The following is a 115343-nucleotide window of genomic DNA, read 5'->3' as shown; positions in this document are numbered from 1 at the left end:
CCCTGTACGACCATTTCACCTAAGCCGTATGAACTGGTAATGAATACCACGTCTTCAAAGCCCGACTCAGTGTCGATAGTGAACATAACGCCCGACGAAGAAATATCACTTCGTACCATGCGTTGAATACCCGCAGACAATGCTACGCCTTTATGGTCATAGCCTTGGTGTACACGATAAGAAATAGCACGGTCGTTAAATAGCGAGGCGAATACGTGTTTGATGGCAACTAATACAGACTCGTAACCTTTCACGTTTAGGAAAGTTTCTTGCTGACCGGCAAACGAAGCATCTGGCATGTCTTCTGCGGTAGCTGATGAACGAACCGCAAATGATGCTTCATCACCTGCATCACCCTGCAATTTCACAAACGCTTCTTTAATTGCTTCTTCTAGTTCAGGTTGAAACGGCGTGTCGATGATCCATTGACGAATATCTTTGCCCGCTTCGTTAAGCGCACTAATATCTTCAACATCAAGTGTATCTAGTACGTTATGAATTTTTGCTTCTAGGCCACTTTGTTCTAGAAATTCATTAAAAGCCTCTGCAGTTGTGGCGAAACCTCCCGGTACTTGTACACCGGCGTTAGCTAGGTTAGAAATCATCTCGCCTAAAGATGCATTTTTGCCGCCAACGCGACCTACATCATGCATGCCCAGTTCTTGATACCAAAGTACGAATTCTTTCACTGCCGAAGCCTCCAGCTTATTTTTGAGTAGGGTATAAGCAATGGCGGGCCACATGCCCAACATTGGTAAAATACGTGTCGACTGCGTATATCCAAACGCGCTTAATGCTTATTAATATTAACGAGTACCAAGTAAAGCAGGCTTGCGTTACATCAAGTCATCATTAATAACCATATAGCTTTTCGACGAAATCATCTTAGAATGGGGGAAATCGGAAAGTAAACTCTTTATTACTTTTGTAATAAAATTACGACAATGTTAAGGATTTGTTGTGCGCACAGCTTTTTATATTTCAGATGGTACCGCCATTACCGCAGAGGTGTTTGGCCACGCCCTGCTGTCTTTGTTCCCTGTTGAATTCAATCACAATACCATTCCTTTTGTTGAAACTGAGGAAGAAGCCAATAAGGTTTTAGATAAAATATCTGAAAGTTTTCAAGACACAGGAGAAAGGCCGCTCGTTTTTTATACAATTGTGAATGTAGATGTTCGCAAGATAATTTCAAAATCGGTCGGTATTAACTACAATTTCCTCGATCAATTCGTCGCTCCTCTTGAAAAAGTGCTTGGCGTGCCCTCAAAACCAGAAAAACATCGTACTCACAGCATTCATGAAACCACGTACGATATTCGTATTGAAGCGGTTAACTATGCCTTAGCCAACGATGACGGTTCTAACCTGAAAGATTACGACGAGGCCGACATTATTTTGGTGGGCGTATCGCGCTCGGGTAAAACCCCCACCAGCTTATACTTAGCCCTTCAGTTTGGTATTAAAGCGGCAAACTACCCGTTTACCGAGGATGACATGGGCGACATGCTTAAATTGCCCACGGCCCTTCGCCGTTACAAAGACAAACTTTTTGGCTTAACGATTCAGCCAGAACGACTACATCAAATCCGTTCTGAACGAAAAGCGAATAGCCGCTACGCGTCGTTACAACAGTGCAGAATGGAATTACGAGAAGTAGAGAACTTGTATCGAAAGGAAAAAATTCCGTTTTTAAATAGCACCAAATATTCCATTGAAGAGATCTCTGCGAAAATCTTAGCTGAGACAGGGTTAAAACGTAGAAAGTATTAAGGTAGAAAGCACTAAGCTAGCACCTTACTTCACTTCACTACCCAGCTTATTGATGCCAGCCTGCTATGAGGCTGGCCCAGTAACTGGGTAAATGCTGGCTGAATAAAACAACGCTATGCGTTGGCGGGCAGTTTTTCCAGCTTTGTTATTTGTGATTCATTCATTATAAATGCTTCGAGGCCAACAAGCCCTGCAATGGTTTGGGCAGAAGTTTTCGCGCTTTTGCCGTAATAACGGCTTCATTCTTTTGCCATTGCACACCAAGGTAAATGACGAACAGCCCCAATAACGACAACACAATAGGAAACAGCCAGCTCTCTTTGAATACGTTGAAGGCTAAGTAGCCGACATACCCAGAGCAACCTAAAGCGCCAAACACCACAAATACACGGCGCACTATCAGCACACCAATAAATATCATTATTAAATTAATGAGAAAGTAGAAAAACTTGTCGAGTTCATTGTCAGAACTCTGCAGAGACAGACCGCCCCAAAAGGATATAACGCCAAAAAGGTAAATCCAAAAGGAATAATCCGCTTTATTGGTAGCGCGAATATCTACCCAGAATGCCAGCCCTACCATCAATAGCCCAGTGTACATGGACACTAGTTTTCTTAGCTCCCAACTATAGTCACCACCAGACAACATAACCGAGACATCCATGGTTAAATACCAAAGCGTAACGGCAACTGGCATAACTAAAAATGGATATTTATATTTCCAAGCCATCACTACGCCCATCGCTAATGTACCAAGCTCCATATACAGCCAATGCCATTCTATGTACCTATAGTACTCCTGATAGGTGCTATCATCGGGCCACACTCCTAAAGCTTTTTGTAATCCGTAAATGGCCAAAGGCGTTAGGGCAACCACAAAGGCTGCGCACAAACCTGCTGGTATGAATAACGCTTTAGCCCCAAAAGCGTGGGTTAACTTAAGACCAATAGCGGCATACAGCAGGCAGATAAAAACGAGACCAATACCACCAAATGACTCCCAACCTAAGTTCATAAACAGTGACATTGCACCAATGGCAATTAACCCACCTAGGTAATACAACACGTGGGTGAAATCGAACTTCGCCGTGGTATTAGTTTGCTGGTTTAAAAACGCAATCAATTGTTCAGACTGCTCAGATGAAAGAATATTGGCGCTTACTGCGTCTTTAAGGTTTTGCTTGGTGACGTTCAATCTGCACTCCTTGGCATCGATTTACCGCACCGTCATTTTTCTAAATAACACAACGCCTAGTAAAATTAAGCAATAAAAGTTTAGTGAGCCACCGCTGTAGCCTTCTCTGTGTTCAACATTTGCAATTTTTTCTTCTTTTACTCTGGTTTTAAATCGCGCCAGTTCGGCATCTAGGTTGGTAGACATATCATCAACCGCAATACCAAAACCTTCTAATGATTTTTCGGCCAGCGTATCGTCAATACCTACCGCGGTGGTGCGTTTCTCAAGTTTGCTTACACCGGGGGCTCTAAAAAGCATCTTTTTACTTTTGATATCGAATACAGCTGTATCAACAAAGGTCTGTACCGTATTTTCGTTACCAGGAATTACGTACATACCTACAATGGTCCAATACAGTAATGCCGCGTTATTTTCGAGTGACTGAGTTACTTGGTCGTAAGACACTAACGCCATTACATCAACGTCATATAAACGCCCTACTTGTTCCAACGTAGCAAACCCTTCTCCACCGCTTAAATACTCACTAGGAATAATTTCAATGCGATCGATATATTCGTATTGAAGAAAAGACTGCTTCACGTTTTCAAGAAGCTCCACTTGGTCTTTCCCATGTAGTCCATCTCGTTGCCAATTACTTGAAGGGACAAATGCAAGCCCAACCTTTACCGGTAATTGTAAGGTGGGAATTTCAGGTTGGTGCTTAACACGGCTTTCTTCATCAGGGTAAAGAAAATCCATCAAACTACTAGATTGAGCTTGTTTACCTGTATTGTTACTTACTATTGCACTGCATGCGGTAAGTAACATTGCCCCAAACATGGCTCCTAACATTGTTATTAATATTTTTGTTTTCATTTTCATCGACAACCCTTTATGCACTACTCAAACCACGTTATAAGCTAATCGCTGCCTATCGTGTACTTCATCAACATTCGTGCTTCAAATTACCCAGTATCTCAAACAAATACAATACGGGCGCGAACTCACCTAATGTAGTTGTAATCTCAGTTGTAGGTATAAATGTATGTGATACCCCAACCTTACACATCAACGTTATATTTAAAATCTGACGCCTCATCACCCGTTATGCCACGAAAACCCCATTGGTACTTTTCTTGTTCTTTAATGGTTATTTCAATATCGATAGGGTTAATACCTAAAGCAAATTCCATTTCTTTGAAAAGCGCTTTAATCAGTGCTTTTTGGGTTTCAGGTTTGCGACCCTTCATCATGTTAATTTCGATAACGGTATAGCAATCTGTTCTACCGCCAGGGTAGAAAAAGTCTTCTTTGGCTAGGGGGATAAAACGGTGGGCCCGTTTGTCCTCTGGCATGCCCAAAACAGATTGCATACAACGGTGGATTGCATCTGATAACGGCCTTTTTATTGGGTTTAAGTGCTTATCAATCCCATAAATAACTATCACAACTATATCCTTTATAAATTCTTTTCTAGAAAGAAAAAAATGCTAAAGATTCTTCTCCTGAATCTGGTTGAGTAAGTTTGCATGGCGTGTTTTATAAGCGCCGTTTTCTACATTTTCAACCACACTTTTCTGTATAGCGAGCGCTCTCATGTCTAGCGCTTGTTGTAAATCACCACTCGCTTCAAACCCATCCGCCAAGCTGTCGTAGGCATCAGCTTTGTAGGGGTAACTGTCGACATTACTTTGAAATATTGCGATAGCTGTTGAATAGTCTTTTTCAGATAATGCTTTGTATCCCACACTGTTAATGGCGCGATAGCTGGGCTTAATGTCAGCCCCATACATTTCAGACTGTAATTTATAAAACTGCTTTATGGCAGGTATCCCGCCGCTTAAGACTTCACTTGATGGTTGCAACGATTTGTACAGATTCTGATAAGCCAACGAATGCCCAGCAAGCGCGGTGGTATTGTGACCTTCTGTGGTATCTAAATCTGTATTGTAACTAAACCCTTTTCGTTTATGCGTGTTTAGCAATTCTTTGTAGCGCTGGTAAGACGTTAGCATGTGTCCGCCTTCGCTGCCCATATTGATATATAAGTAGTTGTTCAGTTTTGAAATATCTGAAAAGAAGGCTTCGGCGTCGTCAAAGATAACCTGTTCTTGCCACCATAAACTTGGGCTGAAGGCAAAGTGAGCTTGGAATAAATGGGGTCTAGACTGCAAGGCATACACCGACAATAACCCACCTAAAGAATGCCCTGAAATTATTTTGAAGTTGTTGGCGCGATATTTTTCATTGATGTAGGGCACAAGCTCTTTCTCAATAAAATCAAGGAAGTTATCGGCTCCCCCTGATTTTCCCCACTCGTTGTAGTTCTCATCATATGTCGGAGTGAAGTCTCTTGAGCGATGGGTATTCGCAATAGCGACAACAATCATTTCTTGCGCCATATTAGATTGGGTAAGCAAATCTAGGGTGCCTACCGCATGACCAAAATTTCTCTGACCATCAAGTAAAAAGAGCACTGGATAATGTAACTGCGCGTTTGATAGATGATAGGTATTAGGCAGGTGAATGAACAATTCACGTTCTTCATCGAGTATTTCAGAATGAATACTTAAGTGCGTAGCTTCTCCCCGCACTTTTGAATACGAGTAAGAAGGAACCAAAATAAGTAAAAAGGCAGCTATCGTAATGGCATGTTTTAACACCGTATAATCCTTTATTTTTTAGTCCATGATTTACTTTTAATCTTACCCGTTCAATGCCAACAAGAAAAGAACGTATAATTAAGCAAAAATACCATTCATTAAGTGCTTACCTTGTTCGCTAAAAAGCCAAATAAACGCCGTTAAATTTACGGCCACTGTAGCCCAATAGGTTCGCTTAAATGAAACTTTCGCCGACTTATGCCTTAACTTTCTTTGCGCATAATAAGCGCCAGGCCAGCCTCCTAGCAGACTCAAAACGTGAAGGCGAATTTCTGGTATACGCCATTTACCTTTGCGTGCAGCCGATTTATCAAAAGCGTACATAGCAAAAGTAGTAACGCTGGTAGCGAAATAAAGGTATGCCACCTCTATTGGCAACAAATCCAGAAGCGTTACTGCTATTAACGTGGTACAGAATGTAAGCGTAATAAATACGCCGAATTTGCTTACAGCCATCTGCGAACCGTTTTCATATATTCGGTATAGCTGGCACCGAACTTATCGGTTAGAAATGTCTCTTCAGGTATTATCTGGTACTTATTCATGTACCATACAAATAGCGCAATGAAGAGAGTATTAAGCGGGTTGAATGTGTAAAGCCCAATGCCAACCAAACACAGAAGCATACCTACATACATAGGGTTTCTGCTGTACTGATATACACCTGAAGTCACCAAACTAACAACACGTTCAGTTTTAATAGGATGTACCGAGGTTTTATGTTTTTTGAAAGACGCGACGCCCAGTAAAGCGAATCCTACTCCCAGCAATACACATAGGGTTAGCGATTGTATCTTGAAGGGGTGATAAACACTCAAGAAACCTGCAAGCTTGTTTGTCACCCACATTAAAATTACCGCTATTAAAAAGACAACAACTGGCGGGATTTTTTGCTCAAGCTTCATTGCACACATCCAATAATTAACGCAGAGGGTTTTGTTATTGCGCTATGGTTTAACAAAGCTCACAGGCTCTACGCCTTTGTTTACAGGTTGAATAACTACCGTACCTGCTAACTTATCGTGCCAACCTTGTTTTTTAGCATCCCACGCAATCCATATAAAACCTAAACACAAGGGTAATAGCGAAATGTAATACCCTACATAACGAATAATAGACTGTTGTATTGAGGGTGCTTGGCCTGTTTTAGCATCCACTACTTTTAACTTTAATACCATTTTTCCTGGTGTGGCAGACTTATAAATCCAAAATAATATTGTTGCTACTAACGGAAAAATATAACTGATAATAAAGTCGAGGGCACCCATATCGAAAGCACCTGCGGCCAAGTAATCTCTACCGTACACAACATGTAACAATGGTAAGGTAATTGCCATAATAAGCACTGAGTCAATTAATGAGGCGCCCAATCGACTCCAAAATCCCACGTATTCATATTTAGCAACAGTGTCTGTATCAGCAGTGCTTTGCATTTATTTCTCCATTAAAATGACTCAGCGGTACTTAGATATAGTATTGGATCTAAATAATGCGCTTTCTTGCTCCCTTGGGTCGACTCGTCGGCAAGCCAAAAATGGGGAAACAGCGCAACAATGCTGTAGTGAAGATGGGGCGCTTTTCCTTGAGCATTGCCTGTTGAACCTACTGTACCAATTTTTGAACCACTAAAAAGCAGCGAAATGCCATCAACATCTATTGAATCAAGATGCGCATAGTAATGCAGCCGCCACTTAGGCCCTAAGGCAAGTACTATATTGCCGCCTTTAGGCTTTTGACCTTGATAGAGGATAAGTTGATGAGTGGTTGCCAGCACCGAGGTGCCTTTCTGAGCAAAGATGTCGATACCTTTATGGACCCCCGAACTGCCCCAGGGTTCATACCAAAAGGTGTCTTTGTTCCAATCAGCAGAACTGGCGTTGTCTACAGGAATAATTCGCGGCTCTGGTATAACAAAGCCAAGTAGTATCACTACGCATAGCCCCAACAAAATCCATCTCATCATAAAGCCTTATGAACCCAGTAGTTATAGAATGTTGTGACGCGTTGAGGCTATATTCGAAGTTTCATTTATTCATAGTCACACACTTGTCACTATTAACAATTAAAAAACGGCAAGTTAGTTTTTACCGCAGCACTTCTTAAATTTAACTTCACTACCGCAGTGACAAGGATCGTTACGGCCAATCTTTGGTGCTGAACGAGTAATAGGGCTTTTTGGCGGGCAACAGCTTGTGTTAGTACAACCCGTGCTAGATTCTTCAGAGGTACTAGCACCATGCTTATTTGTATTGTCAGTCATCACTACTCTAATTTTTAATATTGGAAAACACAGATTTTATCAAACTTGCGAAAAATATTCATGCAGACATAAACCAGTACAGCCCTGAAATGCTCGACCCACTTTTGTCATTAAAGATCGTTACTCACTGCTGTGTATGAGAATACTAGCTTGCAGTTAATATGCTTTAGCATCTTGTTGACCGAAGTAGGAACATCAACGATGTTGGTGTCTTTACTGCTAAGCACCGATAAAAAAATATCGCAGTTGGAAAGTGCTATTTGTTGGCGTTCGAAGAAAATCATCAATGGGTCAAAGATATCCTCGGTAAGTGGAATTGTTCCCACATAACAATTTTTGTCCTCAACATAACGAGCAGATGAATTCGCCACTTCTCGTTCTAACGTGTGAGCTTGCAATTTGTTGAGCGATAGAAACCTAAAGCTAACCTCTACATTCATTTAAATTCCTGAAATTACCGTTGGCTTATAACACGTAGTCAACTGACAGCGGCGTTTGGCCTACTAAGGTGGAAAAACAAAGGTTACCTTCTGCCCTCTTAAATTAAAACAAAATTTCACACAGTAAATACGGCTTATCAGTCACTGTCTAGCATTAGTTGTAGCAGGCTAAGCCTTTACACTCCCTAAATGGAAACATCGCTTTTTGTTGCAAATTTGTTTTACAAAGCGTGCTAGTCACTCCAAAATATAAACCTAATACGTGTACTTCCCAATACATAAAAACAACAACGACAAGAGCAAACTTATGTTTTCTACCAAACGCACCATTGTCGCAGCATTCGTTAGCATTACGCTAATAGGCTGCGGTGAAGCTACCACTAAAACTGAAACGATGCCTGCGGCACCTACTGCTAAAGAAGCGCAAGAATTCCTTATCAATGCGCAAAACGATATTAGTAAAATGCAAGTGCCAGCCGCTCATGCCGAGTGGAGTTATGCTACTAACATCAATTTTGATACCGCCGCAGTAAGTGCCTATTTCAATGAAGTACTGTCCACCAAAGTCGCGGTGTTAGCCAAAGAAGCGGCTAAATTTAACGATGTTGAAGTTGATGAAGATACCCGTCGTCAACTTAACCTGCTTAAAAACGGGCTGACCATGCCACCTCCGTCAGATCCGGCTAAAGCAGAAAAACTTGCTAAAATTGGCTCTGAGCTAAGTGCAATGTATGGTTCCGGCCAGTACTGCATGGAAGATGGCACCTGTAAAAGCCTGGTAGAGATGAGCAGTGAAATGGCGACTATTCGCGATGCCGACACCTTACTAGAGTACTGGAAAGGCTGGCGAGAAGTGTCTGTGCCTATGAAGCCGCTGTATGAACAACAGGTAAATTTGGCTAACGAAGGCGCTGCTGAATTAGGCTTTCAAAATGTGAGCGAACTATGGCGCGGTAAATACGATATGCCAGCCGACGACTTCCCGAAAGAACTTGATAGGTTATGGGGACAAGTTGCGCCTTTCTACGAATCGCTACACTGCCACGTTCGTGCTAAGTTAGGTGAGCATTATGGTGAAGAATTGGTTCCTCAAGACCAACCAATTCCAGCGCACTTGTTAGGCAATATGTGGGCGCAAACCTGGGGCAATGTTTACGATATCGTGAAGCCTGAACAAGAAATGTCAGTACCCGATGTTACTTCATCGCTCATGGCTCAAGGCTATGATGAAATAAAAATGGTGAAACAGGCTGAATCTTTCTTTTCTTCATTGGGCTTTGCGCCGCTGCCTGATACGTTTTGGGAACGTTCTATGTTCCAAAAACCTGAAGGCCGAGATGCGCAGTGTCACGCTTCAGCATGGGACTTAGACGACAAAGACGATTTACGTATAAAGATGTGTATTCAAAAAACGGGAGAAGAGTTTAACGTTATTCACCATGAACTGGGTCACAACTATTACCAACGTGCTTATAAAGACCAGCCTTTACTGTATCGCGGTTCAGCTAACGATGGCTTCCATGAAGCGATTGGCGACACCATTGCTCTTTCTATCACCCCTAAGTACCTTAAAGAAATTGGTTTGATTGACGAAATTCCAGATGCATCTAACGACATAGGCATGCTGATGCAGGTGGCGCTAGATAAAATTGCTTTCATTCCGTTTGGTTTAATGGTCGATCAATGGCGCTGGAAAGTGATGGCAGGTGAAGTATCACCTGACCAATACAATACACTTTGGTGGGAATTAAGAGAAAAATACCAAGGCGTAAAAGCACCGGTAGACAGACCTGCTGATGCATTCGACCCAGGCGCTAAATATCATGTTCCGGCTAACGTGCCCTACACTCGCTATTTCTTAGCGCATATTTTGCAATTCCAGTTCCATAAAGCCTTGTGTGACATTGCAGGTGACGAAGGCCCACTTAATCGCTGCTCTATTTATAACAGTGAAGAAGCAGGTACCGCGCTAAACGCCATGCTTGAAATGGGCGTAAGTGAACCTTGGCAAAATGCGTTAGAAACCCTTACTGGCTCACCTGAAATGGATGCAAGTACCATTGCTGACTACTTTGCACCGTTAAAAACGTGGTTAGATGAGCAAAATGCGACGCGTCAGTGTGGATGGTAATTTTTAAGCCAACTAAATGATTTAATAGTAGAACCTCGTTAATCGGGGTTCTTTTTTATCTGCATTAATCGTTGGCGCCAACAAAATTAATACTTATGTCCCATTTTTACTAGGCTAACCCTAGTATATCGTAGCGCTTGATCCCAATTCCCGAGCGTATTTATGTTTTCTGTAGTGGTAAGATTTCTGGTTACCGCCACTATACTATTACCTATTGTTTTTTCTTTAGCGGCCACATCTCGTGCTGCTGACTTCCCCCTGCCTGTATTTAAAAGTTTTTCTATCGAAGAAGGCTTATCACAGGTATCGGTTTTAGACATTGCAGAAGATAAAAACGGTTATATTTGGCTGGCAACGCAAGCGGGGATCGACCGGTTTGATGGAAACGAATTTAAGCACTTCGGTAAGTGGCAAGAGGTAGAGTCTGATGGGCTCTACACAGTAACGACTTTTCAAATTGAGTCTTCACTAGACAAAGAGTACTTATGGATTGGCACCATTGCTGGGGTTAGTAGATTTCATATCGAAACGGCAACCTTTGAACACTTTCCCATTTCTGTTTCTAGTCATATAAAAGCAGGCTTAATCAAACGCATAAAAATTGATAAGAGTGGTAACGTTTGGGTGATCAGTGGTCGCGCGCTTTATCGCTTTTCAACGCTACTGAACAAATTGGTTCAAGTTGCTGTTTTAGATAACGTGACCAGTACACTCACCGACATTGTTATTGATGGAAATAGTCACGTTTGGCTTAGCTCAACCTCGGGGTTATACAAGCTTAATTCCGCTTTCAATACCTTAGAGCTTCAGCAACTGGCGGGTACAAACTTAACCTTGATGGCACTAGCTGCTGACGAAAGTTTGTGGATTGGCACTGGCTCTGATGGCCTGTGCCGTTACCCCTTGTTTGCTAGCAACGATTTTTCCGTGTCCACTTGTTTTGATGAAAGTAACGGCCTTTCATCTAATGATGTGTTAAGCGTGTTGTTTCAGCGCAACGACAATATTTGGATTGCCACCAGCGGCGGAGTAAACATTATTCGTGCTAAGGAAGCATCAGAGATTGTGTCGTTATCAGTTGCTCAATCGAAACTCGCAAATAATTACATTACATCACTGTATCAAACAGAAGCTGGCGCCATTGTGGCGGGGTCGCGTGATAATGGGTTTTCTATTCACAACCCTGTACTGTCCAACTTTTCAACCAGCGCTGTTATTGGTAACAATATCTCTGGTATTGCTACCCATTCCGATAACGCCTTATGGCTTGCTACAGAACAGAACCTTTGGCATTACAATTATCAGTCTGGCAAGGTTAGCGGCCCCTATACCTCGATGATTGAGTCTGAAGGTAAGTTATCTTCAAACAAGCTTTTAACGGTACATTACGATAAGCAGTCAGACTCAGTTTGGCTATCTACTCGCGCGGGGCTAGCCAAATTAAATACTGCCAGTGAACAACTCGATTTGGTGGCATTGAAGGGCAAGGCTGGTTATACCCTCAACGTGGATGCCGATGGTGATGTTTGGTACGGCGGCTACAGCGATGGTGTTTTTGTGTATCGCCCTTCCGAAAACCGAGTTATTCGCCAATGGCCAATCTCACTTACCACTCGTATTGTGTTTGAAGATAACGAGAGTGCATGGCTGGCCAGCATATCGGGCCTGTATTTTGCCAACAAATTTACGGGTGAAATACGCAATGTAGGTGAAAATAACGCTAATTTCCCTAAAGACGCAGTAGTAACTTGGGTTTCTCGGTCTATACGTGGCGGCTATTGGATTGGCACCCAGGCAAACGGTATCTATTTTATGGCGGTTGAGGATAACGAGATTTTCTCCGTGTCATTTACCCAGATAGAAGCAGACAGTTACTTAAGTAACATCTCGATTGGCGCTATCATTGAAGATCAAGAAAACGAGCTATGGATCTCCACAACGGTAGGCATCGCTCATATCGATTCTACCCTGTCATCCGTTTCATATTTTGGAGCACAAAATGGTGTTAGTGAAGCGGGCTACTACATAGGCGCCGCCGTGAAAGCCGCTGGCGACACTATATTTATGGGTAGCCCACAGGGTCTCACTCGCTTCAAGCCCACTGATATTAAACAACAACCTTGGTCGCCTAAAGTTAATATATCGCATATTGAAATTATTAATGAGCACAGCAGTGGGTCAGAAAACCTCTATCCGAATACCAATATTGAAGAATTGGTACTTAGTTCAAACAATGTTTCTTTTTCTGTAGAATTTGCGGCGCTCGATTTTACCCGTGCTAACGAAGTAAGTTATGCCTACTTATTATCTGGGTTTGATAATAAGTGGCGCTTTACGGATCATCGCCGCCGCGCGGTTACCTATACCAATTTAGCCCCTGGGAATTACACACTCACTATTCGAGCGATGAACAAAGAAAAAGTGTGGACTCCAAATGAAGCTACGCTCCAAATCAGTATTGTTCCCCCATGGTGGGATAAACCTGTATGGCGAAGTGCCATTTTTGTATCCGCTTTTCTGCTATTAACGCTACTTGTGTGGTGGCGTATTCAAACCCTTAAAAACCGTTCGGTTGCGCTAGCAAAAATGGTGGAAGAAAAAACTAAAGATCTTGAAGACGTGGTAGAAAAACTAACGCAGTTATCAAGTCAAGACTCGTTAACCGGTTTGAAAAATAGGCGCTATTTTACCAGCCGAGCTCACGAGGCTTGGGACAGTTACGAGCGTTACGCACAAGCCTTTTCATTACTTATTGTTGATATTGATTGGTTTAAACGAATTAACGACACTTACGGTCATCATGTTGGCGATCTTATATTAGTTAAAATATCTGAGCTGCTACGTACGAACTTGAGAAATTCTGACGTTATTTGTCGTTGGGGTGGCGAAGAGTTTCTGATCCTACTGCCCGAGCTTAACGTGCATGAATGCTATTGGGTAGGTGAAAAATTGAGAAAAGCTGTTGAGAAAACGTCATTTCACTGCGAAGGCCATGATGTACATGTAACTATTACCGCAGGAATTGCAGATATTCGTGAAAGCGATAGCGTAGAGCAATGCATACACGCTGCTGATAAAAAACTTTACAAAGGTAAAGCTGAGGGGCGTAACGCTGTTGTAAAATAGCGTGATATTAATTTACTGGTTTAGCCCCTATTTTCACTCGTTTTGTTAACCACTTCGCTGCCTAGATCTTCAATTTACGCCCTTACGCTGACCAGCGCAGCATGATGAAACTCATCGTACAGTGTGATCGAAATTCCCTCCCACGCTTATGAATAACCATATTCAATCATGGAGGTAACATTTATGGCTAAGGTTCTTGTCATTGGCGCATCAGGCCAAATTGGTAAACAGGCTACTGGAAAATTACTCGAAGCAGGTCACCACGTGGTGGCTCCTGTTCGAAGCCCTGAAAAGCTAGACGACTTTGAAAACGACAACCTAGTAGTGAAAGAGCAAGATCTTGAGAAAGACTTCTCTGAGCATTTCGAAGGTGCAGATTGCGTTGTATTCGTTGCGGGCAGCGGCGGTAATTCGGGCGACGATAAAACGCTTCTTATCGACCTATGGGCTGCGCGAAACGCGGCAAACTATGCCAAGGCAGCTAACACCCCTAAATTTGTGATGGTAAGTTCAATAGGTGCTGGCGATCCAGACGCAGTAAGCTCTAGCATTAAGCCTTATTTAGTTGCTAAGCACATGGCTGACGAGCATTTAATGAATAGCGGCGTGCCTTATATTATTTTACGTCCAGGCACATTGTTAAACGAGCCTGGTACGCATTTGGTGTCTACTGATATGCCAGACAACCAAGACGATGCTGTTATTCCTAGAGAAGATGTGGCTACGGCTATTGTGGAGGCAGTTAATCGCAGCGACACAAGTAATGTGACGACTTATCTATTTAAAGGCGACACGCCAATCTCGAAAATCTTCGAGTAAGTAAATATAAGTAAGCTACCATTAGCTAACTTAAAATTAAAAACGCCAGCAATTTTGCTGGCGTTTTTTTATTATTTTGATTTAATTCTGTTTGTTCAATGTGCTGCTTAAGCTCAATACGTAGCTAAGCTCAGTGCGCTGCACTAGCATTCAATGTACTGCGTTAGGGAACAATTGACTGGCTAATCCAGTTACCCATTTCGTCACGACGATGTAACTCGCGATACTGAGGATTGCCACGCAAATTCAAATAGTCCACATTGAAAATATCTAACAAAATTACGCAAAAATGTTCAGGGGCCACAGAATAGTCGCCTGCAATCTGAAGCGGTAAACCATTGTTTCGTGGTGTGCCTGGCTCGCCCCATAGAAACTGCTTCTTACCCGCATCAGACAATTTTGCCCAATGCGCCTCTACTAGCGCCCTATCTTCGTTTTCGGTCACAATAGTCGCATTTACACTGAATCGATACTGCTCACGAGTTTTCGAAAAATACCAACAGCCTTGCGCTTTCGCTTGCTGCGACAATTGGTTGTATTTTTCGGTACGGGTATCAGAAATAACAATTAATTTGTTGTCGTCACTTAAGCCTCGGTACACCACGGTTCTGCAGTATGGCACACCGTCTTTGTCTGCGGTTGCCAACTGAAAATAACGGCTCTCAGGCATGCTTCTGCTAGCGTGTAAGCTTTTTGTTAACCCTGTACGCCACTGCGGCATTTTTAAACTCTCCGGTCGCTTAAGCGGCTTTACGTTGGGCAAGTGAAAACAAAGTGTAGAAATTTTCAGTGGTAATACGTGCTAATTCTTTCACCGATATACCTTTTAATTCGGCAATAAATTCGGCGACTTCTACCACATAGCCAGGCTGATTTTGTTTACCTCTGTGAGGGACTGGGGCTAGCCAAGGCGAATCGGTTTCAATGAGTAGGCGCTCGAGGGGAACCGCTTTTACAACATCTTGTAATTCACTGGCAGATTTAAACGTGACGATGCCAGAAATAGAGATGTAGAAATCCATTTCAATTGCGGCCTGCGCCATTTCAAGGGATTCGGTAAAGCAATGCAGCACGCCTTTTGTATGGCTAGCTTTATGCTCGCGCAGCAAATTAATGGTGTCGTCGCGGGCATCACGAGTGTGAATGATAAGCGGCTTTTTCGTTTCGTTAGCGACTTTAATATGATCAACAAACGACGTTAGCTGAACCTCTTTGCTTTCAGGGCTATAAAAATAGTCTAAGCCTGTTTCACCAATCGCTACTACCGCATCGTCTTGCGCTTTTTCAAGTAACTCATGGTAAGTACATGCATCTTCTTGGTGAAGAGGGTGTACGCCACAAGAGACAGAGACATCAGCAAAGTCTTTTACCGTTTCTAACATGCTGTCGTAATCGGTCACCGATACGCACACACATAAAAAGTGCTCTACACCGCGAGTGCGCGCAAAGTTAAGAGTTTCTGCCAATTCTTCTGGCGATTGCTTTAATCTGTCTAAATGACAATGTGAATCTACGAACAAAATATACCTATCTTTTTTACGGCTAACCCACTAACAACGTGGCCTAGCGCTGAAATTGTTTTAGAATACTGACCAACACCATGGATTTATTCACCCCTGGGTGCTGTAAGGTTTTAACTGCCTCTACGCAAGCCCTATAACGCGCGTAATCTTGCGCTTGTTGGCGTTCTACATACGCTTTATGGGCCATATGTTGGCACCACGTTGCTACCTGAACAGCATCACTTTGCCATTTATTAGCAAGAGCTAAAAGCTGCTGACTTCCTGAACTAGCAAGTAATGCGCCCATACCGTCAGTGAAAGTACGATAATTAAAATCGCTTTCGCTATTAAGTGCAGCTTCTAAACGAAGTGGCGCGTAACCATAGGCTTCTAATAACGCTTCACTGGCATCTTGTACGCCTTGTTGCTGTAAATAGGCCAAACTACTTTGCACGTCAGGCAAACCCAGCGAATGTTTTTCACATCGGCTCAAAATGGTAGGCATTATTCTGTTAAGACTGTCAGTGATTAGCAGCAGGTATGTATTATTGGTGGGCTCTTCTAAAGTTTTCAAGAGTGCATTAGCCGCGGCCTCTGTCATGCTATCGGCCACAGGGATCACCAGCACCTTGTTGCCCCCCATTTGCGCCGTACCACTTAACTTGGCAATACCTTCTCGAATTTTATCCACGCCCAACTGCTTTTCGCTTTCTAGTACGTAAAAATCGGGGTGATTACCAGCAAGGCGCAAATGACAGCTTTGGCATGCATTACATGCACCTTGCGGGGTTGGTTGTTTACACAAGAGGGTATCCGACAGCCCTGCCACCAGCTTCGCTTTACCAATACCTTTAGCGCCAATGAATAACAGCGCATGATGCAGCTTGTTATTAAAATAGCGTACAAGCAATTCGTTATAGGTATCAGTGAACCAAGGTAGCATTTGCCCAGATTGCATTAAGAAAGATACTCCTGCACGGCTGTAATCACGTCTTCATGCACATCTTCCATAGCTTGCATGGCATTAATCACTACAATACTGTCATCTTGTGCTGCGAGGCTTAAGTACCGTTCACGGGTACGCTCAAAAAAAGCCAAGCCTGCTTGTTCAATACGATCAAGCTCTCCCCTGCCCCTAGCGCGTTCTAAGCCGATGGCTGGTTCAACGTCTAGGTACAAGGTTAAATTAGGTTTAAAACCGTTGAGCGCTATCTTGCTAATGGCACTCATGGTATCAGCACTCACGCCACGACCACCGCCTTGATAGGCTTGTGAAGATAAATCATGCCGGTCACCGACGACCCACTGCCCTGCATTTAACGCAGGAAGTATACGATTAGTTAATAGCTGTACCCGCGCCGCATACATCAACAATAATTCTGTTTCTTCGGCTACGGTTTCGTCCCAATCGTGTTTAACGCACTCGCGAATAGCCTCAGCCATAGGCGTACCGCCTGGCTCGCGTGTTTGCTCAACCGCAATACCTGCATCTTGCAATTGCTTTACTATAAGCCCAATCACTGAACTTTTTCCGGCCCCTTCAAGGCCCTCTACTACAATAAACTTTCCGTTCATAATTATTCGTTGTTGGACTTTTTATTTTCGGTTTAACTGATATTTTCGCACAGCCGCATTATGGGCTGCCAGCGAAGATGAAAATTCGTGGCTACCATCACCTCTAGCAACAAAATACAAAGCATCGGTTTCCATCGGGTTTAATGCGGCCCAAATGGCTTCTTTACCGGCCATCGCGATAGGCGTGGGCGGCAAACCTTTAATAGTATACGTGTTGTAAGGTGTGGGCGTACGAAGATGCTTACGGGTAATATTACCATCATACGTATCACCAATGCCGTAAATTACGGTGGGATCCGTTTGTAAACGCATATTCTTACGTAGCCGGTTCACAAAGACCCCCGCAATTTTAGCTCGCTCTTCGCTCACCGCGGTTTCTTTTTCAATAATACTTGCCAATATTAGGGCGTCGTACGGTGAGTTCAATGGCAAATCTGCTTGCCGTTGCTGCCATTGGGTTTCAACATAATCTAACATAGCCTTATGGGCACGTTTTAAAATGCTACTGGCCGCAGTATTAGCGGTAAAAAAATACGTGTCGGCTAAAAATAAACCTTCAGCGCTGCTAGCGTCATTCAGCCATGATATTGGGGCTGCTTTATTCTCGCTTGTCGTACTTGTGGTTTTAATCGTCTCGTCAACCTGAGCTAGCGATACATCATTAATAAGCTCAGTTTGCGCGTTTAGGGTAACCAACCACTCTTTTAGTGTAAGCCCTTCTACCAAACTCACCGCAAAATAATGCTCTTCGCCACGACTTAATGTGGCAAACACTTCGCGCAATGATTGTCCTGGTGTTAAACGGTATGTACCCGATTTCACATGGGTATTGGCAGCAAAGAATTTAAGCCAAAGCTTGGTGGCTAATTCAGGGCTATCGATTAAATCACGCGCCCGAAGCTCCCTTACCACTTTATATCCGCTACTGCCCTTTTCTACCGTATAAAGCTGGGGTTGAGAAATCGACAAGGGCGATGAAGCTTGCCCATTTACATATAAAACGCCAAAGGTAATTGCACCCAATACAAGCGCCAGCATTATCCCAATGCTAATAACTATTCGCATGATCTTCCTGAATTTTATCTAATACTAACCTAGCTAGGATCTTTGCCCCTTCATGAGCCGCATTAAATACTAACTCATCGCCAGTTTTTCCTTCGTTTAGCACAACGTTATTAACGGGCATTACGCCCATTAAGGCATTGGTGATCACTAGTGCCTTGGCATTAGCTACATCAGCCAGTGTGTACTCGCCTTCATTAACGACTAAAGCGTTGCTACTTATGTCGCTGTCTTTTGACGAGCTTGGCTTTAACACACTTAATAAACACTGGCGCACAACACCATTTACACCGCAATTATTTACCTTAGGCGTGTGCCATCCGCTGTCAGTTTGAAAAAATACGTTTCCAGCACTGGCCTCAATAAGGCGCCCTTGCGTGTCGAACACTAAGGCATCATCGGCATTGGCCGCAATTACTTCACGCTTAACCAATACCTGCTCTAACCGGTTCATATGCTTAATGCCGCCTAAAAGTGGTTGGATAGCGAGTGGTGTTTTCGCGCATATTACCGATAACCCGGTTGTTTGCAATTCAGCATAATGCGTAGGGTAAGTATGACTAGAAAATCGAACGATGGCAGGCGCTTGGGCATCTCGTGCGTAACCTCGACCGCCCTCTCCTGAAGATACATGGATCTTCATTACCTTTTTAATGCTGGGATGTTCAAGTGATGCAGTAAGTGTATTGATATACTCATCAATAGCCTGTTTTAGTGCAGTCATGTCGAGGGAAATGGCCAATGCTTTGGCATCATGATTGAGCCTAGCAAGATGAAAAGACAGTAGCTCTGCTTTTCCATGACTAACGCACATGGTAGTAAAAACGCCATCAGCATAGTTCAGTGCCCTGTCGTTTAAGGCAATTGCATCGGAGGATGAAGGGGTTGACGATGTGGTGTCGGTGTTTGCGACTATTTTCACAACTAGCTCTAATAATTAACGTCTGCCGTGCAGTATACCAAGTTGTTGTGCGCAAACAAGAAAGGCAGCTTGCGCTGCCTTTAATCAATAACTAAGGGTGTCCAAACGATTGCTTGGGCTTAAATTCGTTTGAAAATAAGCGAACCGTTAGTACCACCAAAGCCAAATGAATTACACAGCGCATAGTCTGAAGTAAACATTTTTGCTTTATTTGCCACGAAGTCTAAATCGCATCCTTCGCTTGGCTCATCCAAATTAATGGTTGGCGGTGCCATTTTGTCACGTAGTGCCAATATGGTGAAAATAGCTTCTACAGAGCCTGCTGCACCAAGTAAATGACCTGTCATCGACTTAGTAGAGCTTACAAGCATGTTGTGCGCATGTTCGTTGAACACGCGTTTAACCGCTGCCACTTCTGCAATATCACCCGCTGGCGTTGATGTCCCGTGAGCGTTAACGTAACCAATTTCACTGCTTTCAATTTTTGCATCGCGAATAGCGTTACTCATTGAAGCCGCCGCACCTTCACCGTCAGCAGGTGGTGATGTCATATGATAAGCATCGCCACTCATACCAAAACCAACAAGTTCAGCGTAAATGGTTGCACCACGAGCCTTTGCCGCTTCGTATTCTTCTAGCATCACTACACCAGCGCCTTCGCCCATGACGAAACCGTCACGATCTTTATCCCAAGGGCGACTAGCGCCTTGAGGATCGTCGTTTCGTGCAGACAATGCACGTGCCGCAGAAAAACCAGCAATACCTAATGGCGTGATAGACGCTTCAGAACCGCCTGCTAGCATGGCATCTGCATCGTCATACGCGATAGTACGCGCAGCAATACCAATGTTATGCACACCAGTGGTACACGCCGTCACTACGTTTAGATTCGGCCCTTTAAGCCCTTCCATGATAGACAAAAAGCCAGAAATCATGTTGGTGATAGTGGAAGGCACAAAAAATGGAGAAACGCGCTTAGGACCGCTATTCATTAATTTGGTGTGGTTTTGTTCAATTTGCTCTAGCCCACCGATGCCTGAACCAATAGCCACACCTACTCGGTGTGCATTTTCTTCAGTTATCGTTAAGCCCGAATCAGCCATGGCCTGTTTACCCGCTGCAATACCCAGCTGAATAAACCTGTCCATTTTCTTCGTTTCTTTTTTTTCTATATATTCCTGCGGGTCGAAGTTATCAACTTGACCTGCGAAACGGGTGGAATAGTCACTGCAATCAAAATGGGTGATTTCACCAATACCGCTTTCGCCTGCTAACAGACGACGCCAAGTCTCATCTACAGAAAGACCCAAAGGTGAAAGCATGCCAAGACCAGTAACCACTACGCGACGTTTTGTCACAAAAAGCCCTCGCATTGGAACCAATAAGGTGGGAATACAAAAACGGCTCTAAAGAGAGCCGTTTTTTAATTTACTATAACGAAGACTTAAGCGTCTTTGTTAGCATTGATGTAATCAATCGCTGACTGAACAGTAGTAATTTTTTCTGCTTCTTCGTCAGGAATTTCAGTATCAAATTCTTCTTCTAACGCCATTACTAGCTCAACAGTGTCAAGTGAGTCTGCGCCCAAATCATCAACGAATGAAGCTTCAGCTTTTACTTCTTCTTCTTTTACGCCAAGTTGTTCAATGATAATTTTCTTAACGCGTTCTTCAATGTTACTCATAATTCTAGGTTTCCCTTAAACGTCACTAGATAGTCAAAGTGCCGCTAGTTTATTTTGCAAGGTACAAGCTTGCAAGCACCAGTTTAAACAATTTTTCTGGTCAAACCAGCGACATCCCAAATTCTTAATGTTCTATTTTTACATCCAAGTTCGGGGAAAATCCACCCCAAACACAGTTAAATTCACAATTTTCGTGAATTTAACCCATATACATACCACCGTTTACATGGATAGTTTCGCCTGTAATATAGGCTGCACCGCTGCTCACTAAAAAGGCAACAGTGGCTGCTATTTCATCAGGTTCACCTAAACGGTTAGCAGGAATATCTTTAAAAATTGCGCTTTTTTGATCGTCCGTCAATGATTTTGTCATGTCAGTATCGATAAAACCAGGCGCAACAACGTTAATAGTTATACCACGAGAAGCCACTTCACGTGCCATAGATTTCGAAAAACCAATAACACCTGCTTTCGCTGCTGCGTAGTTTGCTTGCCCAGCATTACCCGAACTACCTACCACAGAACCGATATTTACGATACGGCCAAAGCGTTTCTTCATCATACCGCGAAGTACCGCTTTTGATAGCGTAAAAATGGCTGTAAGGTTGGTATTAATGATGTCTTGCCATTCGTCATCTTTCATACGCATTAACAAGTTATCACGGGTAATACCTGCATTATTAACCAAAATATCAATGCCACCGAAAGTGTCATTAATTTCCTTGATTATAGCATCTATACTGTCTTTATCGGTAACATTTAGTGCAATACCTTTGCCACCAAACTCAGATAAATATTCAGTAATTGCACTTGCACCACTGTCGCTTGTAGCAGTACCCACAACCGTAGCACCTTGCGCTGCAAGCTGACTAGCAATGGCTTTACCAATGCCTCGGCTTGCGCCTGTTACCAGTGCTACTTTGCCTTCTAACTGACTCATAGCGTTTCCTTATTGTTTTAATGCTTCCACACTTTCTGGGGTGTTTACAGCAATGGATTCTAAACTTTTATTAATGCGTTTATTTAATCCTGTAAGTACCTTACCTGGGCCTACTTCAATGATGCGTTCAACACCTGCGGCAGCCAAGTACTCAACGGTACGCGTCCACTGCACGGGGCAATATAATTGGCGTACCAACGCACTTTTTATTGATGCACCGTCAGTTTCAATGGTCACATCAACATTATTAATGATATTAATTGCAGGGGTATGAACGTTTAATGTCGCCAGCGCGTCTTCTAATTTGTCAGCAGCAGGGCGCATAAGTTCGCAATGCGAAGGCACACTTACCGCTAGTGGAAGCGCTCGCTTAGCACCCGCTTCTTTACATGCAGCAGCAGCTTGCTCAGCGGCCACTTTTTCACCCGCAATAACCACTTGGCCTGGCGAGTTAAAATTAACCGGAGACACTACATCACCTGTGGCAATAGCCGTTTGGTGGCACACATTAGCAATGGTGTTGTCATCTAGACCAATAATGGCATACATAGCACCGGCACCCGCTGGCACCGCCTCTTGCATATATTGTCCACGAGCTTCAACCAGCTTTATCGCATCGGCGAATGACATGGCACCGCCACACACTAACGCAGAATACTCACCTAAACTGTGACCCGCTAAGTAACTCACTTCAATGCCTTGAGCTTCTAGTACGCGCCAAGTGGCAACACTGGCTGCAAGCAAAGCGGGCTGAGTGATATGGGTTTCGTTCAATTTCCCATCGGCGTCGTTTTGTACCAGATCCCAAAGATCGTAACCTAATACGTCTGAAGCTTCTTTGAAGGTATCTACAACCGAAGGATGGCTGTCGGCCAACTCTTTAAGCATGCCCACAGATTGTGAGCCCTGCCCTGGAAAGACGCAGGCTGTTTTTGTCATTGTTGTTCCTTATTATTTTTTGTATACAACGAATTTTTGAATACAACGAATTCAATAAGACTAATAGAAGAAACTAGTATCGTACCAGCGCAGATGCCCACGCAAAACCGCCGCCGAATGCTTCTAGTAATAAATGTTGCCCACGCTGAATGCGACCATCGCGAATAGCGGTGTCTAGTGCTGTGGGTACTGTGGCAGCCGAAGTATTACCGTATTTCTCTAACGTCACTACCACTTGTTCTAACGACATATCTAGTTTTTTTGCTGTCGCTTTAATAATTCTGAAATTCGCTTGATGAGGCACTAGCCAATCCAGATCAGATTTTTGCATATTGTTTGCCGCAAGGGTTTGCTCAACCACTTCAGACAATTTGTTCACGGCAACTTTGAAAACTTCGTTTCCGCGCATCACGCCCCAGTTTTCGTGAACCGATGCTTCATCGCCACGGGTTGGGTTACCAACGTAAAGTAAATCGCCGTAAGAACCATCAGCGTTGATGTGAGTTGATAAAATACCCGGCTCATCGCTGGCTTCTATAATAGTGGCACCGGCAGCATCGCCAAATAAAATGACCATAGTGCGGTCTTCAGGCGCTATCAGGCGACTAAGACAATCTGTACCAATAACTAAGATACGCTTAGCCATGCCAGATTTGATGTATTGGTCGGCCACACTTAATGCATAGCAATAACCTGCACAAGCAGCTGCCACATCAAATGCAGGAATACCGTTAATACCTAAAATGCGCTGAATTTCACAGGCAGTGCTAGGAAGTGCATAGCGTCCGCTAGTAGTAGCACACACTATCATGTCAATTGATTGAGGGTCGATGCCTGCCATCTCTATGGCTTTTTTACTTGCCTCTGCACCCATGGTCGCAGCGGTTTCTTCAGCACCTATAATTCGGCGTTCTTTAATACCGGTTCTATCAGTGATCCATTCATCACTGGTATCAACCATAACTTCCAAATCGGCATTGGTTCGTATATCACTAGGGTAATAACTTCCGGTACCGATAAATCGAGAATATTTGCTCAAAGCTGCTCCAATAAAACCGTTTCTATCTTCGTTTTTATCTTGTCTGGAACTCGCATCTTTGCTTCTTTCATTGCTTGCACAATGGCGTAATAAAAGGCGTCTTTAGATGCATTTCCATGACTCTTGATAACAATGCCGCGCAATCCTATCAGACTCGCACCATTATACTGGTCGGGGTTCACGCTGTTATAGATAGATTTGAGCAATGGAAAAGCAATTTTGGCCATTAGCCGCGTATAAAAGTTCTTTTGAGACTGGCGCTTCACTTCGTTGATAACCAACTTGGCCAGTCCTTCACTAGATTTAAGCGCAACATTGCCGGTAAAACCGTCAGTAACCACCACATCGGCTTTATCGGTAAAGATGTCATCACCTTCTACATAGCCAATATAATTAATACCTGGTGCATCTTTAAATAATTGATCGGCTAACTTTACGTACGCATTTCCTTTTATATCTTCTTCGCCCACGTTTAGTAACGCAACACGAGGAGAAGGAATACCTGCTGCTTCTTGCGCTAACACCGACCCCATCACACCATATTGGAATAGAATTTCAGGCGTGCAATTTACATTCGCGCCTAAATCGAGCAAGAAAACATTGTGATGACTCGCGGTGGGCATCATGCTGATAAGCGCTGGCCTATCAATACCCGATAAGGTTTTTAATAGATAAAACGATAAGGTTAATAGCGCACCGGTATTACCTGCACTAACGCACGCATCGGCTTCATTGCTTTGAACGTATTCAATAACACGGCGCATCGAAGAGCGTTTTTTATTACGTAACGCGGAGGTAGGCGCCTCACCCATTTCAACCACTTGGTCGCAATGAGATACAGTTACCCGACTTCGTTGAGAAGCGGTGAGATTTTGAATTGCTGGGGATATAACGGCTTGGTCGCCGCATAGCAAAAAATGAACGTCAGAATGAAGTTCAATGGCTTTTACAGCCGCAGAGAGGATAACAGGGGGACCATGATCGCCCCCCATGATATCTAACGCGATGGTTAGCTTAGACAAGATGTAGACGCCGTATTACGCGCCGACTACTTTATTGCCTTTATAGTAACCGTCAGCTGTCACGTGGTGACGACGGTGTGTTTCACCCGACGTTGGGTCGACAGACAAAGTCGACGCAGTCAATGCATCGTGTGAACGACGCATACCACGCTTAGAGCGCGTTTTACGATTTTTTTGTACAGCCATAACTTACTCCTGGTCTCGCTTAAGTTCTTTCAAAACCGCGAAAGGGTTTTCTCGCTCTTGTTCCGGTTCAATCTTTCCAAATGACATATCATCTTTTTTCACTGAGCACTCCTCCTCTGCATGAAGGGGTACGATGGGCAAAGATAAAAGTAACTCGTCTTCAAATATCTGAAGCAGATTAACTTCTCCGTGGTCGTTGACCTCTACCGGTTCGTAAGCTTCGGGTATTGGATCTTCTTCATTTCGTTCTTCTCCCTGCACTGGAGTAAAACAAAAATCCACATCAAGTGTGGTATCAAATTCACCATTACACCGCTGGCAGAGAAGTGTTACCTGAGTGCCTAAATGACCGTGAAATACAGTAAGACCCTGCTCGTCTTTTTTGAACTGCACATCGACGTCCACATATTCACTACATCGGACAACAGCCCCACTTAATCGTTCCATATCTTCAGACACAAGAACACCCCGATAATCGGAACGTTTCATAGCGCTGCTGGTCGGTTCGACCGTATGAGGGAGTTTCACTTTCTGCATAGGGCGCGCATTCTATAGATTCCATATCCCACTGTCAAAGATTTAATGGGCATTTTTGTATAATAATTTAGCGATTTTGTACTTCTTTTCATAAACAGAATTTTAAGGGAATAACCCCAAATAACAAGTAAAAAGAACATGATGTGTCTAAAACATGGGGTGGTTGGTAAAATAGCGTATTGTTGAAAATACCCAAGTTGGCAAACGGGATTACGCTCCTTTATTAAAACACGCTATATTTAGGGTAAGTTGTGATTACTCTTTAGAGGATACGCAACGCGTAATTCGGTTAATTAACACTTAATGTAAGATTGAGGTTTTGTAGTATGACCACACTCGTTCTAGCTTCATCATCGAAGTACCGCCAGCAATTATTGTCGAATATTGGTATTCAAGTTGAAATAAGCAAACCAGATATAGATGAGACTCCCCTGCCCAATGAAACACCCCTTGCGTTGTGTAAACGTTTAGCGTTCGAAAAAGCAAAAAAAATTGCTCAACAACAGCCAGGGAGAATTGTCATTGGAAGTGATCAAGTTGCTTCTGTAGAAGGTCCAGACGGCAAGATTATATTTGGCAAACCCGGCACAGTTGAAAATGCTGTAGCGCAATTAAAAATGTGCCAGGGAAAATCGGTGTATTTCTACACTGCGATAAGTTTGTGTAAAGCTGAAGACGACGATGACCTACCCGATATTCTTACTAGTAATTTAGACACCATTACCCGAGCCGAAGAAACCTGTGTGTATTTTCGTAGCCATAAAGAAGCGCAGCTACGTGCTTATGTTGAAGCCGAAATGCCACTTGATTGCGCGGGGAGTTTCAAATGTGAAGGAATGGGGGCCTTATTGTTCGAACGCATTACCAGCCGCGACCCTAATACTTTAATAGGGCTTCCCGTGATGCTGCTGCATAATATGTTAGACAAACATTTTGATATCGATTTGCTAGACCTAGCGACTGCCAAGGCCTAGCTGTTGAAGATTTGCTTTGCTATTGAACGCCAAACTAGCGAAGCAAAAATTGCTGAAGTTCACCAATGGAGTGCACAATGGTTTCGGGCGCCAATGCTTCAAGGTGTACTTGTGCGTGCACTCCGTAAGAAACCCCTATTCTGCGCATACCAATAGACTTCGCCATTTGCATATCGTAGGTGGTGTCGCCAATCATAACCGCATCGTGAGCACTGATTTTTAGCTCGTCTAAAATTTGCAGTAGCATGTCAGGTGACGGTTTCGACTGCGCATCGTCAGCACATCGTGATGCACTGAAAAAGTGGCCAGTCTCGGTTTGCAACCATGCTCTATCAAGACCTCTACGCGCTTTCCCTGTTGCTACAGCAAGGGTGGCACCCTCTGCTTTTAGTGCTAACAACAATTCTTGCACATCATTAAATAACGGGCACGGCGTAGCATCATGGCTTACGAAGGCTTCTTTATAAGCCAGCACTAAACGCTCAGCTAGGGCGTCATCATCAATGCCAAATAACTGCTTAATAGCAGGTTTTAAGCTAATACCAATAATGTGACTCACCGCATCAGCACTAGGAACAGGCATTTCACAGAGTTTTGCTGCTATCTGCATACAGTTGATAATTTTATCGGCAGAATCCATTAAGGTGCCGTCCCAATCAAAAATAACCAACTTATAGCGCATAGTTACCGCGTTCCTTCTGTATAAGAGAATTAATATAAATAAATAGAACTTAATTAATAAGTAAATTTACCGAATACCTTAAAGCGTTATGACAACGCTTTTAAGGTATTGGTTAATGTGGCATCTAACGGAGCGGTAAATTTAACTCGTTCTTCTGTGCCAGGGTGAATTAGCGAAATGCTATGTGCGTGCAAAAATAAGCGGTTTAACCCTTTTTGACGCATAGACTCATCAAAATCGCCATCACCGTATTTAGGGTCGCAAGCAATAGGATGCTCGGCGTGTAAACAGTGAACTCGGATTTGGTGAGTTCTACCTGTAATAGGTGAAGCTTCTACCAAAGTGGCAGTGTCGAATTTTTGCAATATGCGGTAACGGGTTTCGGATGGCTTGCCATCTTCACTCACACTCACCATGCGTTCACCAGACTGCAACACATTTTTTCGAAGTGGCGCTTTTACTTTAAAACGGTTTTCAGGCCACTGCCCTGCCACTAAGGCTTGGTAGCGCTTATCCATTTTACCGGTACGCAACTGCTCATGCATATGACGAAGCGCCGAACGTTTCTTAGCAATAAGAATGCAGCCAGAGGTGTCTCTGTCTAAACGGTGAACCAATTCCATAAAATTGGCATCGGGGCGCAGTGCGCGTAAACCTTCAATAAGACCAAAGCTCAAACCACTGCCACCATGAACAGCAATGCCTGAAGGTTTATTGATCACAATAATGCGCTCGTCTTCAAATAATATTTGCGATTCTAGCGCTGCAATTTTATCAAGTTTTGGCGATGGCCCAGGCGTTCCTTCTGATACACGAACAGGCGGAATACGCACTACATCATCGGCAACGAGTTTATATTCGGGTTTTACTCTACCCTTATTTACGCGCACTTCACCTTTACGCAAAATGCGATAAATCATACTTTTGGGCACGCCTTTTAATTGGGTGCGCAAAAAATTGTCTACACGTTGCCCTGCTAAATCGGGTTCAACGGTAACGAAACGGACTGATTGTTGGGTTTGTTCTTTCATAGACTCCATTATAACGCAATGCAAAAGCAGACCGATACAGAAACTTTAATGTGCCTTAAAAATAAAACCCTTTGGCTACTTTTGATACTAAACGAGCATTTAGCACAGAAAAACCGCATTATCTGGGCTTATTTACCCCTCACACCTTGCTTAAATTGAACCTTTGATGCCATAATAAAAACTGTATTTTACGCGGCCAAATCATGCCGGTGAAACACAACATTTAACATAGTGAGCATTTAGAGCTGGTTAATTCGTTACCCGCTTATTTCGCCACTTTTGTTATCCATAAGAACAGTGTCACGTTCCAATTGCATTATTCAATGAACACGCAATTTTATATCTGGAACGAGAATTATAGAGGCAACGACTACACTGCCGTTAGATAATTCAGATGCTGTTTGCGAACATAAAATAAGTTCGCCGTTTAGCTAACAGAATTGAATTGACAAACAAGCGCCAGCCTAAGAGCGGTGTTTGTTAAAAAGATAGATAGAGATAAGGGTATGTCGCTCCCGACATCCTTAAGAACAATATAAAACGCGGAACGAGTAACGAAAAACGTTACATGCCACGTAAGTTCAAGGATAATGCGGCGTTACAACAAGGTCCCCGTCCAATCGTGAGATTGCGCGGTGAGGGTTTGTACATGTCACTTTAATTTTGTATCTGGACGGCTGTATTAAAAACAGAGTTAGATACAATGAAAAGAATGTTAATTAATGCAACTCAATTAGAAGAGTTGCGTGTTGCCCTTGTTGATGGGCAGCGGTTATACGATTTGGACATCGAAAGTCCTGGGCACGAACAGAAAAAAGCAAACATTTACAAAGGTAAAATAACCCGCGTTGAGCCAAGCCTCGAAGCGGCATTCGTAGACTACGGCGCAGATCGCCACGGTTTCCTACCTCTTAAAGAAATCGCTCGCACCTACTTCCCTAAAGGCTACCGTTTCGAAGGCCGCCCAAACATCAAAGATGTTATTAAGGAAGGCCAAGAAGTTATCATTCAGATTGATAAAGAAGAACGTGGTCAAAAAGGCGCAGCGCTTACTACTTTCTTATCACTGGCAGGTAGCTACTTAGTATTAATGCCAAATAACCCTCGTGCCGGCGGCATTTCTCGTCGTATCGAAGGTGATGAGCGTACAGAACTTAAAGAATCTTTGAACAAACTAGACCTGCCTGATGGCATGGGTTTAATTGTTCGTACCGCTGGCGTAGGGAAATCTTACGAAGAGTTAGAGTGGGACTTAAAAGTACTACTTACCCACTGGGAAGCAATTTCTAAAGTGGCTGAAGAGCGCGAAGCGCCCTTCTTAATTCACCAAGAAAGTAACGTAATTGTACGTGCAATTCGTGACTATCTACGTCGCGATATTGGCGAAATCTTAATTGATAAAACCAGTATTTACGAACAAGCATTGCAGCACATCCAACTTGTGCGCCCTGACTTTGCCAACCGCGTTAAGCTTTATCGTGGCGAAGTACCTTTGTTCAGTCATTATCAAATTGAAAGCCAAATTGAGTCGGCCTTCCAACGTGAAGTTCGCTTACCTTCTGGTGGTTCAATTGTTATCGACCCTACTGAAGCGCTTACCTCTATTGATATCAACTCTGCCCGCGCAACCAAAGGCGGTGATATTGAAGAAACAGCACTAAATACGAACCTTGAAGCAGCTGACGAAATTGCTCGTCAACTTCGTTTACGCGACTTAGGTGGCTTGGTTGTTATCGACTTTATCGATATGACTCCAGTACGTCACCAACGTGAAGTTGAAAACCGCATGAAAGACGCGGTTCGCAGCGATCGTGCTCGCGTTCAGCTAGGCCGTATTTCTCGCTTTGGCTTGCTTGAAATGTCACGTCAGCGTTTACGCCCATCATTGGGTGATTCAGCGCACCATGTGTGCCCTCGCTGTTCAGGTCACGGCACCATTCGTGGTACCGAGTCATTAGCACTGTCTATCTTGCGTATTCTTGAAGAAGAAAGCATTAAAGAAAACACAGGCCAAATTGAAGCTCAGCTTCCTGTATCAGTAGCCACCTATTTGCTTAACGAAAAGCGTAAAGCGATTCAAAGCCTAGAAAAGCGTCATGGCGTTAACTTATTGCTTATCCCTAACGCCAACCTTGAAACACCTCACTACCAAGTAACTCGCCGCCGTCCAGATGATATTCTAGATGATGCAAGCTACGAAGTAGAGTTGATGCCAACGGTTGAAACGGAAACTGAAACCACAACTTCAGCGCCGGTTAAACGTGAAGAGCCAGCATTAAAAGGGCTTGTTGCGCCTACCGCTGCGCCAGTGGTTGCACCTAAAGCAGAAGCGCCTGAAGCTAAAGCTGAAAGCTCACCCTCACTCTTTGCCCGTATTGGTAAATGGTTAGGTGATGTACTTGGCGGTGAAGACGAAAAAGCGAAAGCAGAAGCTGAAGCGAAAGAAAAAGAAAAGCAGAAGCAATCTGAAGGTCGCAACAACCGTGGCGGCAATCAGTCTCGCAACCGCAATGGCGATGATCGTCGTCGCAAACCAAGAAAAAATACTCGTCGTAACCAGCCTCAAAACAAAGATGGCGAACAAGAACAGCGTACGCCGCGTTCTGAGCAAGACGACAAGCCACGCGCGAGTAACAACAAAGGTCGTAAGCCTCGTAAACCTCGTGACGAGACTCAGAAGCCTAAGCAAGAACAAGGCAGAACTAACGCCCAAGACGAAGCGCCTAAGACACAAGATAACAAGTCTCAAGATGCTAAGCCTCAGGAAGCACAGAAGAAACAAGAAGTGGCTGAGCGCCGCAAACGCAGAGATACTCGTCGCAGCGTACGTGTGAAAAAAGATGACAATACACAGTCAAATGAAGCACCGGCTAGCAAACCAGTTAAATCTCTTGCCGTTGATAAGCCTAAACCTGCTAAAGCAGCGCCTGCTGAAACTGAAGAAGTTAATACTGCGCCAGTTCAATCAACTGATGCACCAGCAGCTTCTGAAACAGCAGCGCCAGTAGCGCAAGCCTCTCAACCAACTGATGTTAAGTCGACCACTGAACAAGATACTCAATCTTCTTCAGAGCAAGCGAACAACGACACTGATGAAAATGGTCAAAAACGCGAAAGCCGTGGCCGTTCACGTCGCTCTCCTCGTCATGTTCGTGCTGCTGGTCAGCGCCGCAAGAAGGAAGCGCAGCAGTCTAATGATGACAACAGCGCCCCGGTAGGTGAACAGTCAACTGCAAACGTTGACACTACGCCATTACAAGAAGCGCCTGCTGCCAACGTGAGTGAATCAGCACCTCGTGCAGAAGATACACAAGCGGCTATGCCAGGTAAACTTGAAGCAGATACTGCGCACACTCAAAACGAGAATGCCCAGCCAACTACTGTTGATACCGCTGCCGAAAACGCTGAAGTGCCTTCTGTTGCTAAAACAGAAGACACTCAAGCCACTAAGCCTGGTGTATTAGCCCCATCGGAAGAGAAGGCTGCGCCTGCTACAACAGAAACTGCAACAGCTAAGCCAGAAGCGCCAGCAGCTGAGCCAGCACCTGAAGTCGTTCAAGACGAAATGCAGTTCGAGCTAGCTTCGCCAAAAAGTGAAGCGGATGCACCTAAGCCAGCTAAAGCTGAAGTTACTCCTGCTCCTGCCGCCGAAGCTGCACCTAAACAGGTTGAAATAAACCTAGGTGAAGACTCTGCTAAAGCAGTAAGTGAAACGGCGGCTAAACCTGCGCCGAAAGCCAAGCCTAAGAAGGCGAAAGCTGCGGTAACTAAGCCTATTACTACAGGTGCGCCTGCTAGCAGCCGTGGCCGCATTAATGCATCTGCGCCAATGGCAGCACCTGCATCGGTTGATGACACTTTCAATGACGTAGCGCTTACCGCTAAGTCTGATGATAGCCGCCCAGCCATTGTAGTATCGGGTAGAAGCGCAGCTATTGCGAAAGCAAGTGCCGCTGCATCAGCGCCAACAACACTGCCAACCAGTGTTGATGAAAACGCCTAAGCGTGACTAGCAGCCCTAGTTGCTGATAACGATAGTCACTGGTGGCTATCGCCATGACTAGGAACTAAGGTTGCTAATAAACGATAAAAAGCCGCTTAATTGCGGCTTTTTTATTGGTTAATTATATTGTTGTACTGTGGGAGTAAGGCAATGGATAAAGTTAAACCCAGCTTGATTGATTGGCTAGCAAGAACAACCAATAAAGAAGTACGCTCCCCAACGCTTATTCAGTCACTCTGGAGTGGTTATGGCGCATGCTTTCGTGCCACCTTGTTTGATGACACTGAAAACGCCTTAACCCCTGTGGTGGCGAAATGCGTTCAACCTTCCTTAGAAATCAGCCACCCTAAAGGATGGCAAAGCAATACCAGTCATCTTAGAAAATGCCGTTCATTTGAGGTAGAGCACTACTTTTACACCTACTTGCAATCTAGCACTAAAACTGACTGCCTAACCCCTGCTTGCCTAGCAGCAGCGAGCGGTGAAAACAATAGCAGTGCACATATCTTAGTGATGGACGATTTAGATCACGCGGGATACACCCAACGTGCAACCTCGCTAAGTGTAAAACAAGCGCAGACGGTATTGCGTTGGCTGGCAGCATTTCATGCCCGCTTTATGGGCATTGTTGATTCCAATGTTTGGCCAGAAGGCACTTATTGGCATTTGAGTACGAGGCAAGATGAATGGCAAGCTATGGAAGATGGCCCTTTAAAAAAGGAAGCCGGCAGATTATCGACCCAGCTTTCATCGGCACGGTTTCAAACCTTATTGCACGGTGATGCCAAGGTTGCGAACTTTTGCTTTACCCCTGACTTTAGCCAATGCGGTGGCGTGGATTTTCAATACACGGGGTTAGGAGTGGGAATGAAAGACGTGGCTTATTTTATTGGCAGCGCATTAAGTGAAAGCGATCAACGAACCCATACCACTAGCAGCTTAGATTATTATTTCGATTGCCTTCGTAGCCAGCTAATAGGCACCCAGTACGAATCTCAATATCTTGAAATAGAACAGGAATGGCGAGCGCTATACCCCACTGCTTGTGCTGATTTCAATCGATTTTTAGCGGGTTGGAGCCCAGACCACTGGAAGATAAACGGTGAATTGACGAGGCAAACCGATATCGCCTTGGCAACATTAAATTAGTGTTTTTTCCAAGGCAACCAGGGTAAAGACAGCCTCAGGCTTTCAAGTACATCAGCCTCCTTCGGCTGCTGATAGCCGTAAACCCGAATACCAAAAATAGCCATCATGACTGATGTGGCATACACCTCACTCAGCGCTTCACCATATTCGCTAGCAATCGCTAGTTTGTATTGGGCTTTAGTACGGCTTAAGTAGCTAACAGCGAGCTCTGCCAGTTTAGGTTCGGTACTGGTAAGTTCCAATTGGGTTTTAATAATAAAGCAGCTTGCATATTCTTTTTGGGTATAGTCTTTCTGCCCTCTTGCGGCCACCATGTCGTTCAGCAGCATAATAATGCCCTCGCCAACTCCATGCGCCATTGCTCGTTTCATTTTGTCAGCACTACGTTGTGCGTAACGGTCTAGGCTTGCAATAAACAACTGCTCTTTGTTACCAAAGCTATTATATAAACTACCAGGCTTTAATCCTGTGGTGCAGGTGACGTCTTGCATAGACGTGCCATGGTAGCCTTGTTGCCAAAACAGCATAATGGTTTTATCCAATATGCTGTCTTTATCGAATTGTGCTTTAGCCATCACGAGAGCCTTTCTTTCGTTTATTCTCTACTTATCTGTTTACATCATAGCAATTTTGAACAAACACTCAAAAAGTTATTGAACCCCATTGCAAAGTCCTTTATCGTTTTGAGCAATCATTCAAAATGTAAGCGTCTATTTTTAAGTCTCTATTTTTAGATCACTCGTAAAACCCACGCTTATTAGTCATTCGCTTACTTAGCTTACTCATCAAAGAGGCCCCCTTATGAAACGATTTATTACTGCGGCACTACTCATATTGCCGTTATTTTCAAGCTATGCTCAACAGCCTACTGACACCACAATGGAAAAGGCTAAGCCTGTACCTCCTAAAGTTATATTCTTCGATGTGAATGAAACCCTGCTCGACCTTACTGCTATGCGCAGCTCCGTAGGCGAAGCGCTAGGAGGCCGCAATGAGTTACTACCTTTGTGGTTTTCAACTATGCTTCATCACTCACTAGTAGACTCTACCACCCAGCGTTTTCACACTTTCGGTGAAATTGGTGTGGCGTCGTTATTGATGGTGGCTGAAATAGAAGGTATTCCGCTTACCCAAGAACAAGCGAAAACCGCTATTGTTACCCCACTTCGTAGCTTACCGCCTCATGCAGATGTACGTAGTGGCTTACAAGCGTTGAAAGATAAAGGTTATACACTGGTAAGCTTGACCAACTCTTCTAACCAAGGTGTGTATACCCAATTCAAAAATGCTGACTTGCTTGAATTTTTTGAACATCGCTTAAGTGTTGAAGATATCAATCTATACAAACCTGATCTTCGCACATATGCATGGGCTGCTGAAAAAATGGGAGTTAAACCTGAAGATGCCATGTTGGTTGCAGCACACGGTTGGGATATCGCTGGCGCTAAACAAGCCGGTTGGCAAGCTGCCTTTATTGCACGCCCAGGAAAGGTATTGTATCCATTGGCGATTGCGCCAGATTACAACGTGAATGATTTAAACGAATTGGTTGAAATGCTTCCCAACCAATAACGGTTACCGCTATTTTAAAGGGCTGGTATTAACCAGCCCTTATTCCTTCAGCAGTACGTGGATCAAGCTCTTGAATCAAGCTACTGCTTTACGCTTCATATCTACGTGGGGTATATCATCTTCTAAATACATTTGAGAGGTTTGCACAAAACCAAATTTACGATAAAAGGCTAACAAGTATTCTTGTGCACCAATTTCAATATCTTCTTTCGGCCACAAGTTTTCACACTGCTTGATAGCCTCAGCTAACAAATTTTTCCCTGCACCATTGCCTCTGAAATCTGCATGGGTAGCCACTCTGCCAATACTGACGCCAGGATAGCTCACACCCGCAGGTATCAAACGGGCATAAGCGACTAACATGTCGCCGTTAAAGCCTAATAAATGTCGCGTATCGCTATGCCTGTCTTTTTCATCAAGTTCAGGGTATGGGCATGTTTGCTCTACCACAAACACATCTACTCGAAGTTTCATAAGCTCGAATAACTGATGGGTATTGAGCTGGCTAAATGTTAATACTTTCCAAGAAATCATAAGGCTGGTTATTTACTCTTTATTAATGGGGCTAGTTTTATCAAACCTGCATAAAGATAGCATTAAAAAATGGACGGATAAATCAATGAACCAAATGGGATTTGTACCGTCATAACCATTATCTATAAGCCATGAGAATGGCACTTCTCTTCGCAAAGGTAATTTATGTTTAGTAGCAAACTCGGGTCCTTCGCTTTAGTGGTAACTGCATCCCCGTTATTATTCGCCTGCACATCGCAAGACTTATATGAGGCCACTCAAGAGAACCGTCTTCAAGAATGCCGTAAACTCTATGGCGCACAACGAGAAGAGTGCGAAGCTCAATATCAAAAGAGCTATGACACCTACGAGCGAGAGAGAAACGAGGTCATTAATGAAGGCAAGTAACAAAAGGGGATCACAAAAAGAAATAACGTGAAATTACGAATTCAAGTACACGTCTTTTGCTAAGGCATTTTTGACATACTCTACGAATTTTTTCACTTTTTCTAGGTTATGACGGCCTTCAAGACTGACCACCTGGATTGGTAACTTAGCGTCATTAAACTCATCTAACACACTGACTAATTCGCCCTTCTTTATCGCATCTGCAACCTGATACGACATAAGGCGAGTTATACCTAGTCCAGATTTTGCGGCGCTAATTGTTGAACGATTTTGGTTACACTCAAATCTTGGCTGCAACCGAATTGCTACCGTTTTGCCATTGCGCTTGAAATTCCATACCGGCGGTTCAGTAAAGTCACTTGGGTACAGCAAGGTATGATGTTTTAAATCTTCTGGCGTGCTTAACGCTGGGGCATTAGCTAGATATTCTGCAGAAGCCACGGTTACCTTTCTTACATACCCCACCGTAGTGGCATATAACCCAGAGTCTTTAGGCTTACTAATTCTTATTGCCACATCAATTTTTGTATCGAGTAAATCAACGATGTTGTCGTACATATAGGCATGCACATTCACTTCAGGAAAATCTCGTAAAAACTGAGCAATAATTGGCGTGATGTAAAGCTCACCGAATAAAACCGGTGCCGTCACACTCAGCGTGCCCTTGGGCAATAGTTGAACCCCCGCAATAGCGGCCTCGCTTTGCGCAATATCTGCCAGGATTCTTTGTACGTCATTAAGATATTGTATGCCCGCTTCGGTTAAACGAATACGACGTGTAGTACGATGAAATAAGCGTGTGTTCAACTGGGCTTCTAGGGTAGCGACAGCCCGCGTTACCGCCGGAGGTGACATCGACAATTGCTCGGCAGCGTTCACAAAACTTCCAAGCTTGGCGACTTCAGCAAATACTGACATAGCTTGTATTCTATCCATAACGGGCTATTTGCTCTCTGCTAACGGGTTTAGCTAACTAGTCTACACACTTTATTATTTCAAAAAGTGAAATTATAAATTTCAAAATTGAGTAATTATTTATTTTTATCAAGCAATCATACTAACTGCAACTTAAATCACCAGGATGAGCTTGTGAGACCTCCACTTCCCCCTTTTACAAGAGACACCGCTATTGAAAAAATTCGTATGGCAGAAGATGCCTGGAATAGTCGTTCGCCTAAGCGAGTTGCAGCAGCATATACACCAGATTGTCAGTGGCGAAACCGTGCTGAGTTTATTACCGGAACAGCACAAATTGAGGCCTTTTTAACACGAAAATGGGCGCGAGAAATTAACTATAAGTTGGTTAAAGAACTGTGGGCACACGCTGAAAACCGTATCGCAGTGCGCTTTGCTTATGAGTATCAAGATGCCTCAGGTCAATGGTTTCGTACCTATGGTAACGAAAATTGGGAGTTCAACCCAGAAGGGTTAATGCAGCGCCGCATTGCCAGTATTAACGACCACCCTATCAATGACATCGAACGTAAGCTGACTTGGGAGGACGATAGTCGCCCACTTAATTTCCCAAGTCTTACCGCACTTGGTTTATAAGGCGAATATCAATGACTTCATTATCTATAAATGCGCTTAATAACACACTAAAAAATAACCCGATTATTCATTATAGAAACCCGAAATCTGGCCACTGTCACAAGGTAGAGTTGTTTATGTCTCTGCTTGGTATTTGTTACCAAAATCACAATCTTGATATGGTAAACGGTGCGCATAAGTCTGCCGACTTTATTACCAAGAACCCTTTCGGACAGGTGCCGGTGATTGTTGATGGTGAACACACCGTTTCAGACTCCAATGCCATTATTGTTTATTTAGCCGATACTTACGGCAGTGACTATCCTTGGGTGGGTACGACAGCAATTGAAAAAGCCAATGTTCAACGCTGGCTTTCGGTAGCTGCCGGTGAGCTCGCCAAAGGCCCTGCGGCGCTTCGTCTTGAATATGTTTTTGCTGCCAATATCGACGTCCCCACCGCACTAGCAACCACTAAAATCTTACTACCAGTGATGGAAGATACCTTATTAGGTCCCAAATCACGTATCGAATCGAGCACTAAAGCATACTTGGCTACTAACAGGCTGACTCTCGCTGATATTGCCATGTACAGCTACATCGCCCACGCGCCTGAAGGTGGGGTTTCGTTGCAACCTTACCCGGCCATTCAAGCTTGGATTAACCGTATTGAATCGCTGGATAATTTTATCCCTATGGCAAATTCCGCGACAGCGGATTACAGACTTTAAGGTTCGTTATGAACAGTATCAATACAAGTGCCTTTCATTCTGAAGAGTATCGCATTCAGCAACGTTTAGGCGTTGCTGAGCGTATCGGTGAGCAGACGAAAGGCTTTATTCGCCCCTTTATGCCAGAACAGCACCGTGCGTTCTTTTGCAGTAGCCCGTTTATGGTGGCTGGTGTAGTAGATAGTCATGGTCATCCTTGGGCGATACCACTTTGGGGCGAACATACTAATGTAGACGATCATCACTACATTGAGTCGCCATCGCCTACTCAGCTTTCTTTGGCCTTAAGCGACAATGTAGATTGGTTAATCAATGATACCGCACAGTTAGATGTGAATACTGGCAGTAAAATTGCGCTACTTGGGTTACAGCTGAGTACCCGCCGCCGTAACAGGCTTAACGGACTAATACTTCACAATCGGGGCGGTATTATACGAGTTCAAGTAGAACAAAGTTATGGAAACTGTCCTCAGTATATACATCCCCGAGATACCTTGCTCCGTGATGTTGCGCCCGCACTGGCTACCAGCTCAAGCACGAATTCGAACGTTAAGGCTCAGCATGCGCAATCTAACGAGTTAACGAAGAACGATGCTTTGCTAGTAGCTCAGGCTGATACATTTTACATTGCTTCGCGGCACAGTGAATTTACCGCCGATCCCCGTCACGGACTGGATGTTTCTCATCGCGGTGGAAAACCAGGGTTTGTAAAAGTAGAAAGTAATACACTTTTGTTTCCTGATTTTAGCGGGAACAAATTTTTTAATACCTTAGGGAATATCGAATCTGATGGACGTGTTGGCTTATGCTTTATTGACGATGGCAACGGCGACATTCTTTTCATTAGTGGTGAAGCTACCATTTTATGGGAGCACCCTAAATTGGTGGGTTTTGCTGGCGCGGAACGATTTGTACAAGTAGTAATTCAAAACGTTACTCGGATTTTCGCCATTTATCCTTTTAAACACCCTATTATTGAGCGGTCAATTTACACAGAGCATACCGGCGCGTGGTGAAATTTCCATTATTGTAACGGACAACTGCAACGGACAATTGTGACGGGCAACACTGCACTAACTCAATGCATCTGCCACTTATTGTGGCGTGACGCCATTAACGCTAGTGTCCTTCTCCCCACTTCATGCACATATTTACTCATCATTGGGCACTAACCTTTTGGTCATAAATTCGAGCTAAAGTCGTCATTTATCTATTACTATTAATAACTTAAGCCAACCAATAGATTGTAATGATTTTTAACTAAGGCTTGTTTTTTGCATCGTTTAGCTTTGCTTTTTATGTGAATCTATACATAAACCTACATGACACAGCGTCGTAAACTAGCTGGATTTCAGACTGAATGCGCTTTGTGCGCGCTTTTCTAAAAACAACACGAGGCCATATGCAAGAATTTATACAAAAGATGCCAAAAGCCGAACTCCATGTTCATATTGAAGGCACGTTAGAACCAGAGCTGAGCTTTGCACTAGCTCAGAAAAATGGCATAAGGCTTAATGCTGAAACCCCAGAGCAAATGATTGCCGCTTATAACTTTCACGACCTGCCTTCCTTTTTAGATATCTATTACGCAGGTATGAGTGTACTAATTGAAGAGGAAGACTTTTACGCACTTACCATGGCTTATTTTGAAAAAGCAGCAGCGCAGCAGATTGTGTATGTTGAACTCTTTTTCGACCCCCAAGCACATACATCCCGTGGTGTAGATTTCGATACTGTGATTAACGGTATCTATCAAGCGCAACTAGATGCAAGTACCAAGCTTGGTGTACAAAGCAATCTTATATTGTGTTTTCTACGTGACATGTCGGCCGAGTCGGCTATGAAACACTTACTCATGGCTGAACCTCATTTGAGTAAACTTATTGGTGTGGGATTAGATTCAGATGAACACAATAACCCACCATCTTAATTTGCAGAGGTGTTTGCTAAAGCCCGTGAGTGGGGATTAAAACTCACTATGCATTGCGATGTGAACCAACACAATACCCTAGAGCACATTCGCCAAGTATTAGAAGATATCGATGTAGACAGAATAGATCACGGCGTAAATATTTTAGCCTCAGACGCATTATGCGACTTAGTGAAACAAAAAAATATTGGGTTAACCATTTGCCCAGTATCGAATCAATTCGTAGTGCAATCACTAACCTCAACCGAAATAAAAACCATGCTTGAACGTGGATTAATGCCAACGATTAATTCAGACGATCCTTCCTATTTTCGTGCTTATTTAAATGAAAACCTTATTGCGCTTCAGCAGGAAGGTGGGTTTAGCGAAGATGAGCTAAGTACGTTAGTGGCGAACAGCTTTAAGGCAAGCTGGCTGAGTACGGCTGAAAAAGAGCAATATTTAGCGGGGCTCAATGATTATTTAGCCAAATGTGCTTAATAGGTAATATTGTTGTAGTTATTTAGCTTCTTGAGTAAGTAAACAGTGCTAACACTGCTTACTTACTTTTTAAGTTACCTAACTAGGCTTTTGTTTTCATCACGTAAATCGAACACAGAACGGCAATGCCCCCGCAGACTGAAAATACACCACTGTCTGCCACAGGTAAAAACTCAAGTGCCGAGGTTAAAAACTGACCCGAGAATACCGCCATGGCAAACCACGCTAAGTTCCTGCCCATATTCGTATCAGAGCTACGCTCAACGGTGGCATGATTAAGTAGTGGTATAGAAAACCCGAATCCCGTACCTGCAAATAGCGATGCCACAACAAGTAAACTCGTGGTTTCAGCAATAGCGAAGATTGCATGGGCTGCGGCAAAGCTTAAAAAAGCCAAAAATAACGTTACTTTCTCAGATTTAGCATTAACCACATGTGGCATAACCAGCGCAGATAAAACAGCCATTAGTGAGATAAAAGACAGTAAATAGCCCGTTTCGGCTTCGCTGTAACCTAAATCGCCAAGATGACTGGGCAGCGTTATAAACATACTAAAAAACAGTGACATGGCTAATACGGCATGGAGTAAGACAGACCGTAAGTTTTCATTAATTTGGCCACTTTCGCTAAGAGTAACACCCTGAGTTTCAGGCTCTTTACGAGGAATGCTAATCGCAGTTAGCACCAAACAAACCAATGCCAGCCCGTAGAGCAAGAACGGCGCTCTCCAATCAATTTCACTTAACAAGCCACCTAAAAACAGGATTATTACGCCGCCTAGTTCAATGGCCATGCCTTGTTTAGCAATGACAGAAAGCCTAGATTTGCCGTGGTACCACTGTGAAATAATCGCGGTGCCTGATGCCATTACTCCTGCAGCAAAACCACCTAATAAAATTCGATCGATACTTACCCATAACAGGCCGTATACCCAAATACCACCAATACCTAATAGTAAGTATCCCCACAAGGCTATGACTAGGGTTTTGCGAGCCCCAACACTATCAATGAGTTTTCCAAAAAATGACGCAAATAAAATAGCGCCTAATGCCGGCAAGGTGATGAGCAAGGGTGCAAATTCACTTACACCTAGGGCAGGTGCAATAGAGTTTAATCCAGGCGCTAATACCGCCCCTACCATGATGGTTAACATTGAAATCACTAATAAAGTAATTTCTCCAAAACGTGATAACTGCATAAAACCCCATTGAAACTAAATTAACTCGGCTTGTATTTTACGCATTGGCAATCTATCCGTTAAATGATAATTTTACACACCTTTAATGCATATTCAGCATTAATCTAACGGTACGAGTCTAGCTTTCATGAACCTAAAGCACATGTACACCTTTGTTGAAGTAGCTCAATGCAAAAGCTTTTCATTAGCTGCTACGCGTTTACATACTGTTCAAAGCGCGGTTAGCCGCCATATTAATGCACTAGAGTCATCCCTAAACGTTAAGCTTTTTGAGCGTACTACGCGTTATGTGGAGTTAACTGCACCTGGAAAAGTATTTCTTCGCCATGTTGAAGATATCTTAGCCCATTACCAACAAGCTCAATATGAAACCCAGCGCGTTGCGAACGGTAAACAGGGGTTGCTGCGTATTGGTTACTTAAGTTCCGCCTGCGCGCATTTTATGCCCGAATTATTAAAACGCTTCTCGCTAAGTGAGCCACTCATTGATGTACAAATATTTGAAATGACTGCCGCACAGCAACTAGAAGCTTTTAGTGAAGGCAGAATAGATATAGGCTTTTCACGACCTATCGATGGCGGCTATAGTGGTTTAATCAATCAGCAACATTTAACCGATGATCCTATTGTTCTTGTGGTGTCTGAAGCGCACCCATTGTCGAAAAATAGCAGCGTGAATTTGGCTGACTTAGCACCTTACCCCCTCACTCTTTTTGCCCGTGAACAAGCATCCAGCTTATTTGATGCCATTATCAGTGCATTCCACCGCGTGCAAGTACAACCTAAAGTAAGTAATGAGCCCAGTAGTATGCAAGCGCTACTAACCCACATAGCCAGTACACAACATGTTGCGTTAGTGCCTAGCTGCATTAAGAATTTACAAACACAAGGTTGTGAGTTTATATCGCTTACTATGCCGCTGTCCGTGCCTTTAGAAATGCACTGGCAAGCTAACGGCGTACCGGTGACTGAAACATGGTTAAGTTGGTGTGCTAGTCAAACACTGACATTTTAGAGACGGTGATAGACCATGAAAGTTGGTTAGCGAGAACAGTCGAATGAAAATCAAAGAGGAACAGGAAAAAGGAAAAAGATACCAGAAAGAAAAATGGCGTGAAAAAGATTTTCACGCCACTTTATTTCTATACAAGGTCTGGATTTCTATACAAGGTCAGAGTTTCGTGACCAATACCGAATTTCGTTACCAAGTTAGATCATCTGGAATGTCGTAGTCGGCATACCAATCATCTTGCGCTTCTTCTTTACCATCGCTGTCGCTGGTGTCTAAGTCGGCACGGTAGATAATAAAGCTATCGTCACGCTGCGCAATTTTATCCGCTACAGGTGTAGGCACAAGTTCATAAGCATCACCTAAAATCACCACGGTTAAGCGGCCTTTAGTCACTTGCTTGTGCATTTCAGCGCTTACATACATTCGCTTCACAACATTATCGTGAGTAAAATTCAGTACGGTATCGCCTTTTCGCGGCTGTTTATTCACATCAATGAGTTGACGCACTTGCGCAGCAATAGAGCGCTTTTCACGCTCTTGTTGTTGCAACTGGTTCAGCTCACGTGAACGGGCTTTCTTTTCTTCAGCGGCTTTCTGAGCAGCGATAGTCGCTTCGTCCACCACACCTTGGTTGTTCTTTGTCTTTTGCTTATTCTTTTTGCGCTTTTCAGCACGAGCCTGCTTAGCAGAACCTTTGTCTGCTATGCCGGCTTTTAATAATTGATCCTGTAACGAGGCCATATACTAAATCTCTTTGTTACTTTTCTCTTTATTTCTTTTTGGCTTTCGCTTTGGTTTTAGCTGCAGGTTTACTGGCGGCTTGTGTTTCCCACTTACCGTCGTTATACCATGCCGACCAACCTGTGGCTTTACCCGCTTCATTTTCCGACATCACATATTGCTGCTTGGTCTTACGACTATAGCGAACAATGGCAAGGTTACCTTCCGGATCCTTTTGCGGTGCATCGGCTAGGTAATAGAATTTTTCAGATATTCTATCTCTAAAGCGCGCCAGCTCTTCCACTTTCGGCGCACGCGTTTCCCGAGATTTAGGGAAGTTATGTGCGGCCATGAAAATACCTGAAGCGCCATCGCGTAATACAAAGTGCGCATCCGACTTTTCACAAGGAAGCTCTGGTAAATCTACCGGATCTTCTTTAGGTGGCGCAGCCTCGCCGTTACGTAATAATTTACGCGTGTTTTTACATTCTTCGTTGGTACAGCCGAAGTATTTACCAAAGCGACCGTTTTTCAGTTCCATGTCACTGCCACACTTATCACATTCGATAATGGGCCCGTCGTAACCTTTTATCTTGAACGTACCAGTCTCAACTAAGGTACCTTCACAGGTCGGTGTATTACCACACACATGCAGCTTACGGGTTTCGTCCACTAAGTAGCTGTCCATGGCAGTACTGCATATTGGACAACGCTTCTTAGCACGCAACGCCTCGGTTTCTAATTCTTCCTCGTCATCTACCTTCACCACTTCATCACCTGGGGTCAGGTTCATGGTGTTAGTGCAACGTTCTTTTGGCGGTAAATTGTAGCCAGAACACCCAAGGAATACGCCAGTAGACGCCGTACGCACGTTCATTTCACGTCCGCACTTGTCACATGTAATACCCGACGGAATAGCTTGATTAAGGCGCATTCCGCCTTCTTCAGGGGCTTTCTCGGCATTCAGCAACTTGCCATAAAAATCGCTGTAGAACAGATTGAGTACGTCTTTCCAATCTTTGTTACCTTCCGCTATATCATCAAGCTGTTGCTCCATGTTGGCGGTAAAGTCAAAACTCATTAGGTCGTCAAAGTTTTCCATCAAACGGTCGTTAACGATTTCACCCATTTTTTCAGCATAAAAACGCTTATTTTCAAGGCGAACATAACCGCGATCTTGAATGGTCGAAATAATACTTGCGTAAGTTGAAGGTCGGCCGATGCCTCGTTTTTCCAGCTCTTTTACCAAAGACGCTTCGTTAAAACGCGCCACTGGTTTAGTGAAGTGCTGCTTAGGATCAAGTGCATTTAAGTTTAATACATCGCCTTTTTGAACATCAGGCAGCATCAACTCTTCTTCGCCTTTTTTGCGAAGCTGTGGTTGAACACGTGTCCAGCCATCAAACTTCAACACACGGCCTTTGGCTGTTAACTCGTAATTGTTTGCACCTACTCTAATGGTGGTAGCATCATATTTAGCCGGCGTCATTTGACACGCAACGAACTGGCGCCAAATAAGCTCGTATAAACGCTGAGCATCCCGTTCCATATCACCTAAATGTGCAGCATTTACCTTAACACTTGAAGGACGAATGGCTTCGTGCGCCTCTTGCGCGCCTTCTTTACTGCCATAGCGATTCGGCGATTCTGGTAGGTATTTGCTCCCAAAATTGTCTTCGATATACGCGCGGCAACTATCAAGCGCTTCTTGGCTCAAGTTCGTTGAGTCAGTACGCATATAAGTGATGTAACCCGCTTCATACAAGCGCTGCGCCATCATCATGGTTTTCTTAACACCAAAACCTAAACGCGTACTCGCAGCTTGCTGTAGCGTTGAAGTAATAAACGGTGCTGAAGGTCGGCTAGATGTAGGCTTAGATTCACGGCTTTCAACTAAGTACTTAGCGCCGTTCAAATCTTCTAATGCTTTGTCTGCTTGCGCTTTATTAACCGGTTTAAACGCTTTGCCTTCATGTTTGGCCACCAACATACGCAGCGCCGCTTTTTGCTCGCTGGTTAAGTCGGCGTGAATATCCCAAAACTCTTCTGGAACAAACGCTTTAATTTCGCGCTCACGATCTACCACTAGGCGAACAGCAACCGATTGAACACGGCCCGCAGACAAGCCACGTGCTATCTTTTTCCATAGCAATGGCGACACCATAAAGCCAACAACGCGGTCGAGGAAACGTCTAGCTTGCTGTGCATTTACACGAGCAACATTAACTTCGCCGGGGTCTGAGAAGGCTTCTTGAATAGCGTTTTTGGTAATTTCGTTAAACACCACGCGCTGATAGGTTTTGCCTTTACTGCCCAGCAATTCTTGTAAATGCCACGCAATAGCTTCCCCTTCTCTATCCAAATCCGTTGCGAGATAGATAGTGTCAGCGTCTTTGGCCAAGCGTTTAAGCTCGTTAACCACTTTTTCTTTACCCTGCAAAACCTGATAGTGGGCTTTCCAGTTTTGTTCTGGGTCTACACCCATGCGGTCAACAAGTTTTAAATATTCATGTCTGCGAAGATATTCTTGTTTGTCTTCTTCGCTATAAGTTTTGAGTTCTTTCGCTGGCTTTTTGGGCTCAACTTTACCCAATGCCTTCGTAGGCAGATCGCGAACATGGCCGACAGAACTTTTTACGATAAAATCTTTACCAAGATATTTATTTATCGTTTTCGCTTTGGCTGGCGACTCGACTATGACTAGAGATTTTGCCATATAATTGAATTAAACCTATTGATTCTAAAGGACTATTTTAGTCATTCTCAAAGATAAAGGGCCCGTAGACTGTGCTATTAGGGTGCCCGTGCTTTTTTAACATATATCGACAAAGTGAATGGAAAACAAGATCTTCTTAATAGTTATTCTTGCGATTGCTTCAATCCCGCTCAATTCCTGTTCACTTTTCAACCACCTCGATTGGCAAGGCGTATAAAAACCGTATAATGCCAGCCATTATGCCTTTGCGCCTAGTAATTAACAGGCATTTATTATGCTTATTAATTCGCGGCTAACAAAAAATGAGACGTTTGCTTCACTATAAATACACCCAAAATCATGGGTTGTGCATTTATAGGGTAGCGGTCAAACGCTCAAACACCAAATAGAGGGAAAGTATGAAGCAATTTGAAGTTAACTTTGATGGGCTTGTCGGCCCAACCCACAACTACGCCGGACTCTCGTTTGGTAATGTTGCTTCTCTGAACAATGCCAATGCAGTTAGTAGCCCTAAGCAAGCAGCTAAACAAGGTTTACTTAAAATGAAAGCCTTGTCTGACATGGGCATGATGCAAGGTGTACTTGCCCCTCAAGAACGCCCAGACATAGCTGCATTACGTCGACTCGGCTTTTCTGGTTCAGATGCCAGAGTGCTAGAAAGCGCTGCAAAGCAATCTAGAGAGATTTTTCTAGCATGCTGCTCTGCATCAAGCATGTGGACAGCAAACGCCGCTACAGTCTCTCCAAGCGCCGATACGGCTGATGGCCGCGTGCATTTTACACCTGCAAACCTAACAAACAAGTTTCATCGTTCGTTAGAGCCGCAAGTGACAGGCAATATTTTAAAAGCGACCTTCGCAAATGAAAAACACTTTGCCCACCACTTACACCTACCAGATAACGAACATTTTGGCGATGAAGGCGCAGCAAACCACACTCGTTTGTGTTCAGATTACAGCCATGCAGGAGTAGAACTCTTCGTTTATGGCCGTCACGCTTTCGACCCAAGTAAACCAGCGCCCACTAAATTCCCTGCCCGCCAAACATTAGAAGCATGCCAAGCTGTTGCTCGCTTGCATGGGTTAAGCGAAGAAGGCGTGGTGTACATGCAGCAAAACCCTGATGTTATCGACCAAGGGGTTTTCCATAACGATGTAATCGCTGTGGGCAACCAGAACGTATTGTTCTACCATGACCAAGCTTTTTATAAAAAAGAGGCCGGGCTAAAAGAATTACAAACTAAGTTTGGTGATTCACCACTTCATCTTATTGAAGTACCTACTGACGAAGTATCAGTTCAAGATGCCATTAAAACTTATCTTTTCAATACTCAAATCATCACCTTACCTAATGGTGATATGACGATTATTGCACCCACAGACTGTGAAGAAAACGAAGCGGTTAAGCGTTATTTAGACAAGCTAGTTACCTTGGGCACGCCAATAAAATCGGTGAACTATTTTGATGTTAAGCAAAGTATGCGTAATGGTGGCGGCCCTGCCTGCTTACGTTTACGTGTAGCCATGAATGACCAAGAGCTCGATGCGGTAAATCCATCAACCTTAATTAACGACCTTCAGTTTGCACGTCTTAACAAATGGGTAGATAAACATTACCGTGATGTACTCGCTGAAGACGATTTACGCGACCCTCAATTGCTTATTGAATCGCGTACTGCACTGGATGAACTTACCCAGTTATTAAAGTTGGGTTCTGTATATCCATTCCAACAAGATTAGTTATTGTTTTAACAATAAAAAAGCCGGCTTTCACCGGCTTTTTTGTGATAGTTGAAATGGTATTAATTAATAGTACTGCAATTGGCTTCGGACCCGAATGGGTTTGCAGGTAGCCCAGCCCCTTCATTGGTCAAGTCGTCAGAAGAAATCCCCAAGCTATAATAGTGATTTTGACTTGCTTCACTACCTGTAGACTGACCGAAAATAGTAATCACAATATCATACCAACCACCATAATTTGCCGGATAGCGATACTCAAGTTCTGCTTGACCATTTTCATCAGTTACGCTTGTATCAGCAAAAGTTAAGGTTCCTACAATACCGGGAGTTAAAAACCCATCATTATTATTATCTTCACCGGAATCTAAAATCCCATCACCGTCAATGTCTTCATTCTGACAGGTAGCTGTAACATACAGAACATGAATAGACTCGTCTTCATCCCAATCTGAAAAGCCCTTCCGATATGTGCCGCCATCGCTGTACTTAACTGGCGTACCTGAAGCTGTTAACTCAACGCCACTAACCGGCTGTCCTGCTGAATCAGAAACAAACACAGCAAAGCGTTTTAGATAAGTGGTTGAATCAGGCTCTTCGATTTCATTGCCCGTGCCAATTGAAATATCAAATGCTCTGTCACCTACTGTCATATACACTTCATCAGTAATTGTTTCATCGCTTGCTACAGAAGCACGAACAATAACCGCATCTTCACTTGAAGGCGCGCCCGAAGTAAATACCGTAGAGGCAATACCGCTGCTGTCGGTAGTAGATTGTGAAGGTGAAATAGAACCTGTAGATACGTCATCCACATTGAAATTAACCACGGTATTTTTAACTAAGTTACCTGAAGGGTCTCTAACAACTGCAGTAATGGTACTTGTTTGACCATCAGGCCCGATAATATCTGGTGTTGCATCGGCAATCAAAGTAGCAGGCTCAACCGCGACAAATTCTACTTGCGCTACCGCATTCACTGTAGACTCATTACCCGCTTCAGTTCCTGTGGCAGTAATTGAAGCAAAACCGGCATTGTCAGACTCTATTGAGATAGAGGCAATACCATCAGCTCCAGTGGTTACAAGCGCTGCGCCAATAATCTCTCCGCGAGAAGTACTAAATGTTACGTTATTACCAACAGCCGGAGTACCATCTTGTAGCCATTGGACACTAATTGTGGCTGATTCATTCAATGATATTTCTTCATCCGGCACTACCACAAAACTAAATTCGTCTTGTTGAACCTCTAATTCAAATTCTACTGACGCATTAAGTGACGAAGCTGTAATTGTATCTTCACCAGATGTGGTTGCCGTGTAAGTAATGGTAGCTTGTCCATCAGCCCCGGTATTCACTGAGGTTTCGCTAAGCGAACCGTTCTCAGCTTCTAATAGGATAGTTTGATTAACAATGGCTACCCCATCAGAATCTTGTACTCGTAACGTATATTCGGCGGTGTCATTCAATATGACTGAGTTTGCACCATTAATCGTCACCTCTGTGCCGGTGATCAAAATATCAACGGTTTCAACTAAAGCGCCGGTTTGGGCCGTTAGGGTTACCATGCGGTTCGACGCATCATTCTGAGTAGACACTAACGCTCTGGCAGTACCATCGGCGGTAGTGGTAGATTGCGTTAATTGCAATTCAACCCCGGCTTCATTACTAGCAGAAAAATTAACCTCAACCCCTTCCATCAACACACTTTGTTCGTTTTTAATTAATGCAATGAGCTCAATGTCATCTGAACCACTTGAAGCCAACTGAACCGCACTGGCATATAATTGCAGCGATGCAGGGTCCTCGCTAACGGTCACACTTCCAGTAGAACTGAAGGTAGTCGTGTCACTTTCAAGGGTTGAAAGTGTAGCTGTTAATTCCCCATCTCCCGATGCAGTGCCAACAGCCACGCTGATACTCGCGATACCATTCTCGTTAGTACGGGCAGTACCTGTATCATTTCCAAAAACTGCTAATTCGTCATTGCTAAGCGTGAAGGTAACGATTAGGTCTTCTTGTGGCTCACCCTCACTGTTCAATACTGTCGCTACTGCGGTTAAGCTATTTTCTGAAGACAAGTCGCTGTCTGCTTCTCCCGCGGCGTTTTGCAATTCCAACGAGACAGTAGTTGCTGGTTCAACCGTTGCGCTGCCCACTGCCGAAAAAGTAGTAGAGCCGCTTTCCCCACTGCTCAAGCTTCCTGTGATTTCACCATCACCTGAGGCAGTACTAGCATTAATAGTTATTCTTGCGACCCCGCTGTCATCGGTTCGCGCTGTACCGGTATCGTTCCCGAACACGGCTAGGTCGCTATTACTTACTGAAAACGTGACAAGTTGGTCGGCTTGGGCTACACCGTCGGTGTCGGTAACAGTGGCAATAACGGTAAGAGAATTGTCGGAGGTTAGGATGCGGTCAGTTTCACCGCTGGCGTTTTGAACGGTTAATACGACATTAACAGTAGCGGAGGAACCACTGCCATCATCTGATCCATCGCTATCATCTCTAGAGACTGAATCGCCTCCCCCGCACGCTGTTAGTATAAATATTGCACTAAATAGCCAGAGTGTCTTAGACAAGACTCGCGTAATTTGTCGCATAATTCGTTCCTGAACCTCTATAAATGACAATTGGGTCGTTTTTTATGTTTTAAAATCAATAGAATCTGTCACACTAAATAAAAATATAAAAATGTACAGGGAATTTTAATGTCTCAATCTGCACATAAATTTAGTTTAACCACCAGAATCTTTATCGGCATGATTGCCGGTATCGTGATTGGTGTGCTCCTTCAACTATCATTCGATGATAGCGGAGATTTCACTTTTTCGGTATTTGGTTTCCAGTTCTCTGCGTATAGCATTTTTGTAGATGGTATATTTTCTACCCTTGGGCAGATTTTTATCGCTAGTTTAAAGATGTTGGTGGTGCCATTAGTATTTGTTTCGCTTATTTGCGGTACCAGTACACTTTCCGACCCAAGTAAATTAGGTCGTTTAGGCGCTAAATCTGTTGGGCTTTATGTTGTCACGACTGCAATAGCAATCACACTGGCAATGAGTATGGCTTTACTTATTTCTCCAGGAGAAGGGTTAAACCTAACCACTGAAACGTCTTTTGAAGCGAAGACTGCACCCAGTCTTGGTGACGTAATCGTTAATATGTTTCCTAGTAACCCTATTAATTCGATGGCGCAAGGCAACATGCTTCAAATCATCGTGTTTGCTGTGTTATTCGGTATTTCAATGGCGATGACTGGCGAAGCCGGCAAGCGAGTCAGTGCGTTTTTTGAAGATATCAACACGGTTATCATGCGCCTGGTAACCATCATCATGAACCTAGCGCCTTACGGTGTGTTTGTGTTGATGGCTAAACTATTCTCTACCATTGGTGGCGACACCATCTTTAGCTTGGCAAAATACTTTTTCTTAGTATTTGGTGTGCTTATCATTCATGGATTAGTGACCTACTCAATATTGCTCAAACTATTGAGCGGCTTGAGCCCAGTTGTGCTGCTGAAAAAAATGCGCGATGCAGCCTTGTTTGCGTTTAGTACCTCAAGCAGTAGCGCTACGTTGCCAGTGACCATGGAAACGGCGCGAAACAAACTGGGTATTAACAATTCAGTCGCGTCTTTCACCCTTCCCTTGGGCGCTACCATAAATATGGATGGCACCGCGATTATGCAGGGCGTGGCGACCGTATTTATTGCACAAGTTTATGGCGTGGATTTGAGTCTAGGCGATTACATGATGGTGGTATTAACCGCTACCCTCGCCTCTATTGGTACGGCTGGTGTGCCAGGAGTAGGCTTAATCATGCTTGCCATGGTATTGCAGCAAGTTAACCTACCTGTTGAAGGTATAGCACTGATTATTGGTGTCGACCGCTTACTTGATATGACCCGTACTGCGGTAAATATCACGGGTGACTGTATGGTGTCATGCGTAGTCGCGAAAAGCGAAGGTGGGCTTGATGAAGATGTTTATTACAACGAACATGCCGGTGAAAAAGAAGAAGACGTGAATTTCAACGAGTTTGATAAGAACGCCTAATTCCCTCTTCCCGTTCGAATATGACAAAAGGGTTAGCACTTCAATTTGCTAACCCTTTTTTGTTGCCTGTTCCATTGTATTGTCCAGTAGGCATGCACTTGTGAATTGTGATGTACTGATTGTTTTAGATACATTGCTAAGCACATCGGCGCTGTAGCACGTTTGATCAAACGCTTTTAATGAAGGGATTGAGAGGGAGACACTTTCGTCGCTTTATGGGCTGGGTACCAAGTTGCTAATACGGACATGATGATGGCGACCACACAGGTGACTACCACGTCTTGCCACATAAGTGCAGAAGGTAAGAAATCGATAAAATAGATATCGCCTGATAACACTTCTACCCCAAAAACACCCTCTAAGAACTTCACAATACGTGAAAGATTAGGGGCAATAATAACAGCAAGGGTTACCCCTACTACTATACCAATGAGTCCATTCAGCACACCTTGGAACATAAACGTGCGCCGAATTAGTGTGTCGGTCGCGCCCATGGTTTTTAAGATAGCGATGGCAGGTTGTTTTTCTCGTACTGCCATCACTAATGACGACACAATGTTAAAACACGCCACGGCAATCACCAGCACCAATGCAATATACACAACGGTGCGAACGAGCTGAATGTCGTTGTACAAATGGCCTTGGGTACGGGTCCAATCTGACATATAGACCGCTTGAGGGTAGCTATAACCTATATCTCGCATGGTGATATAGGCCGAAAATGGATCGTGTAATGTGAAGCGCATACCCAATGCTTGGCCATCTATGCCAGCGGCCGCGGAAGCTTTCGCAAGGTGCATTAACCCCAGTTGATTATCTAGCTCGCCGCCAACATGCATGAAGCCTGCAACTGTTAACGTTATTGATGTAGGTGCGCTAAAGCGTAAATCTTTCGTGGTGACGGGAATAAGCGCCTGTACGGTATCACCCACCACGATATTAAGCTTGTTGGCAATTCCCTTACCTATCAGCACACTGTCGCTGTTTAGCGCGAAGTTTTGCCAATGCTCGTTCGTTACTTGCCGGCTGAAAGTGTTTTGCGCATCTGCTGCAATGCCCGTCAATGAAATCGCCTTTAACTCACCTTTGAATTGCAACATGCCGGTAAGCTCGGTGTAAGGCTCAACCTTAGCAATTCTAGGGTCTTGATTAAGTCGATACAGCTGCGCATCTAAGTTCTCAATACCCGTCTTGTCGGTGCTATATAACTCGCCATGAGGAATAACGGTTAAAATACGTTGCGTTAGCTCTCTCTCAAAACCGTTCATGACACTTAGCAAGATAATTAACACGAAACAGCCGAGGCCTATGCCTACGGTTGAAGACATAGAAATGAATGAGATGAAACGATTTTGGACTTTGGCTCGACGAAATCGTTTAGCAAGTTGCCATGCCAGCGCCACTAGGGTTGTTCCTCTGTTGCGGCGTTTAGTAATTCACCATCTTTAATGCGAAGTACTCTGTCCATACGATTAGCAAGCGTAATATCGTGTGTTACCACAACAAAAGCCGTTTGTTTTTGCTCACTTAAGCGTTTCAACAACTGATAAATCTGTTCACCTGTGGTGGCATCTAAATTACCGGTTGGCTCATCAGCAAGAACAACTGAAGGAGATGTGACCAATGCCCGTGCAATGGCAACCCTTTGACGTTCGCCACCTGAGAGCGCGCTAGGTAAATGATCAGCACGGTGAGAAAGCCCTACATCGTTAAGTAAGGCGTTTGCTTTTGCATTAGCGGCAGTAGCACTCTCGCCGCCAATTCGAAGGGGCATGGCAACATTTTCAAGCGCAGTGAATTCACCTAGCAAGTGATGGAATTGATAAATAAACCCCATTTCCTTGTTTCGCAAGGCTGCTAGCTGTTTCGCATTTAAATGGGTTAGTGACTCACCTTTAAACCACACTTCACCGCTTGTGGGCGTGTCTAAACCGCCAAGCAAATGCAGCAAGGTACTTTTTCCTGAACCAGAGCTACCTAAAATGGCTACATGCTCACTCGCATTGATAGAAAGTGAAATGTTATTAAGGACAGGCGTACTATTCTCGCCTTCTTGATAAATTTTACAGATTTTGCGGCAATGTAATACGTCCTGCATGCAGCCGTTCTTCGTCTTTTAACAATAACTGCATGGTATCGCGGAACGACTGGCACGCCAACCGATTAATGGGTTTGGGACGACAGCGCAATGGTATTTGCTAAATTCTCAACCGATTGCGGTTTACCAAATAACCACCCTTGCCCATACTCAACATTCATGTTCACCAGTTCCTGACACTGCTCAGTGTTTTCAACACCTTCGGCAATCAATGTCACTCTCAATTCGTCGGCAATACTGACAATATGGGGGATTAAAGAGGAGCGAATACTGTGATCTTCCATGTCCATCACAAAACTTCGATCGATTTTTAAAAACTCACATTTTAGAGATTTAAGTTGGCTAAGGTTCGAATACCCTACGCCAAAATCGTCTATGGCCATCCAAAAACCTCTGCTTTTGAGGGCTTTTATATGCTTAACCGCACTGCCTGTGGCAAGTTGCTCATCTTCGGTTATCTCAAGAACCAATTTAAAATTCTTGTCATTCATAGTGAGCACCCAGTCTAAGTCGAGCAACTCATCTTTCATAAAGTCTAACGGAAACAGGTTAAATGACACTTTAAAGCCTTCTGGAATATCCTTGTTCTCATTAAGGGCAATCATTGCCGATTCAATCATGACCGTAGTGAACTCCCATGTTTTACCTAACTCTTTGACTTGAGGTATAAATTCGTCAGGGTAAATTGGGCCAAACTCATCTTCGAATCGGCTCAATACTTCACAGCCGACTACTTCGCCAGACTTTAATATTACGAATGGCTGGTACAAACAATAAAACTTACCCGATTTAAGCCCACGGCTAATACGCGATTCTAATGAACGTCTGCGTCTCAAGTAATTAAACGTAAGCATATGAGATATTGCCGCCGTCATTAACATGACACAAACGAACAACACTAATTTGCCTTTATGAATATTAAAAATTCGGCCCTGGTCGGATACCACGCTCAAACAAGTGGCAGAATAATATTTATCACACTTTATCAAACTTAGAGAGAAGTAACTGGTATCAAGTTTTGCGACACCTGGGCCCATGCTCTGTGGCATTAAAGAGGCGTTCCCTGCCATATGGAATAGCTTATCCGCTTTGTAAAAGAGCGCCCAGTCGTGACTAAAGTTTAGACCAATGACCCCATCCATATCTAATACAGCATTGTATCTTCCACGCTTTGCAATAGTGCCTTTAGACTGGTTGTCAAATAGCTCTAACGGCGTATTAATCCAAAATGCATCCCCCAAAGCAGTGACAAAATCTGGGATTGCTTCGTCTATAGGCTGCTTTAAAACCCCTAGGTAAGTACTGCACAATAACTTTCCATCGCCAAAGAAACCAATTTCTTTCACGAAACGAGAGCGAAACAAAGTGCGTCGCATTTCGTTTAAATTTTCTTCACTGCAGGAGTAATAGGGATGGGCATTCAAATAATCTAATGCGGCCTCAGCGTCTTTAAATACCATGTTCACGTTTGACAATATATCTTCGGCACGGGCTTTTTCGTGTCCCTTAATAACTGAGAACATTAATAGGCCAAGCGCTGCGCTAACAAGAACAACAGACAAAAACGATACGGCGATGGCTTTAAGATTGTCAGCTAGTAGAAATTGTTTATGCTCATTATTGCTCATTCGTACCACATAAAATTAAGACGTATTATTGTGCGTATACACATGAAAGTAGTCGAAAATTTGATTATTAGAATAATACTTTAGATGAATTTAAGCATTGCAGAAGATTGAGTTAAGTCAATGAAGTGAACAGAATAAAATTATCTAGCGTTCAAATGATACGCTGCCACAATATTACCTAAAACCGGCTTTGCTGCGGTGGCTAATTATTCAACTGGCTAAGTATTCGGTTGGCCAACAATCATGCGCAATCAGTGAAGATTCACAGCCGATATGGGAAAAGGCTATTATGTGGCGAACCACAAACTAAAGGTAATAATACCGCAAGATAAAAAAGGAGAAGCTAGGTATTGAAAAATCAGGTAGTGAAAAATTAGGTAGAGAGAAACTAGGTAGAAAAAAGATGGCGTAATAGCGAATAATACGCGAAAGAATAGTGTTCTAAAAAGATATATCGTTGATAAAGAGGATTTATCAATGCGCAGTTGAACCTGCAAGGTAGTAGTCATTACTTTCCCGAAAATGGCGGAGCGGACGGGACTCGAACCCGCGACCCCCGGCGTGACAGGCCGGTATTCTAACCAACTGAACTACCGCTCCGCATAATGGGAAAGTGTGCTATTTCGATAAGTGGCGGAGCGGACGGGACTCGAACCCGCGACCCCCGGCGTGACAGGCCGGTATTCTAACCAACTGAACTACCGCTCCACATCATCGAAGAGACACTTTGTTATAACTAAATGGCGGAGCGGACGGGACTCGAACCCGCGACCCCCGGCGTGACAGGCCGGTATTCTAACCAACTGAACTACCGCTCCGTGGCCTTTTAGTTATATCATTGAAAGTGGCGGAGCGGACGGGACTCGAACCCGCGACCCCCGGCGTGACAGGCCGGTATTCTAACCAACTGAACTACCGCTCCACAATTTCAATGTTATCAGTGAGTTAGTTGGGTTGTTAAAACCCCTTGCCCTCACTGCGGCGCAGATAATACGGTTTAGACCTTACAGAGTCAATGCTTTTTATTAATAAAATTGTCATCTGGGCACTGTTTGCACGATAAATAAACACAATGTTGAAATATAATTCAATCAGGCGGGAATTCGTACACCTAAAACTAGCATGCTATTCCCACAGGCCACGCTCACCTTAGGATAGCTTATTTACACTTTGGTATTAATAACGAGAAAAAGTACTCCCGATAGGGCGATATAGCGCTAAGTATATGCCCAACTTATTGCCCCTACTCTGCCGGTTTCGATTTCTTAAACTTTGCTAGCAACTTTTTAAAGCCCTTGGGTTCATTATCAAGAGATAAGTCAGATTCAGACACCACTTTCTTTTTGGCTTTCTTATTTTCATTTTTTGTGGCTGCTTTTGCAGATGCAGGACCACTGGCCTTTCTTCTTTTTAAGATAATAATAACGGCAGCAATAACACCTATTAAAATAATCGTGCCATTCACCGCGACGATAATCAGGGTTAGCGTGCCTGAATCCATTCCATCATCTTCACTTTGTGATTGTGAAGGGTTTTGTGCGTTTCCTTGATTAGGTGACGTTGAACCTTCTCCCATGGCAAGCATGTCTTCACTGCCATCAACAATAGGATCTTCGCCGTCAATGAGCGGGTCTATCACTTCTGGTTCAGGTGCTTCAGCCAAAAAGGTATATTCAGGCACATCCAGAATAAAGTCTCGGCCTTCCGATGTTGTGCCATAGGCAGTTAGTTTAACGCGATAAACCCCCTCTTCGTATGCCACAATAAGATGTTCTCGCACGCCATCGCCACCTTCGGTTAGCGAGAAGTTTTGAATATCTGCGTTTGGAAATCTAATTTTACCGTCTATGAGAAGTGACTCTATATTGACTAATTCGCGGTTCACATCAATGAGCAGCGTGTGATAACCATCTCCCGTGCCATCCGTAGCATCTAGTTCAACATCTACATAAACAGGGTTGTTGTGCAGAATAATAGGTGCACCAATTTGTTCTCGCGTGAACATTGGCGTTTCTACCCGATACACAGGCTGCCATTTACCCGCCGCCACTTTTAAATTGAATTGGCCAGTGAACACTCCATCCATAGGGCGTTCATCCATGCCCCGTCCGTTATCTTCAAACTTTGCAATTTCTGCATCGTTAGCACCGAAGTTGTCGTAATTGGGGTCATTGGCACTTTCAAACTCAATAGATAACTCCACGACATCACGAAACTGTTTGTTATCTATTTTTTCGCCACCGTTGGTTAGGTAAGCCGTAGATTTCAATATTTCGCCTGAAAAGAGAATGCTGGGAAGCGGTGTGGCGTGAAGCTTAATATCAGAAATGACCATAACCCGACTGGCAGGGTTAACCTGACCTACCGCCTGCCAAGGGCCAGGCATAGGATTTTCAATAGTGATCATATCGAAGGTGTCAGCATCGAACCACTTAACGAAGGCCTCGTCCACCCTTCCTTGAAATAGCTTTGAACCATCGGGGCGAACTAACACTACGGGGGCAGAGCCGTATTCGCGAAAGAAAATCATAGAGACCTCTTTCACGTTGTAGTCAATACGAAAACGATTTTGTAGTAATTTAATCGAGTTCTCGTATTCATCCCCCAAGTCAGTGATAGGAGAAGTCGCAGCGTCGGCTTGTGTATCCGATGTCGACGAAGCAGGCAGCGAAGTATCTTGTGAAAATACCGTTGAAGTACATCCCAATAGGCACAACGCCAACATTACTTTCATCACGCCTACTCTCACTGTTGACCGCTCCTTTGGAAATTTGTTTTAAATATAACTAGGTATGGCTAGCAGCTAAAGCTATAGACCATAACTTGCACCAGGCTTAGTTACGCATCGGTTTGCTCTTGCTCTGGGCGCCACAAACATTTCCCCCCTGCTTTTTCTACGATATCCAAACGGGATTCATGCTGTGCTAATTCATCGGCGCTAGCCTTGATAACCTTTAATTTATTTCCATTTCGGTTCAAACGACGAAGGGCATCTGATTGTGTTTCGCCGCTGCCTTTAGAGGCTAAATTAAGTTTAGTCTGCCCACCTGTCATTAGCAGGTAAACGTCAGCCAAAATCTCAGCATCGAGTAATGCGCCGTGAAGCTCACGGTGGCTGTTGTCTATGCCGTAGCGCTTACATAACGCATCTAGGTTGTTTTTTTGCCCTGGGTGCATTTTGCGTGCAACCGCCAAGGTATCAAGAACACTACAGATATCCTTAGTGATAACGCCACGGGTTTTCGGTTCCATTCCAAATTCGTGATCCATAAAGCCCACATCGAAGGGCGCATTGTGGATAACAAGCTGAGCGCCGCGTATGAAATTCACGAAATCTTCGGCCACATCTCTAAATGTAGGTTTGTCGGTTAAGAACTCATTGGTAATACCGTGAACATCAATGGCCTCTTGTTCTATTTGGCGCCCAGGATTAATGTAAACATGAAAGTGATTGCCAGTAAGTTTACGGTTAACCAGCTCAACACACCCAATTTCAATCACTCGGTGACCTTCTTTAGGGTCGATACCTGTAGTTTCTGTATCTAGTACAATCTGACGCATGATTCCTCTAATCTTACCTTTTGTTTTTTGATAGTATATCAACCCCTTCGCCACAGGCTAAGGGAAAAGCGAAATATGAAAGTAAATAATTTAAGGACACCCAGTGGCTCAAAAAACCATTCACATTTTTACTGATGGCTCATGCCTTGGAAACCCAGGCCCAGGCGGCTACGGCGCTGTACTCGTTTATAACAGTCACCGCAAAGAGCTTAGCGGCGGGTTTGCCCATACTACCAATAATCGTATGGAATTAATGGCGCCTATTGAAGCATTAAACAGCTTAACTGAGCCCTGCAATGTGGAATTGACGACAGATAGCCAGTATGTGAAAAACGGTATCAATCAATGGATCCATAACTGGCGTAAGAACGGCTGGCGTACTTCAGACAAAAAAGCGGTGAAAAATGCCGACCTTTGGAAACGTCTTGATGAAGCGGTTAGCAAGCATAAAATTAATTGGCATTGGGTGAAGGGCCACTCTGGCCACCCTGAAAATGAACGCTGCGATGATTTAGCCCGCGGCGCGGCAGAAGCCAAGCCAACAACGCCAGACAGTGGCTTTGTAGGCTAATGGCTTTGCGCTCAATAGCTTTAAAAAGTTAATGGCTTTGTGCTTTAAGAGAAAAGGCGATACCGCCTTTTCTCTTATAACGTCAAATTCTGTCTATTCTTTCGCTTCTATTTACCGCTCAGCAATTGCCGCTTAGCAATTACCACTCTACAACTATTTTGCCCTGCGTGTCGTTACTCTCTAAACGCGCGTGAGATTTCGCGACATCATCAATGGCGTATACCGTATCAATGTTTACACTAAGCTCGCCTGAGGTAAACGCAGGTAAACAGGTTGTCGAAAAGTCACTAACAAGCGTGCTTTTGTACTCATCTGTTCTGTTGCGCAGCGTAGTACCTTGTATTCTGGCTCGCTTGCCCAACATTAATGCCATATCGAGGTTGTCGGCATATCGACCCGCTAACATGGCAAGGTAAACCACAATACCGTCGCGCTTTATTATTTGAAGGTTCCGATTTAAATAATCGCCACCTACCATATCAAGCACCATGTTAACGCCTTGTGGCCAACTCGCTTTTATCTCTTCAGCAAAGTTTTTATCTTTATAGTTTATCAGTAGGTTAGCGCCGTTTTGTTTGCACTGAGCTAACTTTTCTTTGGAAGACGCGGTAACTGCACTTTCTACTCCCCAATAATGACAAAGCTGGGTGGCGGCTAGCCCCACACCACTGGCACCACCGTGAATGAGTACCCGCTCTGCTGGTTTAACATTGGAGATTAAGCGCAAGCATTGAAATGCAGTAAGAAACACCTCGGCAAGTCCGGCCGCCGTGCTATACGCCATATTCTCTGGAACCCGCATTAAATGATGCGGATTAACAGCAACTTGTTGTGCATAGCCGCCTCCAGCAACCAACCCAAAGACTTTGTCACCCACTTTCCATTCACTGACGGCAGCGCCTACCTCTATAACCTGCCCGGCGACTTCCAGCCCCAGAATCTCACTTTCACCAGGTGGTGGTGGATAGTGCCCTTGTCGTTGTAGTGTATCGGCTCGATTCACACCAAAGGCGTATACTTGCACTAGCACTTTATCGTCGGTAAGTACGGGGGCATCAACCTCTGCGATTGTGAGGCCTTCTGGTGCACAGCCTTTTTCGAAGTTTACAAATTGCATTAGTATCCTCTTTTATTAAACTTTCACAGCAGGTGCAGTGTGTTTGTGCACGTTAGTGATAGCATTTGACACGTTAACCTATGATTACGTGGCCGATACGTTTTAGTGCATAAATGCGTTGGCATTTTTAGCATCGTAAACCTAGCATACCGCTTATTACGCAAAATTGGTTTAACCCAATGTAACCTAAGGTTTATGAAACAAAACTCAAGATTACCAATAGATAGCTATAACGCTGCGTTTAATCTAACAGCTGCGCTTGCCCAACAAACTTACTTTCATAACTTGTAAAATACTTACCTTCAACGCGGTAAACTTGCTAATCATTCGCATAGCCACCGCTTTATCGCTATACTTCGCCCGCCGCTTACGTGTGGTTGCAAGGGCAGTTTATTTGGCTAAAGGCTTTTATTTGGCTAAAGGCTTTATTTGGCTAAGGGCTTTATTTGGCTAAGGGCTTTATTTGGCTAAAGGCTCTTTATGGCTAAAGGCTTCCCTATGCAATACCCACTTCCTAGCTAATTCAAGAAATAGAGTACGTTTCATGTCATCACAAGTTATATTGCATCCTAATAGAGATAAATCCCTTCGTCGTCGCCACCCTTGGGTGTTTGAAAGCGCCGTGGCAGAGCTAAAAGGTAGAGGGCGCAGTGGTGACACCGTTGATGTATTCGATTCAGAAGGTGACTGGTTAGGTCGGGGAGCCTACTCTCCCACTTCGCAAATTCGAGTGCGCATGTGGACCTTTAGCAAAGAAGAAAGTATTGATAACGCCTTCTTTTTACGCCGCATGGAAATAGCGCTCAAATTACGCACCCGTTTATTTGACCCAGAAGTTACCAATGCTTTTCGTTGGATAGCGTCTGAAAGTGATGGCCTTCCTGGCGTTACCATAGATTTGTATGACAACGTAGCCGTGCTGCAATTGCTAAGCGCTGGCGCTGAAAAACACCGTGATAAAATTGTGTGGGCAATAAACAAGTTGAAGCCCGGCACTCATGTTTATGAGCGAAGCGACGTTGATGTGCGCAAAAAAGAAGGCTTGGAGCCAGTGACCGGCGTGGTGAGCGGCGAGCCCCCCATGCAAGTTACAGTAAAAGAAAATGGGCTTTCTATTGTTGTTGATATTGAGAACGGCCACAAAACGGGCTTTTATCTTGATCAACGAGATAGCCGAGCTGCCGCTGCACATTATGCCAAAGACGCTGACGTGCTTAATTGCTTCAGCTATACCGGTACCTTTTCTTGTTATGCATTACAAGGCGGTGCTAAATCAGTTACTAATGTGGATGTGTCTCAGCCAGCCCTTGACCTTGCTAAGCAGCATGTGGCGTTAAATGGTTTAGATGAAAGCAAAAGTCATTACGTTAAAAAAGATGTATTCAAGCAGTTGCGTGAATACCACGAACGTGGCGACCAGTTTGATATGGTTATCCTCGATCCACCCAAGTTCATCGATAACAAAGCATCACTTACTCGTGCCGCACGAGGTTATAAAGATATTAACCTGTACGGTATTCATGCGGTGAGAAATGGTGGATTACTGCTTACTTTTAGCTGCTCTGGCCTAATGCCAGCCGACCTTTTCCAAAAAATAGTGGCTGATGCCGCATTGGATGCAGGAAGAACCATTAAGATTATTGCTCGACTGAATCAAGCCACCGATCACCCGGTGATTGGCAGCTACCCTGAAGGGTATTACTTAAAGGGTTTAGTTTGCGAAGTGACTGACCTGTAATATCATGCGTAGTTTTACAATTAATTTAGTAACAGTAACAAATAAAGAAACAGGTAAACAAACAAGCAAATTAATACAGGCTTTTTGTTTAATTCATTTTGCATAAAAAAACGCGGCGCTAAGGTTTTATTAAGTGTAATTAAACTTAACTCACCGTTAGCGCCACGTTTTTCAAAAATTCAAATAAGAGGCAAACTTAGCAAACGCTTACGATGCCAATGTCATCTCATTTGAAGCAAAAGTCTGCTCAGAACGTCTACTTAATTGCTGCTCGCTAGCTTGGTCTTTAGACTGGCTCTCAAATTTCTTCCAGACTCGCTCGTGGAAATAAAAAACTACAGTGTTCACCGCTGGCTCGACTAAGGCTACAGCCCCACCCACTACTACACTGCCGGTTAATAAATATGCCACTGTAAAAGCGACGGTGAAGTGCATACACGCAAAAGTGATTGTCTTTTTCATAATGAGTTACCTAATAAGTTTGTCTCGAATCGTTAATGAGAATTATTATCGATTAGAAACATTAAAGACAATTGATTTTTACGAAGCATGCCATCGACTTATTCGATTTCCCTATTATGAAAGAGTTAATATGGAAAAGTAGATTTAAAAAATTGCTTTGTAGGTTTCAAAAATAGTGGCACATGTCGCTGCGGGTATTTTAGTGATAGACGTAAGCGAGAAACATTAATGAGAGAAATCAGCGAGTGAAGTCACTGAAATATTAAAGCGCATGAAGCATATTGCAGAAGGAGTCGGAAAAATGACGGCTAGAAGCCTATCTATGAGTGGCTGTAATTAGTTAGAAGTAGCAGCGTGAAGCAAAGCTAGCCTGACTCACGAGAAAGTTCGTGAGTCACAAATAATAAATAAGCTTAGGCTTGCGAAAGCCCTTATGCAGCTTATTTCATTTCTGAGATTTCAACCCCAATCAAACAGCTAGATTCTGTGTCTGGCTCACAGCGAACCACAGTAGCAATAGCTGCTAATGAAGGCACTTGAGAGCTTGGGGAATCTATGGCAACGCTAACTTGCGTACCAATTTCTAATGAGGGTTCATCAACTTCTAAAGACATGCCCGTTGCGCTTATGTCTTTACACATCGCTTGCATAGTGCGGCTCGATTCATCATCAGTAACCTGTAACTGACAAGGCGAATTAACCATCATCCTGAAAAAGTTTCGCTTATCGTCGTATCCCAACATTTCTACATCTCCGCTACGTATTCAAACCACATGTTGCTCTACCTGTTATAGGGCGAGGTAGGCCGCTTGTCAATCAGACTGACCAAGAATTGTCCGATTATATTTAGAAAATTATTTCCTGTTGTTTGGGAAAATAACCAAGGTGCTTAGTTTTCCACTTAGAAATCAGCTAAAAACAGTGAGATACGCTTAGCTGATATGGGGTAAGCCGTCCCTAATGCTTGCGCAAATAAAGACACCCTTAATTCTTCAATCATCCAACGTGTATTCAATAACGCTTGTGGTACTTTGCCTTTCGGGTATTTACCACAGGCTTTCTCCCACTCACTTAATGCTTTTTCTACCGTGAGTTGATGCATTCTGTCTTTGTTCGGATCAATTGGTAGTTTCTCTAAACGACGAGATAAGCCTTTAATATAACGGTTCCAATCGTTAAGACGTGCTTCACCAATATCAGATACAAACCCCGGGAACACTAAGCTTGAAAGATGTCCTTTGCAATCGCCCAATGCGTTTATCATGTTAAGGGGCACATTCCCTTTCATTTGTTTTTGGCATTGATGAGCAAGGGTCAAGCCCTGCTCTACCTGCTTGGCTATTTCGAGTACTTTGTCGTTAATTTCTGCGCGCACTATCTCTACGCAGGCATCAAAATCAGCTTTGCTACGAATATCTGTACTGTGTTTTTCACAGTATTCCCCCACCAGCGCGTCTATACCGGCAAAAATACAATCATCAATAAGCGCTTTAATTTGCCCAAATGGATTGAAGTAAAGTCCTAACTTCGCTTTATTGGGCAGCTTACTTTGCAAGTAATTAAGTGGCGACGGCATGGCGTTTTTAATCAACACGTTCACGCCTTTTCGGTGCATAGATTGCGCTTTTTCAGGCTCGTCGATAAGGGCAATATCTACCTTGTCGCCCTTCTCTACCAATGCAGGGAAAGCTTGCACTTCAAAGCCTCCCATCTTTTGGGCAAAAGTGGTTGGTAAGGTGTCGAAGTCCCAGCTTTCGATACCACTTCGCTCAAGTTCTGGCGTGGCTGCTTTTTCAAAAGTTTCCTTCACTTGCCCAGCACATTGCTGTTTTAGGGCGTGTAAATCGTCAGAACGGGCGATGGTATCGCCTTTATCGTTCACTACCGTAAAGTGCATGATTAGGTGCCTATCAAGCTGCGACAAGTTCCACTCGTCTTCCTCTACGGTAATACCTGTCATTTTACGAAGCTTGGCGGTAACGGCCTCTACCAGGCTTACTGGACGGCCGTTTTTATCCGTTTCGCTGATATCGGCAATACAGGCATCAGCAAAGTTAGGCGCAGGTACAAAGTTACGGCGCAAACGCTTTGGCAAGGTTCTGATCATCGATACTATGCGCTCATGCCTTAGCCCTGCCACTTGCCAATCAAAGCCAATGTTTTCTACTTGGTTAAGTACCGGCAAAGGAATAATAACGCTAACCCCATCGTCATCCGCATTCGGCTCGAAATGATAACGAAGCCCCATGGTGATGTTGCCCTGTCGCCACGCATCAGGAAACGCGTTCTCTATGGCTTGGCCAGGCTGTTGGCGATACACGTCATCTTCGGTAAAAGTAAGTACGTCGCTTATCTTGTTAACACTCGACTTTTTGGCACCCGACTTTTCACCGCCAGCTTGCTTGGCTGAAGCCTCTTGGTTTTTATACCATTTCTTAAATGCGGCTTCGTTGTTGGCTTCTACCGGAATGCGCGAGGCATAAAAACGTACCAGTTCGTCATCATCAACCAAAAGATCTCGGCGTCGGGTCTTTTGTTCAAACTCATCGGCTTGTTCAAGCAAGGCTTGGTTTTCTTTTAAGAAACCAAAGTTAAGCCGCGTGTTACCTTCAACTAAGCCTTCGCGAATAAAGAGTTCGTGGCATACCGGTGGGTCAATTAAGCTATACACTTTGGCTCGTTTCATCACTATGGGTAAGCCAAACAAGGTCACTTTTTCAAACGCGATAACGGCGCCGCGTTTTTTCGACCAGTGAGGCTCTGAATAACTGTGCTGACTAACATGCCCAGCCAACGACTCTATCCAAGCGGGGTCAATTTTCGCTACCATGCGGGCGAATAGCTTAGAGGTTTCCACTAATTCAGCCGCCATTACCCATTTAGGCTGCGACTTAGAAAGCCCAGAGCCTGGGAAGATCATAAAGCGGGTATTACGCGAGCCTAAGTATTCTCTGTCTTTATCTTTAAAACCAATATGCGATAGCAATCCACTGGCAATTGCTTCGTGGATTGCTTGATAATCTGGCTCGTTTTTCACAATACCAAAGCCCAATTCGGCCACCGACTTTTTAAGTTGGCTAACAATGTCTTGCCATTCGCGCATACGCAGGTAGTTGATAAATTGGCTCTTACACCATTTACGAAGATGATTTTGGCTTAATTCATTTTGCTGCGCTTTAAAGGCGTCCCACAGGTTATACAAACTAATAAAATCTGAATCTTTATCGGTATATTCGCTGTGCTTTTCATCCGCCTGTTGGCGTTTATCTTGTGGCCGCTCGCGAGGGTCTTGAATAGATAACCCTGCAGCAATAACCATGACTTCCATCAACGCGTTGGTGCGCTGTGCTTCCACCACCATGCGGGCGTAACGAGGATCGATAGGTAAACGAGCAATCTGCCTGCCCATTTTAGTAAGCTGCATACGGCCTTTCTGTTTCACGATGGCCTGAATTTCTTCTAGCAACCTAAACCCGTCATTGATGTTGCGGTTATCTGGCGGCTGAACAAAAGGAAAATCGGCTATATCCCCTAACCCCAACGCAAGCATTTGCAAAATAACCGAGGCCAAATTAGTACGCAGTATTTCTGGGTCGGTAAATTCTGGGCGGCCAAGGTAATCATCTTCACTGTACAAACGAATACAGATACCGTCTGACACACGGCCGCATCGCCCAGCTCGCTGATTTGCAGAGGCTTGCGATATAGCCTCTATAGGCAACCGCTGTACTTTACTACGGGCGCTATAGCGAGAAATACGGGCCACACCAGGGTCGATAACATACTTAATGCCCGGCACAGTTAACGAAGTTTCTGCCACGTTGGTAGACAGCACAATGCGCCTACCGGTGTGAGACTGGAAAATACGATTTTGTTCAGCGGCGGAAAGCCGCGCATACAAAGGCACAATTTCCGTGTTTCGGTATTGCCTGCGCATTAAGGCATCTTGGGTGTCGCGAATTTCCCGCTCACCACTTAAGAACACCAAAATATCGCCCGGTTTCTCGGTTAATAGCTCATCAACCGCACCTACAATAGCATCGGTTTGGTCGGTATCATTCTCATTGTCTTCAGGGCTATGGTAGCGAATTTCTACCGGATACGTACGTCCACTCACTTCAATAATAGGCGCGTTATTAAAGTGCTTCGAGAAACGTTCAGGGTCGATAGTGGCCGAGGTGATAATCAGTTTAAGTTCAGGGCGCTTGTCTAATAACTGCCTTAAATAACCCAGTAAGAAGTCGATGTTTAAGCTGCGTTCGTGGGCTTCATCAATAATAATGGTGTCGTATTGATTTAAAAACCGGTCGTTTTGCATTTCTGCCAGCAACATACCGTCTGTCATTAGTTTTACGTAGCTTCGCTCGCTGACCTGATCACTAAAACGAATTTTAAAACCAACCTTTTCACCTAAGGGGGTATTGAGCTCTTCAGCAATACGGGTAGCCACACTGCGTGCAGCCAATCGGCGTGGCTGAGTATGGGCAATCATGCCGCTGACTCCACGGCCAAGCTCTAAGCATATTTTCGGTAACTGGGTAGTCTTACCCGAGCCAGTCTCACCCGCGACAATCACCACCTGATTTGCGGCAATAGCAGCTTTTATGTCGTCTTTTTTATCGCTCACCGGCAGCGGCGGATAGGTAACTTCTGGTAAATTCTTCAGCCTAAACGCACGCTTATCTTTTGATGCTTGAATATCGTTAGCAAGTTTCTCGTATCGAGTGACTAATTTGCTTTGCGGGCTATCGCCAGAAGCATCGCTGTGGTTAGTATTCTTTACTTTTTCACCGCTATTAAGCTGCTTCGCGAACTGCTGAATACGCCGTTTTAAAGGGAATTTATCCGCCGACAGACAATCATCGAGTTGTGTATAAAGCGGTTTAATATGAAAAGCGACAGGCGACGAAGGCGCGTTAGGTGAAGACAATTTACCATCCTACATTTTGATACGATCTGTACTATCTGTACTTACGGTGCTTAATAGCGAAACGAACTGTTGGCCATTACTGTTAAAACAGCCTGCGTTTTTATATACGGCTAAACAGCGGAGGTCGATCCTAGAAGAAGTTACGTTAAATTTCCACCGCTAATCACCGTAGCATATAGCATAGTGATACGAACTGGATATTTACTCTATTAAAATAACAACGAAGCGATGTTTACTTGCGTTAATTACCGATGTAACCATCGCTATTGCTGCAGGTATTAACAAGTGGTTTGAGTTACCAATCGTTAATACCCCTAGGCAAAGACAGGTGATATACATACTTAGTTTGTGCTGAACACAACAACGCTGAATAAGCGCTATTTCACGGCGGCCGATGCGCCTGTTAATTCATCGTCATTTTTCTGTTCAAACGTAGGGAAGTTAAACCATATTGCCAGTAAGCCAAAAACGAATATAAGCATGGGGTACCAGCAATAAGGTGTAATGGCTAGTGGCGAAATACCTACTACGGCAGCAGCGCTTAATAACTGCGCACCATAAGGCACTAGCCCTTGAAAGCTACAAGAAAAAATATCGAGTAGTGATGCAGTACGACGAGGATCTACCCCGTACTTTTCATTTAAATCGCTCGCAATGGGCCCTGCGGTAACGATGGCAATAGTGTTGTTAGCGGTAGTAATATCTAAAAAGCTGACCAAGCCAGCAATACTAAACTCTGCGCCTTTTTTGCTGGTAACACGTTTGGTTAAACGGTTAATCAGCCAAGTAATTCCGCCGTTCGCGTGCATCAAGGCCACAATACCGCCAATGGTAATAGCAATCATGGCTAAGTCTTGCATCCATCCCATGCCTTTTTGAATGCTATGCATCATGGTAAGCACAGTGAAACTACCTTGAAGCAATCCAACCACACAGGCACTGGCAATACCCACTGCCAACACAGTAATAACGTTAAAACCGGTTAACGCAAAGCCAATAATGAATAAGTACGGCAATATGCGCCATACATCGTAATCTTTGGTTTCGATAAGCTCAGAGGTATCTACATCGACAAAGACTAACAGCAGTACCATGGTGGCTAGGCAAGCTGGTAACGCTACCATCAAGTTTGCACGAAATTTATCTTTAAGCTGTACACCTTGGGTTCGGGTGGCCGCAATTGTGGTGTCTGAAACAAACGACAAGTTATCACCAAACATAGCGCCGCCTACTACTACGCCAAGGGCTAGCTCAACCGGCAAGCCTAAGCTATTTGCCAGCCCTGCCCCTATGGGTGAAAGCGCAGTAATGGTTCCCATTGAAGTCCCCATGGCAAACGAGATAAAGCAGCAAATCAAAAATAGTCCGGGCAATATCATGGCCGTGGGAACAAATTGTAGTGCCATATTTACCGTCGCATCCCGTGCACCAATATCGATAGTGACCGCGTAAAAAGCGCCAGCAAGAAGGAATATCAGTACCAGTAGAATGATATTTTTATCGCCGCCGCCTTTGCAAAACGTTTGTACTTTTTCTGAGAAGCTTACCTTTTCGCCTTTAGGGTTTAGGCATAGGCCGTAACCAGCACTAATAAAGAACGCTACCAATATAGGCATAGCGGTAATATCGTTAGTAATAAGGCCTGTAGCTACCACCAGAACAACAAATAATAAGATGGGAGTTAGACCCATTGGGTTTGGCTTAGGTTGGCTACTTGAATTTAATTGCTGCACAGAAAACTCGACTTCTTTAATCTGAATGGGCACGGCGAATAGCCGACGATTATTGTATCTATAAGGCGTTTTACGTATGACTGACTATAAATGAACGAGTCTACACTAGCGCTTACATTTATAGGTAATTAGACAAATACGCAAAAACGAATGAAAGGATAAAAGGTTTTGCACCCAATGCAAAGTAAATTAACGGGCACGCAGCTCACTTGGGGTTAAGCCGGTTAACCGTTTTATTGCACGGCGAAAGTTAGGCAGGTCGGAAAATGCCATTTGAGAGGCGCTTTGTTCGTTGTTTAGTTTTTTAAGCGCCAGTAATACGATGGCTTGTTGCCGCCGGGCTTCTTCGCTTAACCCTCGGTATGTGTAATTGTGATCGCTCAGCTTTCGTTTTAGCGTTGCGGTACTGCACCCTAAGCTTTCCGCTAAATCTGCCAACCCTTTTTGCGGCTCACTCAAGGTCTGACTTCTTACATAGTCGAGCAAACTCAAGTTTGATATTACTTGGGATTGCTGATAGTCCATACCTCTCTTTGTCTCGCCTAGCACTTCGCCAAAAGCATCGCCTGTTTTATCATCGGCAAAAGGGAAAGGAATAGTCATACAAGATTTGGGTAGGGTTATAGACATCAGCGGCGCATTGAAAGCAACCCGAAGCCCTAGGTAAGTTTCGAAATCTTGAACATTGCGTGGTCTATCAGAATCGATTGTAAAGCTTAAAGGTAAACGGGTGCCTGTCCACTGCTTCAGTAGGGCTACCAGCATGGACAAATACAACTGGGCAATAAACGGCCAAAGCTTGTGGCTACCTCTTTTTTCACACCCCATGCTGTCTTGTAAAACCCAAATGTTTTTGTCTTGTAGCGCAAAGCGCTTAAACGATACCAAGGGAATACTCCCCCAACGTATTGCCGTAAGTGCTTCAATCGCCTGCTCAAGGTTTTGGCTACTTTTAATATTGGCTATGTCTTTACGTAGCCATACCCCACCTAAACTTTTACCTATCAAAAAGCTAACATCGTTACCTTGGCATTGACTTCTTACGTTAGAAAGTAAGGCAATACATTGCCTGGCGCTAATGCAGGTATTCATCGTGAGGCTATCCTCAAAAATGCCCGTGCCACGAAGTATTTTGTCTTTGCTTGCACCACGGGGAATGGCCACGTCGAGCACCGCATGGACAAGGTGATACGCGGGTATTACCTTGTCCAACTTAGTCACTGGTGCAGGGGAAAGGACTTGCCCTTGTATTAGCCCTTGTGTTGGACCTTGTGTCGCCATTGAGCAAGCTATCACTATGCCGCGTTCCTGCTACCAGGTTTAGTTCCGGGCTTAGTTCCGGGCTTAGTACCGAGAACACTGCCCTTGTTGCTCCCGTCATCGCCTTCGCCCCTATCAACATCTTCAAGCTGAAGTAGCAAATTCTGCAATGTAGCGGTGAGCGAATCTTCCTGACTAAGCGGCGCAACCACTGCTCGCGCGCTGGTATAAATGGCGGCCGTATCTTCCTTATAGCGAAATGCCACATGGCCAATACTTGCTCTAACTTCCTTTACAATGTCTTGTGCTTCGACTTCATTCACATTGGGCAGTAACAACGCGAATCTATCGCCGGCATATCGACAAGCTAAATCTTGTTGTCTTAGGTTCATTACCACCAGCTGCGCAACTTCGTGCAAGTAGCGGTCGCCTTCGGCCTGCCCATAGCGGTGATTAAAATAAGAAAATTCATTAATGTCGATGATGGCCACATAACCGTTATGTCCAGACGCTTGCAAGGCGGTAACCCGTGATTGCCAGTAATCGCCTCGATACAACTGAGTGATAGGATCGATTTCTTGGTGGTCTCGGTAGTCCCACTCTCGGCGGCGAAGCTGCAAGTTGATTGCACGCTGCTCTAAATGCCATAGATAAAGCGCCGCTGTCATAATGATCATGCCAATAGCGGCGGGGATCGACTCAATCATGCTAAGCCACACGGCAGAGTCGGGGTAACGCAAAAACTCATCAAGTAAGTCGAGTGTCATTGAAAATAAGAAAAACACTAAGCCCATAATTAACAAGCTGGTGACCTTACCCGGCGGCCGACTGGCCAACACCGCAACAATCCACCCTAGGGTCAGCAGCACTACACTACCCTCACCCACAATATCTAGCCCAGATATAATGGGGAGCGGCTTGGGGTTGCCAAAGCTCAGGCTCAATGAGCTTGCCAATGCACAAGTAGCAAAAGTAAAGAACAGCCAGCCTTTGTGGTGACTGAACTGCGTGGCATTTCGTAACGTAAACATGATGTAGCACTCTTATGGGTAGCAAACTGTGCTTTTCCTGCAATTACGAATAAAAGTAATTAGGGGCAAGCAGTAGAACAAGACTCAGGAAATATCCCATTTTTAACCTTATTGTCGAGGGTCAGTTTGGCTCACCAATGTGACAAATTGGTGGCAGTGCAGCTTTGAATTTAAAAATAACAATAAAATAATTAAATTTATTAATAAGTTACTAGCGGGTCAATTTAGCTCACCTTTCTTTTAATCTGTTCATATTCGCCCTTTCTGCCGGCGTTGATAGTCTTCTCGTCATGTAACTGTCATATCCAATTTTTACCTTACGTTCTTGCCGTACGTTTTGCCGTATTTTTACCATTTTTGGGCATCACAAATTATTCACTGCACACTACTTATGGATTAAGAATGAAAATTAAAACCCGTTATTCTGCGTTACGCATTGCCTGTATTGCTGCGCTTGGCCTTTCACTGTCTCATCAAGCCTTAGCCGCCAATGGCGCCATTACGGGTACACTCAACGACGCCGCTGAAGCGCGCGTATACGTAGGCGCTAAAGTTCGACTGGTAGAGCTGAACCTAATCACTGAATCTCGTCGCGACGGTAGCTTTCGCTTCTCGGGTGTACCAGCGGGTACTTATACCTTAGAGGTTTCTTATTTAGGAGAAGAAACGGTAACGCAGAAAGTTACAGTAAAGGATGATGCAACTGTACGCCCTGCTATTGAGGTGGGTGAAGGTGACGAACTTGAAGAATTATTAGTACTAGGTCAACGCAGCAGCCAAGCCAGTGCCATAAACCAACAGCGAGTATCTAATCGCATATCTAATGTGGTCTCTGCCGATGCCATAGGTCAATTTCCCGATCAAAACGCCGCTGAGTCATTGCAACGTTTACCTGGCTTGTCGATAGAGCGCGACCAAGGCGAAGGCCGATTTGTGGGTATTCGCGGTATCGATCCAAATTTAAATAACGTAACCATTAATGGCCTTAACATTCCTTCGCCTGAATCTGGCGTACGCTCGGTGGCATTAGATGTTATTCCTTCCGAACTGATTCAAACCCTTGAAGTGTCGAAGTCGGTCACCCCTGATATGGATGGAGATGCCATTGGTGGCTCTGTTGAAGTAACCAGTGTTAGCGCCTTCGACAAACAACAAGACACTGCGAGTATTACCGTACAAGGAAGCCAAAACGATTTGCGTGATGAAGTTAGCCCCAAAATTTCAGGTACTATTACGCAAAAACTATCGCCAGATTGGGGCGTAGCAGCAGCCTTGTCTTACTTTGACCGAGACTTTGGCTCTGACAACGTAGAAAGCAACGGCGATGATGAAGTAGAACAACGCCAATACACCATTACCCGAGAGCGTTTAGGGGCAGCGGTTAACCTTGATTACCGCCCAGATTTTAATAACCAGTATTACCTTCGCACGCTTTACAGTGAATTTTCAGACGAAGAATACCGGTTAAGCAACACCTTCACGCTAGACGGTGAAGACTCAGAAATTGAGCGTGGCAGTAAAGACAGAAAAGAAACCCAGAGTATCTTTACGGTAGCCCTTGGCGGTGAACATCAATTACAAACCTGGAAAGCCGACTGGCAATTAGGCTATGCCAAATCTGATGAAGATGAGCCAGACGCGCTCTACTATAACTTTGTGACAGAAAACGACAGTATTGATGCCAACTTAAACACTATTCGCCCTGCCATAACACACGATGCTGATGCAGTAGATTTATCAACCTATGAGCTTGATGAAATTGCATTTGAAGACAACTACACCAAAGACACTGAAACCAGTTTTAAACTTGATTTGGCTCGCCCCGTCAACGTTGGCAGCTATATAGGTGAGTTAAAATTAGGGACTAAGTACCGTAGCCGTGAAAAAGACAGAGACAGCAGTATCTTCATTTACGATGGTGACTTCGACAATATAGACCCGTCAGACTTTGGTGATAGCTCACCAGACTATTCATTGGGTGATTTTGGCCCAGGGTTGTCTCGTTCAGCTATGCGTGATTATTTTACCACCAACCGCACTGCACTAGAATTGGCTGAACTTGATTCAGAAATTGAATCTAACGGTGCCACCTACGTTAACGAAGAAGACATCTTTGCCGCTTATATTATGGGTAGTGTTGATATTGATAAGCTTCATATTGTGGCTGGTGTACGCTACGAGCGCACTGATTTCAGTACTTCTGGTATGCGTGTTGAGCTTATTGAAAATGAAGAAACCGATGTGGAAGATGTGGTAAACACGGTTTGGGAAGCTGAGCGTGATTATGATCATTGGTTACCTAGCATCAATGCGCGCTACGCTTTTTCAGATAAGCTTCAACTTCGCGCCGCTTATACCCAAACTATTTCACGGCCTAAATTTGAAGATGTCGCTGCGTTCCAAATTATCGAAAGCAAAACCGAAGAAGATGACGGCGTATTTGTTACCGAGCGTGAAGCAGAAGTGGGCAACCCAGAGCTTCAACCTTACGAAGCACAAAACCTTGATGTGTCTTTAGAGTATTACCCTGGGGATATTGGCGTACTGTCAGCCGGTTATTTCTACAAAGATATTGATAACTTTGTAGTGTATGCCGATGTAGCAGGCACTGAAGGTTGGGAAGACTACGATGAAGCTATTCAAGCAATTAACGGTGAGAGCGCCAGCTTACACGGGCTAGAATTGTCGTGGGTCAAAGCATTCAATAACGGCTTTTTAGTGGCAGCAAACGCAACCTTCACAGATTCAGACGCTACCACCATTTTAGATGGTGAAAAGTTTGAAACCCAATTACCAAATCAGTCTGACACCATTGGAAATCTTACCTTTGGCTACGAAGCCAATGACTTTAGCCTGCGCTTAGCCATGACGTACAAAAGTGAAAACTTTGAAGAGATTGACGGTGACATGCTGCGCTTTGAAGATGAACATGCCCAGTTAGACTTTACTGCTAAGTATTTCATTAACGATGATATGCAGGTGTATTTCAACGCTATCAATATTAATAACGAGCCATTTTATAATTACTTCGACTCGCGCACTAACAACGCCCAATTTGAAGAATATGGCCGCACCTTTGAACTAGGTTTTACATGGCAAATGCGCTAATTAGCGCATTGTTTAATCCGTATTGTAAAACTGTGTTCACGTTAAACCCTAAAACGTCATACACCAGCGTTTAAAAAATGGGCGCGCTATAAGCGCGCCCTTATTAGAGATAAGTTCATGCGCGTACTATTGCTTCTCTTTGCCTTTTTGTCACTTACATGCCAAGGGCAAACCACATCACACGATTACTACCAACAACACCACATTAATAATTTTGAAGTTCAAGATAATGCTTCTAACTTTTTAGTGGTAGGTGACTGGGGCCGCAACGGCCATTTTTATCAACATAATGTACAAAAGCCTAACGCTGTAACAAAAGGAACTGGCAATGAATAAAGTGAATAACAAACTTATAAAATTTGCCATAAAAACAAGCCAATTAGGCTTTTGCTTAGCGGTTATGGCAAGCGCTAATGCATTTGCATCAAGCTCAACCGACCTTACGCTAACAGAAACAGGTGCTGGTGTTGCTGCTGAATCAGAAACAACGTACGAATTAAACGGCCGGACGATAAGCGTAACAATTAGTGAAACTAATGGCTTAACCGTTGCTGATAGCAAGAATATACTTGCGTCGCAAAAAGGCCACTTTGTTGCAGCCGGAAATTACCTAATTCCTAACGAATCAGTTGGTAAATCAAGTGCCGAGGCAGAAAGTACCAATGGTCCCTTTATCCAAACCTTAGTGTTTGATATTAATAGCCAACAAATACGTAGCTACACAATAGGCACTCAAAATACGTCAAACCACGCCATTAGCATTACCCAAACATCAGCGACTGACGTGAAAGATTCCGAAGCCTTATGTAGCGCTAAGATAGACAGCAAGCTACAGTTCATCAATATAGATGCGTTGGGTATGCTCACCCAATATTTGGCTATACCGGCTAAAAGCGGTAGCGCGCTCACGGTTCATCCGCTACGAACACTGGCGATTGGCCCAGGTATAAAAAGCTGTGCGCTTGGGGTGAGCGACCACACACCTAATTTCACCGTTTCTGACTCCAAAGTTTCTGATGCCGAAACTTCTCACGCAAGAACAAAACATATTGAGCAAACTATTTATTTGGCTGACGAATACGCCGGTGTTTGGGCCATGCCTGCAGATGAAGAAGCTGAGGTCGAGCGCACGCTCATTTTCAATCAGCCTGACACGCCGGTAGAGGGGGTCGCCACCCTTAATAGGGTTGAGGCACACAAGACGGTTCTCGCTAGCCTGATTACAAATAGCCCAGATACAAATAGATCGGCTGCAAATAGCTCACGTACAAAAAGCCCTGCTACAACAATTCTAGGTATACAAGAGACGGTTACTGCTTGGGTAAGCCCGGAACACAGTGGACTTTGGCTACACAACACGTGCGCCACAAACTTCTTTGGCTTTGATAAAGAGATAGCTCCAGAAGATATCGTGCTGTGGGTAAAAGGCGATACGGTTCACGCCAACATCTACGATGATAACTCTGGTGGCACGCTTACCACCAACATCACCCAGGCCATTGCAACGCTAAACAGCTGCCACACAAACCAAGCATCTCTTATCAAGACACCCACCTCTTTTAACGAGACGTCTTTTAACGAGACACCCATGCTTTCTGCTATAGAACTGAAGCCCATTTATGAAACCGATGTGGTGGAGAATTATGGTGATGCAGCAGATGATCCTGCTATTTGGGTAAACAAAAACAACCCGTCTAAAAGCGTGGTGATTGGCACTAACAAAAAAGGCAGCTTAAATGCCTATAACTTACAAGGTGAGTTAGTTGCATCCCACAAGGTAGGGCGAGTAAATAACGTGGGCGTGGCATATGATTGGGCGCCGCAACACGATATCGCGGTGGCCAGTAATCGAAGCAGCAATAGCATGTCGGTCTTTTTTATCGATAAGCAAACGGGCGAGCTAACGTTTAACACCAACATCCCTACCCCGCTAAACGATATATATGGGTTGTGCGTGTTTTCGATAAATAATCACACCCAAGTATTAGTTAATAGCACAGATGGCCAGTACTTACGCTATTTGTTGAACGCGCCAACTGATGTAAATAGTAACGCCATCGCGAAAACTAACACAAACACCTATACCAACAATGCGAGCATGACTGAAAAGGCAGATCATTCTCAGGTTTCTGCCACCTTAATTCACGACTTTACATTACCGTCTCAACCTGAAGGATGCGTTGTGGACAGTGATGCACAAATTGCCTACTTGGGAGAAGAAGGTGCTGGCATTTGGGCGTTAGATGTTTCTGAAATAAAAACAATGCCTTCATCAACGCGCGCTAAAGCCGCAAACAAGAATGCTTTAAACAGACTAATTAACAAGACACCCATGTTTATTGTTCCGATTGAATCACCGGTTACCGCAGATGTTGAAGGTTTGTCGTTATTTGATGTAGACGGTGTGCGCTATTTAATTGCTTCTAGCCAAGGCAATAATCAATACGCTGTGTATGAGAGCGAGTCACCTTATAACTTGGTGGGTATGATAAGCATTGGTGCAAATTATGATAAAGGCATTGATGGCGTGTCGGAAACCGATGGGCTTGAAACCACAAACGCCAATCTGGGCGGGCCATTTAAAAATGGGCTATTGGTGGTGCAAGATGGAAGAAATGTAATGCCTAGCCAAAGGCAGAACTTTAAGTTAGTAACAGGTGATGACTTAGCTGATGCAATTCGCTCTCATGTGAGCAATCGTAATTAGTAGATGCCTGTTCTCAAACATTAAGAAGGACTTGAGTTGTAAAGCAAAAGGGTAAGCGGATTGGCTTACCCTTTTTACTTTTAACATACTTAAAAACACTTCAAACGCTAGCTAGCGCGCTGATAGCCCGATCGAAGTTGTACGTCTATTGCTCGAAGCACTGCCGTTCGGTTAATACTTCCAACCAATACCCCATCGTCGTCAACCACAGGGTAAACGCGAGGTTTATCTTTAATAAGTAATTGTGCCAGTTCTATTACCGACAGATACGGTTTAATAACCACAACCGGTGCTTTCATTATTTCAGCCACTCGGCAAATCTGCTCTCGGTAGTAACTTGACGCTATCATTTGAGCAATGCAATCTTGCTCAGACAAAAAACCAATCACTTTACCTTTAATATCAATTACTGGGCCTCCACTTTGCCCGCAAGCCAACAAAGCCTCAACGGCTTCGGCCACTGTCATATCCCCATTTAGTTTCACGGGGTGAGTATTCATATAATCACTGACTAGCAACGATTCCATATTTCTCTCCCTGCCGCGGCGTCTTTTATAGTTTTAGACAGCGTGAAGACGAAACGGCACTGCTTGTTATAGTAATGATGTAACGCAATGTTATTTTTTTGTAATCAAATTATTTTTGTTACGCTTTAAGCCTAGTAGACGATGGCTATGACAGCTACTTTTTCTATTCGATTTTACTCACTAAAAACAGATTTTAAGCAACTGTTTAAACCAAATTGCGCACTTACCACAAATGTCACATAGCATACTGACTTAGGCTGCCTTTAACTCATTCAAAAATACGGCTATCTCGTTAATCGCATCTGGCAATACACTGTCTATTTCTAGCAACTTTTCATCCTTGGCGAGTCGCTCAATATCACTAAAACGACGCTGCACGATCACAGCGCCAATATCACCTGCCATTCCTTTAATGGTATGAGACACCAGTTTAATTTTAGAGACATCTTTGTCGTTTACAGCAGCTTTAATTTCGTCACATTTTCTAGGCACACTTTCAATAAACATTTCACATATTTTATCGAATAAAACTTGGTTATTCGCCAACCGTGACAAGGCGCGTGACTTTTCCCAAACGGGTGTATCGCTTCCTTCTGACGATGATGAAGATACTGAGGAGGGCGAGGATTGCGAGGAAGATAAGGAAGATGGAGAAACTGGAAAAGACTCTGTAAAGCCCGATAACGCTACCAAAGCGGGACGCTCACTTGCAGATTCGCCATGCCTTACTTGTGTTTCGCCCAGTACTGATTTACCTAAAAATTGCGGGCTGTAGGCAGACTGGATCCAGTTGATAATTTTAGGCTCTACCATGCTGGCCACTATAGGTTTAGTGACGTAGTCGCTCATGCCTGCTGCAATGCACTTTTCTTTTTCTCCTAACATCGCATTGGCTGTCATAGCAATGATGGGAATTTGTTGATGCACTTGCCCTGCGCGGCCATCTCGAATAGCGCTAGTACTCGCATACCCATCCATTATGGGCATTTGGCAGTCCATCAAAATACAGTGAAGGTAGTGCCCTTCTTTTTCGCATTCCCTAACAATATCTAGCGCCTGTTCACCGTTGCTAGCAATTTTTACCGAAACGGGCAAATTATCAAGTACCCCTTTCGCCACTTCTATATTAATAGCGTTGTCATCCACTATCAGCACATGAGCCCCAGCAATACTCTCTTTTTCTATATCCGTCGCATTCGATTCTACTTGCTGTGTAGCTTGATTTTCTATTAACTCCGGAGAAGCGCTATCAACTACTTTTAAAAATTCAGATTTCAATAAGGGTTTTGTTAAAATAGCCGGGGTAAAGTTAGCGTAATACGTGGTTTGCTTTCCAATACTTTGCAACATACAGATGCGAGGAATGGATATTTGCTTCGCCAAGTTTTCCCAATTTTCGTCTACTACCGACAATATGGGGTTGTTGTAATCGGTGACGATGACATCAATAGTTTCCCAAGAAACTTCTTCGAAAGACACGATGTCGGTATAGGTTTCTACACTGCTACCACCTTCGCTAGTGATTAAGGTATTAATGTTTTGTGCAAGCGGTGGATACTGAGCAAACACAGCTAAACGCAAACCGTCCATTTTATTAGATAACGCCAAGTTTTGCTGACTATCAGCGGAAGTCGCATCCTCTACCGCAACCCAAAATGAAAAGACACTTCCTTGGCCTTGCGTGGAAGAAAAGTCGATATCTCCGCCCAACAATACACTAAGTTGCTTGCAGATAGATAAGCCCAGCCCCGTGCCGCCAAATCGTGTAGCAACAGAAGCATCTGCTTGGGTAAACGCGGTAAAAAGCTTTGACTGGTGCTCTTTGGCGATACCGATACCTGTGTCGGTTATCGACACATGAAGCTGGGCTTTGTCCTCGTCACTGCCTTTAAGTGATGCAGTAAGCGCCACATGCCCCCGTTCGGTAAATTTGATGGCATTATTCACCAAGTTGCTAATAATCTGAGAAACACGATGTGGATCTGACACCAAGGTTTCAGCTTTTAACCCCGTGGTATCGACAAGGAATTCTAAGCCTTTGTTATGGGCTCTTACTGCCAGTGAAGAAGATAAGGTTTCTATTAAGTTGACTGGATTAAACGCTTGCACGTTTAAATCTAATTTCCCCGCTTCAATTTTTGACATATCTAGTATGTCATTAATTAACACACTTAAATTGTTACAACTCACATCCATCATAGCTGCAAGTTGTTCAGCCTTAGAAGACAGAGGCTGGCGCTTTAACAAATTGAGCGACCCGACTATACCGTTTAATGGGGTTCGCATTTCATGGCTGATACTGGAGATAAACGCACTTTTCACCTGACTTGCCTGCTGCGCTTCATCACGTGCTTCTGCTAGTTCCTTAGTGCGACTTAGCACCTTTTCTTCAAGCGCTAAGTTGTTTTTCTCGATAGCCCGTTGGGTGTTACGTTGCTCGGTAATATCGCGTAAAACCACTGCCACACCAGAGTATTGACTTTGTTCGCCCCAGATAGGAGACACAGTAACCGCTAGGCAATTTTCAATACCTGAGGTTTGTTTATACAAAATTTCATCCTGAAAATAGCCGGTTTGCGTAATTTCAGCATTAAGATATTTGTCCCATGATATTGGACGTATCGACTCAAATGAACTGTAGTGATGCCCTAAAATAGTTGAACTTGGTAGCCTAAATAACCGCTCTGCGGCCATATTCCAACTTTTCACTATGCCTGTATTATCCATACTGACTATGGCGTCACTAGACCCAGCCACAATAGCGGCAGACTCTCCTCGCGCTTCTGCCAGCTCATAACTTTTAGCGGCATTTCGATGAAAAAACAGCAGTACCGCAGCAAACAAAAGAGACATTGCCAAAAGAAAGCCATAAACCGCCAATCGTCTTTCATTCATTAAATTGGTAATCGTTTTTGCCGGTATAGCAAGATGCACGTAAATAAATTTTTGGCTCGGTGAGCTACTTACAATGACTCTTCGACTTGCTACGTATATCTCACTTTTCTTCCCATCTATGCGATTTATTAACGGGCGAACCCCTTCAGATAAAGGGGATGAAAATTCAGTATGCCACGTTTCTTCAGGCGACAAGTCTTTGCTAAAACTAAAGTTTTTTTCTGGGTGATAAATAAAATAGCCTTCATCATCAGTAAGGTAAAGTTGTTGAGGAAAAGATACAAACTGCTTCATACCAACTAACGCTACGGCCGTATTGACGTTCATAATTATAAAACCGAATCTATCACCATTACCTCTAAAAATAGGTAAGGAAAGACGGATTACAGGCTTATAAGGAAACTCGACTTTGCCGTATTCTCTATTAAGACTGATGCCTGACATGTACAGTTCGTTGCGAGATAACTTTGCACTTTCTTTGTAATAATCTCTTGTGCCCTTTTTTTGCAGATCTACGCTATCTATCGCCGCTATTTTTAAACCGTCTCTTTCAACCCGAACAAGCTCTTTTCCATCATCTTCGACACTGATAATTCGAAGTTGGTCAACTTCTTCATTATTTTCTAAAAAGGCAATAAAAATGGTTTCTATACGCCTTTTCCATACCGAAATGGAGGTGTTTTCTTGTGGATCTAGGCCATCATTTTCAATCGCTCGGGGGATACCTGATATGGGAGGCGTGGCGTGCAAAAACTTTAAATTATCGGCATATTGTGCAGCTTGACGATGGGTATAACCTTCTATCTCAAATGTGCGTTGATTAAGCTCGGATGACACTTCATCTAAAACGCTCTGCGAAAGGTTGCTTTCGAATAAAAGAGCAACAATCATAGTGACAAGAGCGGCCCCAACAACAACGAAACCAAGCACCTTTCGGGAGTACTTTACTCCCAATTTATGTTTTATAACCGCTGCCAAGGTAAATACATTCCAATTATCTGATATACATTAAAAACTAGTTTTAGATTTACAGATTGGCAAGTAATAGATTAAATTCGTTTTGAATAGCTAGGTTTGGTATTCAAACCCACGCAGTGTACACTGCCAGCATGATGACACTTATTCAAAAATGTAACCTAGAACATGCACGAACCTAGCTTTCTTTGGTACGATTTCGAAACATTCGGTACCAGTGGTCAAAAAGATTTACCTTGTCAGTTCGCCGCTATTAGAACCGATTTGGATTTTAATATTATTGGTAAGCCTATTAATATTATGAGCGCCATTGCTAACGATTATTTGCCCCACCCTGAAGCCTGTTTGGTTACCGGTATTACGCCTCAACAAACCTTACGTGACGGCTCGAACGAAGCTGATTTTGCCAAACGTATTTATGAAGAAATGTCGACCCCCAACACCTGTAGTTTGGGGTTTAATAGCATACGCTTCGATGATGAAGTCGCTCGTTTCTTGTTTTACCGAAACTTCTATGACCCTTATTCCAGAGAATGGCGAAATGGAAACAGCCGATGGGATATTATAGATTTAGCGCGAGCATGCTATGCACTTCGCCCTGATGGCATAAACTGGCCAACTCGTGACGATGGTACGCCTAGCTTCAAGCTAGAACACTTAACCAAAGAAAACGGCATAAGTCATGAAAACGCTCACGATGCATTAAGTGACGTTCATGCCACTATTGCACTAGCAAAGCTGATTAAAGAAAAGCAGCCTAGATTATTCGAATACGCTTACTCGCTTCGTAGTAAGCATAATGTGGCTAACCAATTTGATTTAACCAAGCCTTCCGTACTGTTGCATATTTCTGCTAAGTTGCCTGCTAGCCAAGGGTGTTGTACGTGGATAATGCCTGTTGCTAAACACCCTACCAACAGTAACGCGATTATTGCCGTAGACTTATCAAAGCCTATCGATAGCTTGCTTAACGATTCTCCTGAAGAGATAAAAGCCAAACTTTACGCGCGCTACGAGCCTGGCAATGATGCCAATAGTCTGCGCCCTGGGTTAAAGCTCATTCATATTAATCGCTCTCCTTTTGTGACTACTGCAAAAGCAATGACTGAAGATAACGCGCATAGATTAGGGTTAGACAGAGATGCTTGTCTTGAAAATTACCGTATTTTGGCGCAAGAGCGTGACTTAGGCATGAAGTTGTCAAAAGTATATGAAAGCGACGCAAACGATAAAGAGCAAGATATCGATCACGCCCTTTATAGCGGAGGTTTTTTAAGCACCGAAGATCGTCATTGGTGCGACAAAGTGCTGGAATCAAGCCCAGAACAACTAGGCGCCTTAGCTGAAGACACTCAGCATGTAGGCCTTAGGGCTTTATTGTTTAGATATAGAGCGCGTAACTACCCGTCTACGCTTACCTATGATGAAACTTTGAAGTGGCAACGACACCGCCAAGAGCGTTTAACCGACTCCACTTCGCCAGCATCAATTACGCTTGAGCATTATATGAGCACGTTAGAGCGCCTTGCTCATGAGCATGTTGATAACCCCGAAAAACAAGCGATATTAAGAGCATTATTTCAATATGCCGAAAACCTTTGACGGGACGCAACGAATCGCATTACATTAAACTTATGTCTAATGCATTACTGTAATCACAATAATGCATAAACACGCTTAAGTCTGCAGCGTTAAGGTCGATATTGACTATAGAAAAGTAAGCAAGACTGCTCAAAGGATGAATGTAGTAATGAACGGCGTAACCATAAGCTTTGATAAAACAAGAACCCATATTAACCTGACGCTGAACCCTTCAGAGTTTTCTAAAGAAATAGATATACGCCAAGTAAAAACGGAGTTAGCAACCGGTGAAACTAAGCGTTTATATGTTTCAGATGCGGCTTTAAAATCGGCTTGCGATACTGCTAATCATTACTTCAAAACCGGTGATAACACCCTGGTCCAAGAGCGAGTTGGTGAGAGAAGGAACGCTGAAATAGAGTTTCGTATTCCTGAAGACGCAATGACAGCCAATCTTGTGATCACGTCGCCCTACGGTGGTAAATCGCCCACGTTAAATACCATTAAGTCTTTAGCCTTAAAAAACAATATTCATCGAGGTCTTGGCACTCGAGTTATCGAAGCCATGTTGATGGAAGCTCGAAAATCACCTCCTGGCACCATTATTGAGCGGACAGTAGCAAAAGGCCTACCTGCTAGGAATGGACGTTCATCACGATTTATTCCTTTAGTGCCTAATGCACTTGAACGTATATTGAAACCGCAAACCAACGAAGGTGAGCGGGTTGATATGCGAAACCTAGGTGAGGTTATCTGCGTTAAAGTAGACACCCCTGTACTTCGCAGAACTGAGCCTACCCTTGGCAGAAGTGGCTTCGATGTGCGCGGTAGCAAGCTACCTCCTGTTCCTGGTGAATGGGTAGAGTTTCGCAAAGGCACTGGCACCGTTCAAGCCGATGACGATCAAAATTTACTGATGTCAGCCATTGCAGGTATGCCTAAATACCAAGACCAAACCATGAATATCGACGATACCTATATTTGCAACGGGGTTAATGTGGGTACTGGTCACGTAAATTATGAAGGCGCAGTGCTGGTTAATGGCGACGTAACGGAAAAAATGCAAATAAAAGCAGAAGGCGACGTTACCATAAACGGTTTTGTAGAGTCTGCTCACATAGAGTCTGGTGGCGATATAATTATCACCGAAGGCGCTATGGGGAAAGTGAATGACAGTGCGGGTGAATTCAACTGCCACCTTATAGCGAAAGGCAGTATTCACGTTCAGCATGGTCAAGGGATAGAAATTCAATGTTCGGGCAATATTACCGTTGGCCGTCAACTAGCTTACAGTAAGCTCCATTGTGGTGGCGCCGTTATTGTGGGTCAAATAGATAAGCCTATGGGTAACTTGTTTGCTTGCGATATTGTAAGTCAAGATAGAATAGAGGCTGGCACCCTTGGTGCGGTATCTGGCAGCATGCTTAAGGTTGATTTTAGCCCAGGCTTTGCACAACTACTTGAACGCAAAGATGCGTTAGACGAGCTTGTTCGCCAACTTCGCGAAAACAACAGCAAGCACAAAGAAAAAATTGATATTTTGAAAAGTAAAAAAGTGCCTAAAGAACTTAAAACAAAAGTGACTGAGGCCCTTGAAATGTTCAATAACGAGAATGCATTGCTTGATTGGATTGAAATGAAAGTGCTGGAAATTAACGATGCAAAAGTTCAGTACCAACAAGATATTAAGCTTATTGCCAATAAGAAGCTCTACCCTGGTGTTACAGCGAAATTGAACAATCGTAATTGGCGCTCAGAGCGTGAGTATGAAAGAGCCCACATTCATTATGATTCTCATCAATGGCATTACGAACCTATCATCTAAAGCGCTAACATTTAATTCGCTAACGCCTAAGACGCTAATAACTAAGCCGCTCATACTACGACATAAGGCAAGATATAAAGAGTATTAGCGTTTACTGCAGCAGGCTAGACGGCGCTTTCGTTGCTCGTTAGTCTGCTACTGATACCTTTGCTATCCCCAACCTTTTTGAGTAGTACAAGGCTTTCGTTGTGCGCTCAAACCAATCGGTGAAGTTTTCACTTTCTTTTAGTTCAGCCAAGCCCGCACTGACTTGCATTTTTGAATTGTTGGTAAGCACGTCTTGGTCGATACATTCTACTAATCGGTCAGCGAGAACACGCCCTGCATCTAAGGCAGTTTGTGGACATAAAATGATGAACTGCTCACCGGTGAAGCGTGACACAATGTCTACTTCTCTTACGGTCGCAAGACATTGAGACGCCACCTGCTTTAAAATATTTTCTCTATCGAACTCGCTTAACTCACCCCGACAATCGCGCTTAACCTCAATCTCCACAACAATTAACGATGCGGTAGTATGAAAACGGTGGAAGCGAGAAATTTCTTCTTCTGCTTTTTGAATCATGTGATTACGGTTGTAAAGCCCCGTCAGCGTATCATGGGCTGACAAAAATTCTAGGGTACGATTTCTGTCTAGCAACGTCGTTTGCAACGATTCTATTTCATCATTTTTCTGCTTCGTTAAACGTTTAAATTGTGAAACGGTTCTATTGCGCCATACTAAGCAAACAATGGCCAGCAATACGAAACACGTAGTTACCACGAGTTTGAAGTAATCCCGCTCATAACGGACCTGAACGTTATTCCACTGCTTATAAATATCAACCTTTCGGTTCTCTGGAATGGTTGCAATGGCCGTGTTTAAAATAGGGATAATATCGCGAGAAGATTTGTTAACGCCAAACGCAAGTGAGTCGAACGGTTCGGCATAACCCACAATGCTGACATTATCTACCTTTTGGTTATTAATAAGCGTATTGACACTTAATAATGATCCCACCATAACGTCGATGTCTCCCCTTGCCAATTCAGCAAGCCCTTCACTTTCCGTTTGTACAAGCTTGAGTCTTAACTCTGGATAATGCCTAGATATGTATTCTACTTGCCTGTAACCCTTCACTACCCCAACGGTTCTATGGCCAATGCCTGCGTAACCTTGCAAAATAGGCGTGCCTGAACGGGCAACTAAAATATTTGGTGCTTCAAAGTATGGCGTGGAGAAATCGAGAAACTGTTTTCTAAAGTCAGAAACATTCAGCATAGAGATGACTTGGCAGGTACCTTGCTGTACGTACGCCAAACTTTGTTCCCATGACTGAGTTGGCACAAGCTTGAAGGTTAAGCCAGAGAGTTCAGCAATAGTGTGAATGTAGTCGGCAGAAATACCAACATGGTTATTATTTCGTATAGCTTCGTAAGGTGCCCAGTCGGGATCGACACAATACGTCACCTCACGAGGAGCCGTGTTATTCATCGATTGCGGTTGAGAAACATTCTGTTGAAGCGCTTGTGCTGCTAATTCCACTGAGTAAGGAAGCGTAAGCAAAATTGCAAAGAAGACAAGGCGTAAACACCTGAAAGAAATCAAAAAGACCACCTAAATACAAATACGTAAAATGCGAAAAATCGCAAACAAGAGTATCTAACTTAGCGCCTGCAAATGCAACATCGGTCTAAACTAAAAAATCACGATACCAGCACATTCAGCCAAAATTTGGGCAATGTAGCGGCCATTTCGCTTCATAGTTACTAAATGCCGATATAACAGTTTAAAAGTTCGACATTTTTAAATAATAAAACGAACCTATGCAGCGACACAGAATGAACGCTCTATAGCAATAATTAAAACACAAATGGCACCGGTTTGCGGTGCCATTTACTAATAAGTCATGCTTTTTTTGACATCAATCAAGCTTGCTTATAGCATTTCAACGGCAAGCGCTACACCTTCCCCACCACCAATACATAAAGAGGCGATGCCTTTTTTCGCTTTCTTTTGGTTAAGCGCATGCAGCAAGGTAACTAGAATTCTCGCACCCGACGCACCAATGGGGTGGCCAAGCGCACATGCGCCGCCTTTTACATTCACTTTTCGCTCGTCTAATCCCAGTTTTTTCACAGCCAACATGGTTACCATGGCAAAAGCTTCATTAATTTCGAACAGGTCGACTTCATCTTTAGACCAACCTGCTTTTGAGAGCACATTTTCCATCGCGCCAACCGGTGCTACCGTGAAATTTTCTGGTTCTATAGAATGCGTGGCATGGGCCACCACTTTAGCTAGCGGCGTCAATCCCAACGCTTGCGCTTTAGATTCGCTCATCACTAATAAAGCCGCTGCACCATCTGATATAGAGCTAGAGTTTGCTGCGGTTACTGTGCCATCCTTTTTGAACGCAGGGCGAAGTGATGGAATTTTTTCTGGCCGCGCTGAGCCTGGGCCTTCATCAGTATCAACCACCACATCACCTTTGCGGCCAGAAATAGTCACATTCACAATTTCATCTTTGAAACTACCGCGGTTAATCGCTTCATTGGCTTTTGAAAGCGAGCTTAGTGCAAATTCATCCATTTGAGTGCGCGTAATATTTTCAGCATCGGCAGTATCTTGGGCAAAACACCCCATTGCTTTTCCGTCGTAAGCATTTTCAAGGCCATCCAACATCATATGGTCGAGTACCTGTCCGTGCCCCATACGATAGCCTGTTCGTGCTTTTGGCAACATATAAGGCGCATTGCTCATGCTTTCAAACCCACCCGCTACAACGACTTCAGCACTACCCGCTTTAATTAAATCGTGCGCAAGCATGACCGCTTTTAAACCCGAGCCACACACCTTGTTAATGGTGGTTACGCCAGCACTAAGAGGAAGTCCGGCGCCTAACGATGCCTGACGAGCTGGTGCCTGACCTAAGCCCGCAGGCAATACACACCCCATTATTACTTCGTCTATTTGGCTTACATCAAATGTGTCGCACACCGACTTAATGGCAGTGGAACCTAGTTCGGTGGCGGCTACTCCAGACAGACTGCCATTGAAGCCCCCCATTGGTGTGCGCTTTGCTGCTACGATCACTACTGTTTCATTACTCATCACTCGAACTCCTAACCACTTGTAATTTATGGAATAATATTCAACTAACTTTACTTTCGTATAAAAATGTAGACACCCATGTTTAGATAAGCGAACTATCTCACATATGAAAAATTGACGTTAGCAAAATGTTACTTTACCTTAACGTAAAAGGTAATTAACGTTAACGTAAACCTCAATATATTTAGTGTCAAGAATCCCCTTCTATTAAGGGAACGTCTTTTGTAAACGGCATAAGACAACGACATAAGGCCAAAGGTACGTGTTATGAATAACAACGAGAAAGAGTCGGTATTCGCTATAGGTGAACTGGCAAAAGAGTTCGATATAACTCACCGATCCATTCGCTTTTATGAAGAGCAAGGGCTGCTTAGCCCCAAGCGTACCGGGCAGAACCGTGTGTATGACAACAAAGATAGAGTGAGACTAATGCTCATTCTTAGAGGGAAACGATTGGGGTTTTCCTTAGCTGAAGTTAAAACCTTATTCGAAATGTACGACACCAACGCCAATTCCGCCGTTCAACTAGGCACTATGTTGGAAATGACCGCACAAAAACGCGCTGTACTTCATCAGCAGCTTGAAGATATTCAAAGCTTGATGCAAGAACTCGATGAAGTAGAAGCACGATGCCGTGAAGAGCTAGCGGAATTAGAACAAGGAAAAATTGCATGAATACCTCTTACCCTACACTGAACTTTGATCTTGGCGAAGATATTGATTTATTGCGCGATCAAGTCTTTCAATTTGCACAAAATGAAATTGCGCCCTTAGCGGAAGAAGCCGACGCTAATAATCAATTCCCCAATGCATTATGGCCCAAGTTAGGTGAAATGGGATTGTTGGGTGTTACCGTATCAGAGCAATATGGTGGTGCCGATATGGGTTATTTAGCCCATACCATAGCAATGGAAGAAGTGAGCCGAGCATCTGCGGGGATTGGCCTGAGCTATGGTGCGCATTCTAATTTGTGCGTAAACCAAATTTTTAGAAACGGAAACGACGAACAGAGAGAGAAATATCTACCCAAATTAGTGTCGGGTGAACACATTGGTGCGTTAGCCATGAGTGAGCCTAATGCGGGTTCAGATGTAGTGAGCATGAAATTACGTGCTGAAAAACGCGGTGATAAATATATCTTAAACGGCAACAAAATGTGGATCACCAATGGTCCAGATGCCCATACCTTTGTCATTTACGCTAAAACAGACCCACAAGCCGGCCCCAAAGGGATCACCGCATTTATTGTGGAACATGATTTCCCTGGCTTTACCCGTGCACAAAAGCTCGACAAATTAGGCATGCGTTCTTCAAACACCTGTGAACTTGTGTTTCAAGACTGTGAAGTACCTGCAGCAAATATTCTAGGTAAAGAAGGCGAAGGCGTACGGGTATTAATGAGCGGGCTAGATTACGAGCGCTTAGTATTGTCAGGAGGTCCGTTAGGCATTATGCAAGCCTGCATGGACGTGGTTGTCCCCTATATTCATGACAGAGAGCAATTTGGACAATCTATTGGTCAATTTCAACTTGTTCAGGGCAAAGTTGCCGATATGTATACCCAAATGAACGCCGCCAGAGCGTATGTGTATACCGTTGCAAAATCGTGCGACCGCGGTGATACCACCCGAAAAGACGCCGCTGGCGCCATACTATATTCTGCAGAATTAGCCACCAAGATGGCCTTAGACGCTATTCAGCTTCTAGGTGGTAACGGTTATATCAACGAGTATTCCACAGGCAGATTACTAAGAGATGCCAAGTTATATGAAATTGGTGCGGGTACATCAGAAATTCGCCGAATGCTTATTGGCCGCGAACTGTTCAACGAATCAAAATAAAAACGCGCTCACATTTAACGACAGACTGCGCAGTCTTAGTCATTTCTAAGCTGCGCTGAACAATCAGGAGGGGGTATGCCCGTTCTACGTTCAAAGATAAATACAAAATCAGACACCTTTGTTGCCAACGCGCAGCATATGCAAGCACAAGTAAACGACTTGGTTGCAAAGATAGAACAAGTTTCAATGGGTGGCGGTGCACAAGCTGCCCAGCGCCATCAATCTCGTGGAAAATTGCTTCCCCGAGACAGAATTAACGCCTTAATTGACGACAACACACCTTTTTTGGAAATAGGCCAATTGGCGGCGTGGGAAGTGTACGACGATTATGTACCTTGCGCGGGTGTAGTAGCCGGTATTGGTTGTGTGTCGGGTATTGAGTGCATGATAGTAGCTAACGATGCCACGGTAAAAGGCGGCAGTTACTACCCGCTTACCGTGAAAAAGCACTTACGCGCACAAACTATTGCAGAAGAAAATAACCTTCCGTGTATTTACTTGGTAGATTCAGGTGGTGCTAACCTACCCTATCAAGATGAAGTGTTTCCTGACAAAGAACACTTTGGCCGTATTTTCTTTAACCAAGCCAATATGTCGGCAAAGAATATTCCGCAAATTGCGGTGGTGATGGGTTCATGCACCGCTGGCGGCGCTTATGTACCTGCCATGGCGGACGAAAGCATCATTGTAAAAGAACAAGCCACCATCTTTTTAGGTGGACCACCTCTGGTGAAAGCCGCGACAGGTGAAGTGGTAAGCGCCGAAGAGCTTGGCGGTGGTGATGTGCATACCCGTATTTCAGGGGTGGCAGACCAATTAGCGAATAACGATCATCACGCGCTATCCCTTGCTAGAAATGCGGTTTCTAGGCTTAACCGTACCAAAAATGTAGCGTTAGATGTGGCAGAGCCAAAGCCACCTCGTTTCGGTGCCAAAGAAATTTACGGCATTGTTCCCGCCGATTCAAAGCAGACTTATGATGTAAGAGAAATCATCGCTCGAGTAGTCGATGATTCAGACTTTGATGAATTCAAACCTTTATATGGCACTACTTTAGTCTGCGGTTTTGCGCGCATCTTCGGCTATCCTGTAGGCATTATCGGCAATAATGGCATTTTATTCGGCGAAAGTGCGCTTAAAGGCGCACATTTCGTTGAATTGTGCGCAATGCGTAAAATACCCCTCGTATTTTTACAAAACATCACCGGTTTTATGGTGGGGAAACAGTACGAACATGGCGGGATAGCTAAACACGGTGCCAAAATGGTGACCGCCGTTGCATGTGCCCAGGTACCAAAAATCACCATTCTAATTGGCGGGAGTTTTGGGGCAGGAAACTACGGCATGTGTGGCCGTGGGTACGACCCAAGATTCTTATTCATGTGGCCTAATGCCCGCATATCGGTAATGGGCGGCGAACAAGCCGCTGGCGTATTGGCCCAAGTGAAGCGAGATCAAAAAGAACGTGCAGGTGAAACTTGGACCGACGAGCAAGAACACGCCATCAAACAACCGGTCATCGACACCTACGAAAAACAAGGGCACCCATATTATGCATCAGCCAGATTATGGGACGACGGCGTTATCGACCCTGCCGATACCCGCACGGTGTTAGGTCTTTCGTTATCTGCGGCATTAAATCAACCTATACCAGACACCCGTTTCGGTGTCTTTCGTATGTAGTTTGAGGGGAATTATTATGGAACAAGCTGTTACTTATCACGTAGACGAAAGAAATGTTGCCCTTATTACGCTTAACCGCGCAGACAAACACAATGCATTTAACGATGACATGATTGCCACCTTAACCCAGCTATTTACGCGGGCCGGCAACGACAGCAGCATTCGTGCAGTAGTGCTGCAAGGTGAAGGGAAAAGCTTTAGCGCGGGTGCAGACCTTGAGTGGATGAAGCGCATGGCAGGTTTTGATGAAGCAAAAAATCACGCCGATGCGATGGCGCTAGCTACCATGCTGCACACCTTATACACCTTGCCAAAGCCTACGATTGCGCGAGTGCAAGGGGCTGCTTTTGGCGGCGCGGTAGGGCTTATCGCCTGCTGCGACATTGCCATTGGTAGCAAATTAAGCAAGTTCTGTTTAAGCGAAGTAAAAATAGGCCTTATTCCCGCCACTATTAGCCCTTACGTGATAGAAGCTATGGGCGCACGGGTTTGCAGACGTTATTTTCAAACTGCAGAAGTTTTTTCTGCCCGCCGAGCAAGGCGCTTGGGCTTACTTAGCGAAGCCGTGACCGAAGATGAACTGGATAGCACGATAGACGATATTATTCGCCAAATTTTAAAAAATGGCCCTGTGGCAGTATCTCACGCTAAAGCCTTAGTGCAGCAAGTTGCCAATGCGCCTGTTAATGCTGAATTGCTTGATGATACAAGTAAGCAAATTGCCAAAATAAGAACCTCAAAAGAAGGTCAGGAAGGTTTGGGGGCTTTCATCGAAAAACGTACCCCAGCGTGGCAGGAGAAACTAGCATGATTAAAAAGTTACTGATTGCCAATCGCGGCGAAATTGCATGCCGCGTGATGCGCACAGCAAAAGCCATGGGTATACAAACGGTGGCGGTTTATTCAGACGCCGACGTAAAAGCCTTGCATGTTTTACAGGCGGATGAAGCGGTTTATTTAGGCCCTGCTCCCTCTAAAGATAGCTATTTGCGCGGCACTGCAATTATTGAATATGCCAAGAAACTTGGTGTAGATGCCATTCATCCGGGCTATGGTTTTTTATCTGAAAATGCCGAATTTGCTAAAGCATGTGCCGCGCATGACATTATATTTGTGGGCCCTCCTGCATCGGCCATAGAAGCCATGGGGTCTAAATCTGCGGCTAAGAAAATTATGGAAGCCGCTGGCGTACCTTTAGTACCTGGCTATCATGGTGATGACCAAGACGAAGCTACCTTGAAGCAAGCCAGCGATGCCATGGGCTACCCTGTATTACTTAAAGCTGCTTCCGGCGGTGGTGGTAAAGGCATGCGCCAAGTGTGGAAAGAAAGTGAGTTTTCGGCCGCGCTAAGTGCAGCTAAAAGAGAGTCTATGGCAAGCTTTGGCGATGAACATATGCTGGTTGAAAAGTACCTCACCCGCCCTCGCCATGTTGAGATACAAGTTTTCTGTGACACCCATGGTAATGGTGTGTATTTATTTGAACGTGACTGCTCAGTGCAGCGACGTCACCAAAAGGTGATAGAAGAAGCACCTGCGCCTAATTTTCCTGCCAATATTCGCCAGCAAATGGGTGAAGCGGCATTGCAAGCAGCCAAAGCGATTAATTATGTCGGTGCAGGAACCGTTGAGTTCTTGTATGACGAAGACGGCTCGTTCTATTTCATGGAAATGAATACTCGATTGCAAGTAGAGCACCCTGTGACGGAAATGATTACCGGTGAAGATTTGGTCCGCTGGCAGCTTGATGTAGCAGAAGGTAAAACGCTACCCAAAACCCAATCAGAATTAACGTTAACGGGACACGCATTCGAAGCACGCATTTACGCCGAAGATCCCAACAATGATTTTCTGCCCGCTAGCGGCACGCTCTCGCTTATCAAGACACCCATGTTATCAACCTCGACTTCCTATCAAAATAGCCAGTCGCTTAACGAGACACCCACGTTATCTAGTCAAAATTCAGCGAGTAAAGTGCGTATTGATACCGGCGTGCAGCAAGGTGATGACATCAGTGTTTATTACGATCCGATGATATCTAAACTTGTCGTTTGGGGTGAAAATAGAGAGGCTGCGTTAAAACAACTAGTTAGTGCGCTTAAGCAGTATCATATTGACGGCGTGACCACGAATATAGATTTTCTTATCGACGTGGCTTCAAGTATGCCTTTCAGTAACGCTGAACTCACCACAACGTTTATTGATAAATACGCTGACACTTTGTTCAACAACCAGAGCCAATCAGTAGATGTCGAGCTTCCTGCAATAGCACTTTTGTCTGTACTTTCACGCAATCAAGGTACAGCGAAGATTGATTCACTACCATCACCTTGGGGAATTATAGGCTCATGGCGCTCCAACATGGGATATCAAGAGTCCCTGTCCGTTATGGTGAATGATGAAGTTCACTCACTCACAATAAGACATATTGCCGAGTCAGGTAATACTTTGAATCAAAAGGCCATTTCTCTTAAGGTAAATACAGATAGCGAAGATATTGAAGTAACGGGTCATATTGTTGGTGATAAGTTAATTGCTTCTGTAGAGGGTGTAAGGCGTACATATCATTTCTCGAACAATGAAGGGCAATTTGGCTTGTTTGGTCAAGATTCGCACTGTCACTTTAAGGTCTTAGCACCTGATATGGGAGATGACGACGACAGCCATAATGCTGCAAGCTTAGATGCGCCAATGAATGGTACCGTAGTGGCTCATTTGGTTGAGGTTGGTGCTAGCGTAAAAAAAGATGCACCGTTACTTATTATGGAAGCCATGAAAATGGAGCACAGTATTACTGCGCCTTGCGACGGTGTAGTGCGTGGCTATTTTTATCAACCTGGTGAATTGGTAGATGGCGGCTCAGTGCTGATTGATTTCGATTCTGACTCAAAAGGTGAATGATTATGGAAAAATCTATGAAGACACCCACCATAAATTCGACCACTAAGCCAACGACTCACTTTCCTTCGAAAGTGAGTATTGTGGAGGTTGGTGCCCGTGACGGGCTACAAAATGAAAAGGCGGTTCTTAGCTCGAAGGACAAAATACGCCTCGTCAATTTGCTCAGTGCCAGTGGTTTGAAACGTATTGAAGCTGGCAGCTTTGTTTCTCCCAAGTGGGTTCCCCAAATGGCAGATTCTGACGAAGTTTTCGAAGGAATTAGTCGGGTAAAAGAGGTTGTTTATTCAGCCTTAACCCCTAACCTAAAAGGGTTTGAAGCTGCGTTAGCTGTGGGCGTAGACGAAGTTGCTATATTTGGCGCTGCGTCTGAGTCTTTTTCCCAAAAGAATATAAACTGCTCAATCAGTGAAAGCTTAAAACGCTTCGAGCCTGTCATTGCAGCTGCAAACACGCATAAAATTCCAGTTAGAGGCTACGTGTCTTGTGTGATGGGCTGCCCTTATGAAGGACAAATCGCCAGCGAGTCGGTAGCGCTAGTTTCAAAGGCGTTACATGACATGGGTTGCTACGAAATTTCACTTGGCGATACCATTGGAACTGGCACTCCTGCATCTACGGCTCGTTTACTCGAACACGTTTGCCAGCATGTACCTGGTGCCGACTTAGCCGTTCATTTTCACGACACTTATGGCCAAGCACTAGTCAATATCTACACCGCATTACAATACGGTATATCGAATATAGACAGCGCGGTTGCAGGGCTTGGTGGCTGCCCATATGCTAAAGGTGCTAGCGGAAATGTGGCGACGGAAGACGTTCTATATATGCTAAATGGACTCGGAATTGAAACTGACGTGAGTATGGATAGGCTGCTTGTTGCTACTGAATTCATCTCTTCTGTTTTGGACAGAAAACCAGTGTCTAAAGTAGCTAATGCATTGCTTGCCAAGAAAAACTAATTTCAGGTTCTGTAGGGCTAAGTGCTAACAAAATGCTAACTAGACGCTGATAACTAGACACCCATCATTTAGGTGATAACTAGACACCCATCATTTAGGTGAAGGAGCTAACAAAAGCGCCCTATCAAAGTTCTAGCAATAAGTGCCATCAAAGACCTATCAAGACACCCATAGTAAAAGTCCACTAACCAGACACTCACAATAAAATAGAAAGTTAATTCGATTAATTCACGCCTAAAATACAGGTTCATGAATGGTTATTGATTGCTACCATGGTTCTATATGAAATTACTGGATGTTAACCGTGCCGCAATCAAGACGCAGCCAAATTAACCTTGCTGATACACCCTATTATCACTGTGTTTCACGCTGCGTCAGACAATGCTACCTATGCGGTGTTGATCAACACTCAGGAAAGAGCTTTGAACATCGAAGAGGCTGGGTCGAGCGTCGCTTACTAGAGTTAGCTTCGGTGTACTCCATTGATATTTGCGCCTATGCGGTAATGAGCAATCACGTTCATGTGGTACTACACGTTGATAAAAAAAGTGCCAATGCCTGGAGCATAGATCAAGTGCTAACCCAATGGCACCGTATCCATAAAGGCACCCTGCTTACCCAAAGGTATCTTAAGGGTGAGCGCCTCTCCGATGCCGAAATAAAAACAGTAGCCGATACCGCTGAAGTTTACCGCCGTCGCCTGTATGACATTAGTTGGTTTATGCGAAATCTCAATGAGTTCATTGCTAGGGCAGCTAATACAGAGGACGAGTGCACAGGGCGATTTTGGGAAGGTAGATTTAAATCTCAAGCTTTATTGAATGATAGCGCCCTACTTTCCTGTATGGCCTACGTAGATTTAAACCCCGTTAGAGCCAATATAGCGACAACTCCTGAAAACTCTAGGTACACCAGTATTTACTCACGTTTACAGGCACTGAAAGGCAATTCGAAGATCTCTGCCTTACTACCCTTTTCAGGTGAACGTAATCAACGCGATATTAAAGAAATACCTATTAGACTGACTGATTACCTTGAACTCGTTGATACAACGGGACGAATCATTCGTGATGACAAACCTGGTTATATTAATAGCAATTACGCCCCAATACTATCTCGGTTAGGGATAAGCCAGGTTCACTGGCAGACACTTACAACCCACTTTGAAAAGTTGTTTAGTTATGCCGCAGGCTGTGAAACTACAATGAGGGGATTTAAGCAAAATACCAACAGGCAGCGCGCAAGGGGGATAAAAAACGCAAAATTACTTTCCAGCGCCTGTTAATACCCATCTTCTGTTTACGGGTATGAGTTAGGTGGCAAAAAATCTTTTATTTACAGATTTTTACATTAAAAGCGTCAATTCCTTGCCTTTCTTAGCCATAATACTGCGGCTTTATAATCCACTTTTCAGAACACCTAAGTAGCCTTATCCCAACCACAAATATTTGCAGAGCAAAGCGCTTGGTGAATTTCTAGTTCTGCGCGGTTAATAGGGCTATTAAGACACCCACCGTATCTAATTAAGAGTTATCGAGACACCCACCATATCTACATGGGTAAGAATGAGACTCAAGCCTATATTAGGTTGGGTGTCCCTCGAATCTCTCGAATCTTTTTGTTTCTCTTACTACTTCAGTTAAAATTTAAATATGGGTGTCTTCGTAAAATAGATAGCCTTATAAATTTAAACTACCCTAATCCCGTTCTTATGATGGATGTCCCGTTAATTCTCGTTAATTCTATACTTACTATGATGGGTGTCTTGATAACTCTTGATAACTCGAGTCTCTTGATAACTAGTAACAACTCTCGACTCAAGCAGGTTCCCGATTACCGCTTAGCGCCAACCATGTCTCGTTAGCTTCCCAGGTAGTTAACCATTGAGAAACTTTATTAGCCGGCATAGGCTTGGCTATGCCATAGCCTTGCGCTAACTCACAACCCAAGCGGACAAGGGCAACGCCATGCTCAACCGACTCTACGCCTTCCGCAATTACTTCTCGTTTAAATGTCTTTGCCAATCCAACCACACCTTCAACAATCGCTAAGTCATCGGTGTCGTCTAACATATCTCGCACGAAGCTCTGGTCAATTTTGATTAAGTAAGCTGGCAATCGTTTCAGATAAGTAAGTGATGAGTAACCAGTACCAAAATCATCTAAAGCAAAGCTCACCCCTAAATCGTGACACGCATTCATTGTCGAAGATACTTGGAAGGTATCTTGCAACGCACTGGTTTCCAGAATTTCTAGCTCTAAATAACCTGGATCTACGTCAGGGTGAGCCGCTAACAGTGTTTCTAACCGAGAGGTAAAGTTGTCCTGCTGCAATTGATGTGCGCTAATATTCACACTTACGGGTAATAAAATACCGCGTTTCTGCCAGTGCGAAATTTGTGTTAAAGCGGCATCAATAACCCACTCTCCCACTTGCAAGCTGATACCGTGACCTTCAATAATAGGCAAAAAATCTAGCGGAGGAATTAGACCACTTTCGGGATGCTCCCAGCGAATCAAAGCTTCTACGCCAATGACTTCACCGGAACTCATATTCACCTTAGGCTGGTAGTGTAAGACAAATTCATTTCGCTCTAGGGCAACGCGCACATTATCAATGCTCTTATTATAAGTGTTAATCGCGTTATCTTGATCTAAGTCGAACTGATGAAATCGGTTCTTACCTCCTTGCTTTGCAACGTACATGGCTTGGTCCGCATGCCGTATCAACTGATCAGCATCTACGTTATCTTGAGGAAAGACAGTGACTCCAATACTCGCTGATACTTGCATCACCGCATCGGCAACATTGACGGGTGCAGAGGCAGATTTAAGAAGTCGATTTAAAACGTGCTCACAGTCACTGAACTCATTCAGGTTAACCATGATTATAATGAATTCGTCACCACCAATGCGCGCAATTGTGTCACCCGCTCTCAAGCTAGCTTTTAAGCCATTAGAGACCTCAACCAAAAACTGATCACCGATATTGTGTCCGTAGTTATCGTTAATCGCTTTAAAACCATCTAAATCCATAAATGCGACAGCTAAGGAATTTTGTTGTAACTGACTGTGCTTAATGGCTTGATTGAGGCGCTTAGCAAGCAAAACTCTGTTAGGTAAGTTGGTAAGCAGGTCATAATGAGCTATCCGTTCTAACTTGCCTTCATTGAGCTTAATTTCTGATATATCGGTTGAAAGCGACACATAGTGTTGAACCTGTCCCTCCTCGTCTTTAACTGCACTGATTGTGACCATTTCAGGATAAATTTCACCGTCCTTACGACGATTCCAAATCTCCCCTCTCCAGTTTCCATCAGTGTTCAGCGTATCCCACATGTTTTTATAAAACTGTGCAGCGTGACGGCCCGACTGAAGAATTCTAGGGTTTTTCCCCAGCACTTCCGATTTGCTGTAGCCGGTGATACGGCACAGCGTATCATTCACTTCAATAATCGTGGCTGAGGCGTCGGTAATAATTATGCCTTCGTTCGCATGAGTGAAAACGCTGGCTGCACGCTTTAATGTCTCTTCGGAACGATTTTTTTCGATAGCGATACTCGCTAAACTGGCAGTCTGCTCAATTAGCGCAAGATCAGCATCAGAAGGGTAATTAATACTAGAGTGATAAATAGCAAAAGTACCAAGCACTGCGCCCTGTGTAGAACGAATGGGTTCAGACCAACAGGCACCTAAATTAGCTCGTTCAGCTAACGCTTTAAAATTTTTCCAGTAAGGATGTGTTTGAATATCTGCAACGATGACACGTTCGTTAGTAAACGCCGCTGTGCCGCAAGAACCTACGCCACTACCTATTTCAACGCCATCGATAGCGTCGACATAAAAATTTGGAAGGCTTGCTCCAGTTCCACTGCGTAAATGACTCCCAGACTCGTCGAGAAGTAAGATACTGCACATCATTTCCGGATTATTAAGCTCAACCACACTGACAATGGCATTCAAAACCACCTTTAGAGGTTCTCCGGTGGTAATGAGCTCTAAAACTTCACTACGAGTAGTTTCTCTTAACTCATTCTGCCTGCGTTTTGTCACATCACGAATTACACCAACAATAAAGCGCCTGTTGTTGCGGTCGATAAATCGGCTTAATTTAACCAGTACTACACTTGCTTTATTACCTTTTCCTTTCAGGGCTTGCTCTATAACTTTATCTTCCCCAGTTTCTAACACTTGCTTGTCGCTCTGCGCTAGCTTCACCAATTCTTTTGGGTAAATTTTATCGGAGAAAGTTTTTCCAATAAGCTTTTTTCGAGAAACGTTCACAAGCTCACAAAAAGCATTGTTAGCAACTAAAAGCTTACCCTCTCCGTCTTTAATAAATACGGGGTCAACTGATATATCTAAAAACGCGTTAAGATAATCCTCTAATTCCTCAGGATCCTTAACTGGCAAGCCTACCGATTCATTTTGTAGTTGGTGTTTATAAGACATACTTGAAACCAAACTTGATTACTAAAGCCATGTTCGCCCAATATCGACTGAGATATAAACTGGGCTCCACAAATGCAATCACAGTAATTCGCAAAGCGCTTAACCCCCTCTTCTCTTATTTTTCTTCTGGTAATATAAGCGTAGTACAAATAGCCACGGTCAGCATTGCTGCCATAATATACACCACTGAAAAGTCGATAAACGACGATACAATTGCGTACAACCCACCAAACCCAATCAAGATCAGACCTATAGCTGTGTTTGAAAAACCAACTAATTCAGTCCGGTCTTGACCATCTTTAATATCTAGGCTGTAAGTTTTACGCCCTGTTCGTACGCCGGCATGAGCTATTGAAAGAATAAAAAACAAACCTGCAGACAGCCACAAACTTTCAGGCTCCATAGCAAGTAAGCCAGCACAAGCAATTAACGCCAACACTCCTGACAGCTGAAGGGTGAATCGAGCACTCTTATCTGCAATCTTTCCCCATAGAAACGAAGAAAGCATTGACGCTAGGGCTTGTGCAGCAAGATAAAAAGGAAGCAAAGATTTCGCGTTTTGCGAACTTTCCAACATGAAATATGGCGCGACTAGCGCAGAGTGAACAAACAGCCCCCGAACAAAAACGAATCGATATACTGTGTTGTCAAAACGCCAGTTAAACAACGACTTATTTTGAGACTCTTCTATTTCAACGTGAGTTTTTATCGAAAACATTAAAAGTAGCGTGATACAAAATGCAAGTGCTGATGAAGCTAGCAAAATGAAGATTGAATAGCCTTCAAGCTCTTTTTCAAAATACACGAGAGGAACTGCAGCGCATAATGTCATCACACCCGACGCAGTAGATGCTAAACCGACTAACTTGCCTCGTTCACCTTTTTGACTAACATCCGCTTCCATGTCTTTTACGGTAAGCGAACTAGCAGAGCGGCCTAAACTTAGAAACACCAGTGATGCGAGTATAATCAACCCCGCCACAGAACCTTCGGTGACAAGTGCGGCAGCTAACATTGTACATATTGCCGAGATTTGTATGGCCATACCTAGCCGCCAAACATGGTGCCTAGCGCTCTTTTTGCGTAAATACACACCAATTAACGCTTGGGGCAACAATGCGCCAGATTCGCGAATTGGCACAAGCCACATCACCATCCAGCTAGGAGCTCCTAAGGAAATGAGTAGTGCAGGTAATGTGGTTTTTGCAGATGCTAGTAAGTCGGCTAATTTATTAAAAGCTAGACCCACTATTAGGCGGCGTTTATTTCCCGACATGCTCTTTCCCAACATGAATTAACACAATTACGATTGTTGCTATCTAACAAACCAACCGCTGATTACTTTAGCGTTACTTAACGAACTTTGTACGAAATAAACCCAAAACTCGATCACGCTGTGTTCAATGGCAATATATCTTACTAACACACTGAATAACCCTAACAATTAGGCCAATTTAAAATACAAATCTAAACGTGTCAGCCTTAGGACAGACTTAGCGAGACACCCATCATAAACTAACTTTCTCACAACTCTCCTAACTACAATCATCAGTGTTACTTAGAACTTCACCTTACCTGCTTCACGCTAACATGGGTGTCTCGTTTACTCTTGTGAGGCGACCTAATCATGGATGTCTTCATAACGCCGCTATAACGTGGGTGTCTTCATAACGCCCATTTTCAATAATGGCCAAATCATGGGTGTCTCGATAAAAAACCAACACCTAAAAATGAAAAAAGCCAAGTACGCTTTGGAAAATATCCATATCAGCGAACTCAGCTTAGTCAGAAGTTAAAATCATTTGACACTTTTGCGCTGCGCAAAAGCTTATCGAGGTTACTAGCCTTTATTCTCTACAACCGTTTTTAAGTTTTCTAATCCCATTTCGAAGTCTGGGCCTATCATGCCGTCCATCATCAGTACAAAGTAGCGACTGATGATGTTGTTACCTACGTCACCTGAGTCAACCCAGGTTACTTTAGTAGCCTCACCAGCAGGCGATATTACCAATGAGCCTGTTGAACCCATTTCCCATTCTGGGAAAGCCAATGAGTAAACCACCTTTTTATTGTGTTCTAAGTCGGTAATTTTCATTTCCCCATTGCCTTCCGTCACGCTTTTCCACGATGACATCATTCCAATAGCTCTATCTGGCCCAGAGTAATCGATTTCCATACTAGGGTCGCGTTGGAACCACACCCCCCAGTTTTGCCATGCCCGTAAATCGACAACATCAGGATAAATCTCTTCAGGTTGCGCATTAATCAAAATACTTCTTTCAACTTTATATTGCTGTGGAAGGAATAACCCCACCACGACAACCAAAGCTATCAAAACGCCAACGCCTAAAACTATCTTCTTTAAAACTGCCATCTAAAACTCCATGATAATCACATAGGATTAGAAATATATAACAATTATTTAACAAATGGCACTGGTGATTGAGAAAACTCTCCGCTTAAGTAGTAAATAACCATTTCGCGCACATAGTCTGCGTCCACATTAGACACCCAAGAAATTTGGCTTCCTGAGTTTGCGCAAAGGTAGGTTTGGCCTGCATTGGGCGTAGTAGTGCTTACCGCAACCTGACCGGTTTCAATACGTAGCTTGTTACCTGGCAAGGCTAAAACGCAGGTAGAAAGAATGTCCCATAAAAAATACGTAAATTCATAAGATGGGATAGACGTTACCGTAGACGCCCAGAATTGACCAGATAGGTCTGAAACCGGCGTATTCTTTACAGCAAGTTGCTGCAAAAAATCCCAACTAACTGGCAAATCGTTGGTCGCATCTAAAGGTACTAATAGCAGATTTACGCCACTATCTACCAATGCTTTAGTCGCCTTAGGATCCCAATAGGCATTCCATTCCGCTGAACCGTCATGATCATGCATCGCCACATTACCTTTGACCTTTACGGCACCTCCCATCCACACCACTTTTTGTACCTTATCTACAAGGTTTGGACTTTGTGTTAACGCGGCGGCTAAGTTTGTAGCCGGGCCTGTCATTAATACAGTGACAGGCTCAGCTGCACGAGTTAACGCACTTTGCATCCAATCATGTGCGGCCTTGGTTTCTACCTTCACTTCATCATGAGACGTACGCAGCATCGTAGGTGTAGCGTGGCACATTTTAGGTTGAGCACGCCATTCAGGCGGAAATGGGTTGGGGCCTGTTAATTGCCCTACGCTCACAGGAATATGGGAATTGCCCGTTAATGTAAGGATTTTGCGAGTACTCAATAAAGCATCATCAGGGTAGCAGTCGGCCGGCGTAATAGTTACACCTACCACATTTATATTAGGCAAACGCAGCAAAAGTATTAGCGATAACAAATCGTCAATACCACCATCGTGGTCAAAAATAACTGGGGTAGTAGAAGACATAAAAAATCCCTTAAGAAAAAATAACGTTTTTTTTACATAGTTCATTAAAACGCCATGGCATTATATTTATTCTTGTGTAATATGAAGTTAGGTTATCACAAAACCTAATTTCCAGGGCAATATTCTACTTACAAAGCCCTAGTGCAATCGGTATGAATTACGGTTTTACACATTCATCGACACCGCAAAATTGTGTCTTAAAAAATGGAGAACGAGGACATGGCAGATCAGAGTTCACGCTATATTAGTAATCTGACTCGCGATACCTACGCACTGATATTAGCTGGAGGACGAGGGTCGCGCTTACATGAATTAACAACATGGCGCGCAAAGCCAGCGCTCTATTTTGGTGGTAAGTTTAGAATTATCGATTTTCCGCTATCTAATTGTATTAATTCAGGCATTAGACGCGTTGGCGTAGTAACCCAGTATAAGTCTCATTCGTTAATAAGACATTTAGTACGCGGCTGGGGGCATTTCAAGAAGGAACTCGGTGAGTCAGTAGAAATATTACCCGCATCTCAACGATTTTCAGATAGTTGGTATGAAGGTACCGCCGATGCGGTATTCCAAAATATCGACATTATTCGAGACGAACTCCCCAAATACGTAATGATATTATCTGGCGACCACATCTATCGCATGGATTACGGTACTATGCTGGCTCGTCATGTTGAAAGTGGCGCCAAAATGACCGTGTCATGTATGTCGGTGCCTATCGAAGAGGCTGCGGGGTCGTTTGGCGTTATGTCGGTAGATGAAAATTACCGTATTAACGGCTTTGCTGAAAAACCTGAACACCCTGCTCCGTTACCTGGCGACGATACTCGTTGTTTAGCATCTATGGGCAACTATGTTTTCGATACAGAATTTCTTTTCGAACAATTACGAAGAGACGCTGAAACCTCTGGCTCACAGCGTGATTTTGGTAAAGACATTATTCCGTCCATTATTAAAGACAACCCGGTGTATGCGTTTGAATTTGAAAACTCTGAAGGTGGAGATGCTTACTGGCGCGATGTAGGTACCATTGATTCATTTTGGGAAGCCAATATGGAAATGGTGGCGCCGGTGCCACAACTTAATCTGTACGATCAAAAGTGGCCCATCTGGACCTACCAAGAACAGTTGCCCCCTGCAAAATTTGTATGGGAAGACCACGACAGGCGCGGTGAAGCGATTAATTCGGTTGTCTCTGGCGGCTGTATTATTTCGGGTTCAACCCTTCGCGGCACAATTTGCTTTTCGAACGTAAGGGTACACTCGTACGGCCTTATAGAAGATGCGGTAATTTTGCCAGATGTGGAAATTATGCGTCACTGTAAGTTAAGAAAAGTACTGCTTGATAGAGGCTGTGTTATTCCAGAAGGCACCGTCATTGGTTATAACCATGATGATGACAGAGCTCGAGGATTCCGTGTTTCTGAAAAAGGCGTGGTGCTGGTTACACGAGAAATGCTAGGCCAACCTGTTGGCGGCCTATCCCCTACCTAAAGCTAGCTATTCCACTTTGAAATAGTGGTTGAAATGAGTTCAGCCACTGCTTCAGGATGTTCTAGCGGGAACATATGCCCACCTTTAAATTCAGTATGATCAATAGCGTTATGCTGAATTAATCTTTCGTACATAGCCGGTCTACACACCGCCCCACCTTTAGCGGTTACCAGCAATGCTGGGCACTTCAACTTGCCTTTATATTTACCTAGATTATGCGGCACATTGCGAAATAACGACGCTTCTACCTCGGCCTTAAATGTTAACGATGTCAGCTCACCTTTAGTGTGTGTTACATGCTTAACATAATCACGAATACATCGTTTATCCATATTACGAAACAGGGCCTTTCCTTGAAAATACGCTTCCATATCAGTATGAGATGGCCATTGAGTATTTCGCGTTTCAGCTAATTTTGCTGGCGTTAGTTTGTTGATTAACGGTGTCTTTTTCGCAAAACGAAAAAAGTAGCTCATGGGGCCCATCACTAACGGAGGGTCAAGCATAATAAGCCCACGGAACAAACTAGGTTCTTCGCAGGCTGCCATATAAGAAATTACCGCACCGAAGGAATGCCCTACCGCATAAACGCCTCTACTGTCTGTGTTTTCGGCTTTTACGTGTTTTATAAGCTCATTAACTTGATTGCGCCAGTTAGCATTTACGGGTAACTGAGGATCGTGACCAAACCTGTCCACATGAATACGGTGAAAGTGCTCGGGTAATGAAGAAAAAAGCGCATTATAACTACCAGCAGGAAATCCATTTGCATGGGCAAAGTGAAAACTAACATCGGTTTTCGACAATGAAATACTCCTTCACGAAAAACAGCATCAAAGCTAAATGTAGCAATGGCAAAGAGGGGAAAAATAAGGGCTGGTAAACCAGCCCTTAATTACAACAACATGTTAATTATGAACGAGATAGTACTACAGCCCTCTCGACTCCGCCATCTCCCAATCTTTAACAATCTTAGTACTGGTCCATAAGAACACAATAATAGAAAGCGCGTATGGCACAATCAAATACAGTAAAGACTGACGAAGCGCTTCAACTTCACCCATTGAAGGCACTAATGCTTGGCTAATAATACCAGTAATCGTTGGCCCGCCACCCAATGCAATAATATTCAAAACAAAGAAGAATAATGCAGTAGACATAGCACGAACGTTAATAGGTGCAAGGGTTTGCGCCATGGCAAAGCTTGGGCCTAAATACGAACCACTGGTAAACAGTAAGAAGGTCATTAGCCCTACAGATAGCCATAAGTCGTTAACCTGAAGCGAGAAATACAACGCTGGTACACCAATAATGAGCGCAATAGCAGGTAACAAGGCATACGCTTTCTTGTTTTGTTTACCCCATCTATCAGCGATATAGCCGCCAAGCCACACGCCTAATGCATAAGCAGAACCATTGATAATACCGAACGCAATGAGCAACTGCGTGATATCTAACCCTGCAAAGGCACGTACATAGTAATCGATGATCCACGTCGAAATGGCATAGTTACCGAACGAGCCAAAAGAAATACCTAACGCCATTCCCCACCACGTGGGTATCTTCAATAAAGTTTTGAGTGAAGCTGACACACTGGCCTTTTCAGTGTCATCAGTTTTTACTGACTCCGTACGTTTCGGCTCTTTTACCGTAAACTTCAGCAATAACGCTAATATTACGCCCGGTAAGCCCACACTTATCATTACGGTGCGCCAATCAGCAGAACCGCCTTGAAGGAAAAATGCAGAAGCAAAGAATGCCAACATTACACCAAACGGAATACCTAAAGAGTAAATAGCCAATGCGCCTGCACGCTTTTCTTTAGGAAACAGGTCGGAAATAATACTGTGTGAAGGTGGGCTGCCTCCAGCTTCACCAATGCCCACACCAATTCTGGCAAGCGCCAGTTGCGTGTAGTTCATGGCAAGCCCTGAGGCGGCGGTAAAGCCACTCCATAGGGTGAGCGAGATAGCAATAATATTCACGCGACTATAGCGATCTGCAAGCCACGCAATAGGAATGCCCACCACGGTATAAAGAATGGCGAAATAAACGCCCTTTAATAAGCCTAACTGCGCATCATCTAAACCCAAATCAGCTTTAATGAAGGGAGAAAGGATGCCTATGATTTGTCTATCTATAAAATTAAATGCATAAACCAGCGTAAGTATCACTAACACATAATTTCTGTAGGCGCGGGAAGTATCCGCTTTCTCTACTGGTGCCGTTTGAACCTGACTATGGGCCATATCATTCCCTTTAAATTCAATGAAAACTTAGTCTACGCGGCAGGTTAAAAGATTGACAACTTATTGTTACTTATTTGTAAATATAAAAAGGAATGTTAGCCTAGGCTTTCTGTTAGCTTGAGCTTAAGGTAGGATACCAACACCTTTACTCATCAGACCAGACAAACAGCATGACGGTAGACGAGCTTTTAACGCTTTCTTCTTTAGAGGCACTTTCTGACAATGAATGGAAAGTAGATAACCTTATTATTCCCAGTAATTGGGCGCAAGGGCGTACAGCATTCGGCGGTATTTCAGCAGGCATGGCGTACAGCGCTATTCGCCAAAAAGTCAGTGAGGAACGCGTGCTGCGTTCATTTACCACTAACTTTGTTGGCCCGCTCTCGCCAGACACCCCATTTTCAATTGAAGTAACCTTGTTGCGTGAAGGCAAAAACGTATCTCAATATACCGCTCATATAAAACAAAATGGGAAAAGCTGCGTGTTTGTGCAGGCGTGCTTTGGTATTGGTAGAAAGTCAGGCATTAAGGTTGAGAACAAAGATACCCACGATATGGCAGTGCCAACTAAAGGCAAGTTTATACCGCAGATTCCAAAGGTTACGCCTAAGTTTTTACGCCATTTCGATTTAGCTATTGATCAAGGGGGTATCCCCTTTACCCGTAAAAAGACCAGCGTTTACCACGGACATATGCGCTTTAAAAAGCCACCAGCGAAAATCACCGACGCACATATCATTACCATGATTGATGCTTGGCCGCCTACGCTATTGCAAATGATGAAATTGCCGGCTCCAGCAAGCACCGTGAGTTGGAACTTAGAATTTATCCACCCACATAAGCAAGTTGACCCCACAGATTGGTTTGCATACCAAGCACATACCCGTCAGGCGGAAGATGGCTACGGCCACACAGAAGCCACCATTTGGGATAAAGACAATGAAGTTATCGCGATAAGTCGCCAAACCGTAGCAATTTTTGATTAATTTGACTGTGAGTGTTGGACTAGAAGATTAGCTAGAAAGGCACTTTGGAATAAATACTGAAATGAAAGGGCGTACTGCATAAACGGTACGCCCTTTTTTCATTAATAAAGCATAAAGGCGTTTGGATTGAACAGGGAGATAACTGAAATACACTGCAGGTTAGTGATATCTAATGCATCTTCTAAGTCGTCACGATTAAGCGAAAGGCTCTCGTGCAGTTCAGGCTTTAAGTTATTGTAGCTAGGGTAAATTTCAGAATTTACGTTGTCTAGCGCCAATACATAAGATAGCTGCAATATTTGCTCTTCAAATTCAGAAGTGTTGCTACTATCGCCGTGTATTTTTGCAATGGGATTATAAATGCTTTCAGGAATACCCCACTCTTTAATGATGCCCGCAGACACATTCGTAAAAGTATAACCCAACACACCGGCTTGTAATTCAGCTGGGCTTACTCTTGCGTTAAACGCCTGACAACGTTTTGCGCTATCTGGCAACATGGCCACCACCACCAGCTCACCAATATTATGCAGTAAACCCGCAACAAATAAGCGTTCAGGCTCTCTGATATTTCGCATTTCAGCAAAGTATTTTGCTAGAAGGCCGCAAGAAACACTTTGCTCCCAAAATTTATCTAAGTCGATAACTTGGCCATCGACCTCTTTAAACGCTTGGCTAACACCAAATGCAAGTGCTAGGTCGTACGTAGAGCGCGTACCTACTACTTGTAGCGCTTTAGTGATGGTATCTATTTTATTAGGAAAACGGTACAACGCCGAATTTGCTACTCTTAACAGCTGTGTAGCTAACGATGGGTCAAAAGAAATGATGTCGGCAATGTCGTCTATATTAGATGCGCCGTCATCCATGCACGCTTTTAAACGCGTTACCGAGTCAGGCAGCACAAACAACGAGCTCGCATTACTAATAATATCTTGTAGGGTCATTTAGGTATACGCTCCTGATATAACCTACTCTATTTAGAAGAGTGGCGTTTAGCAATCACGCCAAGAAATAAAAAACTGTAACTATCAAACAAGATTAGCTTTTTCGCTGATAGCTACATTATAGCGCGATTATTTAGCCTAGCTAATCGGAATTCATTATCTTTCGTATAGTATGCAATAAATTAACATACATTTAATGCAACCCTAATAGGGGTAACCCCCAATATTTGGGTAATTTTTCAAAAATTCCTGTTGATAATAGAGTTTCATTTTCTTTATTTCCCGCTGTGCTACTATTTCGCGCTTTACACATTCAAGCACAGATATTTATGTTACAAGGCATGTCAAAAGGCACAATGCAGGTAGTAGTCATTGGCTATGTGTGGCCTGAACCCAACTCCTCCGCCGCTGGCCAAAATATGCTGGCTCTGATTAATCAGTTTCTTAGCCTCGGCCATAGCGTGACTTTTATGACCGCAGCCGCTGACAGTGTTCATAAAGCTGACCTAAGTAATTTGGGCGTAAGCAGCGAAGCGGTAGCACTTAATTGCAGTAGCTTTAATGAGCGAATCGCTCAACTGCAGCCTGATGTGGTTATTTTCGACCGTTACATGACCGAAGAGCAATTTTCGTGGCGAGTAAAAGACGCCTGCCCTCGTGCTATTCGTATACTAAACACCGAAGATTTACACAGTTTGCGACAAGCTAGGCACGACGCCGTTAAAACACAAGACAATGCGCTGCGAGCAAACAAAGAGACCGTGACATCCCCTCTTTTAACGAACATTGCCAGCGCCGCGAAAGAGGCTGATTACAATACGCCTTTGGCACAACGGGAAATTGCCGCTATTTTACGTTGCGATCTTACGTTGGTCATTTCTCGCACCGAGTATGCTCTGCTGACGAACCATTATCAGGTGCCAGCCAAACAACTTTATTACCATCCGCTCAATGTAGCGACAGTAGATGGCGGGATACCTAATTTTGAAAAACGCACCGACATTGTCACTATTGGCAATTTTCGTCATGCGCCAAATTGGGATTCAGTGCTACAGCTAAAGCAAACCGTATGGCCTGCTATTAAAAAGGCACTCCCTCAGGCTAATTTACATATTTATGGTGCCTACCCGCCAAAAAAAGCAACGCAGTTGCACAACCCAAAGAGTGGATTTTACTTAGATGGCTGGGCCGACAATGCACACGATGTTATTGCTAACGCGCGGCTGCTTATTGCGCCTCTGCGCTTTGGTGCAGGTATTAAAGGCAAAATACTAGAAGCTATGCGATGTGAAACCCCTACCCTTACTACATGGGTAGGCGCTGAAGGTATTGCTGATGTAAATTCATCCGCCGCGCGGTTAACGTCAAATACTTCACTTGATATCACGGAAGAAGCAGCAAATAGCCCTACTCAGCCTGCATGGGGCGGCGCGATTTGCGACACCGCAGAAGATTTTGCCAAGCACGCGGTTAGGCTTTACAACAATGAAGAGGAATGGGCGTTAGCAAGTAAGTTAGGCGTAGCGTTGTTCAACACTTTTGAAGATGACAAAGAAAGCGAAACCTTGGCGGAGCGAGTGTCCATCATGGCTAGCGATGTAGAGGCCCATCGCAAGCACCTGTTTCTACAAGGGCTACTATGGCATCAGACCTTGAATGCGAGCAAGTACATGTCGCAGTGGATTGAAGCTAAAAACCAAAACTTATAGCGTATTTAAGCGTCGCAAAACACTTAAGATACCATTGCCCCTAGACTGACTTAAATGACGCTGCAAATTGCACGCGTTCATGTATTGCTCAAAGTCGTAAGCCTTTCTTTGTTCATCGGAAAGGCTATTCGCTTTTTCTAACAGTACCGCCAACACACCGCGAATAATCTTACTGGGTGAATAAGCTGCAATAACAAGGTCGCCAGTGTTTTGTGAAGGCGTACATGCTACCCACACTTTACTTTCACAACCAGGTACCAATGCATCTTCAGTGCGTGAGGACTCTGGTAAAGCAATCAATTGCTTACCAGCGAGCATGATGGCGCGAGTTGCGCCATCCCAACCTTTAGCCGCAGCCACAGTTTGCCCCAGCAGTAACAGATGCGTAGAGTCTGTCATCACTTAGATTCTGTCATCGCATAAGCTACAGCGGTGGATGTCATAACTAGGCATTTGTAAAACAGAGCCCAACAGTTAAGCGCTTGCATCTGCGCTAAATTCTGCGCTTAGCTCTTCTGCTGTCATGACTAGGTTTTCGGCATCGGCAGAGGTAGGAAACATAACCAACTCCACACCATTTTTAGTTAAGCCTGGTAACCACGTTTCAGTAAACTCATCAAATGGCACTGCCACACACGTACCTGTAATTTGATTATCGTCTAACCAAGCTTGCGCTAAGTTATTATGAGGGAAAACAGGTAGTCGAGTAATATCATTGTCTTCCAGCATGACAAAGCCTTCTGTACCTTGAATCAACCAAATTTCTTTCGCTTTGGGTACATAGCTGATCACTAGCATTTGTCGGTCTTCAGCAGACAAACTTTTAGCTTGCGCTAGCACAGTGTCGTTCAGGGTGGCAGTTACAGTATCTGGAAACACAAAAATTTACCTTATTATTTAGGAGGCACCGATAAGAGGCGCCAAGTATACCCTTTGCATGCTGCCCCGCCAAATACCAAAGACGATTTAATCTTATAAAGACAGTGAACATTCAAGTTGAAAACATGGCCCGCGACTAATATTATTGCACGCTATATTATGTAACCTTGTCTTCTGTTTTACGCTTTGGTTGCAAAACGCACTCCACATGCTCCTTGTCAGTTAGCAATCTGCATTTCTTGGTAGTACCGTTCATCCGCCTTTTATTAATAAAAACGCAAAGTTTAGAGCTTCATGCAAAACCTATTTAGTGACCTAAAAGAAAAAACGCATAACAAACATGTCGAATTAGAGCACAGTGCACCCTTTGCACTTTTTCATAACATGATGGGTAATAGCGCCAGTGAAACCCAACACGAACATCGAGAAAATTATCATAATGTGCTCTGCGTTATGCGAGAGTTCCACCAGCATTGCATGTGGGTTATCAACGATGCAGTTAAGAAGTATCCCGCGCTTGTGCCCTTATCGCAGCAGTTCGAAGCCCAAGCAGTTTTAATTGCCCTTGATAACGACTTAACGGTATTGAACTCAAATAGCGCAAAGTGCATAACTGAATTACAAAACGTTGACGTGCCAAGTTTTGAAACCGCACTGTCTGCCACTATTTCAGCGATGTATGTGTGGCTAGGATCGTCTATGGGCGCCAATATTATTAGCCGCAGGCTAAGTAAAACAGACTACGGTTTTCCTACACATTACTATCAATCAATGGCAATACAGTCCAAAGCGTGGCCTGAATTTAAACAAGAAGTAGCGCGTTTATTACCCATAATGATTGAAGCCAGTAAAGCAGAAACCCATATTGGCGAAACACTAAGCGATGCTATTATTAACGATGCTAATCTTTGGTTTGAGCATCTTATTTTGTTAGGAAAAAGCACAAGTTTGCCACCACAGACATTAAGTTAAACCCAGCATTCTGTTAGAATTCCTTTAATCCGTATTTTAAGAAGCTCTTATGAAAGTAATCTCATTTAATATCAATGGCATTCGTGCCCGTCTTCACCAACTTCAAGCATTAATAGATGCGCATGAGCCGGATATTATTGGCTTGCAAGAAATTAAAGTTCACAACGAACAATTTCCGGTAGAAGCAGTTGAAGCGATGGGATACCACGTTTATTTTCATGGTCAAAAAAGTCACTACGGCGTGGCATTTTTAGCGAAAAAAGAGCCTGAGTCTGTGCTTATGGGCTTCCCTACCGATGAAGAAGATGCACAGCGTCGCATGATCATCCTGAAAACCACTGATAGCGACGGCCAGCCAGTTACCGTATTGAACGGCTACTTTCCGCAAGGCGAAAACGAAAAGCACGAAACCAAATATCCAGCAAAACGTAAGTTTTATAAAGATTTGATGACTTATCTGGACACCCACCATACTCCTGATGAGAAAGTCATCGTAATGGGTGATGTGAACATCTCGCATACCGATTCAGATATTGGTATTGGCGAAGAAAACAAAAAGCGCTGGTTGCGTACCGGTAAATGCAGTTTTTTACCCGAAGAAAGAGAATGGCTCAACACATTGATGGATTGGGGTTTTGAAGACAGCTTTAGAACGTTAAATCCAGATACAACCGACAGGTACTCGTGGTTCGATTATCGTTCAAAAGGGTTTAATGATAATCGCGGCCTTCGTATTGATCTTATTTTGGCAACTGCACCTATTCATAAACGACTGAATGATGCCGGCATAGATTATGAACTTCGCGGTATTGAAAAGCCGTCGGATCATGCACCTATTTGGGCTACTTACAGTAAATAGTAAATCTATAGCAAATAACGAATGGAGAATGCGTGACAACGCTACAGTGGCTTGGCCTTATTTTATATTGTTTAACCCTAGTTGGGGTTATTAAACAAATTTCTGTTGTAGGCCTAATGGGTGACAAACACCAACAGCACCTGCTGTTTGGTAGTGCTGCTGCGTTGTTCGCGTTCTGGATCTTCAAAGTGGGTATTTTTGAAGGGCTAGATGTTCACTTTGTTGGCTTAAGTGTGGTTACACTTATGCTCGGGTTTAGATACGCAATTCTAGCTGGAACCATTGCCCTATTGGGGGCTACCGCCGCTGGTTTTGCGCAGTGGCAAACCTTAGGAATTAATGGCGTATTAGGGGTAATGCTTCCTGTCGCGGTAACCTACCTTGTATATTTAGTGTCATTTCACCACTTGCCCCGCCAACTGTTCGTTTATATTTTTGTGTGCGCTTTCTTTCCAGGCGCACTTAGCATCGCCCTTAAAACAGGCGCTCTTGCCGGTTATTATTTTGTTGAAGGCATTTACACGTGGGATGTTATTTACGACAACTTCGTACTGCTTATCCCACTATTAGTATTTCCAGAAGCCCTGCTTAACGGTATGGCAATTACGCTACTCGTCATCTATCAGCCCACCTGGGTTTACACCTTCCACGACAAGTTTTATTTCGACAACTAAGCGAAAGCCTTAATCACAGCCATAAACAAGACACCCATGTTTATTTCAGCTTCAAAGTTATAGAGACACCCACGTTTGATTCCCTTTTATTCTTTAGGATTAACGTGGACATCCACCATAAAACAATAGCAAGACACTCATCACATTAACGAGACACCCACCATCTCACCTTATTTAAATTACGTAGTTTACGTGGACACCCATGATAATTGACGTGCAGTCGATATGAGCTTTTCGAGTATTTTCCCGTGACTTACCAATCCCTTCTTAA

The 115343-nt window shown here is 43.9% G+C and carries 94 protein-coding genes, 4 tRNA genes and 1 pseudogene (1 of these 99 running past the window's edge); 36 read left to right on the top strand and 63 right to left on the bottom strand.

Features of this window, described 5'->3' with window-relative positions; all coding sequences use genetic code 11:
* A protein-coding gene (ppsA, locus tag J8L84_RS10985; protein WP_211070739.1) for a phosphoenolpyruvate synthase crosses the window boundary here: on the bottom strand, nt 1–689 show its start. The gene continues 1684 nt to the left of window position 1, outside the view; only the first 689 of its 2373 coding nucleotides appear in the window; the start codon lies at nt 687–689; its stop codon lies beyond the left edge, outside the window.
* A 271-nt stretch (nt 690–960) separates the two neighbouring features.
* On the opposite strand from ppsA, the gene J8L84_RS10980 reads away from it, so the two are divergent.
* Nucleotides 961–1773, top strand: a complete 813-nt coding sequence (locus J8L84_RS10980) for a pyruvate, water dikinase regulatory protein (RefSeq protein WP_063458448.1) — start codon at nt 961–963, stop codon at nt 1771–1773.
* 163 nt (nt 1774–1936) lie between these two features.
* Here J8L84_RS10980 and J8L84_RS10975 read toward each other — a convergent pair whose 3' ends face one another.
* The 10 genes from J8L84_RS10975 to J8L84_RS10930 form a co-directional block, all read right to left on the bottom strand.
* The gene (locus J8L84_RS10975; RefSeq protein WP_211070738.1) at nt 1937–2968 is read right to left on the bottom strand and encodes a DUF2157 domain-containing protein; all 1032 of its coding nucleotides are present in this window, start codon (nt 2966–2968) and stop codon (nt 1937–1939) included.
* A 21-nt stretch (nt 2969–2989) separates the two neighbouring features.
* A complete protein-coding gene (rhlP, locus tag J8L84_RS10970) occupies nt 2990–3826 on the bottom strand; it encodes a rhombotarget lipoprotein (RefSeq protein ID WP_211070887.1) in 837 nt (278 codons plus the stop codon).
* Nucleotides 3827–4011: 185 nt separating this feature from the next.
* Complete coding sequence (locus J8L84_RS10965) at nt 4012–4398, bottom strand: tautomerase family protein (RefSeq protein WP_211070737.1); 387 nt, start codon at nt 4396–4398, stop codon at nt 4012–4014.
* 42 nt (nt 4399–4440) lie between these two features.
* Nucleotides 4441–5613 (bottom strand): alpha/beta hydrolase-fold protein, encoded by a 1173-nt coding sequence (locus J8L84_RS10960; RefSeq protein WP_211070736.1) that lies wholly within the window; start codon nt 5611–5613, stop codon nt 4441–4443.
* Nucleotides 5614–5691: 78 nt separating this feature from the next.
* Nucleotides 5692–6069 (bottom strand): DUF1294 domain-containing protein, encoded by a 378-nt coding sequence (locus J8L84_RS10955; protein ID WP_211070735.1) that lies wholly within the window; start codon nt 6067–6069, stop codon nt 5692–5694.
* The gene (locus J8L84_RS10950; RefSeq protein ID WP_211070734.1) at nt 6060–6518 is read right to left on the bottom strand and encodes an isoprenylcysteine carboxylmethyltransferase family protein; all 459 of its coding nucleotides are present in this window, start codon (nt 6516–6518) and stop codon (nt 6060–6062) included. Before J8L84_RS10950 ends, J8L84_RS10955 begins: the two co-directional genes overlap by 10 nt.
* 42 nt (nt 6519–6560) lie before the next feature.
* The gene (locus tag J8L84_RS10945) at nt 6561–7046 is read right to left on the bottom strand and encodes an RDD family protein (protein ID WP_211070733.1); all 486 of its coding nucleotides are present in this window, start codon (nt 7044–7046) and stop codon (nt 6561–6563) included.
* Between the two features lie 11 nt (nt 7047–7057).
* Entirely contained in the window at nt 7058–7573 is a 516-nt protein-coding gene (locus J8L84_RS10940) for a M23 family metallopeptidase (protein ID WP_211070886.1), read from the bottom strand.
* A gap of 117 nt (nt 7574–7690) precedes the next feature.
* Nucleotides 7691–7873 (bottom strand): SEC-C metal-binding domain-containing protein, encoded by a 183-nt coding sequence (locus J8L84_RS10935; protein WP_211070732.1) that lies wholly within the window; start codon nt 7871–7873, stop codon nt 7691–7693.
* Between the two features lie 110 nt (nt 7874–7983).
* Nucleotides 7984–8313 (bottom strand): hypothetical protein, encoded by a 330-nt coding sequence (locus tag J8L84_RS10930; protein ID WP_211070731.1) that lies wholly within the window; start codon nt 8311–8313, stop codon nt 7984–7986.
* Between the two features lie 307 nt (nt 8314–8620).
* On the opposite strand from J8L84_RS10930, the gene J8L84_RS10925 reads away from it, so the two are divergent.
* From J8L84_RS10925 to J8L84_RS10915, 3 genes are all read left to right on the top strand, one after another.
* Nucleotides 8621–10444, top strand: coding sequence for a M2 family metallopeptidase (locus J8L84_RS10925; protein WP_211070730.1), 1824 nt, complete (start codon nt 8621–8623; stop codon nt 10442–10444).
* Nucleotides 10445–10606: 162 nt separating this feature from the next.
* Nucleotides 10607–13570 (top strand): ligand-binding sensor domain-containing diguanylate cyclase, encoded by a 2964-nt coding sequence (locus J8L84_RS10920; RefSeq protein WP_211070729.1) that lies wholly within the window; start codon nt 10607–10609, stop codon nt 13568–13570.
* Nucleotides 13571–13753: 183 nt separating this feature from the next.
* Nucleotides 13754–14389 carry an SDR family oxidoreductase gene (locus J8L84_RS10915; protein WP_057792361.1) on the top strand — a complete coding sequence of 212 codons (636 nt, stop codon included), beginning with the start codon at nt 13754–13756 and terminating at the stop codon, nt 14387–14389.
* A 163-nt stretch (nt 14390–14552) separates the two neighbouring features.
* Here J8L84_RS10915 and J8L84_RS10910 read toward each other — a convergent pair whose 3' ends face one another.
* The 14 genes from J8L84_RS10910 to yceD all read right to left on the bottom strand — a co-directional run bounded on the left by J8L84_RS10910 (nt 14553) and on the right by yceD (nt 25797).
* A complete protein-coding gene (locus J8L84_RS10910) occupies nt 14553–15110 on the bottom strand; it encodes a pyridoxamine 5'-phosphate oxidase family protein (RefSeq protein ID WP_211070728.1) in 558 nt (185 codons plus the stop codon).
* Between the two features lie 19 nt (nt 15111–15129).
* Nucleotides 15130–15909, bottom strand: a complete 780-nt coding sequence (locus J8L84_RS10905) for a TatD family hydrolase (protein ID WP_211070727.1) — start codon at nt 15907–15909, stop codon at nt 15130–15132.
* 43 nt (nt 15910–15952) lie between these two features.
* Nucleotides 15953–16849, bottom strand: a complete 897-nt coding sequence (locus J8L84_RS10900; protein ID WP_211070726.1) for a DNA polymerase III subunit delta' — start codon at nt 16847–16849, stop codon at nt 15953–15955.
* Nucleotides 16849–17466, bottom strand: coding sequence for a dTMP kinase (gene tmk, locus J8L84_RS10895; RefSeq protein WP_211070725.1), 618 nt, complete (start codon nt 17464–17466; stop codon nt 16849–16851). Before tmk ends, J8L84_RS10900 begins: the two co-directional genes overlap by 1 nt.
* A gap of 21 nt (nt 17467–17487) precedes the next feature.
* The gene (mltG, locus tag J8L84_RS10890; RefSeq protein WP_211070724.1) at nt 17488–18531 is read right to left on the bottom strand and encodes an endolytic transglycosylase MltG; all 1044 of its coding nucleotides are present in this window, start codon (nt 18529–18531) and stop codon (nt 17488–17490) included.
* Nucleotides 18515–19450: an aminodeoxychorismate lyase gene (gene pabC, locus J8L84_RS10885; RefSeq protein ID WP_211070723.1), complete on the bottom strand. Its 936-nt coding sequence runs from the start codon at nt 19448–19450 to the stop codon at nt 18515–18517. The genes mltG and pabC overlap by 17 nt, the downstream gene beginning before the upstream one ends.
* Nucleotides 19451–19569: 119 nt before the next feature.
* Entirely contained in the window at nt 19570–20808 is a 1239-nt protein-coding gene (gene fabF / locus J8L84_RS10880) for a beta-ketoacyl-ACP synthase II (RefSeq protein WP_211070722.1), read from the bottom strand.
* An 86-nt stretch (nt 20809–20894) separates the two neighbouring features.
* On the bottom strand, nt 20895–21134 hold the full coding sequence (gene acpP / locus J8L84_RS10875; RefSeq protein ID WP_013784457.1) for an acyl carrier protein: 240 nt from the start codon (nt 21132–21134) through the stop codon (nt 20895–20897).
* Between the two features lie 199 nt (nt 21135–21333).
* Nucleotides 21334–22074, bottom strand: a complete 741-nt coding sequence (gene fabG / locus J8L84_RS10870; RefSeq protein WP_057792377.1) for a 3-oxoacyl-ACP reductase FabG — start codon at nt 22072–22074, stop codon at nt 21334–21336.
* 9 nt (nt 22075–22083) lie between these two features.
* On the bottom strand, nt 22084–23013 hold the full coding sequence (gene fabD / locus J8L84_RS10865; protein ID WP_211070721.1) for an ACP S-malonyltransferase: 930 nt from the start codon (nt 23011–23013) through the stop codon (nt 22084–22086).
* Nucleotides 23014–23086: 73 nt separating this feature from the next.
* Nucleotides 23087–24052: a beta-ketoacyl-ACP synthase III gene (locus J8L84_RS10860; protein ID WP_057792381.1), complete on the bottom strand. Its 966-nt coding sequence runs from the start codon at nt 24050–24052 to the stop codon at nt 23087–23089.
* A complete protein-coding gene (gene plsX, locus J8L84_RS10855) occupies nt 24049–25074 on the bottom strand; it encodes a phosphate acyltransferase PlsX (protein ID WP_057792382.1) in 1026 nt (341 codons plus the stop codon). The genes J8L84_RS10860 and plsX overlap by 4 nt, the downstream gene beginning before the upstream one ends.
* Nucleotides 25075–25089: 15 nt before the next feature.
* Nucleotides 25090–25260, bottom strand: a complete 171-nt coding sequence (rpmF, locus tag J8L84_RS10850) for a 50S ribosomal protein L32 (protein WP_013784462.1) — start codon at nt 25258–25260, stop codon at nt 25090–25092.
* A 3-nt stretch (nt 25261–25263) separates the two neighbouring features.
* On the bottom strand, nt 25264–25797 hold the full coding sequence (gene yceD / locus J8L84_RS10845; protein ID WP_057792384.1) for a 23S rRNA accumulation protein YceD: 534 nt from the start codon (nt 25795–25797) through the stop codon (nt 25264–25266).
* A gap of 326 nt (nt 25798–26123) precedes the next feature.
* On the opposite strand from yceD, the gene J8L84_RS10840 reads away from it, so the two are divergent.
* Nucleotides 26124–26771: a Maf family protein gene (locus J8L84_RS10840; RefSeq protein WP_211070720.1), complete on the top strand. Its 648-nt coding sequence runs from the start codon at nt 26124–26126 to the stop codon at nt 26769–26771.
* Nucleotides 26772–26805: 34 nt separating this feature from the next.
* Here J8L84_RS10840 and J8L84_RS10835 read toward each other — a convergent pair whose 3' ends face one another.
* Both J8L84_RS10835 and rluC read right to left on the bottom strand, forming a co-directional pair.
* Nucleotides 26806–27453, bottom strand: a complete 648-nt coding sequence (locus tag J8L84_RS10835) for an HAD-IA family hydrolase (protein WP_211070719.1) — start codon at nt 27451–27453, stop codon at nt 26806–26808.
* A gap of 86 nt (nt 27454–27539) precedes the next feature.
* Nucleotides 27540–28484, bottom strand: coding sequence for a 23S rRNA pseudouridine(955/2504/2580) synthase RluC (rluC, locus tag J8L84_RS10830; RefSeq protein ID WP_211070718.1), 945 nt, complete (start codon nt 28482–28484; stop codon nt 27540–27542).
* 703 nt (nt 28485–29187) lie between these two features.
* Here rluC and rne point away from each other — a divergent pair.
* Both rne and J8L84_RS10820 read left to right on the top strand, forming a co-directional pair.
* The gene (rne, locus tag J8L84_RS10825) at nt 29188–32487 is read left to right on the top strand and encodes a ribonuclease E (protein WP_211070717.1); all 3300 of its coding nucleotides are present in this window, start codon (nt 29188–29190) and stop codon (nt 32485–32487) included.
* 150 nt (nt 32488–32637) lie between these two features.
* Nucleotides 32638–33636 (top strand): oxidoreductase family protein, encoded by a 999-nt coding sequence (locus J8L84_RS10820; protein ID WP_211070716.1) that lies wholly within the window; start codon nt 32638–32640, stop codon nt 33634–33636.
* Here the strand turns inward: J8L84_RS10820 and J8L84_RS10815 are convergent.
* Nucleotides 33633–34211: a TetR/AcrR family transcriptional regulator gene (locus J8L84_RS10815; protein ID WP_211070715.1), complete on the bottom strand. Its 579-nt coding sequence runs from the start codon at nt 34209–34211 to the stop codon at nt 33633–33635. The genes J8L84_RS10820 and J8L84_RS10815 overlap by 4 nt on opposite strands.
* A gap of 304 nt (nt 34212–34515) precedes the next feature.
* On the opposite strand from J8L84_RS10815, the gene J8L84_RS10810 reads away from it, so the two are divergent.
* Nucleotides 34516–35208: a haloacid dehalogenase type II gene (locus J8L84_RS10810; RefSeq protein WP_211070885.1), complete on the top strand. Its 693-nt coding sequence runs from the start codon at nt 34516–34518 to the stop codon at nt 35206–35208.
* A 75-nt stretch (nt 35209–35283) separates the two neighbouring features.
* On the opposite strand, the gene J8L84_RS10805 is transcribed toward J8L84_RS10810, so the two are convergent.
* On the bottom strand, nt 35284–35742 hold the full coding sequence (locus J8L84_RS10805) for a GNAT family N-acetyltransferase (protein ID WP_211070714.1): 459 nt from the start codon (nt 35740–35742) through the stop codon (nt 35284–35286).
* A gap of 165 nt (nt 35743–35907) precedes the next feature.
* Between J8L84_RS10805 and J8L84_RS10800 the strand changes: the two genes are divergently transcribed.
* Nucleotides 35908–36129, top strand: coding sequence for a hypothetical protein (locus J8L84_RS10800; protein ID WP_211070713.1), 222 nt, complete (start codon nt 35908–35910; stop codon nt 36127–36129).
* A gap of 33 nt (nt 36130–36162) precedes the next feature.
* Here the strand turns inward: J8L84_RS10800 and J8L84_RS10795 are convergent, their stop codons facing one another.
* On the bottom strand, nt 36163–37065 hold the full coding sequence (locus J8L84_RS10795) for a LysR family transcriptional regulator (protein ID WP_211070712.1): 903 nt from the start codon (nt 37063–37065) through the stop codon (nt 36163–36165).
* 153 nt (nt 37066–37218) lie between these two features.
* Here J8L84_RS10795 and J8L84_RS10790 point away from each other — a divergent pair, with 153 nt between their 5' ends.
* The 4 genes and pseudogenes from J8L84_RS10790 to add all read left to right on the top strand — a co-directional run bounded on the left by J8L84_RS10790 (nt 37219) and on the right by add (nt 40797).
* Nucleotides 37219–37680 carry a nuclear transport factor 2 family protein gene (locus J8L84_RS10790; protein WP_211070711.1) on the top strand — a complete coding sequence of 154 codons (462 nt, stop codon included), beginning with the start codon at nt 37219–37221 and terminating at the stop codon, nt 37678–37680.
* Nucleotides 37681–37691: 11 nt separating this feature from the next.
* Nucleotides 37692–38387: a glutathione S-transferase gene (locus tag J8L84_RS10785; protein WP_211070710.1), complete on the top strand. Its 696-nt coding sequence runs from the start codon at nt 37692–37694 to the stop codon at nt 38385–38387.
* 8 nt (nt 38388–38395) lie between these two features.
* Nucleotides 38396–39403 carry a pyridoxamine 5'-phosphate oxidase family protein gene (locus tag J8L84_RS10780; RefSeq protein ID WP_211070709.1) on the top strand — a complete coding sequence of 336 codons (1008 nt, stop codon included), beginning with the start codon at nt 38396–38398 and terminating at the stop codon, nt 39401–39403.
* Between the two features lie 386 nt (nt 39404–39789).
* Nucleotides 39790–40797, top strand: a pseudogene (add, locus tag J8L84_RS10775) (adenosine deaminase).
* Between the two features lie 82 nt (nt 40798–40879).
* Here add and J8L84_RS10770 read toward each other — a convergent pair.
* A complete protein-coding gene (locus J8L84_RS10770) occupies nt 40880–41995 on the bottom strand; it encodes an MFS transporter (RefSeq protein ID WP_211070708.1) in 1116 nt (371 codons plus the stop codon).
* Between the two features lie 127 nt (nt 41996–42122).
* Between J8L84_RS10770 and J8L84_RS10765 the strand changes: the two genes are divergently transcribed.
* Nucleotides 42123–43010 carry a LysR family transcriptional regulator gene (locus tag J8L84_RS10765; RefSeq protein ID WP_211070707.1) on the top strand — a complete coding sequence of 296 codons (888 nt, stop codon included), beginning with the start codon at nt 42123–42125 and terminating at the stop codon, nt 43008–43010.
* Between the two features lie 186 nt (nt 43011–43196).
* Here the strand turns inward: J8L84_RS10765 and J8L84_RS10760 are convergent, their stop codons facing one another.
* The gene (locus J8L84_RS10760; protein ID WP_211070706.1) at nt 43197–43748 is read right to left on the bottom strand and encodes a DUF2058 domain-containing protein; all 552 of its coding nucleotides are present in this window, start codon (nt 43746–43748) and stop codon (nt 43197–43199) included.
* A 28-nt stretch (nt 43749–43776) separates the two neighbouring features.
* Entirely contained in the window at nt 43777–46443 is a 2667-nt protein-coding gene (gene topA / locus J8L84_RS10755; protein ID WP_211070705.1) for a type I DNA topoisomerase, read from the bottom strand.
* Nucleotides 46444–46841: 398 nt separating this feature from the next.
* Here topA and astB point away from each other — a divergent pair, with 398 nt between their 5' ends.
* Nucleotides 46842–48182 carry an N-succinylarginine dihydrolase gene (astB, locus tag J8L84_RS10750; protein WP_211070704.1) on the top strand — a complete coding sequence of 447 codons (1341 nt, stop codon included), beginning with the start codon at nt 46842–46844 and terminating at the stop codon, nt 48180–48182.
* A gap of 62 nt (nt 48183–48244) precedes the next feature.
* Here the strand turns inward: astB and J8L84_RS10745 are convergent, their stop codons facing one another.
* Complete coding sequence (locus J8L84_RS10745) at nt 48245–50782, bottom strand: Ig-like domain-containing protein (RefSeq protein ID WP_211070703.1); 2538 nt, start codon at nt 50780–50782, stop codon at nt 48245–48247.
* Nucleotides 50783–50890: 108 nt separating this feature from the next.
* On the opposite strand from J8L84_RS10745, the gene J8L84_RS10740 reads away from it, so the two are divergent.
* Nucleotides 50891–52237 (top strand): dicarboxylate/amino acid:cation symporter, encoded by a 1347-nt coding sequence (locus J8L84_RS10740; protein WP_211070702.1) that lies wholly within the window; start codon nt 50891–50893, stop codon nt 52235–52237.
* 176 nt (nt 52238–52413) lie between these two features.
* On the opposite strand, the gene lolE is transcribed toward J8L84_RS10740, so the two are convergent.
* The 9 genes from lolE to dnaQ all read right to left on the bottom strand — a co-directional run bounded on the left by lolE (nt 52414) and on the right by dnaQ (nt 59524).
* Complete coding sequence (gene lolE / locus J8L84_RS10735) at nt 52414–53640, bottom strand: lipoprotein-releasing ABC transporter permease subunit LolE (protein WP_211070701.1); 1227 nt, start codon at nt 53638–53640, stop codon at nt 52414–52416.
* On the bottom strand, nt 53640–54335 hold the full coding sequence (lolD, locus tag J8L84_RS10730; RefSeq protein ID WP_211070700.1) for a lipoprotein-releasing ABC transporter ATP-binding protein LolD: 696 nt from the start codon (nt 54333–54335) through the stop codon (nt 53640–53642). Before lolD ends, lolE begins: the two co-directional genes overlap by 1 nt.
* A gap of 65 nt (nt 54336–54400) precedes the next feature.
* Nucleotides 54401–55963 (bottom strand): EAL domain-containing protein, encoded by a 1563-nt coding sequence (locus J8L84_RS10725; RefSeq protein ID WP_211070699.1) that lies wholly within the window; start codon nt 55961–55963, stop codon nt 54401–54403.
* A gap of 523 nt (nt 55964–56486) precedes the next feature.
* A tRNA-Asp gene (locus J8L84_RS10720) sits at nt 56487–56563 on the bottom strand.
* A gap of 31 nt (nt 56564–56594) precedes the next feature.
* Nucleotides 56595–56671: transfer RNA gene (locus J8L84_RS10715), tRNA-Asp, on the bottom strand.
* A gap of 33 nt (nt 56672–56704) precedes the next feature.
* Nucleotides 56705–56781, bottom strand: a tRNA-Asp gene (locus J8L84_RS10710).
* Between the two features lie 27 nt (nt 56782–56808).
* Nucleotides 56809–56885, bottom strand: a tRNA-Asp gene (locus J8L84_RS10705).
* 321 nt (nt 56886–57206) lie between these two features.
* On the bottom strand, nt 57207–58712 hold the full coding sequence (locus J8L84_RS10700; RefSeq protein WP_211070698.1) for a TIGR03503 family protein: 1506 nt from the start codon (nt 58710–58712) through the stop codon (nt 57207–57209).
* A gap of 89 nt (nt 58713–58801) precedes the next feature.
* Nucleotides 58802–59524, bottom strand: coding sequence for a DNA polymerase III subunit epsilon (gene dnaQ, locus J8L84_RS10695; protein WP_211070697.1), 723 nt, complete (start codon nt 59522–59524; stop codon nt 58802–58804).
* 103 nt (nt 59525–59627) lie between these two features.
* On the opposite strand from dnaQ, the gene rnhA reads away from it, so the two are divergent.
* A complete protein-coding gene (gene rnhA, locus J8L84_RS10690) occupies nt 59628–60095 on the top strand; it encodes a ribonuclease HI (protein ID WP_211070696.1) in 468 nt (155 codons plus the stop codon).
* Nucleotides 60096–60234: 139 nt separating this feature from the next.
* Here rnhA and J8L84_RS10685 read toward each other — a convergent pair whose 3' ends face one another.
* Complete coding sequence (locus tag J8L84_RS10685; protein ID WP_211070695.1) at nt 60235–61212, bottom strand: NAD(P)H-quinone oxidoreductase; 978 nt, start codon at nt 61210–61212, stop codon at nt 60235–60237.
* 544 nt (nt 61213–61756) lie between these two features.
* Between J8L84_RS10685 and J8L84_RS10680 the strand changes: the two genes are divergently transcribed.
* Nucleotides 61757–62950 carry a class I SAM-dependent methyltransferase gene (locus J8L84_RS10680; RefSeq protein ID WP_211070694.1) on the top strand — a complete coding sequence of 398 codons (1194 nt, stop codon included), beginning with the start codon at nt 61757–61759 and terminating at the stop codon, nt 62948–62950.
* A 207-nt stretch (nt 62951–63157) separates the two neighbouring features.
* On the opposite strand, the gene J8L84_RS10675 is transcribed toward J8L84_RS10680, so the two are convergent.
* The 6 genes from J8L84_RS10675 to J8L84_RS10650 form a co-directional block, all read right to left on the bottom strand.
* On the bottom strand, nt 63158–63412 hold the full coding sequence (locus tag J8L84_RS10675) for a DUF2061 domain-containing protein (RefSeq protein WP_211070693.1): 255 nt from the start codon (nt 63410–63412) through the stop codon (nt 63158–63160).
* Nucleotides 63413–63852: 440 nt separating this feature from the next.
* Entirely contained in the window at nt 63853–64155 is a 303-nt protein-coding gene (locus tag J8L84_RS10670; protein WP_057792437.1) for a PilZ domain-containing protein, read from the bottom strand.
* A gap of 158 nt (nt 64156–64313) precedes the next feature.
* Nucleotides 64314–68342: an ATP-dependent RNA helicase HrpA gene (gene hrpA, locus J8L84_RS10665; protein WP_211070692.1), complete on the bottom strand. Its 4029-nt coding sequence runs from the start codon at nt 68340–68342 to the stop codon at nt 64314–64316.
* 377 nt (nt 68343–68719) lie between these two features.
* A complete protein-coding gene (locus J8L84_RS10660) occupies nt 68720–70033 on the bottom strand; it encodes a Na+/H+ antiporter NhaC family protein (protein ID WP_211070884.1) in 1314 nt (437 codons plus the stop codon).
* A gap of 231 nt (nt 70034–70264) precedes the next feature.
* Entirely contained in the window at nt 70265–71356 is a 1092-nt protein-coding gene (locus J8L84_RS10655) for a helix-turn-helix domain-containing protein (protein ID WP_211070691.1), read from the bottom strand.
* Between the two features lie 14 nt (nt 71357–71370).
* Nucleotides 71371–72366, bottom strand: coding sequence for a sensor domain-containing diguanylate cyclase (locus tag J8L84_RS10650; protein ID WP_247670712.1), 996 nt, complete (start codon nt 72364–72366; stop codon nt 71371–71373).
* A 402-nt stretch (nt 72367–72768) separates the two neighbouring features.
* Here J8L84_RS10650 and J8L84_RS10645 point away from each other — a divergent pair, with 402 nt between their 5' ends.
* The 3 genes from J8L84_RS10645 to J8L84_RS10635 all read left to right on the top strand — a co-directional run bounded on the left by J8L84_RS10645 (nt 72769) and on the right by J8L84_RS10635 (nt 78181).
* Nucleotides 72769–75474, top strand: a complete 2706-nt coding sequence (locus J8L84_RS10645; protein WP_211070690.1) for a TonB-dependent receptor — start codon at nt 72769–72771, stop codon at nt 75472–75474.
* Between the two features lie 117 nt (nt 75475–75591).
* Nucleotides 75592–75810, top strand: coding sequence for a hypothetical protein (locus J8L84_RS10640; RefSeq protein WP_211070689.1), 219 nt, complete (start codon nt 75592–75594; stop codon nt 75808–75810).
* Entirely contained in the window at nt 75803–78181 is a 2379-nt protein-coding gene (locus J8L84_RS10635) for a phytase (protein ID WP_211070688.1), read from the top strand. Before J8L84_RS10640 ends, J8L84_RS10635 begins: the two co-directional genes overlap by 8 nt.
* Before the next feature lie 107 nt (nt 78182–78288).
* Here J8L84_RS10635 and J8L84_RS10630 read toward each other — a convergent pair whose 3' ends face one another.
* Together J8L84_RS10630 and J8L84_RS10625 are read right to left on the bottom strand one after the other, a co-directional pair.
* Entirely contained in the window at nt 78289–78708 is a 420-nt protein-coding gene (locus J8L84_RS10630) for a CBS domain-containing protein (protein ID WP_159530916.1), read from the bottom strand.
* Nucleotides 78709–78960: 252 nt separating this feature from the next.
* Nucleotides 78961–82494 carry an ATP-binding protein gene (locus J8L84_RS10625; protein ID WP_211070687.1) on the bottom strand — a complete coding sequence of 1178 codons (3534 nt, stop codon included), beginning with the start codon at nt 82492–82494 and terminating at the stop codon, nt 78961–78963.
* A 252-nt stretch (nt 82495–82746) separates the two neighbouring features.
* Between J8L84_RS10625 and sbcB the strand changes: the two genes are divergently transcribed.
* Together sbcB and J8L84_RS10615 are read left to right on the top strand one after the other, a co-directional pair.
* Nucleotides 82747–84180 (top strand): exodeoxyribonuclease I, encoded by a 1434-nt coding sequence (gene sbcB, locus J8L84_RS10620; protein ID WP_211070686.1) that lies wholly within the window; start codon nt 82747–82749, stop codon nt 84178–84180.
* 148 nt (nt 84181–84328) lie between these two features.
* A complete protein-coding gene (locus J8L84_RS10615) occupies nt 84329–85984 on the top strand; it encodes a FapA family protein (RefSeq protein WP_211070685.1) in 1656 nt (551 codons plus the stop codon).
* A 127-nt stretch (nt 85985–86111) separates the two neighbouring features.
* Here J8L84_RS10615 and J8L84_RS10610 read toward each other — a convergent pair whose 3' ends face one another.
* Nucleotides 86112–87581: a transporter substrate-binding domain-containing protein gene (locus tag J8L84_RS10610; protein ID WP_348771832.1), complete on the bottom strand. Its 1470-nt coding sequence runs from the start codon at nt 87579–87581 to the stop codon at nt 86112–86114.
* A 321-nt stretch (nt 87582–87902) separates the two neighbouring features.
* Entirely contained in the window at nt 87903–89078 is a 1176-nt protein-coding gene (locus tag J8L84_RS10605) for a thiolase family protein (protein WP_211070683.1), read from the bottom strand.
* Nucleotides 89079–89345: 267 nt separating this feature from the next.
* On the opposite strand from J8L84_RS10605, the gene J8L84_RS10600 reads away from it, so the two are divergent.
* The 7 genes from J8L84_RS10600 (at nt 89346) to J8L84_RS10570 (ending at nt 97747) form a co-directional block, all read left to right on the top strand.
* Nucleotides 89346–89753 carry a MerR family DNA-binding transcriptional regulator gene (locus tag J8L84_RS10600; protein ID WP_211070682.1) on the top strand — a complete coding sequence of 136 codons (408 nt, stop codon included), beginning with the start codon at nt 89346–89348 and terminating at the stop codon, nt 89751–89753.
* Complete coding sequence (locus J8L84_RS10595) at nt 89750–90919, top strand: isovaleryl-CoA dehydrogenase (RefSeq protein WP_211070681.1); 1170 nt, start codon at nt 89750–89752, stop codon at nt 90917–90919. Before J8L84_RS10600 ends, J8L84_RS10595 begins: the two co-directional genes overlap by 4 nt.
* Before the next feature lie 75 nt (nt 90920–90994).
* Nucleotides 90995–92602: a carboxyl transferase domain-containing protein gene (locus J8L84_RS10590; protein WP_211070680.1), complete on the top strand. Its 1608-nt coding sequence runs from the start codon at nt 90995–90997 to the stop codon at nt 92600–92602.
* A gap of 16 nt (nt 92603–92618) precedes the next feature.
* Nucleotides 92619–93413, top strand: coding sequence for an enoyl-CoA hydratase/isomerase family protein (locus J8L84_RS10585; RefSeq protein ID WP_211070679.1), 795 nt, complete (start codon nt 92619–92621; stop codon nt 93411–93413).
* A complete protein-coding gene (locus J8L84_RS10580; protein ID WP_211070678.1) occupies nt 93410–95503 on the top strand; it encodes an acetyl/propionyl/methylcrotonyl-CoA carboxylase subunit alpha in 2094 nt (697 codons plus the stop codon). Before J8L84_RS10585 ends, J8L84_RS10580 begins: the two co-directional genes overlap by 4 nt.
* Nucleotides 95504–95505: 2 nt before the next feature.
* On the top strand, nt 95506–96462 hold the full coding sequence (locus J8L84_RS10575) for a hydroxymethylglutaryl-CoA lyase (RefSeq protein ID WP_247670711.1): 957 nt from the start codon (nt 95506–95508) through the stop codon (nt 96460–96462).
* A gap of 304 nt (nt 96463–96766) precedes the next feature.
* Nucleotides 96767–97747 carry a transposase gene (locus tag J8L84_RS10570; protein WP_211070677.1) on the top strand — a complete coding sequence of 327 codons (981 nt, stop codon included), beginning with the start codon at nt 96767–96769 and terminating at the stop codon, nt 97745–97747.
* A 532-nt stretch (nt 97748–98279) separates the two neighbouring features.
* Here J8L84_RS10570 and J8L84_RS10565 read toward each other — a convergent pair.
* The 4 genes from J8L84_RS10565 to J8L84_RS10550 form a co-directional block, all read right to left on the bottom strand.
* The gene (locus J8L84_RS10565; protein WP_211070676.1) at nt 98280–100913 is read right to left on the bottom strand and encodes an EAL domain-containing protein; all 2634 of its coding nucleotides are present in this window, start codon (nt 100911–100913) and stop codon (nt 98280–98282) included.
* Nucleotides 100914–101028: 115 nt separating this feature from the next.
* The gene (locus tag J8L84_RS10560; protein ID WP_211070675.1) at nt 101029–102189 is read right to left on the bottom strand and encodes an MFS transporter; all 1161 of its coding nucleotides are present in this window, start codon (nt 102187–102189) and stop codon (nt 101029–101031) included.
* 564 nt (nt 102190–102753) lie between these two features.
* Nucleotides 102754–103287 carry an SRPBCC family protein gene (locus tag J8L84_RS10555; protein ID WP_211070674.1) on the bottom strand — a complete coding sequence of 178 codons (534 nt, stop codon included), beginning with the start codon at nt 103285–103287 and terminating at the stop codon, nt 102754–102756.
* 44 nt (nt 103288–103331) lie between these two features.
* A complete protein-coding gene (locus J8L84_RS10550) occupies nt 103332–104303 on the bottom strand; it encodes a nucleoside hydrolase (RefSeq protein ID WP_211070673.1) in 972 nt (323 codons plus the stop codon).
* A 219-nt stretch (nt 104304–104522) separates the two neighbouring features.
* On the opposite strand from J8L84_RS10550, the gene glgC reads away from it, so the two are divergent.
* Complete coding sequence (glgC, locus tag J8L84_RS10545; protein ID WP_211070672.1) at nt 104523–105797, top strand: glucose-1-phosphate adenylyltransferase; 1275 nt, start codon at nt 104523–104525, stop codon at nt 105795–105797.
* A 2-nt stretch (nt 105798–105799) separates the two neighbouring features.
* On the opposite strand, the gene J8L84_RS10540 is transcribed toward glgC, so the two are convergent.
* Entirely contained in the window at nt 105800–106603 is an 804-nt protein-coding gene (locus tag J8L84_RS10540; RefSeq protein WP_211070671.1) for an alpha/beta hydrolase, read from the bottom strand.
* 123 nt (nt 106604–106726) lie between these two features.
* Nucleotides 106727–108046, bottom strand: a complete 1320-nt coding sequence (locus J8L84_RS10535) for an MFS transporter (RefSeq protein WP_211070670.1) — start codon at nt 108044–108046, stop codon at nt 106727–106729.
* A gap of 170 nt (nt 108047–108216) precedes the next feature.
* On the opposite strand from J8L84_RS10535, the gene J8L84_RS10530 reads away from it, so the two are divergent.
* Entirely contained in the window at nt 108217–109032 is an 816-nt protein-coding gene (locus J8L84_RS10530; protein ID WP_211070669.1) for a thioesterase family protein, read from the top strand.
* Between the two features lie 101 nt (nt 109033–109133).
* Here the strand turns inward: J8L84_RS10530 and J8L84_RS10525 are convergent, their stop codons facing one another.
* A complete protein-coding gene (locus tag J8L84_RS10525) occupies nt 109134–109979 on the bottom strand; it encodes an HDOD domain-containing protein (protein ID WP_211070668.1) in 846 nt (281 codons plus the stop codon).
* 341 nt (nt 109980–110320) lie between these two features.
* Here J8L84_RS10525 and J8L84_RS10520 point away from each other — a divergent pair, with 341 nt between their 5' ends.
* Nucleotides 110321–111688, top strand: a complete 1368-nt coding sequence (locus J8L84_RS10520; RefSeq protein WP_247670710.1) for a glycosyltransferase — start codon at nt 110321–110323, stop codon at nt 111686–111688.
* Here the strand turns inward: J8L84_RS10520 and J8L84_RS10515 are convergent.
* Both J8L84_RS10515 and J8L84_RS10510 read right to left on the bottom strand, forming a co-directional pair.
* Nucleotides 111683–112087: a SufE family protein gene (locus J8L84_RS10515; RefSeq protein ID WP_211070666.1), complete on the bottom strand. Its 405-nt coding sequence runs from the start codon at nt 112085–112087 to the stop codon at nt 111683–111685. The two genes, J8L84_RS10520 and J8L84_RS10515, sit on opposite strands and share 6 nt — an antisense overlap.
* 75 nt (nt 112088–112162) lie before the next feature.
* The gene (locus J8L84_RS10510) at nt 112163–112567 is read right to left on the bottom strand and encodes a DUF2750 domain-containing protein (RefSeq protein WP_211070665.1); all 405 of its coding nucleotides are present in this window, start codon (nt 112565–112567) and stop codon (nt 112163–112165) included.
* A 294-nt stretch (nt 112568–112861) separates the two neighbouring features.
* On the opposite strand from J8L84_RS10510, the gene J8L84_RS10505 reads away from it, so the two are divergent.
* Genes J8L84_RS10505 through J8L84_RS10495 form a run of 3 tightly spaced genes read left to right on the top strand, consistent with a single transcriptional unit; the run spans nt 112862 to nt 115072 of the window.
* A complete protein-coding gene (locus J8L84_RS10505; RefSeq protein ID WP_211070664.1) occupies nt 112862–113539 on the top strand; it encodes a hypothetical protein in 678 nt (225 codons plus the stop codon).
* Nucleotides 113540–113588: 49 nt separating this feature from the next.
* Nucleotides 113589–114398 carry an exodeoxyribonuclease III gene (gene xthA / locus J8L84_RS10500; RefSeq protein WP_211070663.1) on the top strand — a complete coding sequence of 270 codons (810 nt, stop codon included), beginning with the start codon at nt 113589–113591 and terminating at the stop codon, nt 114396–114398.
* A 32-nt stretch (nt 114399–114430) separates the two neighbouring features.
* Entirely contained in the window at nt 114431–115072 is a 642-nt protein-coding gene (locus J8L84_RS10495; RefSeq protein ID WP_211070662.1) for an energy-coupling factor ABC transporter permease, read from the top strand.
* The last annotated feature ends 271 nt before the right edge of the window (nt 115073–115343 follow it).

Source organism: Alteromonas sp. MMG017 (assembly GCF_018100795.1).
In the GTDB taxonomy this organism is placed as follows: Bacteria; Pseudomonadota; Gammaproteobacteria; order Enterobacterales; family Alteromonadaceae; genus Alteromonas.
Note: the sequence above shows the minus strand (reverse complement) of the source record. Positions and strands in the feature narration are given on the sequence as shown.

Excerpts from the sequence above, each read along its gene's own strand:
- J8L84_RS10950 (WP_211070734.1), bottom strand. The coding sequence starts at position 6,518 with ATGAAGCTTGAGCAAAAAATCCCGCCAGTTGTTGTCTTTTTAATAGCG.
- J8L84_RS10815 (WP_211070715.1), bottom strand. The coding sequence starts at position 34,211 with ATGGCTAAAGCACAATTCGATAAAGACAGCATATTGGATAAAACCATT.
- J8L84_RS10685 (WP_211070695.1), bottom strand. The coding sequence starts at position 61,212 with ATGCAATTTGTAAACTTCGAAAAAGGCTGTGCACCAGAAGGCCTCACA.
- J8L84_RS10785 (WP_211070710.1), top strand. The coding sequence starts at position 37,692 with ATGACTTCATTATCTATAAATGCGCTTAATAACACACTAAAAAATAAC.
- J8L84_RS10600 (WP_211070682.1), top strand. The coding sequence starts at position 89,346 with ATGAATAACAACGAGAAAGAGTCGGTATTCGCTATAGGTGAACTGGCA.
- glgC (WP_211070672.1), top strand. The coding sequence starts at position 104,523 with ATGGCAGATCAGAGTTCACGCTATATTAGTAATCTGACTCGCGATACC.
- rne (WP_211070717.1), top strand. The coding sequence starts at position 29,188 with ATGAAAAGAATGTTAATTAATGCAACTCAATTAGAAGAGTTGCGTGTT.
- J8L84_RS10635 (WP_211070688.1), top strand. The coding sequence starts at position 75,803 with ATGAATAAAGTGAATAACAAACTTATAAAATTTGCCATAAAAACAAGC.
- J8L84_RS10920 (WP_211070729.1), top strand. The coding sequence starts at position 10,607 with ATGTTTTCTGTAGTGGTAAGATTTCTGGTTACCGCCACTATACTATTA.
- J8L84_RS10945 (WP_211070733.1), bottom strand. The coding sequence starts at position 7,046 with ATGCAAAGCACTGCTGATACAGACACTGTTGCTAAATATGAATACGTG.
- J8L84_RS10590 (WP_211070680.1), top strand. The coding sequence starts at position 90,995 with ATGCCCGTTCTACGTTCAAAGATAAATACAAAATCAGACACCTTTGTT.
- J8L84_RS10625 (WP_211070687.1), bottom strand. The coding sequence starts at position 82,494 with ATGATTGTTGCTCTTTTATTCGAAAGCAACCTTTCGCAGAGCGTTTTA.
- astB (WP_211070704.1), top strand. The coding sequence starts at position 46,842 with ATGAAGCAATTTGAAGTTAACTTTGATGGGCTTGTCGGCCCAACCCAC.
- J8L84_RS10650 (WP_247670712.1), bottom strand. The coding sequence starts at position 72,366 with ATGTTTACGTTACGAAATGCCACGCAGTTCAGTCACCACAAAGGCTGG.
- J8L84_RS10580 (WP_211070678.1), top strand. The coding sequence starts at position 93,410 with ATGATTAAAAAGTTACTGATTGCCAATCGCGGCGAAATTGCATGCCGC.
- topA (WP_211070705.1), bottom strand. The coding sequence starts at position 46,443 with ATGGCAAAATCTCTAGTCATAGTCGAGTCGCCAGCCAAAGCGAAAACG.
- J8L84_RS10660 (WP_211070884.1), bottom strand. The coding sequence starts at position 70,033 with ATGGGTCTAACTCCCATCTTATTATTTGTTGTTCTGGTGGTAGCTACA.
- J8L84_RS10630 (WP_159530916.1), bottom strand. The coding sequence starts at position 78,708 with ATGGAATCGTTGCTAGTCAGTGATTATATGAATACTCACCCCGTGAAA.
- xthA (WP_211070663.1), top strand. The coding sequence starts at position 113,589 with ATGAAAGTAATCTCATTTAATATCAATGGCATTCGTGCCCGTCTTCAC.
- J8L84_RS10900 (WP_211070726.1), bottom strand. The coding sequence starts at position 16,849 with ATGCAATCTGGGCAAATGCTACCTTGGTTCACTGATACCTATAACGAA.
- J8L84_RS10810 (WP_211070885.1), top strand. The coding sequence starts at position 34,516 with ATGGAAAAGGCTAAGCCTGTACCTCCTAAAGTTATATTCTTCGATGTG.
- fabD (WP_211070721.1), bottom strand. The coding sequence starts at position 23,013 with ATGACAAAAACAGCCTGCGTCTTTCCAGGGCAGGGCTCACAATCTGTG.
- J8L84_RS10515 (WP_211070666.1), bottom strand. The coding sequence starts at position 112,087 with ATGACAGACTCTACGCATCTGTTACTGCTGGGGCAAACTGTGGCTGCG.
- J8L84_RS10800 (WP_211070713.1), top strand. The coding sequence starts at position 35,908 with ATGTTTAGTAGCAAACTCGGGTCCTTCGCTTTAGTGGTAACTGCATCC.
- J8L84_RS10840 (WP_211070720.1), top strand. The coding sequence starts at position 26,124 with ATGACCACACTCGTTCTAGCTTCATCATCGAAGTACCGCCAGCAATTA.
- J8L84_RS10605 (WP_211070683.1), bottom strand. The coding sequence starts at position 89,078 with ATGAGTAATGAAACAGTAGTGATCGTAGCAGCAAAGCGCACACCAATG.
- J8L84_RS10835 (WP_211070719.1), bottom strand. The coding sequence starts at position 27,453 with ATGCGCTATAAGTTGGTTATTTTTGATTGGGACGGCACCTTAATGGAT.
- J8L84_RS10940 (WP_211070886.1), bottom strand. The coding sequence starts at position 7,573 with ATGAGATGGATTTTGTTGGGGCTATGCGTAGTGATACTACTTGGCTTT.
- J8L84_RS10640 (WP_211070689.1), top strand. The coding sequence starts at position 75,592 with ATGCGCGTACTATTGCTTCTCTTTGCCTTTTTGTCACTTACATGCCAA.
- J8L84_RS10780 (WP_211070709.1), top strand. The coding sequence starts at position 38,396 with ATGAACAGTATCAATACAAGTGCCTTTCATTCTGAAGAGTATCGCATT.
- J8L84_RS10955 (WP_211070735.1), bottom strand. The coding sequence starts at position 6,069 with ATGGCTGTAAGCAAATTCGGCGTATTTATTACGCTTACATTCTGTACC.
- J8L84_RS10820 (WP_211070716.1), top strand. The coding sequence starts at position 32,638 with ATGGATAAAGTTAAACCCAGCTTGATTGATTGGCTAGCAAGAACAACC.
- J8L84_RS10520 (WP_247670710.1), top strand. The coding sequence starts at position 110,321 with ATGTCAAAAGGCACAATGCAGGTAGTAGTCATTGGCTATGTGTGGCCT.
- J8L84_RS10560 (WP_211070675.1), bottom strand. The coding sequence starts at position 102,189 with ATGTCGGGAAATAAACGCCGCCTAATAGTGGGTCTAGCTTTTAATAAA.
- J8L84_RS10740 (WP_211070702.1), top strand. The coding sequence starts at position 50,891 with ATGTCTCAATCTGCACATAAATTTAGTTTAACCACCAGAATCTTTATC.
- J8L84_RS10745 (WP_211070703.1), bottom strand. The coding sequence starts at position 50,782 with ATGCGACAAATTACGCGAGTCTTGTCTAAGACACTCTGGCTATTTAGT.
- sbcB (WP_211070686.1), top strand. The coding sequence starts at position 82,747 with ATGCACGAACCTAGCTTTCTTTGGTACGATTTCGAAACATTCGGTACC.
- mltG (WP_211070724.1), bottom strand. The coding sequence starts at position 18,531 with ATGCGAATAGTTATTAGCATTGGGATAATGCTGGCGCTTGTATTGGGT.
- J8L84_RS10655 (WP_211070691.1), bottom strand. The coding sequence starts at position 71,356 with ATGGCGACACAAGGTCCAACACAAGGGCTAATACAAGGGCAAGTCCTT.
- J8L84_RS10795 (WP_211070712.1), bottom strand. The coding sequence starts at position 37,065 with ATGGATAGAATACAAGCTATGTCAGTATTTGCTGAAGTCGCCAAGCTT.
- J8L84_RS10575 (WP_247670711.1), top strand. The coding sequence starts at position 95,506 with ATGGAAAAATCTATGAAGACACCCACCATAAATTCGACCACTAAGCCA.
- J8L84_RS10770 (WP_211070708.1), bottom strand. The coding sequence starts at position 41,995 with ATGCAGTTATCACGTTTTGGAGAAATTACTTTATTAGTGATTTCAATG.
- J8L84_RS10505 (WP_211070664.1), top strand. The coding sequence starts at position 112,862 with ATGCAAAACCTATTTAGTGACCTAAAAGAAAAAACGCATAACAAACAT.
- acpP (WP_013784457.1), bottom strand. The coding sequence starts at position 21,134 with ATGAGTAACATTGAAGAACGCGTTAAGAAAATTATCATTGAACAACTT.
- J8L84_RS10645 (WP_211070690.1), top strand. The coding sequence starts at position 72,769 with ATGAAAATTAAAACCCGTTATTCTGCGTTACGCATTGCCTGTATTGCT.
- fabG (WP_057792377.1), bottom strand. The coding sequence starts at position 22,074 with ATGAGTCAGTTAGAAGGCAAAGTAGCACTGGTAACAGGCGCAAGCCGA.
- J8L84_RS10585 (WP_211070679.1), top strand. The coding sequence starts at position 92,619 with ATGGAACAAGCTGTTACTTATCACGTAGACGAAAGAAATGTTGCCCTT.
- J8L84_RS10935 (WP_211070732.1), bottom strand. The coding sequence starts at position 7,873 with ATGACTGACAATACAAATAAGCATGGTGCTAGTACCTCTGAAGAATCT.
- J8L84_RS10555 (WP_211070674.1), bottom strand. The coding sequence starts at position 103,287 with ATGGCAGTTTTAAAGAAGATAGTTTTAGGCGTTGGCGTTTTGATAGCT.
- J8L84_RS10670 (WP_057792437.1), bottom strand. The coding sequence starts at position 64,155 with ATGTTGGGATACGACGATAAGCGAAACTTTTTCAGGATGATGGTTAAT.
- J8L84_RS10680 (WP_211070694.1), top strand. The coding sequence starts at position 61,757 with ATGTCATCACAAGTTATATTGCATCCTAATAGAGATAAATCCCTTCGT.
- rhlP (WP_211070887.1), bottom strand. The coding sequence starts at position 3,826 with ATGAAAACAAAAATATTAATAACAATGTTAGGAGCCATGTTTGGGGCA.
- rpmF (WP_013784462.1), bottom strand. The coding sequence starts at position 25,260 with ATGGCTGTACAAAAAAATCGTAAAACGCGCTCTAAGCGTGGTATGCGT.
- J8L84_RS10805 (WP_211070714.1), bottom strand. The coding sequence starts at position 35,742 with ATGATTTCTTGGAAAGTATTAACATTTAGCCAGCTCAATACCCATCAG.
- J8L84_RS10595 (WP_211070681.1), top strand. The coding sequence starts at position 89,750 with ATGAATACCTCTTACCCTACACTGAACTTTGATCTTGGCGAAGATATT.
- J8L84_RS10530 (WP_211070669.1), top strand. The coding sequence starts at position 108,217 with ATGACGGTAGACGAGCTTTTAACGCTTTCTTCTTTAGAGGCACTTTCT.
- J8L84_RS10615 (WP_211070685.1), top strand. The coding sequence starts at position 84,329 with ATGAACGGCGTAACCATAAGCTTTGATAAAACAAGAACCCATATTAAC.
- J8L84_RS10525 (WP_211070668.1), bottom strand. The coding sequence starts at position 109,979 with ATGACCCTACAAGATATTATTAGTAATGCGAGCTCGTTGTTTGTGCTG.
- J8L84_RS10910 (WP_211070728.1), bottom strand. The coding sequence starts at position 15,110 with ATGCCGCAGTGGCGTACAGGGTTAACAAAAAGCTTACACGCTAGCAGA.
- J8L84_RS10765 (WP_211070707.1), top strand. The coding sequence starts at position 42,123 with ATGAACCTAAAGCACATGTACACCTTTGTTGAAGTAGCTCAATGCAAA.
- dnaQ (WP_211070697.1), bottom strand. The coding sequence starts at position 59,524 with ATGCGTCAGATTGTACTAGATACAGAAACTACAGGTATCGACCCTAAA.
- J8L84_RS10675 (WP_211070693.1), bottom strand. The coding sequence starts at position 63,412 with ATGAAAAAGACAATCACTTTTGCGTGTATGCACTTCACCGTCGCTTTT.
- J8L84_RS10535 (WP_211070670.1), bottom strand. The coding sequence starts at position 108,046 with ATGGCCCATAGTCAGGTTCAAACGGCACCAGTAGAGAAAGCGGATACT.
- J8L84_RS10915 (WP_057792361.1), top strand. The coding sequence starts at position 13,754 with ATGGCTAAGGTTCTTGTCATTGGCGCATCAGGCCAAATTGGTAAACAG.
- rluC (WP_211070718.1), bottom strand. The coding sequence starts at position 28,484 with ATGAAAGAACAAACCCAACAATCAGTCCGTTTCGTTACCGTTGAACCC.
- J8L84_RS10565 (WP_211070676.1), bottom strand. The coding sequence starts at position 100,913 with ATGTCTTATAAACACCAACTACAAAATGAATCGGTAGGCTTGCCAGTT.
- J8L84_RS10725 (WP_211070699.1), bottom strand. The coding sequence starts at position 55,963 with ATGAGCAATAATGAGCATAAACAATTTCTACTAGCTGACAATCTTAAA.
- tmk (WP_211070725.1), bottom strand. The coding sequence starts at position 17,466 with ATGAACGGAAAGTTTATTGTAGTAGAGGGCCTTGAAGGGGCCGGAAAA.
- yceD (WP_057792384.1), bottom strand. The coding sequence starts at position 25,797 with ATGCAGAAAGTGAAACTCCCTCATACGGTCGAACCGACCAGCAGCGCT.
- J8L84_RS10925 (WP_211070730.1), top strand. The coding sequence starts at position 8,621 with ATGTTTTCTACCAAACGCACCATTGTCGCAGCATTCGTTAGCATTACG.
- J8L84_RS10550 (WP_211070673.1), bottom strand. The coding sequence starts at position 104,303 with ATGTCTTCTACTACCCCAGTTATTTTTGACCACGATGGTGGTATTGAC.
- lolD (WP_211070700.1), bottom strand. The coding sequence starts at position 54,335 with ATGCAGGACGTATTACATTGCCGCAAAATCTGTAAAATTTATCAAGAA.
- J8L84_RS10930 (WP_211070731.1), bottom strand. The coding sequence starts at position 8,313 with ATGAATGTAGAGGTTAGCTTTAGGTTTCTATCGCTCAACAAATTGCAA.
- J8L84_RS10760 (WP_211070706.1), bottom strand. The coding sequence starts at position 43,748 with ATGGCCTCGTTACAGGATCAATTATTAAAAGCCGGCATAGCAGACAAA.